This is a genomic window from Halopseudomonas maritima (genome assembly GCF_021545785.1).
GTDB classification, from domain to species: Bacteria; Pseudomonadota; Gammaproteobacteria; order Pseudomonadales; family Pseudomonadaceae; genus Halopseudomonas; species Halopseudomonas maritima.
On record NZ_CP079801.1, the window covers coordinates 1,260,637 to 1,375,979 of the forward strand.

At 62.6% G+C, this 115,343-nt stretch carries 92 protein-coding genes, 2 other RNA genes and 2 riboswitches (2 of these 96 only partly in view); of the genes, 42 read left to right on the forward strand and 52 right to left on the reverse strand.

Features of this window, described 5'->3' with window-relative positions; translation table 11 throughout:
* The 9 genes from gcvP to HV822_RS05825 form a co-directional block, all read right to left on the reverse strand.
* Positions 1–2,053 carry the 5' portion of an aminomethyl-transferring glycine dehydrogenase gene (gcvP, locus tag HV822_RS05785; RefSeq protein WP_238872801.1) on the reverse strand. The gene continues 833 nt to the left of window position 1, outside the view, so only the first 2,053 of its 2,886 coding nucleotides appear in the window; it begins with the start codon at positions 2,051–2,053; its stop codon lies off the left edge, out of view.
* A gap of 80 nt (positions 2,054–2,133) precedes the next feature.
* A complete protein-coding gene (gene gcvH / locus HV822_RS05790) occupies positions 2,134–2,514 on the reverse strand; it encodes a glycine cleavage system protein GcvH (protein WP_238872802.1) in 381 nt (126 codons plus the stop codon).
* Between the two features lie 29 nt (positions 2,515–2,543).
* Positions 2,544–3,629 carry a glycine cleavage system aminomethyltransferase GcvT gene (gene gcvT / locus HV822_RS05795; RefSeq protein WP_238872803.1) on the reverse strand — a complete coding sequence of 362 codons (1,086 nt, stop codon included), beginning with the start codon at positions 3,627–3,629 and terminating at the stop codon, positions 2,544–2,546.
* A gap of 74 nt (positions 3,630–3,703) precedes the next feature.
* On the reverse strand, positions 3,704–5,335 hold the full coding sequence (locus HV822_RS05800; RefSeq protein ID WP_396265146.1) for an ABC transporter permease: 1,632 nt from the start codon (positions 5,333–5,335) through the stop codon (positions 3,704–3,706).
* Positions 5,336–5,438: 103 nt separating this feature from the next.
* The gene (locus tag HV822_RS05805) at positions 5,439–6,440 is read right to left on the reverse strand and encodes an extracellular solute-binding protein (RefSeq protein ID WP_238872805.1); all 1,002 of its coding nucleotides are present in this window, start codon (positions 6,438–6,440) and stop codon (positions 5,439–5,441) included.
* 98 nt (positions 6,441–6,538) lie between these two features.
* Entirely contained in the window at positions 6,539–7,768 is a 1,230-nt protein-coding gene (locus HV822_RS05810; protein WP_238872806.1) for an FAD-dependent monooxygenase, read from the reverse strand.
* A gap of 3 nt (positions 7,769–7,771) precedes the next feature.
* Positions 7,772–8,968: a 2-octaprenyl-6-methoxyphenyl hydroxylase gene (gene ubiH / locus HV822_RS05815; RefSeq protein ID WP_238872807.1), complete on the reverse strand. Its 1,197-nt coding sequence runs from the start codon at positions 8,966–8,968 to the stop codon at positions 7,772–7,774.
* Positions 8,965–10,305, reverse strand: a complete 1,341-nt coding sequence (pepP, locus tag HV822_RS05820; RefSeq protein WP_238872808.1) for a Xaa-Pro aminopeptidase — start codon at positions 10,303–10,305, stop codon at positions 8,965–8,967. Before pepP ends, ubiH begins: the two co-directional genes overlap by 4 nt.
* A gap of 11 nt (positions 10,306–10,316) precedes the next feature.
* On the reverse strand, positions 10,317–10,889 hold the full coding sequence (locus HV822_RS05825; protein ID WP_238872809.1) for a UPF0149 family protein: 573 nt from the start codon (positions 10,887–10,889) through the stop codon (positions 10,317–10,319).
* Between the two features lie 247 nt (positions 10,890–11,136).
* On the opposite strand from HV822_RS05825, the gene HV822_RS05830 reads away from it, so the two are divergent.
* The 4 genes from HV822_RS05830 (at position 11,137) to HV822_RS05845 (ending at position 12,494) form a co-directional block, all read left to right on the forward strand.
* Complete coding sequence (locus HV822_RS05830; RefSeq protein WP_238873550.1) at positions 11,137–11,346, forward strand: TIGR02449 family protein; 210 nt, start codon at positions 11,137–11,139, stop codon at positions 11,344–11,346.
* Complete coding sequence (locus HV822_RS05835; protein ID WP_238872810.1) at positions 11,343–11,645, forward strand: cell division protein ZapA; 303 nt, start codon at positions 11,343–11,345, stop codon at positions 11,643–11,645. The genes HV822_RS05830 and HV822_RS05835 overlap by 4 nt, the downstream gene beginning before the upstream one ends.
* Positions 11,646–11,712: 67 nt before the next feature.
* A non-coding RNA gene (gene ssrS, locus HV822_RS05840) (6S RNA) lies at positions 11,713–11,890 on the forward strand.
* A gap of 7 nt (positions 11,891–11,897) precedes the next feature.
* Complete coding sequence (locus tag HV822_RS05845; RefSeq protein ID WP_238872811.1) at positions 11,898–12,494, forward strand: 5-formyltetrahydrofolate cyclo-ligase; 597 nt, start codon at positions 11,898–11,900, stop codon at positions 12,492–12,494.
* Between the two features lie 20 nt (positions 12,495–12,514).
* On the opposite strand, the gene HV822_RS18155 is transcribed toward HV822_RS05845, so the two are convergent.
* Positions 12,515–12,640, reverse strand: coding sequence for a hypothetical protein (locus tag HV822_RS18155; protein ID WP_275419411.1), 126 nt, complete (start codon positions 12,638–12,640; stop codon positions 12,515–12,517).
* 138 nt (positions 12,641–12,778) lie between these two features.
* Here HV822_RS18155 and HV822_RS05850 point away from each other — a divergent pair, with 138 nt between their 5' ends.
* Both HV822_RS05850 and HV822_RS05855 read left to right on the forward strand, forming a co-directional pair.
* Positions 12,779–13,234 (forward strand): EVE domain-containing protein, encoded by a 456-nt coding sequence (locus tag HV822_RS05850; RefSeq protein ID WP_238872812.1) that lies wholly within the window; start codon positions 12,779–12,781, stop codon positions 13,232–13,234.
* 182 nt (positions 13,235–13,416) lie between these two features.
* Positions 13,417–15,279, forward strand: coding sequence for a diguanylate cyclase (locus HV822_RS05855; RefSeq protein ID WP_238872813.1), 1,863 nt, complete (start codon positions 13,417–13,419; stop codon positions 15,277–15,279).
* On the opposite strand, the gene ilvA is transcribed toward HV822_RS05855, so the two are convergent.
* Positions 15,267–16,781 carry a threonine ammonia-lyase, biosynthetic gene (ilvA, locus tag HV822_RS05860; RefSeq protein ID WP_238872814.1) on the reverse strand — a complete coding sequence of 505 codons (1,515 nt, stop codon included), beginning with the start codon at positions 16,779–16,781 and terminating at the stop codon, positions 15,267–15,269. The two genes, HV822_RS05855 and ilvA, sit on opposite strands and share 13 nt — an antisense overlap.
* Positions 16,782–16,909: 128 nt before the next feature.
* Here ilvA and rpiA point away from each other — a divergent pair, with 128 nt between their 5' ends.
* Positions 16,910–17,584 carry a ribose-5-phosphate isomerase RpiA gene (rpiA, locus tag HV822_RS05865; protein WP_238872815.1) on the forward strand — a complete coding sequence of 225 codons (675 nt, stop codon included), beginning with the start codon at positions 16,910–16,912 and terminating at the stop codon, positions 17,582–17,584.
* A 19-nt stretch (positions 17,585–17,603) separates the two neighbouring features.
* On the opposite strand, the gene HV822_RS05870 is transcribed toward rpiA, so the two are convergent.
* Genes HV822_RS05870 through HV822_RS05880 form a run of 3 tightly spaced genes read right to left on the reverse strand, consistent with a single transcriptional unit; the run spans position 17,604 to position 20,646 of the window.
* The gene (locus HV822_RS05870; protein WP_238872816.1) at positions 17,604–18,497 is read right to left on the reverse strand and encodes an SdiA-regulated domain-containing protein; all 894 of its coding nucleotides are present in this window, start codon (positions 18,495–18,497) and stop codon (positions 17,604–17,606) included.
* Between the two features lie 52 nt (positions 18,498–18,549).
* Positions 18,550–19,218 carry a fumarylacetoacetate hydrolase family protein gene (locus HV822_RS05875; RefSeq protein ID WP_238872817.1) on the reverse strand — a complete coding sequence of 223 codons (669 nt, stop codon included), beginning with the start codon at positions 19,216–19,218 and terminating at the stop codon, positions 18,550–18,552.
* 36 nt (positions 19,219–19,254) lie between these two features.
* Positions 19,255–20,646 (reverse strand): FAD-binding oxidoreductase, encoded by a 1,392-nt coding sequence (locus HV822_RS05880; RefSeq protein WP_238872818.1) that lies wholly within the window; start codon positions 20,644–20,646, stop codon positions 19,255–19,257.
* Between the two features lie 176 nt (positions 20,647–20,822).
* On the opposite strand from HV822_RS05880, the gene serA reads away from it, so the two are divergent.
* Positions 20,823–22,052: a phosphoglycerate dehydrogenase gene (gene serA / locus HV822_RS05885; RefSeq protein WP_238872819.1), complete on the forward strand. Its 1,230-nt coding sequence runs from the start codon at positions 20,823–20,825 to the stop codon at positions 22,050–22,052.
* A 113-nt stretch (positions 22,053–22,165) separates the two neighbouring features.
* On the opposite strand, the gene HV822_RS05890 is transcribed toward serA, so the two are convergent.
* Positions 22,166–22,645, reverse strand: coding sequence for a DUF523 domain-containing protein (locus HV822_RS05890; protein ID WP_238872820.1), 480 nt, complete (start codon positions 22,643–22,645; stop codon positions 22,166–22,168).
* 31 nt (positions 22,646–22,676) lie between these two features.
* Positions 22,677–23,312, reverse strand: coding sequence for a 2OG-Fe(II) oxygenase (locus HV822_RS05895; RefSeq protein ID WP_238872821.1), 636 nt, complete (start codon positions 23,310–23,312; stop codon positions 22,677–22,679).
* 187 nt (positions 23,313–23,499) lie between these two features.
* Here HV822_RS05895 and HV822_RS05900 point away from each other — a divergent pair, with 187 nt between their 5' ends.
* Positions 23,500–24,246: a DUF2059 domain-containing protein gene (locus tag HV822_RS05900; protein ID WP_238872822.1), complete on the forward strand. Its 747-nt coding sequence runs from the start codon at positions 23,500–23,502 to the stop codon at positions 24,244–24,246.
* Between the two features lie 93 nt (positions 24,247–24,339).
* On the opposite strand, the gene HV822_RS05905 is transcribed toward HV822_RS05900, so the two are convergent.
* The gene (locus HV822_RS05905) at positions 24,340–25,314 is read right to left on the reverse strand and encodes a helix-turn-helix transcriptional regulator (RefSeq protein ID WP_238872823.1); all 975 of its coding nucleotides are present in this window, start codon (positions 25,312–25,314) and stop codon (positions 24,340–24,342) included.
* Between the two features lie 126 nt (positions 25,315–25,440).
* Here HV822_RS05905 and HV822_RS05910 point away from each other — a divergent pair, with 126 nt between their 5' ends.
* The 3 genes from HV822_RS05910 to fes are packed head-to-tail and all read left to right on the forward strand — an operon-like array spanning position 25,441 to position 29,061.
* Entirely contained in the window at positions 25,441–25,995 is a 555-nt protein-coding gene (locus HV822_RS05910; RefSeq protein WP_238872824.1) for a TonB-dependent receptor plug domain-containing protein, read from the forward strand.
* Positions 25,877–27,442: a TonB-dependent receptor domain-containing protein gene (locus HV822_RS05915; RefSeq protein ID WP_238872825.1), complete on the forward strand. Its 1,566-nt coding sequence runs from the start codon at positions 25,877–25,879 to the stop codon at positions 27,440–27,442. The genes HV822_RS05910 and HV822_RS05915 overlap by 119 nt, the downstream gene beginning before the upstream one ends.
* On the forward strand, positions 27,442–29,061 hold the full coding sequence (gene fes, locus HV822_RS05920; protein WP_238872826.1) for an enterochelin esterase: 1,620 nt from the start codon (positions 27,442–27,444) through the stop codon (positions 29,059–29,061). The genes HV822_RS05915 and fes overlap by 1 nt, the downstream gene beginning before the upstream one ends.
* Here fes and HV822_RS05925 read toward each other — a convergent pair.
* Positions 28,944–29,921 (reverse strand): alpha/beta hydrolase, encoded by a 978-nt coding sequence (locus HV822_RS05925; protein ID WP_238872827.1) that lies wholly within the window; start codon positions 29,919–29,921, stop codon positions 28,944–28,946. The genes fes and HV822_RS05925 overlap by 118 nt on opposite strands.
* A gap of 176 nt (positions 29,922–30,097) precedes the next feature.
* Here HV822_RS05925 and HV822_RS05930 point away from each other — a divergent pair, with 176 nt between their 5' ends.
* The 3 genes from HV822_RS05930 to HV822_RS05940 all read left to right on the forward strand — a co-directional run bounded on the left by HV822_RS05930 (position 30,098) and on the right by HV822_RS05940 (position 33,776).
* The gene (locus HV822_RS05930; protein ID WP_238872828.1) at positions 30,098–32,275 is read left to right on the forward strand and encodes a malate synthase G; all 2,178 of its coding nucleotides are present in this window, start codon (positions 30,098–30,100) and stop codon (positions 32,273–32,275) included.
* A 491-nt stretch (positions 32,276–32,766) separates the two neighbouring features.
* Positions 32,767–33,120, forward strand: a transfer-messenger RNA (tmRNA) gene (gene ssrA / locus HV822_RS05935).
* Between the two features lie 329 nt (positions 33,121–33,449).
* On the forward strand, positions 33,450–33,776 hold the full coding sequence (locus HV822_RS05940; protein ID WP_238873551.1) for an HNH endonuclease signature motif containing protein: 327 nt from the start codon (positions 33,450–33,452) through the stop codon (positions 33,774–33,776).
* On the opposite strand, the gene HV822_RS05945 is transcribed toward HV822_RS05940, so the two are convergent.
* Positions 33,739–34,173 carry a tyrosine-type recombinase/integrase gene (locus HV822_RS05945; RefSeq protein ID WP_396265148.1) on the reverse strand — a complete coding sequence of 145 codons (435 nt, stop codon included), beginning with the start codon at positions 34,171–34,173 and terminating at the stop codon, positions 33,739–33,741. The two genes, HV822_RS05940 and HV822_RS05945, sit on opposite strands and share 38 nt — an antisense overlap.
* A gap of 86 nt (positions 34,174–34,259) precedes the next feature.
* On the opposite strand from HV822_RS05945, the gene HV822_RS05950 reads away from it, so the two are divergent.
* Positions 34,260–35,347 (forward strand): IS3 family transposase gene (locus tag HV822_RS05950; protein WP_238872829.1). Its coding sequence is split into 2 segments (ribosomal slippage): positions 34,260–34,512 and positions 34,512–35,347, totalling 1,089 coding nucleotides; the frame shifts between segments, so codons are not numbered across the junction.
* On the opposite strand, the gene HV822_RS05955 is transcribed toward HV822_RS05950, so the two are convergent.
* Positions 35,281–36,960: an isovaleryl-CoA dehydrogenase gene (locus HV822_RS05955; protein WP_238872830.1), complete on the reverse strand. Its 1,680-nt coding sequence runs from the start codon at positions 36,958–36,960 to the stop codon at positions 35,281–35,283. The two genes, HV822_RS05950 and HV822_RS05955, sit on opposite strands and share 67 nt — an antisense overlap.
* Before the next feature lie 444 nt (positions 36,961–37,404).
* Here HV822_RS05955 and HV822_RS05960 point away from each other — a divergent pair, with 444 nt between their 5' ends.
* On the forward strand, positions 37,405–37,893 hold the full coding sequence (locus tag HV822_RS05960) for a PaaX family transcriptional regulator C-terminal domain-containing protein (protein ID WP_238872831.1): 489 nt from the start codon (positions 37,405–37,407) through the stop codon (positions 37,891–37,893).
* A gap of 9 nt (positions 37,894–37,902) precedes the next feature.
* Here HV822_RS05960 and HV822_RS05965 read toward each other — a convergent pair whose 3' ends face one another.
* Positions 37,903–38,463 carry a TetR/AcrR family transcriptional regulator gene (locus HV822_RS05965; RefSeq protein WP_238872832.1) on the reverse strand — a complete coding sequence of 187 codons (561 nt, stop codon included), beginning with the start codon at positions 38,461–38,463 and terminating at the stop codon, positions 37,903–37,905.
* A gap of 166 nt (positions 38,464–38,629) precedes the next feature.
* On the opposite strand from HV822_RS05965, the gene HV822_RS05970 reads away from it, so the two are divergent.
* The 7 genes from HV822_RS05970 to HV822_RS06000 are packed head-to-tail and all read left to right on the forward strand — an operon-like array spanning position 38,630 to position 45,608.
* The gene (locus HV822_RS05970; RefSeq protein ID WP_238872833.1) at positions 38,630–39,427 is read left to right on the forward strand and encodes a crotonase/enoyl-CoA hydratase family protein; all 798 of its coding nucleotides are present in this window, start codon (positions 38,630–38,632) and stop codon (positions 39,425–39,427) included.
* Positions 39,428–39,457: 30 nt separating this feature from the next.
* Positions 39,458–41,230 (forward strand): acyl-CoA dehydrogenase family protein, encoded by a 1,773-nt coding sequence (locus tag HV822_RS05975; protein WP_238872834.1) that lies wholly within the window; start codon positions 39,458–39,460, stop codon positions 41,228–41,230.
* 10 nt (positions 41,231–41,240) lie between these two features.
* Positions 41,241–42,911: an AMP-binding protein gene (locus tag HV822_RS05980; RefSeq protein WP_238872835.1), complete on the forward strand. Its 1,671-nt coding sequence runs from the start codon at positions 41,241–41,243 to the stop codon at positions 42,909–42,911.
* Positions 42,908–43,822 carry an alpha/beta hydrolase family protein gene (locus HV822_RS05985; protein ID WP_238872836.1) on the forward strand — a complete coding sequence of 305 codons (915 nt, stop codon included), beginning with the start codon at positions 42,908–42,910 and terminating at the stop codon, positions 43,820–43,822. The genes HV822_RS05980 and HV822_RS05985 overlap by 4 nt, the downstream gene beginning before the upstream one ends.
* Before the next feature lie 38 nt (positions 43,823–43,860).
* On the forward strand, positions 43,861–44,562 hold the full coding sequence (locus HV822_RS05990) for a nitroreductase family protein (protein ID WP_238873553.1): 702 nt from the start codon (positions 43,861–43,863) through the stop codon (positions 44,560–44,562).
* A 10-nt stretch (positions 44,563–44,572) separates the two neighbouring features.
* Positions 44,573–45,013, forward strand: coding sequence for a hypothetical protein (locus tag HV822_RS05995; RefSeq protein ID WP_238872837.1), 441 nt, complete (start codon positions 44,573–44,575; stop codon positions 45,011–45,013).
* A 16-nt stretch (positions 45,014–45,029) separates the two neighbouring features.
* Entirely contained in the window at positions 45,030–45,608 is a 579-nt protein-coding gene (locus HV822_RS06000) for a TetR/AcrR family transcriptional regulator (RefSeq protein WP_238872838.1), read from the forward strand.
* A 12-nt stretch (positions 45,609–45,620) separates the two neighbouring features.
* On the opposite strand, the gene HV822_RS06005 is transcribed toward HV822_RS06000, so the two are convergent.
* The 4 genes from HV822_RS06005 to HV822_RS06020 all read right to left on the reverse strand — a co-directional run bounded on the left by HV822_RS06005 (position 45,621) and on the right by HV822_RS06020 (position 49,570).
* On the reverse strand, positions 45,621–46,175 hold the full coding sequence (locus HV822_RS06005; protein WP_238872839.1) for an SDR family oxidoreductase: 555 nt from the start codon (positions 46,173–46,175) through the stop codon (positions 45,621–45,623).
* A gap of 208 nt (positions 46,176–46,383) precedes the next feature.
* Positions 46,384–47,442 (reverse strand): MBL fold metallo-hydrolase, encoded by a 1,059-nt coding sequence (locus HV822_RS06010; RefSeq protein WP_238872840.1) that lies wholly within the window; start codon positions 47,440–47,442, stop codon positions 46,384–46,386.
* 108 nt (positions 47,443–47,550) lie between these two features.
* Positions 47,551–48,423 carry a phytanoyl-CoA dioxygenase family protein gene (locus tag HV822_RS06015; RefSeq protein ID WP_238872841.1) on the reverse strand — a complete coding sequence of 291 codons (873 nt, stop codon included), beginning with the start codon at positions 48,421–48,423 and terminating at the stop codon, positions 47,551–47,553.
* A gap of 91 nt (positions 48,424–48,514) precedes the next feature.
* Positions 48,515–49,570 carry a helix-turn-helix domain-containing protein gene (locus HV822_RS06020; RefSeq protein ID WP_238872842.1) on the reverse strand — a complete coding sequence of 352 codons (1,056 nt, stop codon included), beginning with the start codon at positions 49,568–49,570 and terminating at the stop codon, positions 48,515–48,517.
* Between the two features lie 288 nt (positions 49,571–49,858).
* On the opposite strand from HV822_RS06020, the gene HV822_RS06025 reads away from it, so the two are divergent.
* From HV822_RS06025 to arsJ, 5 genes are read left to right on the forward strand one after another with little or no spacing between them, the layout of a single operon-like run.
* Positions 49,859–50,230: a metalloregulator ArsR/SmtB family transcription factor gene (locus HV822_RS06025; RefSeq protein ID WP_238872843.1), complete on the forward strand. Its 372-nt coding sequence runs from the start codon at positions 49,859–49,861 to the stop codon at positions 50,228–50,230.
* Between the two features lie 21 nt (positions 50,231–50,251).
* Entirely contained in the window at positions 50,252–50,968 is a 717-nt protein-coding gene (arsH, locus tag HV822_RS06030; protein ID WP_238872844.1) for an arsenical resistance protein ArsH, read from the forward strand.
* Between the two features lie 9 nt (positions 50,969–50,977).
* Positions 50,978–52,000: an ACR3 family arsenite efflux transporter gene (arsB, locus tag HV822_RS06035; protein ID WP_238872845.1), complete on the forward strand. Its 1,023-nt coding sequence runs from the start codon at positions 50,978–50,980 to the stop codon at positions 51,998–52,000.
* A gap of 24 nt (positions 52,001–52,024) precedes the next feature.
* A complete protein-coding gene (locus HV822_RS06040; RefSeq protein ID WP_238872846.1) occupies positions 52,025–53,029 on the forward strand; it encodes an ArsJ-associated glyceraldehyde-3-phosphate dehydrogenase in 1,005 nt (334 codons plus the stop codon).
* Positions 53,030–53,041: 12 nt separating this feature from the next.
* Positions 53,042–54,259 (forward strand): organoarsenical effux MFS transporter ArsJ, encoded by a 1,218-nt coding sequence (gene arsJ / locus HV822_RS06045; protein ID WP_238872847.1) that lies wholly within the window; start codon positions 53,042–53,044, stop codon positions 54,257–54,259.
* Between the two features lie 96 nt (positions 54,260–54,355).
* Here the strand turns inward: arsJ and HV822_RS06050 are convergent, their stop codons facing one another.
* The 6 genes from HV822_RS06050 to HV822_RS06075 form a co-directional block, all read right to left on the reverse strand.
* On the reverse strand, positions 54,356–54,973 hold the full coding sequence (locus HV822_RS06050; protein WP_275419413.1) for a trimeric intracellular cation channel family protein: 618 nt from the start codon (positions 54,971–54,973) through the stop codon (positions 54,356–54,358).
* A gap of 22 nt (positions 54,974–54,995) precedes the next feature.
* A riboswitch (glycine riboswitch) is annotated at positions 54,996–55,093 on the reverse strand.
* A riboswitch (glycine riboswitch) is annotated at positions 55,094–55,179 on the reverse strand.
* A 134-nt stretch (positions 55,180–55,313) separates the two neighbouring features.
* A complete protein-coding gene (locus HV822_RS06055) occupies positions 55,314–57,410 on the reverse strand; it encodes an HlyD family efflux transporter periplasmic adaptor subunit (protein WP_238872848.1) in 2,097 nt (698 codons plus the stop codon).
* Positions 57,407–58,747, reverse strand: coding sequence for an efflux RND transporter periplasmic adaptor subunit (locus HV822_RS06060; RefSeq protein WP_238872849.1), 1,341 nt, complete (start codon positions 58,745–58,747; stop codon positions 57,407–57,409). Before HV822_RS06060 ends, HV822_RS06055 begins: the two co-directional genes overlap by 4 nt.
* Positions 58,740–59,510: an efflux RND transporter periplasmic adaptor subunit gene (locus tag HV822_RS06065; protein ID WP_238872850.1), complete on the reverse strand. Its 771-nt coding sequence runs from the start codon at positions 59,508–59,510 to the stop codon at positions 58,740–58,742. Before HV822_RS06065 ends, HV822_RS06060 begins: the two co-directional genes overlap by 8 nt.
* On the reverse strand, positions 59,491–61,041 hold the full coding sequence (locus HV822_RS06070; RefSeq protein WP_238872851.1) for a TolC family protein: 1,551 nt from the start codon (positions 61,039–61,041) through the stop codon (positions 59,491–59,493). Before HV822_RS06070 ends, HV822_RS06065 begins: the two co-directional genes overlap by 20 nt.
* A gap of 33 nt (positions 61,042–61,074) precedes the next feature.
* The gene (locus tag HV822_RS06075; RefSeq protein WP_238872852.1) at positions 61,075–78,702 is read right to left on the reverse strand and encodes a VCBS domain-containing protein; all 17,628 of its coding nucleotides are present in this window, start codon (positions 78,700–78,702) and stop codon (positions 61,075–61,077) included.
* A 407-nt stretch (positions 78,703–79,109) separates the two neighbouring features.
* On the opposite strand from HV822_RS06075, the gene HV822_RS06080 reads away from it, so the two are divergent.
* A complete protein-coding gene (locus tag HV822_RS06080) occupies positions 79,110–79,316 on the forward strand; it encodes a hypothetical protein (protein ID WP_238872853.1) in 207 nt (68 codons plus the stop codon).
* A 25-nt stretch (positions 79,317–79,341) separates the two neighbouring features.
* The gene (locus HV822_RS06085) at positions 79,342–80,181 is read left to right on the forward strand and encodes a DUF1214 domain-containing protein (RefSeq protein WP_238872854.1); all 840 of its coding nucleotides are present in this window, start codon (positions 79,342–79,344) and stop codon (positions 80,179–80,181) included.
* Between the two features lie 134 nt (positions 80,182–80,315).
* Here the strand turns inward: HV822_RS06085 and HV822_RS06090 are convergent, their stop codons facing one another.
* The 9 genes from HV822_RS06090 to HV822_RS06130 are packed head-to-tail and all read right to left on the reverse strand — an operon-like array spanning position 80,316 to position 88,456.
* On the reverse strand, positions 80,316–81,002 hold the full coding sequence (locus tag HV822_RS06090) for a GntR family transcriptional regulator (protein ID WP_238872855.1): 687 nt from the start codon (positions 81,000–81,002) through the stop codon (positions 80,316–80,318).
* A 6-nt stretch (positions 81,003–81,008) separates the two neighbouring features.
* Positions 81,009–81,401, reverse strand: a complete 393-nt coding sequence (gene hpxZ, locus HV822_RS06095; protein WP_238872856.1) for an oxalurate catabolism protein HpxZ — start codon at positions 81,399–81,401, stop codon at positions 81,009–81,011.
* Complete coding sequence (locus tag HV822_RS06100; RefSeq protein ID WP_238872857.1) at positions 81,394–82,068, reverse strand: cysteine hydrolase family protein; 675 nt, start codon at positions 82,066–82,068, stop codon at positions 81,394–81,396. The genes hpxZ and HV822_RS06100 overlap by 8 nt, the downstream gene beginning before the upstream one ends.
* Entirely contained in the window at positions 82,065–83,606 is a 1,542-nt protein-coding gene (locus HV822_RS06105; RefSeq protein ID WP_238872858.1) for an ABC transporter ATP-binding protein, read from the reverse strand. The genes HV822_RS06100 and HV822_RS06105 overlap by 4 nt, the downstream gene beginning before the upstream one ends.
* 2 nt (positions 83,607–83,608) lie before the next feature.
* Complete coding sequence (biuH, locus tag HV822_RS06110) at positions 83,609–84,298, reverse strand: biuret amidohydrolase (RefSeq protein ID WP_238872859.1); 690 nt, start codon at positions 84,296–84,298, stop codon at positions 83,609–83,611.
* Between the two features lie 3 nt (positions 84,299–84,301).
* Positions 84,302–85,309: a formamidase gene (locus tag HV822_RS06115; protein WP_238872860.1), complete on the reverse strand. Its 1,008-nt coding sequence runs from the start codon at positions 85,307–85,309 to the stop codon at positions 84,302–84,304.
* 9 nt (positions 85,310–85,318) lie between these two features.
* Positions 85,319–86,239: an ABC transporter permease gene (locus HV822_RS06120; protein WP_238872861.1), complete on the reverse strand. Its 921-nt coding sequence runs from the start codon at positions 86,237–86,239 to the stop codon at positions 85,319–85,321.
* On the reverse strand, positions 86,232–87,338 hold the full coding sequence (locus tag HV822_RS06125) for an ABC transporter permease (protein ID WP_238872862.1): 1,107 nt from the start codon (positions 87,336–87,338) through the stop codon (positions 86,232–86,234). Before HV822_RS06125 ends, HV822_RS06120 begins: the two co-directional genes overlap by 8 nt.
* An 8-nt stretch (positions 87,339–87,346) precedes the next feature.
* Positions 87,347–88,456: a BMP family ABC transporter substrate-binding protein gene (locus HV822_RS06130; RefSeq protein ID WP_238872863.1), complete on the reverse strand. Its 1,110-nt coding sequence runs from the start codon at positions 88,454–88,456 to the stop codon at positions 87,347–87,349.
* A 773-nt stretch (positions 88,457–89,229) separates the two neighbouring features.
* Here HV822_RS06130 and HV822_RS06135 point away from each other — a divergent pair.
* The 10 genes from HV822_RS06135 to HV822_RS06180 all read left to right on the forward strand — a co-directional run bounded on the left by HV822_RS06135 (position 89,230) and on the right by HV822_RS06180 (position 99,044).
* The gene (locus HV822_RS06135) at positions 89,230–89,718 is read left to right on the forward strand and encodes a DUF3015 domain-containing protein (protein WP_238872864.1); all 489 of its coding nucleotides are present in this window, start codon (positions 89,230–89,232) and stop codon (positions 89,716–89,718) included.
* Positions 89,719–89,790: 72 nt separating this feature from the next.
* On the forward strand, positions 89,791–91,650 hold the full coding sequence (locus HV822_RS06140) for an Lnb N-terminal periplasmic domain-containing protein (protein WP_238872865.1): 1,860 nt from the start codon (positions 89,791–89,793) through the stop codon (positions 91,648–91,650).
* A 306-nt stretch (positions 91,651–91,956) separates the two neighbouring features.
* A complete protein-coding gene (locus HV822_RS06145; RefSeq protein ID WP_238872866.1) occupies positions 91,957–92,493 on the forward strand; it encodes an iron transporter in 537 nt (178 codons plus the stop codon).
* Positions 92,490–92,840: a cupredoxin domain-containing protein gene (locus tag HV822_RS06150; protein WP_396265068.1), complete on the forward strand. Its 351-nt coding sequence runs from the start codon at positions 92,490–92,492 to the stop codon at positions 92,838–92,840. The genes HV822_RS06145 and HV822_RS06150 overlap by 4 nt, the downstream gene beginning before the upstream one ends.
* Before the next feature lies 1 nt (position 92,841).
* Positions 92,842–93,672 carry an FTR1 family protein gene (locus tag HV822_RS06155; RefSeq protein WP_238872867.1) on the forward strand — a complete coding sequence of 277 codons (831 nt, stop codon included), beginning with the start codon at positions 92,842–92,844 and terminating at the stop codon, positions 93,670–93,672.
* On the forward strand, positions 93,669–95,036 hold the full coding sequence (locus HV822_RS06160) for a 4Fe-4S binding protein (protein ID WP_238872868.1): 1,368 nt from the start codon (positions 93,669–93,671) through the stop codon (positions 95,034–95,036). The genes HV822_RS06155 and HV822_RS06160 overlap by 4 nt, the downstream gene beginning before the upstream one ends.
* Before the next feature lie 158 nt (positions 95,037–95,194).
* Positions 95,195–96,202 carry an ABC transporter substrate-binding protein gene (locus HV822_RS06165; RefSeq protein WP_238872869.1) on the forward strand — a complete coding sequence of 336 codons (1,008 nt, stop codon included), beginning with the start codon at positions 95,195–95,197 and terminating at the stop codon, positions 96,200–96,202.
* Complete coding sequence (locus tag HV822_RS06170) at positions 96,203–97,009, forward strand: ABC transporter permease (RefSeq protein WP_238872870.1); 807 nt, start codon at positions 96,203–96,205, stop codon at positions 97,007–97,009.
* Positions 97,006–97,800 (forward strand): ABC transporter ATP-binding protein, encoded by a 795-nt coding sequence (locus HV822_RS06175; RefSeq protein WP_238872871.1) that lies wholly within the window; start codon positions 97,006–97,008, stop codon positions 97,798–97,800. Before HV822_RS06170 ends, HV822_RS06175 begins: the two co-directional genes overlap by 4 nt.
* Entirely contained in the window at positions 97,797–99,044 is a 1,248-nt protein-coding gene (locus HV822_RS06180; RefSeq protein ID WP_238872872.1) for an NnrS family protein, read from the forward strand. The genes HV822_RS06175 and HV822_RS06180 overlap by 4 nt, the downstream gene beginning before the upstream one ends.
* 122 nt (positions 99,045–99,166) lie before the next feature.
* On the opposite strand, the gene HV822_RS06185 is transcribed toward HV822_RS06180, so the two are convergent.
* The 7 genes from HV822_RS06185 to HV822_RS06210 form a co-directional block, all read right to left on the reverse strand.
* Positions 99,167–99,931, reverse strand: coding sequence for a Crp/Fnr family transcriptional regulator (locus tag HV822_RS06185; protein ID WP_238872873.1), 765 nt, complete (start codon positions 99,929–99,931; stop codon positions 99,167–99,169).
* A 150-nt stretch (positions 99,932–100,081) separates the two neighbouring features.
* Positions 100,082–101,560 carry a surface lipoprotein assembly modifier gene (locus HV822_RS06190; RefSeq protein WP_238872874.1) on the reverse strand — a complete coding sequence of 493 codons (1,479 nt, stop codon included), beginning with the start codon at positions 101,558–101,560 and terminating at the stop codon, positions 100,082–100,084.
* Between the two features lie 152 nt (positions 101,561–101,712).
* Complete coding sequence (locus HV822_RS06195) at positions 101,713–102,663, reverse strand: Slam-dependent surface lipoprotein (protein WP_238872875.1); 951 nt, start codon at positions 102,661–102,663, stop codon at positions 101,713–101,715.
* A 62-nt stretch (positions 102,664–102,725) separates the two neighbouring features.
* On the reverse strand, positions 102,726–105,803 hold the full coding sequence (locus tag HV822_RS06200; protein WP_238872876.1) for a TonB-dependent receptor domain-containing protein: 3,078 nt from the start codon (positions 105,801–105,803) through the stop codon (positions 102,726–102,728).
* A gap of 150 nt (positions 105,804–105,953) precedes the next feature.
* Entirely contained in the window at positions 105,954–106,673 is a 720-nt protein-coding gene (locus HV822_RS06205; RefSeq protein WP_238872877.1) for an anaerobic ribonucleoside-triphosphate reductase activating protein, read from the reverse strand.
* Positions 106,674–106,721: 48 nt separating this feature from the next.
* Positions 106,722–106,871, reverse strand: a complete 150-nt coding sequence (gene nrdD / locus HV822_RS18160) for an anaerobic ribonucleoside-triphosphate reductase (RefSeq protein ID WP_096005536.1) — start codon at positions 106,869–106,871, stop codon at positions 106,722–106,724.
* Positions 106,872–106,903: 32 nt separating this feature from the next.
* The gene (locus tag HV822_RS06210; RefSeq protein WP_275419414.1) at positions 106,904–108,928 is read right to left on the reverse strand and encodes a ribonucleoside triphosphate reductase; all 2,025 of its coding nucleotides are present in this window, start codon (positions 108,926–108,928) and stop codon (positions 106,904–106,906) included.
* Positions 108,929–109,208: 280 nt separating this feature from the next.
* Between HV822_RS06210 and HV822_RS06215 the strand changes: the two genes are divergently transcribed.
* Positions 109,209–110,216, forward strand: a complete 1,008-nt coding sequence (locus HV822_RS06215) for a pyridoxamine 5'-phosphate oxidase family protein (RefSeq protein WP_238872878.1) — start codon at positions 109,209–109,211, stop codon at positions 110,214–110,216.
* 367 nt (positions 110,217–110,583) lie between these two features.
* On the opposite strand, the gene moaA is transcribed toward HV822_RS06215, so the two are convergent.
* The 5 genes in view from moaA to narH are tightly spaced (at most 47 nt apart) and all read right to left on the reverse strand, a layout consistent with a single transcriptional unit that may run on beyond the window.
* Positions 110,584–111,573, reverse strand: a complete 990-nt coding sequence (moaA, locus tag HV822_RS06220) for a GTP 3',8-cyclase MoaA (protein ID WP_238872879.1) — start codon at positions 111,571–111,573, stop codon at positions 110,584–110,586.
* A gap of 26 nt (positions 111,574–111,599) precedes the next feature.
* Complete coding sequence (locus HV822_RS06225; protein ID WP_238872880.1) at positions 111,600–112,553, reverse strand: peptidylprolyl isomerase; 954 nt, start codon at positions 112,551–112,553, stop codon at positions 111,600–111,602.
* A gap of 47 nt (positions 112,554–112,600) precedes the next feature.
* Entirely contained in the window at positions 112,601–113,296 is a 696-nt protein-coding gene (narI, locus tag HV822_RS06230) for a respiratory nitrate reductase subunit gamma (RefSeq protein WP_238872881.1), read from the reverse strand.
* Complete coding sequence (gene narJ / locus HV822_RS06235) at positions 113,289–114,044, reverse strand: nitrate reductase molybdenum cofactor assembly chaperone (RefSeq protein WP_238872882.1); 756 nt, start codon at positions 114,042–114,044, stop codon at positions 113,289–113,291. Before narJ ends, narI begins: the two co-directional genes overlap by 8 nt.
* A gap of 2 nt (positions 114,045–114,046) precedes the next feature.
* Positions 114,047–115,343, reverse strand: the 3' portion of a protein-coding gene (gene narH, locus HV822_RS06240; protein ID WP_238872883.1) for a nitrate reductase subunit beta. The gene runs 242 nt beyond the window's last position; 1,297 of the gene's 1,539 nt are visible here — the last part of the coding sequence; the start codon falls outside the window, past its right edge; the stop codon is at positions 114,047–114,049.

The following is a 115,343-nucleotide window of genomic DNA, read 5'->3' on the forward strand; positions in this document are numbered from 1 at the left end:
TGGCACCGTCCATGTACACCTGACCACCGTGCTGGTGGATGATCTCGCAGATCTCGCGGATACCTTCCTCGTAGACACCGTGGGTCGACGGGTAGGTAATCATCAGGCAGGACAGGTTGTCGGCGTTGTCGGTCGCCTTCTGGCGCAGGTCCGCCACATCCACGTTGCCCTGGTCGTCGCAGTTGACCAGCACCACGCGCATGCTCGCCATCATCGCCGAGGCCGGGTTGGTGCCGTGCGCCGAGGTGGGGATCAGGCAGACGTTGCGGTGCGCCTCGTCGTTGCTTTCGTGGAACTTGCGGATCGCCAGCAGGCCGGCGTACTCACCCTGCGCGCCGGAGTTGGGCTGCATGCAGATGGCATCGAAGCCGGTGATGGTGCGCAACATGGCTTCCAGCTCGTCGATCATCTGCTTGTAGCCCTCGGCCTGCGCCAGCGGCGCAAAGGGATGCAGCTGACCAAACTCCGGCCAGGTGATCGGGATCATCTCGGTGGTCGCGTTCAGCTTCATGGTGCAGGAGCCGAGCGGGATCATCGCATGGTTCAGCGCCAGATCCTTGTTCTCCAGCGACTTGATGTAGCGCAGCATCTCGGTTTCCGAGTGGTAGCTGTTGAACACCGGGTGGGTCAGAAACGCGGAGGTACGACGCAGCGCTGCCGGAATCCCCATCTCGGTAGCGCTGACCTTGGCGTCCAGCGCGGCAACATCCTGACCGTGCGCGGCCCCGGCAAAGGCCGCCAGCAGCTGGTCGATGGTGGCGCGGGTGGTGGTTTCATCCAGGCTGACACCCAGATGATCGGCATCGATCACCCGCAGGTTGATGCGCGCGGCGCGGGCACGCTCAAGAATCTCGCGGGCCTTGCCCGGCACCTTCAGGGTCAAGGTATCGAAGAAGGTCGCGTTGCGACGCTCGATACCCTGCGCGCTCAGGCCTTCAGCCAGAATCGCGGTCAAACGCTGGACGCGCTCGGCGATCTGCTTGAGGCCCTGCGGGCCGTGGTAAACGGCGTAGAAGCTGGCGATGTTGGCCAGCAGCACCTGCGCGGTACAGATGTTGGAGTTGGCCTTCTCGCGGCGAATGTGCTGCTCACGGGTCTGCAGCGCCATACGCAGGGCACGGTTGCCGCGGGTATCAACCGACACACCGATGATGCGGCCCGGCATCGCGCGCTTGTAGGCATCACGGGTAGCGAAGAAAGCAGCGTGCGGTCCGCCGTAGCCCATCGGCACACCAAAACGCTGCGCCGAACCAAAGACCACATCCGCGCCCAGCTCGCCCGGCGGCGTCAGCAGGGTCAGGCCGAGTAGATCAGCGCCGACACAGGCCAGACCTTTCTGCGCCTGAACCTGCTCGATCAGCGGTTTGATGTCGCGGATTTCACCCCAGGTGGTCGGGTATTGGAACAGCGCGCCAAAGACCTCGTACTCGCCCAGCTTGCTGACGTCATCGACCACCACGTCAAAGCCAAAGGCCTCGGCGCGGGTCAGCACCACGGAGATGGTCTGCGGATGGCAGTCCTGATCAACGAAGAACAGGTTGCTCTTGCTCTTGGCAACCCGCTTGGCCAGCGCCATGGCTTCGGCAGCGGCGGTGGCTTCGTCCAGCAGCGAGGCGCTGGCCAGTTCCATGCCGGTCAGGTCGATGGTCAGTTGCTGGAAGTTCAGCAGCGACTCCAGACGGCCCTGGGCAATCTCTGGCTGGTACGGGGTGTAGGCGGTGTACCAGCCCGGATTCTCCAGCACGTTGCGCAGGATCACGGTGGGCGTCAGGGTGCCGTGATAGCCCATGCCGATGCAGGAGGTGAAGATCTGGTTGCGGCTGGCAACCTGCTTCAGGTAGTCCAGCACCTCGGCCTCGCTGCGCGGGCCGTCCAGCGGCAGCAGGTCATCGCGCAGAATGCTTTGCGGCACGGTCTGTGCGACCAGCGCTTCCAGCGTGTCGGCGCCCAGGGTCGACAGCATGGCTTGCTGTTCGATGGCGTCCGGGCCGATGTGACGGCGAATGAAGGCGTCGGTCTGTTCCAGCTCGACGAGGCTCGGGGTGTGGCTCATGGGGTGTACCTGTGCAAAGTGTGAAAGCAAAAAGCCCCGACGCGAATCAGGGCTTCAGCACAACAACCAGCGAATAGCGATCAGATGGAGGCGCCGTAGGCAGCCGCGTCCATCAGCTTATCCAGCTCACTGGCATCGCTCGGCTTGATCTTGAAGAACCAGGCATCGCCGTAGGGTGCGCTGTTGACCAGCTCAGGGGAGTCGGCCAGCGCGTCGTTGACGGCGACCACTTCACCGCTGATCGGCGCGTAGATGTCGGAAGCGGCCTTGACCGACTCGACCACCGCGCACTCTTCACCGGCGGCGACTTCACGGCCGACTTCGGGGCACTCGACGAAAACCACGTCACCCAGCAGGTCCTGCGCGTGATCGGTGATACCAACAGTCACGGTGCCATCGGCTTCCAGACGGGTCCACTCATGGCTGGCGGCATAACGCAGTTCGGCGGGAATGTTGCTCATGGAAATATCCTCAGGAGTTGAATCAATGCTTATTCGATGACCGACTGGCCGTTACGTACGAAGCTGGGCTTGACCACCCGCACGTCCAGCCGTTTGCCGCGAATCTCGACCTGAGCGCTGCTACCGGTCGCACGCGGCACGCGGGCCAGCGCGATGGAATAACCCAGCGTCGGGGAAAAGGTACCGCTGGTGATCTCGCCTTCGCCGACGCCGTCGACGATGACCTTCTGGTGGCCACGCAGCACAGCGCGCTCTTCCAGTACCAGGCCCACCAGCTTGGGCTGATCGCCGGCAGCTTTCTGGGCTTCCAGCGCCTGACGACCAATAAAGTCGCGCTCGGCCGGTTCCCAGGCGATGGTCCAGGCCATGTTGGCCGCCAGCGGGGAAATGCTTTCGTCCATGTCGGAGCCGTACAGATTCATGCCGGCCTCCAGACGCAGGGTGTCACGCGCACCCAGACCGCAGGGCTTGCAGCCCGCGCCGACTAGCGCCTGCCAGAAATCGGCGGATTGCTCAGCCGGCAGCATGATCTCCAGACCGTCTTCACCGGTGTAACCGGTACGACCGATAAACCAGTCACCCGACGGCAAGCCCTGGAAGGGCTTGAGATCGCTGATCAGTGCAGCGCGGTCGTCGCGGACCACCGACTTGACCAGCTCCAGCGCCTGCGGGCCCTGCACGGCGATCATCGCCAGCTCACTGCGCTCGGTCAGGGTGACGGCATAGGCGTCGGCCTGCTGGTTCATCCAGGCCAGGTCTTTCTCGCGGGTCGCGGCGTTGACCACCACGCGGTAACCATCAGCGGCCAGGTAAACGATCAGGTCATCAATAACGCCACCCTGCTCGTTCAGCATGCCGCTGTAAAGTGCCTTGCCCGGTGTCTTCAGACGGGCCACATCGTTAGCCAGCAGGTGCTGCAGGTAGGCTTGCGCCTCGCTGCCGGTCACATCGACTACCGTCATGTGGGAGACATCGAACATGCCGACCGCGCGGCGTACCTGGTGGTGCTCTTCGAGCTGAGAGCCGTAATTGATGGGCATCTCCCAGCCGCCAAAATCAACCATCTTGGCACCGGCAGCAAGGTGCTGATCGTACAAAGGGGTCCGCAGGGCCATCGCGCCATCCTTCGGTTCAGGGGTTGCAAAGGGCGAATTGTAGCCGTAAACCCGGCCGCTGTGCAGCCCGCCGATCAGTGCGCCCGACTACCACCGGTCGAGTGCGCGGACCGGCGAATCAGTACAATGACCGGCAACAGCCCGGTAGCCACCAGGGTAATGGCCGGCAGCGCCGCTCTAGACCAGTTACCCTCAGCGGTCAGGCTGTGGATACGCACCGCCAGGGTATCCCAGCCAAAGGGGCGCATCAGCAAGGTCGCGGGCATTTCCTTGAGCACGTCGACAAACACCAGCAGCCCGGCGCTCAGCAGCCCCGGCATCAACAGGGGCAAATAGACACGCCAAAACACGCTGGCACCGGAATGCCCGAGACTGTGCGCGGCCTCAGGCAAGGCCGGACGAATACGTGCCAGCGCCGTATCAATCGGGCCACTGGCCACAGCCATAAAGCGAATCAGGTAGGCCAGCAGCAGGGCAAACAGGCTGCCCAACAGCAAGGGCGCGGGCGATTCTACTCCCAGCCAGCGTTGCAGCGGCACCACCAGCTGGTTATCCGCCACGCTGAACGCAAACATGATACCCACCGCCAGCACCGAGCCGGGCAGTGCGTAGCCGAGGTTGGCCAGCGCCACCGCCGAGCGCACCCGGCGAATCGGCTGCAATCGACGCGCCAGCACCAGCAGCAGCGCTACCACTACCGTGGTGACGGCGGCGATGATACCCAGGGTCAGGGTATTACGAATCAGCGACCAATAGCGCTCATCAAAATCGTTGCTGCCGCTGCTGAACAGCCAGTAAAACAACTGAATCAGCGGAATGACAAAGGCCAGCGACAGTACCAGCAGGCAGTAGCCGGTAGCCAGCCAGCCACGTACGCCGCGCAGCTGGAACAGTGCGCTCTGGCGTGGTTTGTCACTGCCGGGAAAGCGCTTGCTGCCTTGGGCGCGGCGCTCGGCATACAGTGCCAGCAGCACAAACAGCAGCAACAGGCTGGCCAGCTGGGTGGCGGTCTGCAGGCTGTAGAAGCCGTACCAGGTCTTGTAGATGGCCGTGGTAAAGGTGTCGTAATTGAACACCGACACCGCGCCAAAGTCGGCCAGGGTTTCCATCACTGCCAGCGCCGCGCCGGCGCCAATCGCCGGTCGCGCCATCGGCAATGCCACCCGCCAGAACGCCTGCCAGGGGCTGTGCCCGAGAATCCGCGCAGCTTCCATCAAACCGCGCCCCTGCGCCAAAAAGGCGCCGCGGGCGAGCATGTACACATAGGGGTAGAACACCAGCACCAGTACAAAGATCACGCCACCGGTGGAGCGAATGGAGGCCATGCGAAAGTCGCTGCCGAGCCAACCGCGCAACGTGGTTTGCAACGGCCCGGCAAAGTCCATGATGCCGATCATGACAAAGGCCAGCACATAGGCCGGCACCGCGAAGGGCAGCATCAGCGCCCAATCCAGCCAACGTCGCCCGGGAAAGCTGCACAGACTGGTGAGCCAGGCCAGGCTTACACCCAACAGCACCACGCCGCTGACAACGCCCAGTACCAGTACCAGCGTGTTGCCCAGCAGGCGCGTCATCTGGGTTTGCAGCAGATGATTCCAGATGGTGCTGTCCAGCGTGTTCCAACTCAGCGCCAATACCAGCAGCGGCAACAGCACCAGCACGGCGCCTGCGTAGGCGACAGCGCGCCACTGGGGCTTGGCAACAATGGACGGAAGCGGCACTCAGACTCCTGTGAGCAAAAGCAGTGAGGCAAAAACAGCAACGCCCGGCGAGGCCGGGCGTGCAGTATATCGGCAAAACGGCAGTGAATCAGTGCCAGCCGACGCGATCCATCAGCATGATGGCTTCTGCCTGACGGCGACCAGCCACTTCGACATTGACGTCGTCACGCTTGAAATCACCCCAGGCGGCCACTTCTTCAGAGGGAGCAACCGACTCGTTAGCCGGGAATTCCTGATTGACGTCGGCGAACACACGCTGTGCTTCTTCGGTGGTCAGCCACTCCAGGAAGGCAACGGCCTCCTCCGCGTGCTTGGCGTGTGCAGTTACGCCGGCACCTGAGATATTTACGTGCACACCACGGTCTTCCTGGTTCGGCCAGAACAGCTTGACCGGGAAGGACGGGTCAGCCTTTTCCAGGCGGCCGAAATAGTAGCTGTTGACGATCCCGACGTCGCACTGACCGGCCGCGATGGCGTTGAGCAGCGCGGTGTCATCACCAAAGGCCGGCGTGGCGAGGTTGTTGACCCAGCCCTGCAGCACGTCGGTAGTACGCTCAACCCCAATGCTTTCCATCATGGTCGCGGTCAGCGACTGGTTGTAGACCTTCTTGGCGGTGCGCAGGCACAGGCGGCCAGCCCAGGCTTCATCAGCCAGCGCCTCATAGGTGCTCAGCTCGGCCGGATCAACGCGCTCGGTGGAGTAGGCAACGGTGCGCGCGCGCAGCGACAGGCCAGTCCAGAAGCCGCCAGCGGAGCGATACTTGGCAGGAATATTGGCGCTGATGGTCTCGGAGTCGACGGAGCGCAAAACGCCCTGCTCCTCGGCCTGCCACAGGTTGCCAGCGTCAACGGTGATCAGCAGGTCGGCCGGGGTGTTGGCGTCCTCTGCTTTCAGGCGTGCCAGCAGCGGCGCCTCGCTGTCGGTGATGTATTTGAAGGTGGTACCGGTTTTCTCGGTATAGAGATCGAATACCGGCTTGATCAGGTGGTCCTGACGGGCCGAGTAAACAACCAGTTCTCCGGCCTGGGCGACGCCACCCAGAGTGCTGACGGCCAACCCGAGGGCGGCGAGCTTGCGAATCACAGACATGAAAGGTCGCTCCGTTGCGTGTGGACAGCAGATGATAATAATTACTGTTTCAACTAGCAATGCATTCAGCTGACGCATTGCGTGGCTGAATGTTGCTGTCAGCAGCGTGCCAGGCTTGGCAGCTCGCCATCCAGCCCCATCGCCTGGCGCATGACCCGCGCCTTGAGCAGCGGCGCACGGTCAAACAGCTGCATGCCAGCATTGCGCAGCCAGCGCAGCGCCAGTGCATCGGCGTGAAACAGCCGCTCAAACCCCTCCATCGCCGCCATTACCGCCAGGTTGTTGCCCATGCGCGCTCGCTCATAACGCTCCAACACCGCCAGCTCGGCGATATTTTCGCCACGCTCGCGGGCGGCCAGCAGCACATCAGCCAGTTGGGCAGCGTCGAGAAAGCCGAGGTTCACCCCCTGCCCCGCCAGCGGGTGGATACTGTGGGCAGCGTCACCCAGCAACGCCAGCCCCGGCATGACGTAGCGTTTGGCATGGCGTTGGCGCAGCGGAATGCAGACCCGCGGATCAGCGGCTTGCACCGGCCCCAGACGACCTTCCAGCGCCTCGGTCAGCGCCAGACAAAAGGCCTGCTCGTCCAACGCCATAACCCGCTCGGCAGCATCCGGCAGCAGCGACCAGACTATCGAGCAGAAGTGCCGTCCGTCACGCGGCGGCAGCGGCAGATAGGCCAGTGGCCCACTCGGCAGAAAGCGCTGCCAGGCGGTGTCCTGATGCGGCTGAGCCAGTTCGACCGTGGTCACCACTGCGTGATGCAGATAGTCCCACTCGCGCATGGCAAAACCGGCCAGCTCACGCAGCTGCGAGCGCGCGCCATCAGCACCCAGCATCAGCGGCGCACGCAACTGACGACCATCATCCAGGTTAAGCCGCCAGCCCTCGTCTTCGCGCACCAGCCCTTGCACCCGGCTGTCGCCCAGCAAGGTCACATCGGTGTCCTGCAAGCGAGCCAGCAGTGCGTTCTGCACCTGCCAGTTCTCAACGATATGCCCCAGCCGCAGCTCGCTAAGCGATTCGGCAGCAAAGCGCACTTCACCGGTGCCCTCAGCATCCCAGACACACATGTGCCGGTAGGCGCAAAGGCGCTCGGCGGGAATCCGCTGCCAGGCGTCCACGGCGCGCAGGATCTGCTCGGACGCCGCACTCAGCGCACTAACGCGCGGATCGTAGCCCGAGGCGCTTTGCGGTTCAGGCAGCGTCACCAGCGGCTGGGCGTCCAGCAGCGCCAGGCGCAACCCCTTGTTAGCCAGCGCACAGGCCAACGCCGAGCCGACCATACCGGCGCCAACGACGATGAGGTCAAATTGTCCGCTTTGCATGCCCTACCCCTTGAGTCCCATTGCCTGCCGGGCGAAGACCGACTTCAGCGGTGCGACGATATCCATCCCCAGCAGCCCGAGGTTACGCCCCGCTGCCAGCACCGGCTTGCGGTTACTGAACAGACGCGTCAGCCCGTCACTGAAGGCGATGGTCTGCTGCTGGTCCTGGCGCTGGCGCTGCAGGTAGCCGTTGAGCAGCCCCAACTCACCCGGTGACTGACCAGGCGCGGCGCCAGACAGGGTAGCGGCCAGCGCCATCACATCCCGCAGACTGAGGTTGAAGCCCTGGCCGGCAATCGGATGCAGGCTGTGCGCCGCGTTACCCAGCACCACCAGCCCGGCGCGCACCTGCTCTTCGGCCTCGATCAGACTGAGCGGATAGCTGTGACGCGCACCGACGCGCTTGAGCGCGCCCATGCGAAAACCGAAGGCCTCTTGCAGCGCGTGCAAAAAAGCCCCATCAGACAGTGCCATCACCTCGCCAGCTTGCGCCTCGGGCCGGGTCCAGACCAGCGCACTGCGCGCAGCGGACATTGGCAGCAGCGCCAGCGGACCGCTCTCGGTGAAGCGCTCATAGGCAACGCCCGCATGCCCCTGACTGCTGGTGATATTGGCGATAATCGCGGTCTGCCCGTAAGGGCGAACCTGACGGTGAATGCCTAGCTGCTCCAGCAGCCCCGAGCGGCCGCCATCAGCCACTACCAACAGATCGCTCGCCTGCTCATGCAACTGCCCGTCCTGCTCCACCTGCAGCAACCAGCCAGTACGCGCAGGCTCGGCGCGCACGACCCGTGCTGGCGCCTGCCACTGGACGAAGCGCTCATCCAGCGCGCCAAGCAACACCCGACCCAAACGCGCATTTTCCACAACATAACCGAGTGCCGGCACACGCTCTTTCTCCGCGTGCAGACGGGTTATGCCGGGATGGCCGCGATCGGACACATGAATCTGCCGGATGGGCTCCGGCGCGGCCTCGGCCATGACACGTGGCCACACGCCAAGCTGCTCAAATAGCAGTCGACTGCCGTGGGACAGCGCCGTGGAGCGCGCATCAAAACTCGGCTGCAGCTCGCCACTGACCGGCGGCTGCGCCTCAATCAGCTCAATACGCCAACCGTGCCGTGCCGCCAGCGGCTGCAGGGCCAGCGCCAGGCTGGCGCCGACCATGCCACCGCCGACAATGCTGATGCGGCGGCTCACGCAGGCTCAGCCTCGGGCTGGCGCGCGGCGGCCATCAGCGCCTCGATCTCGTCCGGGTCCTTGGGCACCTTGGCGGTCAGCACCTCATAACCGGTCCTGGTTACCACCACATCGTCTTCGATCCGCACACCGATACCGCGCCACTTGCGCGGCACACTGTCGTCATCCGGCGAGATGTAAATGCCCGGCTCCACGGTCATCACCATGCCCGGTTCCAGCTGACGCCAGACGCCGCCGACGCGGTACTCACCGACGTCGTGTACATCCATGCCCAGCCAGTGGCCAAGGCGGTGCATGTAAAAGCGGCGATACGCCTCGCCGGCGATCAGCTCGTCAACCTCGCCCTGCAACAGACCCAGCTCCACCAGCCCGGCAGTAATAGCGCGCACGCTGGCGTCGTGCGATTCATTCCAGCTGCGCCCGGGGCCGATCACCGCCATGGCCGCCTCTTGCGCGGCCAGCACGATGTCGTAAATGGCGCGCTGCTCGGGGCTGAAGGTGCCGTTGGCCGGGAAGGTACGGGTAATGTCGCTGGCGTAGCAGTCCAGCTCGCAACCGGCATCAATCAGCACCAGGTCGCCATCGCGCACCTGCGCGCTGTTCTCGGTGTAATGCAGGATGCAGGCATTCTTGCCGGCGGCAACAATGGACGAATACGCCGGCGAGCGGCTGCCGTGGTGCATGAAGCAATGCTGCAGCTCGGCCTCCAGTTGGTACTCGTAGCAACCGGGGCGACAGAACTGCATGGCCCGCACATGAGCCTGGGCGGAAATATCGGCCGCCGCCTGCATGACCTTCTGCTCGCCGGCGCTCTTGTACAAGCGCATGTCGTGCAGCAGGTGATCCAGCGCAACAAACTCCTTGGGCGGCTGCGCGCCCAAGCGCGCCTTGCTACGAATCAGATTGATCCAGTTGGTCAGCCGGCGATCAAATTCGGCGTTGGCCCCCATGGCGTAGTAGACACGCTCGCGGCCCTCGATCAGCCCGGGCAGAATGTCGTCGATATCACTGATGGGAAAGGCGTCGTTGGCGCCATATTCGACAACCGCGCCTTCTTGCCCTGCACGATAGCCATCCCACAGCTCGCGCTCCTTGTCCTTCTCGCGGCAGAACAACACGTACTCGCCATGCTCGCGACCGGGAACCAACACCGCTACCGCCTCGGGCTCGGGGAAGCCGGTGAGATACTGAAAGTCGCTATCCTGGCGGTAGTTGTGCTCGACATCGCGGTTACGGATAAACACCTGGGCCGCCGGCAGTACGGCAATGCTGTTGGCTTCCATCTGGCTCATCAGCGCCTTGCGGCGCCGGGCATATTCCTGCTTGCTGATTCGCATCTTCACCTCAATCAATGCAGTGCGGCGGGCGGGGCGTCCTGTTGCTTATCATTGCTCTGACATTCGCTGAATACCATCAGCGTGGCCATGCGCACGTACTCCATGACCTCCATGAAATCGACTTCGTTGGCCTCGGAGTCATCCAGGTCAGATTGCACCTGCGCGATGGCAGCGAAATCACGCAGCACGCCGTCGGCCTCCTCGCTCAACTCGGCGCTGCGCTCAACCAGACCAAAGCCTGCCAGAAAGCCATCACACCATTGCCCCAAGGCGGCGGTGCGCAGATCAATACCGGCATCATCGTCGGGCAGCAGCAAGGTCAAACTGAAGCCGCTGCCAGCCAGCTCGGCGAGGCTGGCGTCATAGAGCTGGATCAGCGCCACCTTGCCGGCCTCGGAGAGAGCGCCGCGGCCGTCCAGCAGCTCCTGGGCGACATTCAGCCAGGTGGTGTGATCCAGCCGCGAACCGGCGCTCAGGCGGCCGACCAGATGGCCGTGCAGTTCAGGTGGACGACCCACCGCAGCCAGATCGCTGCAGATCTGCGCGTAACGGTCATAATCAAATACAGCGTGCGTCAAAGCCATGCGGTGCTCCCACAGAAAAACAGACGCTGCCGATCGGCGCGGATACAGGTATGCTGTCGCCGGCACCGCGTTGCAGCGGGTGAACCCAATGGGGCTATTGTGCCTGTGCGCAGCGGATGAAATCTACCGCCCGGGCCGCTGATGCAGCGCCGGCCAGCCGTCCCAAGCAGCCTCCGGCTGCGGGTTTGACCACCCTGCAGGGCGCCTCTATAGTGGCTCAACCCCCCGGGAAGACAGAATGGCGGCAATGGACGATTTGGATATCCAGGCACTGACTCAGCGTATCAGCCAGTTGATTGATCTGTGCGACCAGCTGAAACTGCAGAATCAGCACCTGCAAGCGCAGGAGCGCCTGTGGCGCGATGAGCGCGTGCAGTTAATTGAAAAGAACGATTTGGCCCGCCAGAAGGTCGAAGCCATGATTCTGCGACTCAAATCCCTGGAGCACGACTCATGAGCCAACCCCTGACCGTCACCCTGCACATCCTCGACAAGGAGTATCGCGTCAGCTGCCCGCCGGAAGAGCGCTCCAACCTGGAGCAGGCAGCACGCCATCTGGACACCACCATGCGCGACATCCGCAACAGCGGCAAGGTGGTCGGTGTCGAGCGTATTGCGGTCATGGCTGCCCTCAACATCACCCACGACATGCTCACCGGCAGCCACCAGCAAACAGCCGACCTGAGCGCCCAGCAAGCGCAGATCAGCGAACTGGTCAAACGCTTGGACCAGGCCCTGGAAGGTCATCAGGACTGACAACCCCTGGCGCCAGTCAGCGGCAGACAGTCATCGAAGTCGGCGACAAACTTCTGTATAGTGGTGTTCATCCCTGGGGTGTTGGCCAGCCGGTGATGTCCCTGAGCCGATACTCCTGTACCAGGGGAACACGCGCGGTGCCAGTGTGCATGTCCGCATGACGGAAAGCCTGAGGTATCGCCGTATTCTCCGCCTTGAACTTTCGGGTTCAAGGGCTAACCCGGCAGCGGCACTCTGGGGACTCCTTTCAGCATGAACCCGCCTGTTTCACGCTCCCAACTACGACGCCAACTGCGCCAACGGCGCCGAGCGCTTAGCCCTGCCCAGCAACACGCCGCCGCGCGCAGCTTGCAGCGGGTAATGGCGCAGGATCTGCGCTTTCTTCGCGCCCGACATATCGCCTTTTATCTGGCCAACGACGGAGAAATAGACCCGGCTCCCCTGATGCGTCACGCCCAACGGCTGGGCAAACACTGCTACCTGCCGGTCTTGAGCCGCTGGCCCCGCACAGCCATGCGCTTCCAGCGCCTGGTCAAAGGCCAGCGCTGGCAGCGAAATCGTTTTGGCATACGCGAGCCTCAGACGCAGCGCGGCCTGCAGGTCAAAGCCTGGCGCCTTGATCTGGTGCTGTTACCGCTAGTGGGGTTTGATGCAGCCGGCAACCGCCTGGGCATGGGCGGCGGCTTTTATGATCGCGCGTTCGCCTGGCGGCGCTGGCGCACTGCAACACGCAGGCCGGCCCTGCTGGGGCTGGCCCACCGCTGTCAGCAGGTAGATCACCTGCAGGGCGCGAGCTGGGATATCCTGCTCAACGCGGTAGTGACTGACCGCGCGCCGGGCAAACACTGATCCATGGCGCATTCCCTAGGTCAGGGCGCGCGCTGTAGCTCCGCTTCGGCACTACGATCAAGATAACTCTGGGTATAGCCCGTGGTCACCACCCCCAAACCGAATACGATGACCAAAACCCACAACAAATCTGGTTTGCGTCGCACGCGTTGCCTCCTGACAAATACGGCAATCTAATAATATGAATATGCGTGATGCAGCGCCCCAATTCGACTCACCGTCGCTGCACACAAAACCGCTTCCTACACCCTTGTCACACAACTGTCAACAAAAAGGAGGCCTGCATGGCCTTTTGGCTGCTAAAGTCCGAGCCGGACACCTTCTCCATCGACGACCTGCGACATCAGCAAGAGTCCCCCTGGGACGGCGTGCGCAATTACCAGGCACGCAACTTCATGCAGACAATGCAGCCCGGCGACACCTTCCTGTTCTATCACTCCAGCTGCCAACCTCCAGGGCTAGCCGGGATTGGCCGCATTACGCGTGCCCCGTACCCAGATCAGACGGCCCTGAACCCTGAAAGCCCCTACCACGACCCGCGCTGCCATGCCGAACGCTTGCCCTGGGTCGCAGTGGACGTCGCCTTCGTCGAAAAGTTCCCACGCCTGCTCAGTCTGGCTGACTTGCGTAACCTGGCCGGCCTGGAAGGGCTGGCGCTGCTGCAGCGCGGGAGCCGCCTGTCAGTTATGCCGGTAACGCCGGATCAATGGCATATCCTGCTGGCCGCCGCGCGCACCTAGCCACTGGTCTGAGTGAAAGCACTGTGCTATCACTAAGCCAACAAAGCTGGGTAACATACACAGAGTCATCACAGGGGTTAGCGGCACTGCAGGCGAAGCAATCAACGGCGACCGGGCAGGCTGCCACCTCGATTTCGCGCCAGAACAGCAACAACCTGGCCTCCGTCGTTTAGAGACTTGCCATGCCAGCACCCGCCATGCCCGCGCCAATCACACAGTTCCCACGGCTGATTTTTGCGCTGTTTTGTGTCATGGCGTTCGCTCTTTACCTGCTTTGGCAGGCACTGCTGGATGCCGAGCAGGAGCAAGCGCGCGCGCGCCTGCAGCTGGAAGCCGACGCCCTAGCCCACCAAATTCAAACCCGCTTCGAGCAGCAGGCCGCCACCCTGCTGCGCCTGGCCGAACGCTGGCCACAGCACCGCGACAATCGTGATTTGTGGCGCGAAAACGCCAACCAGCTACTGCGTGACTATCAGAATTTCCAGGCCATCGAGTGGCTGGACGCCAGTTTTCGCATGCGCTGGATCGAACCACTGAACGGCAACGAGGCAGCAATCGGCCTTATCTACCCGAGAACCCACCCCAACTACCCGCTACTCACGGCGGCCCGTGACACCAGCCAACCTCGACTAAGCAACTCGTTCGAACTGGTTCAGGGAGGACTGGGCCTGGCCTACTACATACCGCTGCACCGCATCAGCGGCGACCTGCGTCGCTTCGATGGCTTTCTACTCGGCATCTTCCGCGTCGAAGTGCTGATCAACGACCTGCTCAGCGAACTGCAGGCCACCGACCGCAGCCTGCACCTGGAGGAGCAGGGCGTGACGCTGTTCGCCTCCGAAAGCGATTACCAGGCCGCACCCTGGAGTGTTAGCAGCCCGGTCACCCTGGCAGGCAACAGTAACTTTGTGCTGGTCATGCACCCCACCCATCAATTACTCGTCAGCACCACCACCCATTTGCCGCTGATGGTAGTCATCTCCGGCACCCTGGCGGCGGCGCTGTTGTGCATTTCGCTGTTGCTTACCATGCGCGGAGCGCAGCGCAGCCAGCAACTGGCGCTTAGCAATCATCAACTCCACGCCGAAATAAAGCGCCGCCAGGACACCGAGGAAAACCTGAAGCACAATCAGGCTCGCCTGAAGTTGGTCCATGACATGACCGATCACAGTCACGACGCGCTGTTCATCATTGGTCTGGACCCGCTGGAAGTTGTCTACCTGAATCGTACCTGCTGGCAAAGCCTGGGCTACAGCGAGATTGAGCTGCGCGAAATACTGCGCATTGCGCCGGACGACGTTATGCCCGGAGCCGTCAAGTGGCTGACCGAGTTGCGCGACATGATCCACAGCCAGGGCAACGCGATTTTCCAAAAACGTATCGTTCGCCGTGACGGCAGGAGCTTTCCGCTGGAGGTCAGCGTTCGCCACCTGCGACGTATCGGTCGCGACTACCTGATTTGCGTCGGACGCGACAACAGCGAGCAGCTGCAACTGGCGGCCCGCCTGCAGCAACTATCACATCAAGACGGATTGACCGGGCTGTTCAATCGTCGCTACTTCGACAAGACACTGGTCAGCGAGTGGCGACGCCTGCGCCGCGAGCAAACGCCGCTCGGCTTGCTGATGCTGGATGTCGACCACTTCAAGCGTTTCAATGACGAGCTGGGCCACCAGGCGGGTGATGAGGCGCTGCAGCAGGTTGCCACTGCGCTGAACAGCTGCCTGATGCGCGAGGGGGACTGCGTCTGCCGCTACGGCGGCGAGGAGTTTGCGGCCATCTTGCCCGGCGCCGGCCCGCAGCAGTGCATGCAGGTGGCCGAACGGATTCACGACGCCATTGCCACGCTCGGTATTCGTCACCCCAACACTACGGTTGCCGGAGGCGTGCTCACCATCAGTGTCGGCGCCGCCAGTTTGCTGCCGCAACCCGAGTGGAGCCCACATGACCTGGTACGCCAGGCCGATACCGCCCTTTACCGGGCCAAGGCCGCCGGGCGGAACCGCTCGCAACTGGCAGTGAGCACCGCCGATCAGCCTAAATAGAGCTTGTACGCCGGATTGTCGGTTTCGTCCCAATATTGGTAGCCAATACCGTCCAACGCCGCCGGAATCAGATGTCGCTCGCCCTCGGGTACTTGTAGGCCGGCGACCACACGGCCGTAGGCAGCGCCGTGGTTGCGGTAGTGGAACATCGAGATATTCCAGCGCCCGCCCAGCTTGTTGAGGAAGTTGAACAGCGCGCCCGGACGCTCCGGAAACTCAAAGCGAAACACCTGCTCGTCGGTCACGTATTCAGCATGGCCGCCAACCATGTGGCGAATATGCAGTTTGGCCAGCTCGTTATCGGTCAGGTCCAGCACCGGGAAGCCGTCGGCTGACAGCTGCTCGACCAGCTTGTCGCGCGGATCCAGCTCGGGGTGCGTCTGTACACCCACGAAGATGTGCGCCTCGCTGCCGGTGTGGTAGCGGTAGTTGAACTCGGTAATCGCACGCTTGCCGATCGCCTCGCAAAACTGTTTGAAGCTGCCCGGCTTCTCGGGAATGGTCACCGCCAGCAGTGCTTCACGCCGCTCACCAATCTCGGCGCGTTCGGCCACGTGACGCAAACGATCAAAGTTGATGTTGGCGCCAGAATCGATGGCCACCAGTACCTGACCGCTGCACCCTTCGCGCTCGACATACTTCTTGATCCCGGCAACGCCCAGGCAGCCTGCCGGCTCGCAAATCGAGCGGGTATCGTCGTAGATATCCTTGATCGCCGCGCACATCTCGTCGGTGGTGACAGTGATGACCTCATCAACATACTGACGACATACCTCAAAGGTATGCTCACCAATCTGCGCTACCGCCACGCCATCGGCAAACAGCCCGACCTGCCCAAGCACGACCCGCTCATCAGCAGCCAGCGCGGCATGCAGACAGGCCGAATCTTGTGGCTCGACACCGATCACCTTGATATCCGGGCGCAGGTATTTAACGTACGCGGCGATGCCAGCGACCAGGCCGCCACCGCCGACCGGGACGAAAATCGCATTCAGCGGCCCCTGCACCTGACGCAAAATTTCCATTGCCACGGTGCCCTGACCGGCAATGGTGTCGGGGTCATCGTAAGGGTGAATGTAGACGTAGCCCTTTTCCTTCACCAGTTTCTGCGAATAGGCCAGCGCCTCGTCGAAGGCATCGCCGTGCAGCACCACCTTGCCGCCACGGGCACGCACCGCCTTGACCTTGATCTCGGGCGTGGTGCGCGGCATCACGATGGTCGCCTTCACACCCATGTGCCGTGCGGCGTAGGCCAGGCCCTGGGCATGGTTACCCGCCGAAGCAGCCACCACGCCGCAGGCGCGCTGCTCGTCGGTTAGCTGCGCCAGCTTGTTGTAGGCGCCACGAATCTTGAAGGAGAACACCGGCTGCAGGTCTTCGCGCTTGAGCAGCACCGTGTTGTCCAGACGTTCGGAGAGAAAGGGCGCCGGATGGACCGGCGTTTCCACCGCCACATCGTAGACAGGTGAGCAGAGAATCTTTTTAACGTAGGTTTCCAGCATGGAGGCAGTCGGCTAGCAGAGGGACGGGAAAGCGGCCAGTCTAGCGAATCAAGGCCGGCCCGACTACACGCCGGTCCCGCCAAGCCCGTATAATCGCGTTTTTTGCCCGCCCGTGACGAGGAGCCGAGATGACCCAGGACGAACTGAAACAGGCGGTAGGACAGGCCGCCGTGGAGCGCCTGCTGCCGCATCTGGATGAAAACAGCATTGTCGGCGTTGGCACCGGCTCTACCGCCAACTGCTTTATCGACGCGCTAGCCAAACACAAGCTGGCCTTCGACGGCGCCGTCGCCAGCTCGGAAGCCACCGCCGAGCGCCTAAAAAGCCACGGCATTACCGTCTACGACCTGAACGGCGTGCCGCAGCTGGACTTTTATGTCGATGGCGCGGATGAAAGCAACGAGAACCTAGAACTGATCAAGGGTGGTGGCGCGGCGCTGACGCGCGAGAAAATCGTTGCGGCCGTTGCCAAAACATTCATCTGCATCGCCGATGAAAGCAAGCTGGTGCCGGTGCTCGGCAACTTCCCGCTGCCGGTTGAGGTCATACCGATGGCGCGCAGCCACGTGGCCCGCGAGATCGTCAAACTCGGCGGGGACCCGGTCTACCGCGAAGGCTGCGTGACCGACAACGGCAACGTCATCCTCGACGTTTACAACATGTCGATTGTTAACCCCAAACAGCTGGAAGCCGACCTCAACGCCATTGTCGGTGTGGTCTGCAACGGCCTGTTCGCGGCTCGCCCGGCAGATGTACTGCTGCTTGGCACCCCCCAGGGCGTACGCACTATCGAGCGCAGCTGAGACGCGAGGCCTTGCTCACCTAATCCCCCGGCACAAAGCGATAGAACAGATTAGGCTCGCTGACCAGATACAACCGCCGCTGCTCATCCATCGCCAACCCTTCGGCCTGTGGCACCGTGTGCTCCAGGCCGTGCATGCCGCGCCATAACCCCAGCAGGCTGCGCGGATGGCTGTCTTCGTCATACTCGACCAGCATGTTTGATTCGTCGCTGAGCAGCAACAGATGCCCGGTGTCATCGTGCAGGCTCAGGGAGGACAGGTCGCGCATGAACAGCCAGGGTGAGTCCGGGGACTTCAGCTCCTCGATACGAATGGCGATCGGCGCGCCAGGCGGCGCGCCGATAAAGCCACTGACCGCCATCACACGCAAGGGGTCTCGCTCCTTGACCACCAGCAAGCGCTGCTGTCGCTGATCCCAGGACAACCCCTCAAACCCCTTGTTGCCATTGAGGTCCAGCCCTATGGTCAGACTGGGCGCGCCGGTAACGTCCAGCTCTGTGACGTCATCGGCTACCTCGACCTCGATCAGCCGCTGGGTGCGTTCCTCAGCGATCACAAAGCGGTTACCTGCCACATAGGTCAGACCTTCCATGTCGTGCACACCGTTGATGCGCACCTTGCGCAGCAGTTGGCCTTCAACCGACAGCTCCACCAGCAACGGCTCGCCGTTTAGCACCGCAAACAGCGTGCCGGTCTGCGGATTGAAGGTCAGGGCCGACACATCATCGTCCAGCCCCTTAATGGGCAGTCCCTGGATGTCGACCCGGTAGCGGTCCAGTGCCAGCGAGTCGGGGTGCGCTGGCGCCTGCTGCATCCGCCAGTTGTGCCACCAGAGCGCGTCCAGATGCAGGTAATGGATCACGGCTCCGCCCAGCACCAGCAGCATTACCAGGGCAATCAGCAACTTTTTCATCGGCGCTCCAGACGTTGATAGCCCAACTGGGACCAGCGCCAGCGCCGCAGGTTCACCCAGCGATACGCGTCTCGACCTGCAACCGGCCCGGGATCGCCAGACTCAGCACATCTCCCGGGTTGAGCACACCCACACCGGCAGGTGTGCCGGTAATCACCACGTCGCCCGGCAACAGGGTGAACTGGGTCGCGATATGCCGCAGCAGCGCGATAATCGGGGTAATCATCTCCCCTGCCGTGCCGTATTGGCGACGCTCACCGTTGATGTCCAGTTGCAACGCCAGGGTATGCAGATCACCTGTCTCGGCTTTGGGTACAAAAGGCGACAGCGGGCAGGCGCCGTCGAAGCACTTGGCGCGCTCCCACGGGTGGCTCTTGCTCTTCAACTGATCCTGCAATTCACGCAGGGTCAGGTCGAGCGCCAGACCAACGCCAATGATCGCCGCCTCTGCTTCCTGGTCGCTGACCAGACCACTCAGCGGTGCACCGACCAGCAACGCAATCTCGGTCTCGTAATGCACCGGACCGCGGCCCTGGACCAGCTCAATCGGCGGCGTCATCGGAACGACCGAGGTGGCCGGCTTGATAAACAACAGCGGTTCGGTTGGCACCGGATTGTTCAGCTCTCGGGCATGCTCGGCGTAGTTGCGCCCGACACACACCACCTTACCCATCGGCAGATCAATCACACTGCCATCCACATACTGATGCTGGTAGCTCATATACCCTGCTCTCGCTTTTGCCTTTGCTTGCCGCTGTCAGTTGAATATCTTGCCGGGGTTCATGATGCCGTTGGGGTCAAACACCGCCTTGATCGACTTCATCACCGCGATTTCTGCCGGGCTGCGGCTGTAGGTCAGATAGTCGCGCTTGGTCATGCCCACACCGTGCTCGGCAGAGATTGAGCCGTTGTACTTCTCGACAATCTCGAACACCCATTTGTTGACCGTTGCACACTTGGCGAAGAACTCGTCCTTGGACAGGTTCTCGGGCTTCAGGATGTTCAGGTGCAGGTTGCCGTCGCCGATGTGACCGAACCAGACGATCTCGAAGTCCGGGTAGTGCTCACCAACGATGGTATCGATGTCGTGCAGGAAGGCTGGCACCTTACCGACCGTCACCGAGATGTCGTTCTTATAAGGCGTCCAGTGGGAGATGGTCTCGGAGATAAACTCGCGTAGCTTCCACAGGTTTTCCAACTGCTGCTGGCTCTGGCTCATCACGCCATCGAGCACCCAGCCCTGCTCCACGCAATGTTCGAAGGTGGCCAGCGCATCGTTGGCAACCTCTTCGCTGACCGCTTCAAACTCAAGCAACGCGTAGAAGGGGCAGTCGGTTTCGAACGGCGCAGGCACATCACCACGCCCCATGATCTTGGCCATCGCCTTGTCGGAGAAAAACTCGAAAGCTGTCAGGTCGAGCTTGCCCTGAAAGGCGTGCAGTACCGGCATGATGGAGTCGAAGTCCGGCGTCCCCAGCACCATCGCCGTCAGATTTTTCGGCGCGCGCTCAAGGCGCATGGTCGCCTCAACCACAAAGCCCAGGGTACCTTCGGCGCCAATAAACAGCTGGCGCAGATCGTAGCCGGTAGCGTTCTTGATCAGGTCACGGTTCAGCTCCAGCAGCTCGCCAGTGCCGGTAACCACCTTCAGGCCGGCGACCCAGTTGCGGGTCATGCCGTAGCGAATCACCTTGATACCGCCGGCATTGGTGCCGATATTGCCGCCAATCTGGCTGGAACCGGCAGAGGCGAAGTCCACCGGATAGTACAAACCCTTTTCTTCGGCAAACTGCTGCAGCTGCGCAGTAACAACACCAGGCTGACACACCACGGTGCGATCAAAGGCGTTGAACTCGCCAATCTGGTTCATGTAATCAAAAGACACCACGATCTCGCCATTGGCCGCTACCGCCGCCGCAGACAGGCCGGTACGACCACCGGAGGGCACCAGCGCCAGTTTCTGTTCATTGGCAAAGCGCACCAGCGCCTGCACCTGCTCAACCGTCTTGGGAAATACGATGGCCAGCGGCGCCGGCGCAAAGTGCTTGGTCCAGTCCTTGCCCCAGTTGTCGAGGGACTCGGCATCAACGCGGACCTTGTCCGCATCCACCAGGGTCTTGAGGGTTTCAATCACAGCATCAGGGGTCATGGTGCGCTCTCAAAGGGAATTAATGCAGTACCTGAAGACTTTTCATGCGTCTGCGGGCATCAAAAAAGGCAGATTATGCTAGCATACGCGACTTCCGAAACAGGCCCCTTCTGTCATCCGCAGCCAAAGTGGCCTGCCTCGGACTTTCCGATATCAGCACCCGGGTAACTCACACCATGGCCAACACCTCGCTGGACAAAAGCAAGATCAAGTTCCTGCTGCTCGAGGGCGTACACCAGACCGCCGTCGACACACTGAAGGCAGCCGGTTACACCAATATCGAGTACCACACCGGCTCGCTGCCTGAAGAGCAGCTGAAGGAATCCATTGCCGACGCCCATTTCGTCGGCATTCGCTCGCGCACCCAACTGACCGAAGAGGTCTTTGCGCAGGCGCACAAACTGGTCGCGGTAGGCTGCTTCTGTATCGGCACCAACCAGGTCGACCTGGACGCGGCCATGCGTCGTGGCGTAGCCGTATTCAACGCCCCTTACTCCAACACCCGCTCGGTTGCCGAGCTGGTGCTGGCCGAGGCGATTCTGCTGCTGCGCGGTATTCCGGAAAAGAACGCGGCCTGTCACGAAGGTGGCTGGAGCAAGAGCGCAACCGGCTCCTATGAAATCCGCGGCAAGAAGCTCGGCATTATCGGCTACGGCTCGATCGGCACGCAGCTGTCCGTGCTGGCTGAAGGCCTGGGCATGCAGGTGCTGTTCTACGATGTGGTCACCAAGCTGCCGCTGGGTAACGCCACTCAGGTAGGCTCGCTGGCGGAACTGCTGGCCGAAGCCGATATCGTCACCCTGCACGTGCCGGAAACCGCCGCCACCAAGTGGATGATCGGTGAGAAGGAAATCCGCACCATGAAGCAGGGCGGCATCCTGATCAACGCCGCCCGCGGCACCGTGGTCGACATCGACGCACTGGCCTCTGCATTGGGCGACAAGCACCTGAGCGGTGCGGCAATCGACGTATTCCCGGTTGAGCCGCGTGCCAACGGCGAAGAGTTCGTCAGCCCGCTGCGCGAGTTCCAGAACTGCATCCTGACCCCGCACATCGGCGGCTCAACCATGGAAGCACAGGCCAACATCGGTCTGGAAGTCGCCGAGAAGCTGGTACGTTACAGCGACAACGGCACCTCCATCACCTCGGTCAACTTCCCGGAAGTGGCGCTGCCGTCGCACCCGGGCAAGCACCGCCTGCTGCACATCCACGAGAACGTGCCGGGCGTCATGAGCGAGATCAACCAGGTGTTCGCTGCCAACGGCATCAACATCTGCGGTCAGTTCCTGCAGACCAACGAGAAAGTCGGCTACGTCGTCATCGACGTCGACGCCGAATACTCAGACCTGGCTCTGGAGAAAATCCAGCAGGTCAAAGGCACCATCCGCGTTCGCGTGCTGTTCTAAGCAGCCAGCTGTAACGCAAAAAGGGGCACAACCTTGGTTGTGCCCCTTTTTTATGCCTGCGCCTTAACTCGACCAGTTAGCAGAGCAAACATGCAAGCCATCACGCTAGCTGTTTAGTCACCCAGCAACGCACGCAACTCGCCCACCTGCTCTTCATTAAATACCCGCACCCCCGCCTGCCGAAGAGCCGCTGCGGTCACCCCCTCCCCGCTTACCCGCACCCCAGAAAAGCTGCCGTCGTAGTTTTCGACATTGCCGCAGGACGGACTACGCGCCTTGAGCAGCGCAAAACGGATACGGTATCTACGTACCAGAGCCAGCGCCTGTTCAGCACCACGGACAAAGGCGGTGGTGACATCCTCGCCTCGGTCGGTAACCACAACCCGCTCACCGGCTAGCACCAACGCACCCTGCCCGCCCGGAATTTCCGCGGGCGGGCGCGGTGTCGGCAGGCCACCGGCAACTTCCGGACAGACCACCACCAGCCGGCCCTGGGACTGCCAGTCCAGCAGCAGCTGCGTGGGGTCAAACCCGCCGCCGTCGTAGCGAACGCGCTGCCCCAGAAGGCAGGCACTGATCAGCAGTTTTTCCACGCGCTCTCCAATGGTGGCTACGCGCCGAGATTCAGCGCAGCACCGGATTGATCGGTCGGCGACGGAACCAGCCCGTCAGGCTGGCGCGCTCAAAGCGCGAGGCCAACACCTCATGCTCTACATCAGCACTGGTAAATACGACCACCGTGCCGGCACGCGGCGCGACATGGTGCTCGCCCTCGGGCAAGTAGAGGCGTAGCTCGCCGCCATCACCCGGCTGCCATGACTGATTCAGGTAGGTTACCACCGACAGGGTGCGCAGAGGGTTGTCCTGAAAACGGTCAAGGTGACGCTGATAGCCGGCCCCTGGAGGGTAGAGCGCGTAATGGGTCTCAAAGGTATCGAGCCCCATAAACAGATTGCGATTGAGGGTCTCTCGCAGCCCGTCCATCACCGCCAGATAGGTGCGCCCGGCGGCGGTTGGAGGGCAGTCATCCAGCCAGCGCGTGTAGTCGCCACGGATGCCGGGGATCACCAATTGACCGTCTCCCCGGCCAATGGCCGCGGGGGTTAGATCGTCGCGCTGCCACAGGGCACGACAATCGCGCTCCAAAGCCAGCGCCAGGGGCTCAGGCAGCAGTTGCTCCTGCACCGACCAGCCGCGCTCGGCCAGCTCATCAGCCATGCGCACAAAGCGGCTGGCAGGCACCAAAGGGAACTCGGGCATAGTGACACTACTCAAAGGGGAGGACGCCGGCTCGTCGCTGAGGCGCAGGGCTGCTACACGCTACCCGGATAGACAATCGAGGGCGTGACAAGCGACGAAGCGAGCCCGCATTGTTATGCCAATGCACGCCCCAGGCAAGACATTTAACCGGGCAGTGCCACAACCACGCTTTTTTGCAGAGAACACCATGACCCGCATTTTGCCGCGCGCCCTCTGGGGCGCACTTTTTGTCAGCCTGCTTGGCCTCGGCATGAGCGCCCAGGCCGACACCCTTCAGCTATACCGCGCCTCCGGCATGGAGACCCATCAACAACACTTCCAGCAGGCGCTGGAGAAAGCCCGTAGCCGTTATGCGGCTCAATTGCCTGCGGCCGTCGCCGACAATCTGGTGCGCAAGAGTAACGAACGCTTCGACGCTGACCGCATGCACGCCCGCGCCCTGGCCAGCCTGGCGGTCAACCTGTCCGACGACCAACTGCTCGACGCCCAGCAGTTCTACCGCAGCGAGCTGGGCGAAGCCGTCGTCGCGGCCGAAACCCGTGCGACCTCGCCTGCGGAGGTAAGCCGCATGCAAAACGGCCTGCCACCACTGACTATCAGCGCCGAGCGGGAAGCCAACTTGAAACGTCTAGGCCAGCAGTTGCCGGCGCTGGATATGGGTGAAGAGGTCTCGCTGGCCTTCGCCAGCCTGGCAACGCAAAGCGCCAACGACATGCTTGGCGGCCTACTGACCATTCCGGACGGTCTGGCCAACCAGCGCCGCAGCAGCATACGGGCGCAGATGGAACCCAATCTGCCGCAGACCCTGGCCTATGTTTATCGCGACCTGACCGATGCGCAGCTCAACGCCTACGCCGACTGGAGCGAGAGTGACAGCGGCAGCGCGTTCTTCCGCGCCAGCAGCGCGGCTGCCCGCGACGCGCTGAACCCCTGAAGCAACGTAGGGGCTGTTAACGTTTCGCTCACGCTCCTGCCGCAGACCATTTTTCGGCCAGGTAACGCGGAGGGAGCAAAACGGCAACAGCCCCTAACGCCCCACCGATGAAGGCGTTACCCCGAACAGCCGCTTGAACGCGGTCGCAAAACTGGCCGCGCTGCCGTAGCCGGCCAGTTCGGCCGCCATCATCACCGACGCGCCGTCCTCCAGAGCCATGCGCGCCTGCACCAGCTTGCGCTCACGCAGGTAGGCAAACACCGTGGTACCCCAGACCTGACGAAAATGCCGCTGCAGATCAACCGAGTTGGTCGCCATTTGCCGTGCGATGTCATCCAGCCCCACCCCGTCGGCGGCGCCGCTATCAAGAAAATCCTTGGCCTGCAGCATGCGCTGATGCACCCGCACCGAGGTGCCAACGCAAGCCCTTGGCGGCGAAAATAGCTGGATAATCTCGGCCGCCAGTTGCACCGCCACCTGCTCACGCTGCAGGGCGGCGACCAACGGGTCCACGCCCTGCAGATCAAACAGCCGGCGCAATGCTGTCTGCGCAGCGACCGAGGGCAGCCAGCGCAGTTCACTGAGATGGGCAGCGGAAAACCGCTGCATAGCATCCCAGCATTCGCTGCCCTGCTGCGCCATCCGCTCCAACCAGGACGCCGGCAGCGTCAGCACGCACTTTATTTCTCGGCGCCCAGCTTGCCAGCGACGGCGGAATTGATCGCTGCGCGCCAGGGAGATCAGCACACCGGCGCGTTCCTGACCTGCGGCAGCCAGATGAAATGCCTTGCCACCATAGGACAGCTCGGTCGCCCCGGACAGCACCATGGTGAGTTTCAGTCCGGGCGTCAGCAGGTTCTCACTGACACCATCGATCAGGTCCTCAACATCCGCCAAGTGCAGCAACAGACCTCCACACAGCTCGTGGGTTTCCATACGTCCACGCAGCACCGGCAAGCCCGGCGAAAAAGCCTGCACAAAGCGCGGCGCGGTGCCCAGCCCGGTATCGCGCCGCATCATGTGATCACAGGTAATCAGCGGCCCCGGCGCAGCCAAAGTCGACACCATCGCGCCCCCTCCCAGGTCCAATAAACTTGCTGGCGGCAAGATTTTCCTTGCTTTCGCGAAACACCGAAATGTAGTTGAGAATTATTATCATGCACCGCCAACCAATGAATATCAAAGGGATCTGCCATGCATGACCTCAACGCCCTCCGCCGCAGCCACCTGGCCTGCGCCATCGCCATCGCCACTTTCTGCAGTGCCACACAGGCCGCTGACAGCAGCGAGTCGATAACCCTGGATACCATGGTGATCACCGCTGCAGCCACCGAGCAGAGCCTGCGCGATGCGCCGGCCAGCATCACCGTGCTGACTGAAGAGGACATCAAGCGCACCCCGGTAACGGATCTGGCCGACCTGCTTGGCCGGGTGGCAGGCGTTACCCTGCAGCGCTCCGGCAACACCGTGCCGGGCGTGCAGATACGCGGCTTCGACCAGGCCTACACGCTGATCCTGATCGACGGTCGCCGGGTCAACTCCACCTCGGCTTCCTTCCGCGGCAACGACTACGACACCGGCTGGGTGCCGGTCGACATGATCGAGCGGATTAGAAGTAGTGCGCGGGCCAATGTCATCGCTGTACGGCTCCGACGCCATTGGCGGCGTAGTCAACATCATCACCAAAAAGGCCACCGACAGCTGGCACGGCAGCCTGTCTACCACCTACATCGCGCAACAGCAGGATGACGCGGGCGACACAAGCAAGTACGCCGCCTCGCTCAGCGGTCCGCTATCCGAGCAACTGCTGGTCAAGCTGTATGGCGCTGCCGATCGCCGCACCGCCGACGCCGAGGACATCAACAACTCGGGCCGCGCCGGCACGCCTTATCGCAAGAACACCTCGGCCAACGGTGAACTGACCTGGCTCATCAACGACGATCACGACCTAAACCTGAACCTGGACGCCTCCCGCCGTAACCACGATGACTTTGTGCTGCGCCGCGACGCCGCCTCCCTGACCCATCGCGGTTACTACAGCTTCGGTGACAGCCAGGTCAGCCTGCAGTTTGACGAGACCCGCAATCTGGACGGCACGATTGGCGGCCAGAACAACCCCAACAAGGCCAACAAGGCCAACACCTGGACCGCCCAGGGCCGTATCAACCTGCCGATTGGCGACAGCCGCCTGAGCCTGGGCGGAGAGTGGAAACAGGAAGAGCTGGAAGACGCCGCCAACCTCAGCGGCGCCCCCGGCAGCGCCACCTATGGCCAGGACCCGACCACCGAAGTGCAAACCCAGGCCGCCTTTGTCGAATACGAAGTGCCGATCTTCGACAACCTCAGCTTGACTCTGGGCAATCGCTTCGATAATCACGAGAACTTCGGCGGCCACAACAGCCCGCGCGCCTACCTGGTTTGGCACAGCACCGATCACCTGAGTTTCAAGGGCGGCTGGGCCAAGGCCTTCCGCGCACCGACCCTGTTACAGAACTCCGATAACTGGGGCTCGGCCTCCTGCGGCAGCGCAACGGTTGGATGCTACATTGTCGGCAGCACCGAGTTGGAGCCGGAAGTCAGCACCAGTCGCGAACTGGCCATGCTGCTCAGCTACGACAGCTGGGACGCCAGCCTGACCGTCTTTCGCAATGACCTGAAGGACATGATCGACATCGACAGCCGCACCCGCGACCCGGTGGTGGCGCCGACCTACCCGAACTTTGTTGGCTTTCTACCCGACGGCCGTCCGATCTTTGCCTACCAGAACATCGACAAGGTACGCACCCAGGGCGTCGAGGCCAGCCTGAACATGCAACTTGGCAGCAACCTGAGGGCACAGTTCAACTACAGCTACCTGGACGCAGAGAATCTGAGCGCCGGCGCCCCGCACGACCTGAGCCACAAGCCGGAACACAGCGCCAACGCAGCGCTGGACTGGAACGCCACCGAGCACCTGGCACTGAACGTCAGCGCGCGGTATACCGGCACCCAGTACACCAGCGTCAGCACCCGCGGCAACACCGTCAAAGAGGCCTATACCATATACGACATGGGCGGGCACTACCGGGTTGGCGAGAGCCTGACCTTGGGCGCCGGCGTGCTCAACCTGTTCGACAAGCAGATCGAAAACGAGCACTGGGGCGACTTTAATGAAGATCGCCGTCAGGTTTACGCATCCGTCGAGTACCAGTTCTGATGCTGCGTATATGGACAGGACCCTGCGCAGCGCTCGCCCTGCTAGGCGCCCCCTCGCTGCTGGCGGCCGACCGGCCGCTGCAGTTGATGCTGCCGCCCGGCGCCACCGTCAGTACACCGCTGGCGGTGGCGCCGCAGCAGATCCGGGTGCTGGAGCTGGACAGCCAGGGCGAGCAGGTCAGCATCAGTCTGTTTGACGGCGACCACCTGCTGCGACAACTGACGTTGCCCGAAAACAACCGGCTGGCCCTGCGCGGCCAACCTGGGCAGCCCCTGCAGCTGCGTGCTCGCAGCGAAGCACCCGCGCAACTGAATCTGAAGATAGGCGCCGCCCTGCCCTCGCCATCGCCCGCCCAACCCGCTGCCGAACAGCCCGCCAGCCCACGCCTGCGCGCCCTGCAGACAGCCCTGGAGAGCGGCGACACGGATGCGTTGAACACCTTCTGGCAGCACATGACAGCGCACGGCGGACCGCTGGTCGAGCCCATGGCCGATGGCCGCCAACGGGTGACGTTTGTGGTCCGTAGCCCGGCCGCTGCCGGCGAGGTGCGGCTGTTTTGGCCGGCGCCCGGCATCAACAGCCGCCAGTTGGCCCTGTTGCCGGGCAGCGACCTGCGCTATTTGAGCATCGAAGTGCCGGCCGGCACCCGCGCCTCCTACCGACTGGCCAGCGGCCTGCCGCCAATGAATGACCAGCCCCGCGCCGTGCTGCGTCAGGTGCTGCAGGACCTGGCAGCTGCCGACCCGCTCAACCCTGCACGCTGGCAGCCAGACCCAGCGGCCCCCGCGCAGTCCGTACTTAGCCTGCCGGGCGCTCGCCCCTACGATTGGCACCAACCACGCAGCGATGTGCCCAAGGGCACAGTCCAACGCTTGCGTTATCACAGCAAACGGCTTGGCAATCAACGCCAACTGACCCTGTATACCCCCGCTGGCAAGCAGCACGACGCGCTGCCGCTGCTGACCCTGTTTGACGAGCAGGCCTACACCTTGGAGGTGCCAACACCGACGCTGCTCGACAACCTGATCGCAGCGGGGCGCATTCCGCCCATGGCGGCGGTATTGGTGGGCAACCCGGACCGCGCCAGTCGCGCCACAGAGCTGCCCGGCAACCCGGACTTTGCCGATTTTCTGGCCATGGAGCTGCTGCCTTGGCTGCAGACCCGGCTGCCGATCAGTTGCGCCGCCGAGGACCGTATTCTGGCCGGTTCGAGCTTCGGCGGGCTGGCCGCCGCCTATGTCGCCATGCGGCATCCTCAGCGTTTCGGCAAGGTGCTCAGCCAATCCGGCAGTTTTTGGTGGAGCCCCGAAGGTGAACCGCCGCAATGGCTGGTCCGCCAGTACGCCGAGCACCAACGCCTGCCACTGCGCTTTTATCTGGATGCCGGCCTGCTGGAAGAGCCCGGTGCCGAAGGCATTCTCGGCAGCACCCGCGCGCTATATGAAGTGCTGCAGGGCAAGGGCTACCCGGTGGACTATCAGGAATTTGCTGGCGGTCACGACTACCTGCTGTGGCGCGACACCTTGGTTGACGGGCTGACCGCGCTGACCAGCGACAGCCGCGGCGCCAGCCAGTCGAGATACTGCTGCCGCAGGCTCTCGTGCTCATTGGCCAGGTGATGACGCGCGGTGGGCAGGAAGAACGTATCCAGGCCGGCGAACTTGCTTTCCAGCACTTGAATGTTGTGCTGCCAGTCCACGGTGCCGTCTTCCTGCCCCTGAATGATCAACGGCTGATGCTCCACCGCCGCCGCCGACTCGATACGCGGAATCCAGCGCTCCAGCGCCTGCACCCAAGCCACCGGCAGCACCTGTGGCTGCAGCGGATCACGCGAACGGATGAACTCGAGAAAGGCCTCGTCGGTCGAGTTGTCAGTAAAGCGTCGCCCCAGCTGCTGCACAAACCCACCGAGCAGCCTCAAGCCCATTTGCGAGAACAACCACTGGCGAGGACGCACCAGCGGCGCCATCAGCACCGTGCGCCCCAGCTGCGCGGGCAGCTCGCCATGCAGCAGGCGGTCGATCAAAATCGCGCCACCGGTGCTCTGCCCCAGCATGTGCCAGGGCGCCGGCAGTTGCCAGAGCAAGGCCTGCTCCAGCACACCGTCGAGCACTTTTTGATAACGCAGAAAGCAGTCGATACTGGCGCGCGCGCCACTGGACAGGCCGTGCCCCGGCAGGTCAAACGCCAGTACCGCGTAGTGTTGCTCCAGCGCCCACTGAATCAGGTGCCGATACAGCCCCATATGGTCATAATAGCCGTGCAGGATCAGCAGGGTGCCGCGCGCGACCGGCGGCTTCCATATCTGCGTGGCGACACTGAAACCGTCCACCTCGATGCGCCCCAGGTGCTGGGCCGCGCGGTCATGGAAGTCAATGCCGTAATAGCCGGCGTAGCGGCGCGCGGCATCATCGGCAGCACGGCCGGGCTCAAGCGGCGGCAGGGAGTCGGCAAGGGAGGAAAAAAAAGCCTGATCCATCGAGTGTCTCGTCTGGTGGTATGACCCGCGAGTCACTCCCTGATCTGCGGAGGCCCCGGCACAATTGCGCCCGTCGGGCATGCTTTGCAACAGATCATCGTGTAACATACCGCGTCTCCAATTTCCACGTCCTGATGCGCGTAGCGCGCAGGTTGTCAGCACAGTGAGGGTGTAACATGACAGATCGCGTCCAAGTTGGCAGTTTGCAAGTAGCCAAAGTTCTCCACGACTTCATTAACCAGCGTGCCATCCCCGGCACCGGTGTTGACGCCGCTGCCTTCTGGGCCGGTGTAGAAGCCCTGATCAAGGACCTGGCTCCCAAGAACAAGGCACTGCTGGCCAAGCGCGACGACTTTCAGGCGCAAATTGATGCCTGGCACCAGGCCCGTGCCGGTCAGGCGCACAACGCCGCCGAGTACAAAGCCTTCCTGCAGGAAATCGGCTACCTGCTGCCCGAGCCGGCCGACTTCCAGGCCACTACCCAGAACGTTGACGAAGAAATCGCCACCATGGCCGGCCCGCAGCTGGTTGTGCCGGTCATGAACGCCCGTTTTGCCCTGAACGCCGCCAACGCCCGCTGGGGTTCACTGTACGACGCACTGTACGGTACCGACGCCATCTCCGAAGAAAACGGCGCCACCAAAGGCCCGGGTTACAACGAAATCCGTGGCAACAAGGTTATCGCCTTCGCCCGCGCCTTCCTTGATGAGGCAGCACCGCTGGCCAATGGTTCCCACGTTGACTCCACCAGCTACACCGTCAAGGACGGCCAGCTGAGCGTTAGCCTGAAAGACGGCAGCACCACCGGCCTGAAAGACGCCGCCCAGTTTATCGCCTTCCAGGGCGACGCTGCGGCGCCGACTGCCGTCCTGCTCAAGCACAACGGCCTGCACTTCGAAATCCAGATCGATGCGACCAGCAACGTCGGCCAGACCGACGCTGCCGGCGTCAAAGACGTGCTGATGGAATCTGCGCTGACCACCATCATGGACTGCGAAGACTCCGTCGCCGCCGTTGATGCCGACGACAAGACCGTTGTCTACAGCAACTGGCTGGGCCTGATGAAAGGTGACCTGGCCGAGTCCGTCAACAAGGGCGGCAGCACCTTCACCCGCACCATGAACCCGGACCGCGAATACACCAAGGCCGACGGCACCACCCTGACCCTGCACGGTCGCTCCCTGCTGTTCGTTCGCAACGTCGGCCACCTGATGACCAACGACGCGATCCTGGACCAGGACGGCAACGAAGTGCCGGAAGGCATCATGGACGCAGCGGTCACCAGCCTGATCGCCATGCACAACCTGAACGGCAACACCAGCCGCAAGAACACCCGCACCGGTTCGGTCTACATCGTTAAGCCGAAGATGCACGGTCCGGAAGAGGTGGCGTTCACCACCGAGCTGTTCGGCCGCGTTGAAGACATGCTGGGCCTGCCGCGCAACACCCTGAAAGTCGGCATCATGGACGAAGAGCGTCGCACCACCGTCAACCTGAAAGCCTGCATCAAGGCCGCCAGCGAGCGCGTTGTGTTCATCAACACCGGCTTCCTCGACCGCACCGGTGACGAGATCCACACTTCCATGGAAGCCGGCGCGTTCATCCGCAAGGGCGAAATCAAGGGCGCAGTCTGGATCGGTGCCTACGAGAACAACAACGTCGACATCGGTCTGGCCACCGGCCTGAAAGGTCGTGCGCAAATCGGTAAAGGCATGTGGGCCATGCCCGACCTGATGGCTGCCATGCTGGAGCAGAAGATCGGTCACCCGATGGCCGGCGCCAACACCGCCTGGGTTCCGTCCCCGACCGCCGCTACCCTGCATGCCCTGCACTACCACAAGGTGAACGTCGCCGAGCGCCAGGAAGAGCTGGCCAAGCGCACTCCGGCCTCCGTTGACGACATTCTGACCATTCCGCTGGCGCCGAACACCAACTGGTCCGCCGAGGAAATCCAGCAGGAACTGGACAACAACGCCCAGGGCATCCTCGGCTACGTTGTACGCTGGATCGATCAGGGCGTCGGCTGCTCCAAGGTACCGGACATCAACGACGTGGGCCTGATGGAAGACCGCGCAACCCTGCGTATCTCCAGCCAGCACATCGCCAACTGGCTGCGCCACGGCATCTGCACCGAAGAGCAGGTCATGGAAACCATGAAGCGCATGGCTGCAGTGGTTGACCGTCAGAACGAAAGCGACCCGGCCTACAAGCCGATGGCGCCGAACTTTGACGACAGCGTTGCCTTCCAGGCCGCCGTTGAACTGTGCGTTGAAGGCACCAAGCAGCCGAACGGCTACACCGAGCCGGTCCTGCACCGCCGTCGCCGTGAGTTCAAGGCCAAGTTCGGCCTGTAAGACTCTCAGCAGTAAAAGGTGCTTCACGAAAGTCCGGGGAAACCCGGACTTTTCGTTATCAGCGTCAGGTGAGTCGCTGACATCGCTATCAGGATGGTTGTGCGGGCAACCGCAGCACCCGAAAACACCACCTCATATCAGGTCATACCGACTGGCTGCCGCCCCGGCAGGACTTCAGCGCTCTTGATCTGCCCGCTTTTGAAGACCGTGTCTGCGTCTCACTGACACCGGACCAGATCCGGCAACCTGCAGCGTCTGCACTATTCCCCCCTGGCGCCCGCGCGGGCCTGTGCGCACCAAACCGCTTGCAGGCGTCAGCCCAAGAGCAAACGATCAAGCGAACAGCTTATTGCAACACCGACTACGTCTTCCTGAAGGTCAAAGCCGCCTACCCCGAGCATGCGCGATAAACCTCTTCTGCCGCCCTCCACCCTGTTCTGCAAGGAACCTTTCGCGTACAATCCCGTCTCAGTAACAGACCAGCAAGATTTGGGGCCGATTTGGATTCGACGACGGTTACAAAACTTGAGGGGCATGCCGAGTTGGTAGCAGATCTCGTAAATTCGCTGCTGCATACTTATAGTTGCCAACGACGACAACTACGCACTAGCCGCTTAAGCCGGCTAGCGGTCACCAGGGGATGCCTGTAAACCCGAAGTTGACCGACAGATAGAACAGGATCGCCGCCAAGTTTGCTGTAGACGTAACGGCTAAAACTTATACAGCTCGCTCCAAGCACCCTGCCACTCGGGCGGCGCGGAGTTAACTAAGTAGAGATGGCTAAGCATGTAGAACCGATAGCGGAGGACTGGCGGACGGGGGTTCAAATCCCCCCGGCTCCACCAAATTAGCAAGACCTAAAGCCCTGATAATCCTAGTGATTTTCGGGGCTTTTTACTTTCTGGCGTAGGGCAGTGCCCCAAAAGTGTCACACTTGAGCGCTCTAGCAATTGACCGAGCCCTCGCAAGGGTTTATGTTTTTGTTGCTGCACCTCCTTGCAGGGCAGTTCCTGACCAGCCACCACAGCGTGCTGTCGCCGTAACTCGTGGTCGATCCGCAGCCGGTATCCCTTATTCATCAAAGGAAACCGTCATGCGCAATCCCAAACTCAATAAACTACGAGAGTCAGCATTCAAACAACAACGTGGACGTTGCTGCTATTGCGGCTTCCTGATGTGGCAGGGCTCCGTAGAGACTTTCGCAAAAGATCACCAAATCTCCCTGGCACAAGCCCAGCACTTCCAATGCACAGCAGAACACCTCCAGGCTCGGCGTGACGGAGGGAAGGACACACGCAGCAACATCGCAGCCGCATGCAAGCGATGCAACCAACTCAGGCACCAACGCAAAAAGGCCCCCTCGCCAGATGCTTATCAGCAACTGGTGCAAAAGCGGCTTAGGAAAGGCAAGTGGAATACGCTGCCACTAGGGGCCAAACTAGACCGTCAAAAGCCACACACCCTCAAGATTGAGGGGGAACAAGCGACGGGCCGTGCGTGACAGCATGGCGCAAATGGTCAGGAGCAAGATGGGCATAGCGCATGGTCATAGCCAAGCTGGAGTGCCCTAGAATCCTCTGTAGCGTAAGGATGTTGCCGCCCTTTTGGATGAAGTGGCTAGCGAAGGTATGCCGCAGAGCATGACTTGCCTGTCCTTTGGGTAGCTCAATGCCAGAGCGATCCAACGCACGCCGAAACGAGGTAATCGCCCCAGTGAACTGGCCGTGAAGTTTCCAGTGTTTTTGGATGAAAGCTTCCAGCTCTGCAGAAATTGGGACCGTACGCACCTTGCTGGACTTGGTCTGACTATAAGGGACCGAACCATTCTTCAAGCGTGCCGGTGTCAGGCCTTCCGCCTCAGACCAGCGGGCACCAGTAGCAAGGCAAAGCAGGACGATGGGTTCAACGGGCGGGGGTAATCCCCCCTGAAATCAGTACTCGTCAGAAGTAGAATTTTCTCCTACTCGGATCAAGGAAATTTTGCGTGAAGACATCGCGTTTTTCGGACAGCCAGATCATCGCTATCCTCAAGCTGGCCGAAGCCGGCAGCCCAGTCCCTGAGCTTTGCCGCGAGCATGGCATCAGTTCGGCAACCTTCTACGAGTGGCGCGCCAAGTTCGGCGGCATGGACGCTTCATTGATGGCCCGGCTGCGCGAACTGGAGGATGAGAACCGTCGCCTTAAGAAGATGTACGCCGAAGAGCGCCTGAAGGCTGAGATCATCCAGGAAGCGATGGCAAAAAAGTGGTGAAGCCATCTCGGCGGCGAGAGATGGCTCAGCGTGCAGTTCGCTCTGGTCGAGCTAGCATCAAGCTGGCATGCCAGGTCTTCAGGGTTAGCGTCACCTGCTATCGCTACCAGCCACGGTTGTCCTCGGAAAATGCCGAGATCGCCGACCACCTGATCCGGCTTACGCACAACCAGCGCAACTGGGGTTTCGGCCTGTGCTTCCTGTATTTGCGCAACGTGAAAGGCCACCGCTGGAATCACAAGCGGGTGTACCGGATTTATCGCGAGCTGGAGCTGAACCTGCGAATCAAGCCGCGCAAACGCATCGTGCGTGAGAAGCCCGAGCCCCTAGCTGTGCCGGAGGCGATCAATCACTGTTGGTCGATGGACTTCATGCATGACCAACTGGCAGACGGTCGTAGCTTTCGCCTGTTTAACCTGATCGACGACTTCAACCGCGAAGCCCTGGCCATGGATATAGACCTATCACTGCCGGCAGAGCGGGTGGTACGTGCGCTGGATCAGGTGATCGAATGGCGTGGCAAACCCCGGTCGATTCGCAGTGACAACGGCCCGGAATACATCAGCAGCAAGCTTGTGCTGTGGGCAGAGAAGCATGGCATCCGCCTAGAACATATCCAGCCCGGCAATCCCCAGCAGAATGCCTACGTCGAACGCTATAACCGCACGGTACGTTATGACTGGCTGGGGCATTACCTGTTCGAGTCCATCGCTGAGGTGCAAGAACACGCCACACGATGGATCTGGACATACAATCATGAACGACCAAATATGGCCCTGGGAGGCATCACCCCCAAACAGAAGTTGGCCCTCGCGGCCTGACCTCTACTTCTGGTGAGTACTAAAAATGGGGGGATTACCCCCCGCTCCTCACCCATACGGGCACGGCAGAAGGTGTGGGCGATCTCACGCGGCGCGGCCTTGAACAGCAGCGCGGCCTGCAGCGCTATAGCCGTACGCTCGACGACCAGACGCGAACGTGCTTCCAGATTTTCCTGATTTTCGAAGGCGCGCATCAGCCAGGCGAGCTGACGGTCGTAATCGTTGTTCAATCCTTCGGCGGCCTGCAACTCAAGGAATAGCGCATCACGTACCTCTGGCTCACGGCGCAGCGCACGCAGCACATCAAGACACTGTACGTTGCCACTGCCTTCCCAGATGGAGTTCAGCGGAGCCTGACGATACAGCCGCGGCAGGATGTTCTCCTCCACATAACCGATACCACCCAGACATTCCTGCGCCTCGTTGATGACTGCCGGGCCTCGTTTGCAGATGTAGTACTTGGCGATGGCAGTGGTGATACGCGCCAGCGCGGCTTCATGCTCGTCTCGTGGCGCGGCATCCACGGCGGCGGCAACGCGCATGGACAGCGCCAGCGCGGCTTCGCTTTCCAGCGCAAGATCGGCCAGCACATTGCGCATCAGCGGCTGATCGATCAGCACACGACCAAAGGCAGAACGCTGACGGGTGTGGTTCAGCGCCTGAACTAGTGCCTGACGCATCAGCGAAGCGGTACCAACGATGCAGTCCAGGCGAGTCAGCGCCACCATGTCCAGAATGGTCGCGACGCCACGCCCATCTTGGCCGACCAGATAGCCCAGAGCGCCATTGAATTCGACTTCGGACGACGCATTGCTGCGATCACCCAGCTTGTCTTTGAGGCGCTGAATGCGCACTGCGTTCACCGAGCCGTCCGGCAGCACGCGCGGTACCAAGAAGCAGCCAACGCCCTGCCCGGTTTGCGCCAGCACCAGGTGCGCATCACACATCGGTGCGGAGAAGAAGAACTTGTGGCCGACCAGGCGATAGCTGCCGTCGTCCTGCAGCGTCGCCTGGGTGGTATTGGCGCGAACATCAGAGCCGCCCTGCTTTTCGGTCATGCCCATACCGATGGTGCAGGCACGCTTTTGATCCGCTGGCAGGGTGCGCTCGTCGTAGTCCGCCGCGAGCAGCCACGGGACCCACTCCTTGGCAATCTCGGGCGAATGCTGCAACGCCGGGACCACCGCGTAGGTCATGGTAATCGGGCAGCAGGTGCCAGCATCGGCCTGGCTGTGCAGATAGAGCAGACCCGCGCGGACAACGTGCGCACCAACCTTGCCCTGATTGTTCCAGGAGAAGGAGTGAACCTGGTTCTGCATCGCGCTGCGCATCAAGGTGTGATACGCCGGATGGAAGTCGACCTCGTCGATGCGCCGACCGTAGCGATCGAAGGCACGCAGTTCTGGCGTGTGACGGATGGCCAGATCGCCCTGCTCCATCAGCGTGTGACCAGTCAGCTCGCCGTAGCGCTGCAACCTATCAGCGCCCCACTCACCGCCGTTCTGGGCAATGGCCTGCTGCAGCAGATAGTCACTGGTCCACAGGTTGTAGGGAGGCATGTACTCCGGTTGGTTTTGCACTTCGTGGGTCTTAAACTGCGCGTCGACTGCCATTTTGTTTTTCCTCCGTTGTCGATTGAAGGAAAATTACACTTGGCAAATCATTTGAGTCGATCTGTGTAATATTAATTTTCGTATCCCTATGCTCCCTTGCATGCAGAGGAACGCGCTTGCTGAACCTGAAGAACGATTCGTCACCACTCACGCCCAGACAGTTGGTCATGCGGCTGCTGTCGACTGCCGTCGACAACGAGCTGGACGTGGCCGGTGCCATTCGTGCCGGAGCGCTGTTCGACATATCAGCCAACAACACGCGGGTTGCGTTGGCGCGCCTGCAAGCAAACGGGTTGATTGAAACCACTGCCAGAGGCGCTTACACCCTGGGTCAAGCTGGATTGGCTTTGGACAGAAGCGTATCAGCATGGCGTGACGCCGAAGACTACCTGCGCGACTGGGATGGCAGTTGGGTAGCCGTCTTGACCGGCAACCTGGGGACACGTGATCGCAAAGCGCTACGCGCTACGCGCTCGCGAGCGTGCCTTTGCACTGCTCGGGTTACGGGAACTGGAGCCCGGCTTATGGGTTCGCCCTGACAACCTCGCTGGCGGCGTCGAACGCACGCGTGAGCGATTGCAAGACCTTGGCCTGGAGCCCAGCGCCGCTGTCATGCGCATTACTGATCTGGATAACAAGCGCGAGCACATCGCCAGAAACCTGTGGCAAGACGAGGCACTGGAGGTGGAATATGAGCGCCTGCGACAGCAACTGCAGGAATCCATGGCAAGGCTGCCAACACTGGAAACAAACGAGGCGGCGCGCGAAAGCTACTTACTGGGTGACAGCGCAATAAAACGTCTGGTGTTCGACCTCTTGCTGCCTGAGCCACTGGTAGATACCGCTTGCCGTCGGCGTTTCAGGGAAGCCATGCTGTCCTATCAGCGGGCGGGGCAGCGGGCCTGGCAACCGATCCTCAGCCCCTTAGCTTGAAGCGATCGATCAACCGCGCAGCTGGGTCAGTGCCCGCTCCGTTACACCATCGATGTAACTGGCGTCGCCGTATATCCGTGCCATGAGAATGGCGCCTTCATAGTCAGCGACCAGCTGGCGCCCGACCTTGGCTGCATCGGTGTCAGGCAGCTGTTCACTGAAGATACGAGCCAGCGCCGCAGCCCACTCGTCCATGAACGCCCTGATCGGCTCCATCAATTCGCTGCGCGCGTAGGTGGCGTCCACCGCAACAACGCCCATCAGACAGCCAATGGTGTTGTCGCGAAACAGCTTTTGCGCTTTAGATCCCATCCGCTGCAGGCGCTCAGCGGGCGCCATGCTCTCGTCGTCGGCTATCGCAAACAGGATTTCGCGCATGCGTTCGTGCGTCCAACTCAGGACGTCGCGCAACAACGCTTCCTTGTTCGGGTAGTGGTGATAGAACGAGGCCTTGGTCAGGCCGCAGGCGGCTGACAACGAATCCATCGTTGCACCGTTGTAACCGAGGCGACGAAAGGTGTCGGCACAGCGGTTCAGCAGCTCATCGCGGGAAATCTTCAAAGGGCGCACGGTAGCAAACCTGATCAGTATTGAGGGCGCTTATCTTACGCCATAGCCCATGAATACTCAATTTGACAGTTACCAAACGTTCGTTTAATTTTATTTTCGAACATTTGGTAAGTAACCAAGCCAAAGCTCACCTGCAATACCCACACCCTATTTCAGGAGCATATTCATGAGTGAAGCAAACAGTGGTGCCGGCCGCGTAACCCGCGAGCTGCGTGACAACCTTTTCCTGATCGGCTTGGACCGTGCGGGCAAGCGCAATGCGTTCGACAGCGCCATGCTCACCGACCTCGCGCTGGCCATGGGCGAGTACGAGCGTGAAGACGAAGCCCGTTGCGCCGTTGTCTTTGCCCACGGCGACCATTTCACCGCCGGTCTGGACCTGATGGAGCTGGCACCGAAACTGGCTTCCGGCGGTTTCAAATACCCGGATGAGGGCATCGACCCCTGGGGCGTCTCCAAGCCGCGCCGCACCAAGCCGGTCGTCATCGCTGTACAGGGCACCTGCTGGACCGCCGGTATCGAGCTGATCCTCAACTCCGACATCGCCATCGCTGCCAGCAACACCACCTTCGCCCACAAGGAAGTCCTGCGCGGTATTCCGCCGTCCGGTGGCTCCACCGTGCGTTTCACTGAGACTGCCGGTTGGGCCGACGCCATGCGCTACATGCTGACCGGCGACGACTTTGACGCCAGCGAAGCCCTGCGCATGCGCCTGATCAACCAGATCGTCGAGCCCGGTGAAGAACTGGCCTGCGCCATCAGCTATGCCCAGCGCATCGCTAAAGCCGCGCCGCTGGCGATCAAGGCCACCCTGCAGTCCGGCTTCGACTCCCGCGATCAGGGCCACGACGCTGCTCTGTCCAAGCTGAACGAGCTGCTGTTCTCGCTGATGAAGAGTGAAGACGTGCGCGAAGGCGTGATGTCGATGATGCAAAAACGCGAGCCGGTCTTCAAAGGCCGTTAATCCCCCACCGCAATCGGACAGAGGCAAGCAATGCTAGAGTACCGCGCACCACTGGAGGAGTTTGAATTCCTCTCCCATCAGGTTCTTCGTCTGAACGAGCGCCTGCCTCTGCTCCCTGAGCACAATCACCTCGACGCTGATTTGCTCAAGGCCACGCTGGAGGCCGGCAGCGCGCTGCTAGGCAGCCAATTGCTGCCCTTGAATGCCAGCGGCGACGCCAGCGGCTGCTCTCTGGCTGACGGCAGCGTTTCCACGCCAGCCGGCTTCCCGGCTGCCTACGCCCAATTTCAGGAGAACGGCTGGCCCGCGCTGACCGTTCCCCTCGCCTGGGGTGGGCAGGGCTTTCCCGCCACCACCGGCGTTTTCTTCGACGAAATGCTCGCCTCCACCAACGTCGCCTTCAGCATCTTTGCCAAGGTGCGCGAAGGCGTTTTGCGCTGCGTGCAGCGCTTTGGTGATGAGCGGGTTCGGGAGTTGTTCGGTGCCAAGCTCGCCAGTGGCGAATGGCTCGGCACCATGTGTCTAACCGAGCCCCAGGCCGGCAGTGACCTCGGTTTGATCCGCACCACTGCGCGGGTCGATGCCGATGGCAACTATCGCCTGAGCGGCACCAAGATCTTCATTTCCAACGGTGATCACGACCTGACCAGCAATATCGTCCATCTGGTTCTGGCGCGCACCGAAGGCGCTCCGGCCGGCACCGGCGGGCTGAGCCTGTTTGCCGTGACCAAGTATCGGCTGGAAGACCAGCAGCGCAACGGCGTCAGCGTGATCGGCCTGGAGCACAAACACGGCATCCGCGCCAACGCCACCTGCAGTCTGGCCTTCGAAGATTCGCTGGCCTACCCGGTTGGTGAAACCAACCGCGGCCTGGCCTGCATGTTCTTGCTGATGAACAGCGCGCGCCTGGCGGTTGGCGTACAAACTGTGGGGCTGGCCGAGACGGCGTACCAGAACGCCCTGCGCTACGCCAACGAGCGTCATCAGGGCCGAGCGCTGAACGGCGCGACCCATCCGACGCTGCCAGCTGACCCGCTGACCAGTCACATTGGTGTGCGTTCAACCCTGATCGAACACCGCCTGTTTATCGAACCGGCGCGCCTGCTGTGTGCCTGGGTCGGTTTGTTGATGGACGAGTCCGCATGCCATCCGGATGAAGACCAGCGCAAGCACGCCGCGCAACTGGTCGAGCTGATGACGCCGATCATCAAGGGCTATCTGTCGAACCATTCCGGCAAGGTGATCAGCTCTGCCATGCAGCTGTTCGGTGGCCATGGCTACATCGTCGAAACCGGTATGGAACAACTGGTGCGCGACCACGCCATCTGCCCGATTTACGAAGGCACCAATCACATTCAGTCCCTCGACCTCCTGGCCCGCAAGGTGCTCGCCGATCAGGGCCGCCGTCTGAAATCGCTGGCCCGCGAAATGCTCGGCCTAGCGGCTCGACTCAAGCGCGATGAAACCCTCGCCCCGCTGGCGGGCAGCCTGCAGCGCTGGGTGAGCGAGCTGGAGCCGCTGATGCTGCATCTGGCGGTCGAAACCGTCTTCAACCGCGATGTGGTGGGTCGCGCCTCGCCCGATTACATGGAGCTGATCGGCACCATGGTGTTCGGCCACCTCTGGACCTGGATGGCCGAAGCGGCTCAGACCAGCGACCCCGACAGCGCCCACACCCGCAACAAGGTCGCCATGGCCGAGCTGTACATCAGTCGTGCCAACGAAGACATCCCCACCCTGATCAAGCGACTGATGCGCGAACCCCGCGAGCTCGATCGCCTTGGCCGGATCACCCTAACCTGAGCACCCCATCATGCCGCACGCCAATAATAAGAAGTCACGGCTGGAACTGGTCGTCAGCCATCACACCCTGCCCGATCTGGGCACCCAACGCATTGATGAACTGCTGCGCCGCAGCGCTGAGCGTCACCCGGACAGCACCGCGCTGTCCGCGTTGGGCCGGGACATCAGCTACCAGCAACTGTGGGAGCTGAGCGGCGCGGTGCAAAGCTGGTTGCTGCAACAGAAATTGCCAGCGGGCGCGCGCATTGCCGTCGCGTTGCCGAACATGCTGGCGCACCCGATTGCCTGCCTGGGCATCATCCGCGCCGGTTTCACGGCGGTCTGCGTCAACCCGCTGTACAGCGCTGAAGAGCTGGAACACAGCTTTCGCGACAGCGATGTGCAGGCGGTATTTCTGTTCGAGCCGATGTGTGAATCGGTTGCCGCCGCCATGCAACAGGCTGGCGTGAAGCGTGCCATTCGTGTCAGCCCCGGCGATCAGTTGGGCTGGAAGCGGCCGCTGGTCAACTGGGTCGCCCGCAAACGCATGGGTTACAAGAGTGTGGCTATTCAGGGGGGCGTCAGCTGGCAGCAGGTGATCCGCACGCGCCCGGGCCCGACGCCTGCCATCAGCCAGGACGCCGAGCACCCCGCGGTGATGATCTACAGCGGCGGCACCACCGGCCAGCCCAAAGGCGTGCCGATCAGCCACAAGGCGATGATCTACAACGTAGCCCAACAGATGGACGCCCTGCGCGGGCATCTGGCCGACGTGAAAGACGGCGATTACGTCCTGCTGCTGGCCGTGCCGCTGTATCACATTCTTGGCCTCGGTAACCTGCTGTTCACCCTCGCCCGCGGCGGCAAGGCCGTGCTGGTGATGAACCCGCGTGACAGCAAGGCGTTCGTGCGCGAGTGGTCACGCCATGCCATCAGCAGCTTTCCTGCGGTCAACACGCTGTTCAACGGGCTGCTGGAAACCAGCGGATTCGAGACCCTGGACTTCAGCCATCTGCGCCTGTGCATCGGCGCAGGCATGCCGGTCAGCGCCGGGACGGCGACGCGCTGGTTGCAGACCACAGGCTGCCACATCACCGAAGCCTACGGCATGACCGAGACCGGCCTGATCAGTTGCAACCCTCCGGGCGCATCGCGCGCCGGCTCGGTCGGCAAGCCGGTCAGCGGCATCGAGATTTCGCTGCGCGATGACAACGACAAGCCTGTCAGCATCGGCGAGGGCGAGATCTGCGTGCGCAGCGAGGCAATCATGGGCGGCTACTGGCAGCGGCCCGACGAGAACGCGGTTGCCTTCACCGCCGACGGCTACTTCCGCACGGGCGACATTGGCTCTTTCGACTGCGACGGCTACCTGAGCCTGGTCGACCGCAAGAAAGAAATGATCATCAGCGCCGGCTTCAAGGTCTTCCCCTCCGAAGTCGAGCGCGTCATCAACGCACACCCCGGCGTACTCGAGTCCGCCGTGGTCGCCGCACCCGATCCACGCTCCGGCGAGGTGCCGGTTGCCTACGTCGTGCGCCGCCAACCGGCGCTCGAAGCGCCCCATCTGCTAGAGCACTGCGCCAAACATCTAGCCAACTACAAGCGCCCGCGCCGGATAATCTTTCGCGACGAGCTCCCCAAGAGCAACGTCGGCAAGATCCTGCGCAAGGTACTTGCCAACGAACAGGAAAAACGGGAATGACCCACCTGCAGCAACTTGCCGACGCAGCCAGCGCCACCGCTTTTACTCTGGAGGCGCGTGACGGTTTTCAGCTGGCCGCTTGCTATTACCCGACCCACACCGCGCTGCAGGGCAACATCCTGCTGGCCGGTGCCACCGGGGTACAGCAAAAGCTGTATCGGCGGTTTGCCGGGTTTGCCAATGAACACGGCTTCAATGTCCTGACGCTGGACTACCGCGGCATTGGCGGCTCACGCCCGAAAAGCCTGAAAGGCTTTGAGGCTAACTATCTGGACTGGGCACGGCTCGACCTGAGCGCAGCGGTAGACCTGCTGGCCGACAGCGGCGCGCCGCCGTACTGGGTCGGACACTCCTACGGAGGACAGGCGCTGGGCCTGATCGACAATCACGACCGTATTGATGCGGCGTATTGCTTCGGCACCGGTGCTGGCTGGGCGGGCTGGATGCCGCCGCTGGAAGCGATAAAAGTGCGCCTGATGTGGAATGTGATCCTGCCGCTGATCGTCGCCCGCAAAGGCTACATGGCCTGGAGTCTGCTGGGCATGGGCGACGACCTGCCGCTGGGCATCTACCAGGACTGGAAACGCTGGTGCGCCAACCCGCACTACTTCTTTGATGACCCGGCCATGAGCGAGATGCACGACATCTACGCCCGGGTACAAACACCGAGCCTGTTTGCCAACGCGGTGGACGATGCCTGGGCTCCGCCCAAATCCCGCGATGCTTTCGTCCCCTTCTATCGCAACGCTAACGTCGCAACGCTGGATCTAACTCCGAGCCGCAGCAGCATCGGCCATATGGGGTATTTTCTCGCCAATGCCGAGGTGATGTGGGCAGACTGCCTGACCTGGCTGCAGACACAGGCGCAAGCCCGCCCAGCAAACCATCAAATAGCAGAGAGCGCATCGTGAACGACCCCGTAACCACCACCAGACCCGCCGGCGGCGCCATGCTGCCGGAAACCTTGCATGCGCTCATCTCCAGCCGCCGGGCGGTGCGCCGTTTCACCCCCGAGCCGGTGCCGGATGACGTCATTCGCCACTGCCTGGAGCTGGCGACGCTGGCACCCAGCTCCTGCAACCTGCAACCCTGGAGCTTTCAAGTGATCCGCTCACCGGAGCTGCTGCAAAAACTGCATCCGGTATGTCTGGGGCAAAGTGCTGCCCGAGCACCACTGATCATCGCCGTGCTCGCGCGGCCGGATACGTGGAAGGCGTCCTGCGCGCAGATCATTTCTGACTGGCCAGAACCTCAGGTTCCCACCGCCATCAAACGTTTCTACAGTGGCCCCGCCCCCTTTCAATACAACCAGGGCCGCTTTGGCTGGCGCAGCCTCTACAAGGTGCCGATGCTGGCATTGATGGGCCTGCGCAAAGCGGTCATGCGCAGTCCGAGTACGCCTGGCGAGATGCGCATCTGGGCGGTCAAATCCACCGCGCTGGCAGCGCAAAATCTGATGCTCGCCTTCCAAAGCCACGGCTACGCCACCTGCCCGATGGAAGGCTTCGACGAGCGCCGTCTGCGCCGAACCCTGACTCTGCCCAAAGCAGCCATCCCGATCATGCTGCTGGCCGTAGGCAAACCAGGGGAGCGCGCCGTCTACAACCCGCGGCTGCGCTTCCCGCTGGAGCAACTCACCCAATGGCTATAAGGAAAATAAAATGACATCGCCACTGATCCTCAAGCTGCACCTGTTTGCCGTCGCCTTCTGGTGGGGCGTCGTCGCGGTCGAGTTCCTGCTGGAACAAAGCCGCGCGACCAGCCGCCAGCAGGGCTTTGCCGTCGCCCGCCTGCACCGCCAGATTGATCTGTGCTTTGAAATGCCCGCCTTCATGACCGTGCTGGTCACCGGGCTGCTGCTGTTCCAGAGCTCGCAATTCCATGGCCTCTACGCCATCAAGGTGGTGGCCGGTCTGCTAGCGATTGGCGGCAACATGCTGTGCCTGATTCCGGTGCTACGCAGGCAAACCCTCGCCAGCGCTGACAACCTGGGCGGTGTCATCCAGCAGTCAGTCGCGATCGACAAAATTTCCCTGGCGGCCATCCCCGCCGGGCTGGTTGCGCTGATCTGCGGCATCATTCTGATGAGTCAGCGCGTCTGAATGGCGAGTTCGCTTGATGCGCTCTGCTCATGAAACCAGAACACGCCTGATCAACGAGGCGACCGTATTGTTCCGCGAACGCGGATACAGTGCGGTAGGCCTTGGTGAGCTGCTTGAGCGCAGCAAGGTGTCAAAAGGCAGCTTCTACTTTCATTTTGAGAGCAAGGCGGAACTGGCCAGCAGCTGCATCGCTCACTACACAGGCAGCACCAGAGACGCCCTTCGTAAACAGCTGCAAAGGTCAAAAACATGTACCGTCCACGGTCTCCAGCGCTGGATCCATGCCTGCTGTAGCGAGATGGCCGCCAATGGCTGGATAAGAGGGTGCCTGATTTCAGCCTTCAGTCACGAAGGCTCTGCCCTACCCTCGGGTCTTCAGCAACAGATGGTCGACGCACTGGACTGCTGGCATGCACTGGTCGCTGAGCAAATCGTCTCTTCATCCAATACCGGCACCAGTCTGGCTTCAACTCAATCGACGCTATTCTGGCTGGGTTGGCAAGGTGCCGTTCAGCAGGCCAAGCTGAGGCGCAGCGCGATCCCTATTCTTTGTTTTTGCGAAGCGGTGCCCGCCCTGCTGCCCACCAGCGCCTGACAGCCTGTCGCCCTACCAGCGCTCCTGCCAGGGCCGCAGCACCACTTCAAATGCCCAGGTGGAACGATGCTGCCGATGCAGCTGCAGATACACCTCCGCTATGTGCTCGGGGTAAGCCATGTTGTCTTCTTCGGCAGCGGCACCGCTCCAGTGCGCACGCGAACCGTCATCACGTTGCAGCGCCACCGCGGCATCGATGGGGACATGGGCCACATGGATACCCTGCGGCATCAGTTCCCGCGCCATACTCTGTGCAAAGCCCGACTTGGCGTGACACGCCATCGCGAAGGCAGCACTATTCGGGTAGCCCTTTAGCGCCGCACTGGCATTGGTAATGATCAGAGTACCTCGGTGCCCATTGGGTGGCAGCGGCCTTTCCAGTAGGCACCGCGCCGTTTGCTGTGCGACCAGAAACGCGCTCATGGCAGACCGTTCAAGCGTCGCTGCGACATGCACCGGCTCTGCCTCGATCAACGGCTTGCGAAAGATTTCCATGGTTCGGCCGTCGATGTTGTGAACAACCAGTTCGGGAATACCAAAACTGCGCTCCACCTCGGCAAACAGCATATCCACCTCACCAGCGTTACTGGCATCGCAAGCCAGACACGTGACACCGAGTTCATGAACAGATCAAGTATCCCGCCGGCCCCGTCCCGGGGTTGCGCCAAGCATCACCCTCCGCAGCTGAACCTGGCTGCTCTACCATCCCATCGATTTACGCTTGGCTTGGCGCTCTGCCGTTCATCATTCGACCCTGAGGCTAAGTAGTCTGGCCTCACCCGCAGGCCCGCTCCTGCCTTTCGGTAGCGCAGTACCACTCCACCCCGGCATGATCGACCACCCGTTCGGCGTGGCCCATGGCGATCAGACAGTTGAGGTTGGCGCGGCTTTCGCCGGTGGCGAGGGACAGGACGATGCCGTCACCCATGCCGATGTCACGACCAAACAGGCATTTGAAGATATCGACGCTGCGGCGGGATTCGCGCAGTTCGTCCTGCAGTTTGACCAGCAGCTGTTGCTGCGAGCCAACCAGGTCGTCGATGCGCGCGTGCAGGCCAAGAAAGCACTCATTGTGAGAGGGCAGCACCAGGGCTTCGCTGCTGACTTTGTCGCGGATATGCAGCATGGACGTCAGCCAGTCGCCGAGCGGGTTGCTCTCCGGATCGCGGGGCGGGACTGAGACATTCGAGGAAATCAGCGGCAGCACCTGATCGCCGGAGATGAACAGCTGCCGCTCGGCGCAGTACAGGCAAGCATGTTCGGCGGTGTGTCCTTGGCCGACAATTACTTCCCAGTCGTCGTCGCCGATACGCAGCACGTCACCATCGCACATGCGGCGGAATTGCTCCGGCAAAGGATAGATCATGCTGGAGATGCCACCGTAGTTGGTGCGGAAGCTGCTGAGTGCTGACTCGTTCCAGCCGGCGCGGCGATAGAACTCGACCTCGGAGTCAGGGGCGCTGGTGCCTTGCCGACGTGCAGCCTGAGCGGCGTGATATTCGATCTGCGGCATCCACAGCTCACAGTCAAAGCGCGCTGCGAGCCAACCGGCCAAGCCAACATGATCAGCATGCCGGTGGGTACAGATGATCCGGGTGATCGGCAAGCCACCGAGCGCATCGGCAAACAACTGCTCCCACGCCCCCACCGCCTGTTCGGTCCACACACCGGTGTCGACCACCGCCCAACCGCGCCCTTCGCGCAACGCCCACAGGTTGACGTGGTCCAGCTTGAACGGCAGCGGCATGCGAAGCCACAGCACACCCGGCTGCAGCTCTACCGCAGCCCCCTGAGCCGGTTTCTGTACCGGATAAATCAACCCTTGTGTCGCCATCGGTTTCAGTACGTCTCTGTCATCTGTCGATAGTCAGGCCGAAGGCCGTCGCTGAATGCGACGACTGGATCTCGACCGCGCGTCGGCAGGCTGCTGCCACCCTGCCGTTCATTGATTCTCTGTTTTCCCCTCCAGCAGCCGACGCGGGTGCATGCCGTTGACCATGCCCATGAACGGGGGATGGATGGAGTAGCCCAACATCCGTTGCATGTGGGCGCTGCACTCGCGAGCCCGCTCCAGTGGCACGGACAGGCTGAAGTTTTCTTGCTGACGCGCCCACGGTTCACAGTACTGAGCCGTTACCGCGAGGCGCGACGCGGCACTGTTATTGGCGCCGCCGCCGTGCCACAGGGTGCCAAGGAACAGCACCATTGAACCTTTAGGCATGATCGCCGGAATGGCTCGTTTGCAGTCTTCAGCGTCCGGCTCGTGCTTGCCCCAGGTATGGCTGCCCGGGATGACCACGGTGGCGCCGTTGTCGGCGGTAAAGTCGTCCAGCGCAATCACCGTTGCAGCGCCATAGGGCGGGCGTGGACGCGGCACCGGATAGAAGCCGTCGTCATGGTGCAGGGGTTGAGCCAACTCGCCCGGCAGGATGTTGATGACCTGCAACTGTGAGAGCAGGTAGTTGGGCGCCAGCACCCGATCCAATAACCCCAGCACCAGCGGATGTTCGACCAGAGGGTTGCAAGCCAGCGTCTTGGAGATCACCGCATACAGACGCTGGGTGAGCGTGCCCTCAAACCCATTGCGGCCGCAGTGTTCAGGCAGCAGCGTGAGCAGCTCTTCGCGAATGGTGTCGATCTGCTCTTCTGGCACGATACGCTCCAGAATCACATAACCGTCGCGCTGTAGCGCCGCAGACAGGCGGTCCAACTCGGCCGGATCAACGCCAGTCTGTGAACCCGCATTGGACGGAAAAGCCTTGGCGAAGCCGCTTTTCAGGTACTCACTATCGCCGGACAACACGCGCTGTTCCATGCCTACCACCTTTTTGTCGTTGTTTGCCAAAACTATCCCCCAGAACCCGGCAGGTTCCTATGACAGCTTGGCTCAGCAGGGGTGACAGAGGTTAAGACTGGCGCTGCAAACGTTCGCGTCGGTACTCACCGGGCGGCACACCGGTCCACTGTTTGAAGGCACGCTGAAACGCGCTGGGCTCGGAATAACCCATATGCTCGGCGATCAAGGCGATGCTCTGCGTGCCTTGCGACAGCAGCGCGCAGGCCAGGTCGCGGCGCAGCTCTTCACGAATCCGGTGGTAGCTCGTATCGAGTAGTGCCAGGCGCCGCACCAGCGTCTGGCGGGCCATGCCGAGCTGACGCGCCGCCTGCTGCTCGGACAGGCTGGCAAACGGGCGCGCCGCCGAAAGCAGGCCCCGCACCTGCGACTCCAGATCTACCGCCTGGCCCGGCGACACCAGCCTCAGCGGCATGTAACGGGCCAGCCGCGCGGCCTCATGCGGGGCGCGCAAAGGCGCACGCTGCAACTCGCTTTCGGCCAATTCCAGATAGGCATGCGGCCCAAACTCGGCCTGCCTGCCGAACAGAAAGCGCGCCTGCTTGGAGAACTCCGCCAGCGACTCGGGCAGCACAACCCGCTGCACCGGCAAGGTCTCTTTAACCAGCCAACTGCCTACGTGCCACAGGCTCAGCAGCATGAAATGCGGGTACAAGGCAGACTGCACCTGCTCCGCCCGCGCCGGCAACAAGCGCAGGCGAATCAGCTTGTCATGCTTTTCAACCTGCCAGGGCGGCGCTTCGTTATACAGCGCATAAAAACGCGCCGCCTCGGCAAACACCGCCTCCAGCGTTGGCAGATAAACCAGCAGACGCAGCAATTGGGCGAAGGTCCCCAAGGGCACCGGTTTGGCAAAACAGCCGCGCATTTCATCACCCGACTGGGCAATCACCAGCCGGGTCAGAGTGAGGTAGTCACGCGGGACCAGACGCGAATGACCGCTGAGCGCGGCCTCAGACAGATCACAGCGTTCGAGGATGGGTAACAACGTGGCACGATCCAGCCCCGCCCCTGCCAGCATCTCTCGGGCAAAGCGGGCTGGGATGGTCTGGCGTACGTGCCAGCCTTCCGGCTGGCGGCGCTCGTCAGAATTCGGCGTAGCTGTCAAAACACCCCTCCGCAAACTCGCGACTAATGCAGAGCCCAGTGCCCAGCGATTAGAAAACACGCGGTGAGCCTCATAATAGAGGCCATTGCCGTAGAATGCGTGCCACGATAAAGCGGAGAAATACCGCAACACATACAGCGAACAATCTCACCCAGGGTTTTGGCAACACAGCCTACCCGCCACCGCGACCAACTCGCATGCGCGTATTGACCTGTTGCGCTGGCGACCCATAGAATCACATACGCTTATCCATATATTCAGATAACCGCACACTACCTAGAGTGTCCCATGCTGGAACCCCTCACCCCACCCACCGTCTTCAAGTGCCTGTCCGATGAGACCCGCGCACGCCTGATGCTGCTGATTGCCGCCGAGGGTGAGCTGTGCGTTTGCGAGCTCACGGCGGCGCTGGAGCTGAGTCAGCCGAAGATTTCCCGCCACCTGGCGCAGCTGCGCACCTGCGGGTTGCTGGCCGACCGGCGGCAAGGGCAGTGGGTTTACTACCGCTTGCACCCCAACCTGCCGGACTGGGTCGTTCAGGTGCTGGATACCACCTTGGCAAGCAATCGCCACTGGCTCAGCGCGGATAGCCAGCGGCTAAAGCAGATGGGCGACCGCCCTGAGCGCGATGCCCTCTGCTGCCCTCCTTCAACCTCTTGACGCATCTGAATCGGAGTCTTCATGTCTCACCCTGACCTGCCCAACCTGGCGATCGACCTGGCCCCCAGCCCGGATCAGCAGCGTCTGCAGAGCCCGCTGCGCGCTAGCCACCCGCCGCGCATCCTGCTGCTGCACGGCTCGGCCCGCGAGCGCTCCTACAGCCGTCTACTGGTGGAAGAGGCGGCCCGGCTGCTAACCCACTTTGGCGCCGAGACACGCATCTTTGACCCAAGCGGCCTGCCGCTACCTGACGATGCGCCGGACAGCCACCCCAAGGTGGTTGAGCTGCGCGAGTTGATGCAGTGGTCCGAGGGGCAGGTGTGGTGCTCACCCGAGCGTCACGGGGCGATGACGGCGGTGTTCAAGGCGCAGATCGACTGGGTGCCGCTGAGCATCGGCGCGGTGCGTCCAACCCAGGGCAAGACGCTGGCAGTCATGCAGGTCTGCGGCGGCTCGCAGTCATTTAACGTGGTCAACCAGCTGCGCGCGCTGGGCCGCTGGATGCGCATGTTCACCATCCCTAACCAGTCGTCGGTACCCAAGGCGTTTCTGGAGTTTGACGAAGCCGGGCGCATGCGCCCCTCCCCCTTCTACGACCGGGTGGTGGACGTCATGGAAGAACTGGTGAAATTCACCCTGCTGCTGCGCGAGCACAGCGACTACCTGGTAGACCGCTATTCAGAGCGGCGCGAGTCGGCCGAGCAGCTGTCGGCACGCGTCAATCAGCAGAACATCTAAGGAGCCCACATGGGACTGTTCGAACGCTGGCTGAGCCTCTGGGTGGCACTGGCTATTGCCGCCGGCGTGGCGCTGGGCTCGCTGTTTCCAGCGTTGTTTGTCGGTGTGGCGGCACTGGAGTTTGCCCACGTGAACCTGCTGGTGGCGGTGCTGATCTGGGTGATGATCTACCCGATGATGGTGCAGATCGACTTTGCCGCCGTGCGCGATGTTGGCAAGCGTCCGCGCGGCCTGGTGCTGACCCTGACGGTCAACTGGCTGATAAAACCCTTCACCATGGCCTTGCTCGGCTGGTTGTTCTTCCGTGTGCTGTTTGCCGACTGGGTGGACCCGCAAAGCGCAGGCGAGTACATCGCCGGCATGATCCTGCTGGGTGTGGCGCCCTGCACTGCCATGGTGTTTGTCTGGAGTCAGCTGACCCGTGGCGACCCCAACTACACGCTGGTGCAGGTGTCTGTGAACGATGTGATCATGGTGTTTGCCTTTGCGCCACTGGTCAGCCTGCTGCTGGGCGTCAGCGATATTCAGGTGCCCTGGGCTACCCTGCTGCTCTCGGTGCTGCTCTACGTGGTGCTGCCGCTGGCAGCTGGTATCGCTACCCGTCGCCTGCTGCAACGCCGCGCGCCGGGCCAGCTGGAACATCTGCTGCAGCGCCTCAAGCCCTGGTCGATACTGGGGCTGCTGGGCACCGTGACGCTGCTGTTCGGCCTGCAGGCCGATACCCTGCTGAGCCAGCCGCTGACCATCGTGCTGATTGCCATCCCGCTGCTGGTGCAGACCTACGGCATCTTTGCACTCAGCTACCTGGCTGCCTGGAAGCTGCGTCTGCCGTATCCGATTGCGGCGCCGGCATGCATGATCGGCACCTCCAATTTCTTTGAGCTGGCGGTCGCTGTCGCCATCTCGCTGTTCGGGCTGCACTCCGGTGCCGCCCTGGCCACCGTGGTCGGCGTGCTGGTGGAAGTACCGGTCATGCTGTCACTGGTGGCTTTTGCCAACCGCACCCGTCACTGGTTCCCAAGCACAGAGTGACCTCACACAAGGCAGGAGTCCGCTATGAGCATCAAGGTAGGTATCAACGGTTTTGGTCGCATTGGTCGCCTCGCGCTGCGCGCAGCCTGGGACTGGCCGGAGCTGGAATTTGTTCGCATCAATGACCCGGCAGGCGACGCGGCGACCCACGCCCACCTGCTCAACTTTGATTCGGTACACGGCCGCTGGCAGCACGAGGCCGCCAGCAACGCCGATCAGCTGCTGATCGACGGCAAGGCGATCACGGTTACGGCCAATCGCGCACTGGCCGATACCGACTGGAGCGACTGCGATCTGGTCATCGAAGCCAGCGGCAAGATGAAAACCCTGGCCAGCCTGCAGCCGTATCTGGATCAGGGCGTCAAACGCGTGGTGGCCAGCGCACCGATCAAGGAGCCGGGCGCACTGAATGTGGTTATGGGCGTCAACCAGGATCGCTTTGACCCGCAGCAGCACCGCATCGTTACCGCCGCCTCCTGCACCACCAACTGCCTGGCGCCAGTGGTCAAGGTGATTCAGGAGGCACTGGGCATTCGCCACGGCTCCATCACCACCATCCACGACCTGACCAACACCCAGAGTATCCTCGACCAGCCGCACAAGGACCTGCGCCGTGCCCGCGCCAGCGGCATGAGCCTTATCCCCACCACCACCGGCTCGGCCACCGCGATTGCCGAGATCTTCCCCGAGCTGCGCGGTCGCCTGAACGGCCACGCGGTGCGGGTGCCGCTGGCCAATGCCTCATTGACCGACTGCGTCTTTGAAGTGGAACGGCCTACCAGCGTGGACGAGGTCAACGCGCTGCTCAAGCAGGCGGCTGACGGCCCGCTGCGCGGCATTCTCGGCTATGAGGAACGTCCGCTGGTGTCCATCGATTACCGCACCGACCCGCGCTCCTCGATCATTGACGCGCTGTCGACCATGGTGATCAACCAGACCCAGGTCAAGCTCTACGCCTGGTACGACAACGAATGGGGTTACGCCAACCGCGCCGTAGAGTTGGCGCGACTGGTCGGCCAACACGCCTGAGGAACTGGTGAGATGCGCACCCTGTCCAGCCTGCCCGCTGCCGTGCGCCAGTATCTGGTGGTCACTGCCAACTACTGGGCCTTTACCCTAACCGACGGCGCGCTGCGCATGCTGGTGGTGCTGCATTTTCACAGCCTGGGCTACGCGCCGCTGGAGATTGCTGCGCTCTTTCTGTTCTACGAAATCTTTGGCGTGGTTACCAACCTGATCGGCGGCTGGCTGGGCGCACGCATCGGCCTTAACCGCACCATGAATCTGGGCCTGGCCTTGCAGGTGGTGGCGCTGCTGATGCTGACGCTGCCGGCCAGCGCCCTCAGCGTACCCTGGGTGATGGCGGCGCAAGCCCTATCCGGCATCGCCAAAGACCTCAACAAGATGAGCGCCAAGAGCGCTATCAAGCTGCTGGTCCCTGATCAGCAGCAAGGCACGCTGTACAAGTGGGTGGCCATTCTCACCGGCTCCAAAAATGCCTTAAAGGGCGTGGGCTTCTTTCTGGGTGGTGCGCTGCTGGTGCTGCTCGGCTTTGCCGGCGCGGTACTGGCGATGGCGATTGCGCTGGCGGCGGTGTGGCTGATCAGCCTGAAGCTGCTAAAGCAGGACCTGGGGCGGGCCAGCGCTAAGCCCAAGTTCCGTGACCTGTTATCCAAAAGCCGCGCCATCAACCTGCTCTCGGCCGCGCGCCTGTTCCTGTTTGGCGCGCGTGATGTGTGGTTTGTGATTGCCCTGCCGGTGTACCTGAGCAGCGCGCTGGGCTGGGACTTCTGGCTGGTCGGCGGCTTTATGGCCAGCTGGGTGATCGGCTACGGGCTGGTGCAGTCGATAGCGCCACGGCTGACCGGCCGGCAGCAGGTGCCGGGTGGGCGCAGCGCTGCCGGTTGGGCGTTGCTGCTGGCCCTGCTGCCCGCTGCCATTGCCCTGGGCATGCAGCTCGCGCCGCAGAGCGCCAGCGCGGTGCTGATTGGCGGCCTGCTGCTGTTTGGTGTGGTGTTCGCCATCAACTCGTCGCTGCACAGCTACCTGATCGTCAGCTACGCCAAGGGCGACGGCGTGTCGCTGGATGTCGGCTTCTACTATATGTCCAACGCCATGGGGCGGCTGATTGGCACCCTGCTGTCGGGCTGGGTCTACCAGCAGTACGGACTGGCCGCCTGCCTGTGGACCTCCAGCGCCTTTGTACTGCTGGCCGGGTTGATTTCACTTGGCTTGCCGGCGCAGCGCAAGGCGCAGTAGATACAGCGCATCGAGAAACACCGGTAAAAAGCTGCCGGGGCCAGCAGCACATTGGCGGTCATGTTCAAGGCGGCGTAGTGGGGATGCCGTTTACCTTTAGTCCCAGCGCGCTTTGGAGTAGCGAAAAACCGGCAACGACAGCCGCCAACGAATAGCCGACATGCGCAGCAAAAGGCCAACGCTGAAGGCGGCGAGTAGCGTGACGTTCTCGTTGGTGCCCTGACTGAGCAGGGCCAGATAAAGAAGCGCCACCACCAAAGACACGCTGGCATAGAGTTCGTGGCGCAACACCTGTGGCGTGCGGTTACACAGAACATCCCTGATGATGCCACCGAAAATACCCGTGGTGATGCCGGCCATCACCACCACGACCGTGTCGTAGCCGAGCTGCAGCGCAACGTTGCAGCCAATCACCGTAAAGGCAACCAGACCAATCGCATCCAGCACCAGAAACAGCTGATGCAAGTGCCGCATAAAGCGGGCCAGCGCAATGGTGATCAAACCGCTGGAGATGGTCATGTAGATGTACAGCGGGTGCTGGGTCCAGGTGACGGGGAAGTTACCCAGCAAGATGTCGCGAACCGTGCCGCCGCCCAACGCCGTGAAAAAGGCGATAACGGCCACACCAAATACATCCATGTTTCTTCGCCCGGCGGCGAGGGCGCCCGACATGGCTTCGCCGGTAATGGCAATCAGATAGATAAAGGTCAGCACACAGGACTCCCCGGTTTCTGTGGCCTCTCCCCCTGTCCCTGATACCTGAGAGTTTACAGAGCATGCTCTGCTTGCCCCTTCGGTGGACTGCCTCGGCAGTCGCTCTCCAGTCGGCGTAATATGATGACCGCAGTACCTGAGCCTGAGCGTTTATGGGAGTTTGCGCCTTCGGCGGGGCTGATTGCCCTCTCTCCTGCGGGGCGGCAGAGTTTAGAGAGGCGACAGGCGGTTGTCCAGCTGAACGGGGCGATTGCTGACGTGACAATGACCTAGCCAGGCGCGGCGCCGGTCGGCGCTGAAAAGCAGATGCTCACGCGAGCAAATGCGTGGCGCTATGCCTCTAGAACCCGCTCTCACGCAGAAATACCGCGGCAACATGGGTAAAGGCTTCACCCAGCAGGCTGCGCCGACTGCCTTCTATCTGTACGTCACCGAGGCTCTCTTGCCCGGTGGCGGGCGGCGCATCCAGCTGGATCAGCACATGAAACAGCGAGCGGCTGGGCGCCAGCTCACCGCTGCCTTCAGTAGTAGTCAAGGGTCCGCCAAAGCGCGCAGCCAGCATCGGATGTGCCAGCTGGGCTGCACGGGTGCTGCCGATCGCCAGCACCTTGCCGGTCACCGGGCTTGGCTGCCCGCGACTGTAGAAGCGCACTGGCGCGCCGGGCTGCAGGCGATGTACCTCATCCTGCTCGACATAGGCGTCCACCTGCCAGCTGGACGGGTCGATCAGCACACCCAGCGGCTCGCGACTACCTACCCACTGGCCGCTGTGCCAGTCCGGGTTGATATCCTGCCACTGGCCGGCAAAGGGTGCGGTCAACGACAGTCGGGCCACCTCTGAACGGGCGGCCAGAACCTGTTCCTGTTCCACCTGCAGGCGTTGCTGGGTCACCGCCTGCTGCGCCAGCCCGGATGGGTCGGCCAGCAGCCCACTGAGGCGCGCCTGATAGCTGCGGATACTGGCCTCATTGCTGCGCACGCGCGCGATGATGTCCGGCTCATCCAGCATGACCAACGTAGCACCTGCGCTCACCGCACCGGCCGGCTGAATCTCGCGCAGTACCGCAGGATAGGGGCTGAACACCCGCAGCTGGCGTTCGGCACGGGCTACCCCGTCGCCGTGCACCTGGGTATGCCAGGGCAGCGCCAGCAGCAGTAGTAGCAGCCCAACACCACCCGCGATCATTGCTCTGTGTTTACCCGGCACCTGACTACGCGCTCCCCACCAATGTTTTAGCTCACGCCAAACCGGCATGAGGATGAACCAGGCAATCTCCACCGCGAACAGAAAGATGCCCAACGCCTTGAAGAACAGCAGATAAACCGCAATCGCAATGCCGATAAACAGCAGCAACCGATACAGCCAGGTGGCGAAGGCAAAGGCAATCAGCAAACGCCGCTGCCGCAGGGTAAAGGTTTCCGGCCAGTCTTCCGGCAGCCCAAGCAAAGTGCGACGCAGAAAGGTGCGGGCCTGCGCTGAGGAGCGCTCATGCAGATTAGGGAAGTCCAACAGGTCAGACAGGATGAAGTAACCGTCAAAGCGCATAAAGGGGCTGGCGTTGAGTGCCAACGACAACACCCAGCTGGTGGTAGCCAGATACAGCAGCGCACTGCGCAGGGTGCCCGGCTCACAAAGCGCCCACCCCAGGGTGGCCAGGCCTGCCAGTGCCAGCTCCGTCGTAATACCCGCGCTGGCGATGGCCAGACGCTGACGGGCGCTGCGCAGCTTCCAGCTCTCACCGGTGTCGGTATAGAGCATCGGCCAAAGCACCACAAAGGCCACCCCCATATGCGCCACCCGCAGCCCCAGCCGGGTGGCCACCAAGGCATGCCCCATCTCGTGCAGCGTCTTCGCCGCAATCAACGCCAAGGCGAAGCTGACCAGCCCGGAGGCGCTGAAGGCGTCGACCACCGCGTGGGTAAAGGTGTCCCATTGCTGCAGTACCAGCCCGATGCCCAGTAGGCTCAGCGCCACCACCAACCAGCCGACCAGCGGCTGAAACAGCCAGTCCAGGCGCCCGGCCAGCGCCTGCAGCCAACGCTGCGGCCGCACCAGTGGCACGCGAAAAAACAGGTAATGGTGTAGCCACCAGCGCCAGGTCAGCCACTGGTTACCACTGCTGCGCTGCTGCATGCGGTTAACCGCAGCGCTGTCAGGCCGCACCAGCTGGTGCTGTTCCAGGAATTGGCGCAGCCCCAGCACTTGCGCCGGATCGGGCCGTAGCGCCGTCTGCTCGCTGACCTGTTCACAGATTTGCCGCGGGGTCTGCTCCCAACGCAGCAAACACTCAAACTCCAGCCAGCCGATGCGGTAGAAGCGGTTGACCACGGTGTCTTGAATCACCCAACTGGGCTCACCGTCACTGCCGGGCGCCGCTTCACTCAAGCGCAGATCGTTGCGCAGCGGCGGTGTCGGCAGATCAGCCGGGTCCATCACCAGCCGGTCCAGGCGCGTACTGCCGCCAACGGCCGCCGCAGCAGGTAGTAGCCCAGCAGCACCCGCTTGCCGTACAGCTTGGCGGTGCCGTGCAGGCCGAGTCTGGCCAGCGCCGGATCACCCTCGATACTGGCCAGCAGCCGATAGGAACTCACCCCTTCGTCACTGGGATGCGCCTGATAGCTGGTCTCCAGCACGCTCCCATGCAGCGGTTGCAGCGGATAGGCGGTAAGAAACAGCGTCACCTCGGCGCCCGGATCAAGCGCAATCGCATCAGCCACGGCCAGTTGGATTCGCATGGCCGGTTGCGCCGGATCGGCCACCAGCAAAATACGCTCACCAGTCGTCACCGGCTTGCCCAGCCAGTCATTCGGATCGCTGTAGACGGCAATGCCGGCCTTGGGTGCGTGTACCTGAGTGCGTGCCAGCTGGGCCTGAACCGCCGCCAGCTCGGCGCGGCTTTGCTGGGCGCGGCCACTGAGCAGCGTCAGCTCGCTCTTGCTTTGCGGGTTATCAAAGGCGCGCTGGCTGGCGGCCAGCAGCTCGGCATCGGCCACGGCAACGCCTTTGCTGAGCACCTCGGCACGACTACGCAGGGTGGTTTCATCCAGCGTGAACAGCAACGCGCCCTGCTCTACCGGCTGATTGGGTCGTACCTGCATCTGGCGGATCACGCCGTCGATCGGCGAGCTGATGATCTGCGCCTGCGTGGAGACAATTTCCGCCGGCGCCAACACCGTCTGACGCACCGGAATCAGCAGCACCAGCAACACCACAACCAGCCCCACCAGCGCCTTGCGTCTGCCCCGCTGCCAGCCGCCACGCCGACGCTGCCCGGTAAGCGACTGCCAGCAATAGCCCCAGGTTTTCCAGAGCCCGGTCAGTACGTCGGTCAGTGACGCGGCGGGCGGAGCATCCAGCAGAAACAGCAGCAGGCCCAGCCGCTGACCATCCCGACCGACCAGTGGCACACACCAGACCCCGGCCGGCCACCATTCGGCCCAGCCGTCGCTGATGTCGGCCGGTGGCGTCACGTCGCTACGCGCCAGCCACTGCGGCTCGTTGCCGTCCAGTTGCTGCTGCAGCCAGCGCGCCGCGCGCTTGAGCCACACCAGATAAGGTGAATCTTCAGCCGGTTTAGCCAGACCGGAGACACACAGCAACTCCGGCTGCTCGCCCTGGCAGGCAAGCACCAGGGCCTGGTGATACTGCAACAGACCATAGGCATCATTGGCCATGCTGAAGGCCAGGGCATTGAGGCTGTCGGCGGCCAGCGCCCGGTCACGCAGGGCATGTACGCGCAGCAACAGCTGCGGGCTGGGCAAGCGCTCAGTCATGCAGGTCGGGGAAGGTGGCGATACCACTCATGCCAGCGATCAACTCCGGATGCTCGGCGTCCAGTTGCGCCTCCAGCTCAACCGTCTGGGCAACGGCGTCGACCCGCGAGTTGATGGCGCTGATGTGGCCAGCGTAGCGCTTGCCGGTTTCCAGAATCTGCACCTCCAGCGGCATGTCGGCACTCAAGCGAGTGACCAGGCGCGAGGGTACGTTCAGGCGCACTTTCAGCGGCCCGTCACTGACCAGGTCAAACAGGGGCGTGCCGGCGCTGACGGTCTCAAAGGGTTTGACGTGCACCTTGGCTACGCGACCGGCAAAGGGCGCCTTGACGGTGCAGTAACTGCGCTGGGCACTGGCCAGCGCACGCGAGGCGTCAGCCTTCTGCACCTCGGTTTCGGCGATGGCAACTTCCAGGTCGCCCACCGCATCGAGTTTGCGCAGATTGCGCTTGGCTTCCAGGCTCTGACGGGTCATCGCCAACTCGGCATTGGCCACCCGCGCACGCGCCTCGGCCTCGGTGCAATTGAGTTGTACCAGCGTGGCATCCGCCTCAACACGCTGCCCCAGCGAGGCTTGCAGCTCTCGCAGGGTACCGGTCATCTGGCTGGACAGGGTGGTTTCCAGTTTTGCGGTCAACAGCACACGGATAGCTGCGGGGTCATTCAACAACAGAGCGTCGTCGACTTGCTGGGCCAGCAGTGGCAGAGATGCCAGCAACAGGGCAACACCGACAACAACACGCTCAGGGCTGCGCAGTGGCATTCACCTCTCCTTGTTCGAGCACCCGGGTGGACGCCAGCAGACCGGTGCGCTGCTGAGTGGTAAGCGTGCGTTCAATCTCGCTGGCGAGGGTTTTTATATCATGCTGCTCGATCTCTTCGGGCAGCACATCCAGACCAATCGAGTTGTACAAACGCCCCCAGGCAGCCTGCGCCCGCGAATAGGCTGCTTCGCGCTGGTAGCGCGACAGCAGGTAGCGACCCTCGGCACGGATCACCTCCAGCTCTGAACCCAGCGAACTGCTGCTGGCCGCCTGCGCATAACCCAGCAACTCACTGTCCACCCGCAGGCTTTCATCGGCAAAGCCCATGTCCTGCCGGGCCAGTTCGTAGCGCAGCGCACCCACTCGCACCTGGGTCAGGATGGCCATAGACAGGGCGACACGGCGCAGATCATCGGCAGCAGCCTGGGATTCGGCAGCGCTATCGAGCGCGGGCAGCTGCAGCAACTGCAGCAGGTTGATCGACACATCCACACCGGTGCTGTTCCAGTGGTTGTTATACAAATAATTGTTGGTGTCGTAGCTGTAGCCGGCGCTGAAGGTCACGTTGGGCCAGAGTTTGGTCTTGGCAATGTCGAGGTCGGTGAGATTAACCCGCTTGCGGTACCACTCCTCCATGATCTCCGGGCGATTTTCCAGTGACAGAATTTCCAGCTGGTTTATCTCCACGTCGATGACCGGCAGCTCTGGCTCGCTGCCGTCATCGGCCAGCACCAGTTGCGATCCGGGCGGCAGCGACATCAGCGCCTTTAGCTCGGCCTGGGCAAACTCCAGATCCTGACGGCGCGAGGTCAGCAGAGACATGGAATCAAGCAACGCACGCTGGTACGCGAGGATGTCCTGGCGCGGCAGCAGGCCTTGGGTTTCGGCCTGGCGCGCCGAGTCCAGCGCGCTGCGGGTGCGCTGCAGCAGCCGGTCGACTTCCGGCAACAGGCGCTGGGCACCCAGCGCGCGCCAATAGGCATTACGCACATCCTGTAGCACGTTCTGCGCGACCCGGCGGCGGCGCTCCTCTGCCATGATGATTTGGTCTGCCTTTTGCTGACTGCGGTAGTAGGCCACCCCAAAATCCAGCACGCTCCAGCTCAGATTGAGCCCGGCCAGATCACGGTAGCGCTCCTGCGAGGTAGAGGCGCGCAAACTTTCCTGGCCATCTTCGATACCCACCGAGGTGCCGCCGGAGTCATTGCTGCGCCCCTCGTAACCGGCCGAGGCCACCAGGCGCGGCAGCATTTCGTGGCTCGACACGTCCAGCAGGTCAGAGGCCAGGGCGCTCTCCATCAGCTTGAGGCGGTAATCGAGGTTGTATTTCAGCGCCCGCGCGGCCGCTTCATAAAAGGTGATAGGGGCGGCAACCGGGTCCTGCTGGTCGTACATCAATTGGTAGTCGGCCAGGATGCGGTCGCGCGCCTCCTGATCGCTGTAGGGTTGCGGTTCAATAGTGTTGCAGGCACTGAGCAGGATGGCCGAGGTTATCGCGAGGCCGAGAGTCTTAAGCTGTTGTGCTGGCATGATCTGTCCTTGTGCATGAAAGTATCCCATTGCTCAACCACCCGACTGTGACGTGGGCGGCGAGGAATGTAAACGCTGTGCAGCGGCCAGCATCTGCGCGCGGAAGCTGCTGGCGGTGCGAATAGGTTCGTCGGTGTCGGGCTGCAGGCTGGCCAGCGGCTCGCGATTGTCGCTGTAAAGCCCCGGATCATCGAGCAGGCCGTCAGCGCTCAGGCTGATACGACCCTGGCGGCCAAATAGCCAGGCAATGTCTAGCTCACGGTCAAGCTGGCTGTCGCGCACCGCCTGGTGCACAAACTGCCCCTGGATTTCACCCAGGCCTGCACCGATCGACGCACTCTGGTTAAAGCCCTGCATACCCAGTCGCTGATCGCCACCGGGCACCCGACCGAAGGTCAGCCGGTCCAGCTGGTTGTTGCGCTCCAGCACCGGTGAGATGAAGACCGCAGGATCGACGCCAAGCGGCACATCAACGCTGCCGGACGGATCGTCGCCGTCATCCTGGTGCGGGCCCGGCGGCTCAACATAAGGCGCGGAGATATCCAGGGTTATGACCAGCTCGGCCTGGTCTGTACCACCGGCCAGATCACCGGTGGTGTAAGTGAACACATCATTCAGCAGCGGACCTTGCCCGGCCGTTTGCAGCACCTCGGGGTTGCTCATGTCGATGCTGTAGGTGTAGCTGCCATCGGCATTGATCACCAGCGTGCCATAACGCCCGTACAGCGGCTGGCCGACCACACCACTGGCGCCGCTACCGCTTTCCTCGCCAGCGCGCACACCCACAACCTGCAGGCTGTCGCCGTCATCCACATCGCTGTCGTTGTCCAGCACGTTGCCGCTGGACTGCGGCGCGGCATCCTGGTCGGTGGCACTGTTGCTGTCGTTCTGCGCGACCGGGTTGTCGTTACTGCCCTGAATCAGAATATTAAGCGTGGCCGATGAGCTCAGCCCCGCGGCGTCACGCAGGCTGTAGTCAAAGCTTTCACGCAGGGTCTGACCAGCGTTGCGCAGCGCATTCACCTGCGGGTCGTCGTTGTTCAACAGGTACTGGTAGCTGCCATCGGCGTTCAGGGTCAGGGTGCCGTAGCGCCCCTGCAGGGTCTGCCCGGGCAGCCCGTTCTGGCCCTGCTGATTGCTGAACCCGGTAACGCTCAGCACCTCGCCGTTAGCGGCGCTGTCGACGTCCAGATCGTTGTCCAGCACGTTGCCTGTCGGGTCCACCCCGGCGCTGGCGTTGGCCGTGCCGCCGGCTTCCACGGCGGTGGCGCTGTCATCCACAGCCACGGGGGCGTCATTGCGACCGTCGATGGTGATGTTGATCTGCGCCTGGTCGGTCGCGCCCCAGATGTCAGCCAGCGTATAGGTAAAGCTGTCCACCAGCGTCTGGCCGGTCTGGCGCAGCGCCTGCACCTCGGCCATCTCGTTGTCCAGACGATAGCGCGTACTGCCGTCGGCATTGATGGTCAGCCAACCGTACTGGCCGCGCAGCTCGCTACCCAGCGTGCCGGCCGTGCCGCTGCCCACTTCCGTGCCGGCGCGGATCGCCGTCACCGTCAGCGCGTCGCCCTCCAGATCGCGGTCATTGGCCAGCACGTTGCCGGCCGGATCAAACCCGGCCTGTGCGTTGCCGCTGCCGCCGGCCTCGACCGCCGTGGCGCTGTCGTCTGCCCCCTGAGGCGCATCATTGCGCCCGCGGATGACGATGCTTAGCTGCGCCTGGTCGTTCAGGCCGGCCAAGTCACTGGCCGCGTAGGTGAACTGGTCCAGCAGCACCTCGGCGGGCCCCAGATTGATGACCGCCGTGTCGTTCACATCCAGGGTGTACTGATAGCTGCCATCGGCGTTAAGCACCAGAGTGCCGTGGGCGCCGGTCAGCGTGATGCTGCCAGCACTCAGCCCCTGCAGGGCGCCACCGGCCGCTTCGTTGCCGGTGCGGGCGGCGCTGACACTGAGGCTATCGCCAGCATCCACATCGCTGTCGTTGCCGAGGACATTGCCAGCCGGGTTGATTGCGTTGCCATTGCCGTTATCCGGCGTGGAGTAGGCCAGGTTGTTGGCCGCCACCGGCGCGTCGTTGGCGCCACGAATGGTGATGTTGAGCGTCGCGGTGTCCTGCAGCCCTGCAAGGTCGCTGACCGTATAGGTAAAGGCCTCGCTGAGGGTGTCGGTGCTGCTGCGCAGGGCCTGCACCGCCGCCATGTCGTTGTCCAGCCGGTAGCTGGTGGTGCCGTCAGCGTTGATGGTCAGCCAACCGTAAAGCCCGCGTAACTCGGCGCCCAGGACACCTGCACTGCCGCTGCTGCCCTCACTGCCGGTCCGAATGCCGATGACACTGAGCAGCTCACCGCCATCCACGTCGCTGTCGTTATCCAGCACGTTGCCCTGCGGGTTGATGCCGGCCGCGCCGTTGTTGACGCCACCGGCCTCGAGCGCAATACCCGCGTCATCACTGGCAACCGGGGTGTCGTTAGCCCCGGTAAGGGTGATGGTCAGGGTCGCGCTGTCACTCAGGCCTGCCGCATCAACCACCTGATAGGTGAAGAAGTCAGTCAGCGTGTCTCCGGACAGTCGCAGCGCCTGCACGGCCGCATTGTCATTGTCGATAACATAGCGGTATGTGCCGTCGGCATTCAGCGTCAGGCTGCCGTACTGGCCGCTCAGCGCGCTGCCCAACGCGCCGCTGATGCCCGTGCTGGCCTCGGCACCGGTGCGAATGGCTGATACGGTCTTGCTTTCGCCATTGGCACTGCTGTCCACGTCAGTGTCGTTGCTCAGCACATTGCCGCTGGCATTGCTACCCGGCGTGCCGTTGGCGATGCCGCCGGCCTCACTGGCGGTAGCGCCATCATCCACAGCGACCGGCGCGTCGTTACTGCCTGTGATGGTGATCGTCAGGGTCGCGCGGTCGGTCAGCCCAGCGGCATCTGCCACCTCATAGCTGAAGGACTCGCTCAGGGTTTGACCAGGGGTACGCAGAGCCTGCACCAGCGGGTTGCTGTCATCGACCACATAGGTATAGGTGCCATCGGCGTTCAGTGTCAGGCTGCCATACTGTCCTGCCAGCGCAGAGCCAACGCTGCCGGCAACGCCGCTGCCCGCCTCGTTGCCGGTACGCACAGACAGCACGCTGGCCGTTTCGCCGTTGCCGTCAATGTCGCTGTCATTGGCCAACACGTTGCCCGTCGCGTCCGCGCCAGCGCTGCCATTGGCGGTGCCCCCCGCCTCCTGCGCCGTGGCACTGTCATCGCTGGCCACCGGAGCGTCACTGGCGCCAGCAATGGTGATGGTCAGGGTCGCGCTGTCAGTCAGCCCGGCCGCGTCGGTCACGCTGTAGCTGAAGCTGTCGCTCAGGGTGTCGCCCGACAGACGCAGGGCTTGCACATCGGGGTTGTCGTTGTCGACAACGTAGGTATAAGAACCATCGGCGTTCAACGTCAGACTGCCGTAGGTGCCGATCAGCGCGCTGCCGACCGTACCGCTGGTGCCGCTGCCAGCTTCATTGCCGGTGCGAATGCTCGAGACCCTTTGCGTCTCGCCGTTGGCGCTGCTGTCCACGTCAGTGTCGTTGCCCAGCACGTTACCTGTGGCGTTGCTGCCGGCTGTGCCGTTGGCGGTGCCGCCCGCCTCCACGGCGGTGGCGGTGTCATCCACCGCGACCGGCGCGTCGTTGGCGCCATCGAGGGTGATGGTCAGCTGCGCGCTGTCGGTCGCGCCCCAGACATCGGCCAGGGTGTAGGTAAAGTCATCGGTCAGGGTCTGACCGCTCTGGCGCAGCGCCTGGACCTCAGCCATGTCATTGTCGATGCGATAAACGTAGCTGCCGTCGGCATTCAGCGTCAGCCAGCCATATTGGCCGCGCAGCGCGCTGCCCAGAGCGCCGGCGGCGCCGCTGGCCGCCTCACTGCCGCTGCGTACCTCGGTGACCGCAAGCGGGTTGCTGTCTTCGTCGGTGTCGTTATCCAGCACGTTACCACTGGCATTGCTGCCGCTGTCGGCGTTGGCTACGCCGCCAGCTTCCACGGCGCTGGCGCTGTCATCGCTGCCGACCGGGGCGTCGTTGCGGCCACGGATGATGATGGTCAGCTGGGCTTCATCGCGGAGCCCGTCAAGGTCGCTGGCAGCGTAGGTGAACTGGTCTTGCAGCAGGTCCAGCGCGCCCAGGTCGATCACCTCGGGGTTGGCTGTATCCAGGGTGTAGCTGTAGCTGCCGTCAGCATTGATCAGCAGCTCGCCATACTGCCCGGTCAGCGTCAGGCTACCGCCACTGAGGGCAATCAGGGCGCCGCCAGCGGCTTCGTTGCCGGTGCGGCCAGCGCTGATGCTGAGGCTGTCGCCGGCGTCCACGTCGCTGTCGTTGGTCAGCAGGTTGCCGCTCGGGTTGACTGCATTGCCGCTGCCGTTGTCGGCGACGGCATAGCCCAGGTTGTTGTTGGCCACCGGTGCGTCATTGGCGCCTTCGATGGTGACGGTCAGGGTGGCGCTGTCGCTCAGGCCTGCGGCATCCGTCACGCCGTAGGTGAAGCTGTCGCTCAGGGTATCGCCAGACAGGCGCAGGGCCTGTACTGCTGCATTGTCATTATCGATGACATAGGTGTAGGAGCCATCGGCATTCAGCGTCAGACTGCCGTATTGCCCCACCAGCACGCTGCCGACCGCGCCCGAAGTGCCGCTGTCGCCCTCACTGCCGGTACGGATGGTGGTGACGGTGTGGCTCTCACCGTTGGCGCTGCTGTCCACGTCGGTGTCATTGGCCAGCACGTTACCCGTGGCGTTGCTGCCGGCGGTACCGTTGGCGCTACCACCGGCCTCCACGGCGATGGCGCTGTCATCCACAGCAACCGGGGCGTCGTTGGCGCCATCGATGGTGATGGTCAGGGTCGCCAGATCGCTGGCGCCGCTGGCATCACGCAACTGATAGGTAAAGCTTTCGCTCAGGCTCTGGCCGCTCTGACGCAGCGCCTGCACGGCCGCATTGTCATTGTCGATCACATAGCTGTATGTGCCGTCCGCATTCAGCGTCAGACTGCCGTACTGACCCACCAGTACCCCGCCGACCACCCCGGCGCTACCGGTGCCGGACTCGCTGCCCGTGCGCACGGCAGAGACGGTCTTGCTCTCCCCATTGGCACTGCTGTCTACATCCGTGTCATTGCTCAGGACATTGCCGCTGGCATTGCTGCCTGCCTGGCCGTTCGCCGTACCGCCCGCCTCGACAGCGGTGGCGCTGTCATCCACCGCTACCGGCGCGTCATTGGCGCCGCGCACCCTAATGGTCAGTGTGGCGCGATCACTCAGACCGGCCTCGTCGCTGACTTCGTAACTGAAGGACTCACTCAGGGTCTGGCCGCTGGTCCGCAGGGCCTGTACTGCGGCGTTGCTGTTGTCCACCTCATAGCTGTAGGAGCCATCGGCATTCAGCGTCAGACTGCCGTATTGCCCCACCAGGACACTGCCCAACATGCCCGTGCTGCCGGTTTCGCTCTCTGCGCCGGTGCGTACCGAGGTGACGCTGCGGCTCTCGCCGTTGGCGCTGCTGTCCACATCGCTGTCGTTGCTCAGCACGTTGCCGGTGGCGTTGCTGCCGGCGGTGCCGTTGGCAATGCCACCCGCTTCAACGGCGGTGGCGCTGTCGTCCGCAGCAAGCGGGGCGTCGTTGGCACCCTCAATAGTGATGCGCAGCATCGCGCTGTCCTGACCACCCCAAATATCGGCCAAGGTATAGGTAAAGTCGTCGGTCAGGGTCTGGCCGCTCTGGCGCAAGGCCTGCACCTCGGCCATGGCGTTATCAACCCGGTAGCTGTAGCTGCCATCGCTGTTCAGCGTGAGCCAGCCATACTGGCCACGCAGTTCGCTGCCGAGCGTGCCAGCGGTAGTGCCATTGCCGATGGCGCTGACGCTCAGGACGTCACCATCCAGATCGCTGTCGTTCAGCAGCACGTTGCCAGTGGGGTCCACCCCGGCGGTGGCGTTGGCCACGCCGCCAGCTTCAACCGCGATGGCGGTGTCGTCGACGGCCTGCGGGGCGTCATTGCGGCCACGGATCACGATGGTCAGTTGCGCCTGATCGCTCAGCCCCTCGGCGTCACTGGCCCGATAGGTAAAACGATCCTGCAGCAGTTGGCCCGGATTGAGGCCAATGACGGCGGCATCGCTGGTATTCAGGGTGTAGCTGTAACTGCCGTCAGCGTTAATCACCAGCTCGCCATGCTCGCCGGTCAGAGTGATGCTGCCAGCGGTCAGGTCAGTGAGAACGCCGCCAGCGGCTTCGGCGCCGGTGCGGGCGCCAGACACACTGAGACTGTCACCGGCGTCCACGTCGCGGTCATTGGTCAGCAGGTTGCCGGTCGGGTTGACGGCGTTGCCGCTGCCATCATCTGCGGCGGCATAACCGAAGTTATTGCTGGCCACCGGCGCATCATTGGCGCCGGTGAGGGTGACGGTCAGGGTCGCGCTGTCAGTCAGCCCGGCCGCATCCACCACCTCGTACGTAAAGGACTCACTCAGGGTGTCGCCGGACAACCGCAGAGCCTGCACGGCGGCATTGTCATTGTCGATGACATAGGTATAAGTACCGTCGGCGTTCAGCGTCAGGCTGCCGTAGGTGCCGATCAGCGCATTGCCGACAGTTCCGGCCGTGCCGGTTCCGGCTTCGTTGCCGGTGCGCACCGCGCTGACGCTCCGGGTTTCGCCGTAGCTGTCTACATCGGTGTCGTTGGTGAGCACGTTGCCGGTAGCATCACTGCCCAGCGTGCCATTGGCGGTGCCGCCGGCCTCAACGGCGGTAGCCGTATCATCCACGGCCACCGGTGCGTCGTTGGCGCCCGCAATGGTAATGGTCAGCGTCGCCAGGTCGCTCAGACCGGCCGCATCGCTTAGCTGGTAGGTGAAGGACTCACTGAGGGTATCGCCAGCCTGGCGCAGCGCCTGTACAGCCGCGTTGCTGTTGTCGATGACGTAGGTGTAGGAGCCATCGGCGTTGAGGGTCAGACTGCCGTAAGTGCCGATCAGCGCCGTGCCAACCGAGCCAGCGCTACCGCTGGCATTCTCAGCACCAGTGCGGATGGCCGACACCGTCTTGCTCTCAGCGTTGGCGTCACTGTCAACGTCGCTGTCATTGGCCAGTACGTTGCCGCTCGCGTTGCTGCCGGGCGTGCCGTTGGTGGTGCCGCCGGCCTCGACCGCCGTGGCGCTGTCGTCGGCGGCTACGGGGGCGTCATTCGCGCCCTCAATGGTGATGGTGAGCGTGGCGCTGTCGGTCAGACCGGCCGCGTCCTCCAGTTCATACGTGAAGGTTTCGCTCAGGGTCTGCCCGCTCTCGCGCAGCGCCTGCACGTTCGGGTTGCTGTTGTCGATGACGTAGGTATAAGAGCCATCGGCGTTCAGGGTCAGGCTGCCGTACTGCCCAACCAGCACACTGCCGACCGTACCCTCGGTGCCGCTTTCGCTTTCTGCACCCGTGCGCACGGTCGACACCCTCTGGGTCTCGCCGTTGGCAACGCTGTCCACATCGGTATCGTTGGTGAGCACATTGCCGGTGGCGCTACTGCCCGCTGAGCCGTTGGCGACGCCGCCGGCCTCGACTGCCGTGGCGCTGTCGTCAGCGGCGACTGGGGCGTCGTTGCGCCCATCGATGGTCACGTCCAGTTGCGCGGTATCGGTGGCGCCCCAGATATCGGCCACGGTGTAGGTAAAGCTCTCGCTCAGGGTTTGTCCGCTTTCACGCAGCGCCTGAACCAGCGAGTTGTCATTATCAAGCTCATAGACCCAGCGCCCGTTCTCCTGCAGCGTCAGGCTGCCGTAGAGCCCAGCCAACGCGGTACCCGGGGTGCCGCTGGTGCCGGCTTGGCCCTCGGCGCCAGTGCGCACAGCAACCACCCGCAGCGCATCGCCCTCCGGGTCTCGGTCGTTGGTCAGCACGTTGCCTTGCGGGTCCAGCCCGCTGTCGCCATTGGCCACGCCGCCAGCCTCGACGGCCGTGGCACTGTTGTCAGTAGCGATAGGGCTATCGTTGCGCCCGCGAATGATGATGCTCAGTTGCGCCTCGTCGCTCAGCCCGCCGCGGTCGGTGGCAGCGTAGGTGAACTGGTCCTGCAGCACGTCGCGCGGCCCGAGCGCGCGCACCACCGGATTGTCGTTGTCGAGAATGTACTGATAGCTGCCGTCAGAGCCGATGACCAACTGACCGTACTCGCCGGTCAGCAGCGTGCCGTTGGTGCCGTCGGTGCCGGCATTGACACTCTCCAGCGCGCCGCCCGTCGCCTCGCCACCGACGCGCACGCCGGTCACGGTCAGGCTGTCGCCGTCATCGATATCGCTGTCGTTGCCCAGCACCCGGCCCACTGGGTTGGCGCCGGTGCCTTCGCCGTTATCGGCAACCGCGCGGTTGGCGTCATCCACCGCCTTGGGGGCGTCCCAGGCGCCCTGCACGCTCAACGTCAGCTGCGCAACATCGGTGCGGCCCTGCAGGTCGCGAACCTGATAGCTGAACACCTCCTGCAGCGGCGTATCACCCGGCTTCAGCGCTTGCACCACCGGGTTGTCGTTATCGAGTTGATAGCTGTAGCTGCCGTCGGCGCCCACCGTTAGGGTGCCGTACAGACCGGCCAGCGTCAGCCCGCTGCCCACCGCAGTGAAGTTACCACCGGCGCCTTCGCTACCCAGACGCAGGCCATTGAGGGTCAGGTTGTCGTTGGCATCAACATCGTTGTCGTTGGCCAGCAGGTTGCCAGTTGGATTACTACCAGCGGTGGCGTTGTCTAGGCCGCCAGCTTCAACGACTGTGTCGCGGTCATCGACGGCCACCGGCGCATCATTGGCGCCCACCAGGGTAATCGTCAGCTGCGCGGCACTGGTGGCGCCGGCCAGGTCATGAATGTTGTAGCTGAACACCTCGGTCAGACTGTCGGCATTGGTGCGCAGGGCCTGCACGGCAGCGTTGTCGTTGTCGACCACATAGCGGTAGGTGCCATCGGCGTTCACGGTAAGGGTGCCGTAGCGGCCCGCCAGCGTGCCGCCGGCCGTGGCGCTGCGGTTGCCCTGCGCGAACTGGCTGACGCTGAGGCTTTCACCGTAGCCGTCCACATCGACATCGTTGGCCAGCAGGTTGCCAGTGGGGTTGGTACCGGGCGAGCCGTTGTCCACACCACCGGCTTCAACGGCCACCGCACGATCATTCTGCGCCACCGGCGCGTCATTGCGGCCCTGGACAACAATGTTGATGGAGGCACGATCCTCGCTGCCGTCGGCATCCACCAGGGTGTAGCTGAAGCGTTCGCCCAGGGTGTCGGTACTGCTGCGCAGTGCCTGCACCTCAGCCATGCTGTTGTCCAAGCGATAGCTGTAGCTGCCATCGGCATTCAGGGTGAGCCAGCCGTAGGTGCCGCGCAGTTCAGTGCCAAGCGTTCCGTCGCTACCGGTCTCGTCTTCACCACCGGTACGCACCGAAGACACCGCGCGCGTCTCGCCGTAATCATAGGCATCACCAGGTACTTCACCGCCGTCAACGTCGCTGTCGTTGCTCAGCACGTTACCGCTGGGGTTGATACCGGGCTGGGCGTTGGCGTTACCGCCCGCCTCTACCGCTATCAGGGTGTCGTCGCTGGCCACCGGCGCGTCGTTCTGCCCGCGGATGACCACGATAATCTCAGCGCTGTCACTGCTGCCGCTAGCGTCGCTGATCTGATAGGTGAAGCGTTCGAACAGGCGATCGCTTTGACCACGCAGTGCCTGCACCTCGGCGTTGTCATTGTCCACCGCATAGCTGAAGGTACCGTCGGCGTTCAGTGTCAGGTTGCCGTAGCGACCGGCCAGCGCGCTGCCCACCACACCCACGGTCCCGCTGCTGGTGCTGATGCCGGTTACCGTCAGGGGTTCGCCATCGGGGTCGGTGGTGCGATTGAGGACAGTGCCGCTCGGGTCCAGGCCGGGCGAGGTGTTGTCTACGCCGCCGGCCTCGGTGGCCAGCACGGCGACTACCCCGGCTGAGGGCACGTCGTTGGCGCCACGGACCGTCACCACCAGTTGCGCCAGGTCGGTCAGTCCGGCGCTGTCGGTGATCTGATAGGTAAAGGTGTCGCTGAGGGTCTCACCTACGCCCAGCGCCACTACGTCTGGATGTTCACTGTCTACGTCGTAGTAGTAAGCGCCGTCGGCGCCAATGCGCAGGCTGCCGTACTGGCCTGCTATCAGTGTGCCGGTCAGGGCGTCGGTACCGCCGGCAACCGCCACCAGCAAGCTGTTGTCGAGGCTGACATCCGCTTCACTGGCGTTGACGATGCCGGTCAGTGTGAGCCGGGAGTTGGGCTGGTCACTGCGGTCCACATCCTGATCGATGCCGTTGCCGCCCGGGTCGCCGCTGGCACCTGGCCGGCTCGGCAGGGTGATCACATTGCCGCTCGGGTTACTTTCCTCGCCGCCGCCACTGCCGGTGGCCTGGGCGGTGGCCACATCATCACTGGCCAGCGGGTTGTCGTTGCTGCCCTGAATCTCGATACGCAGGGTGGCCAGATCGTTCAGGCCACCGGCGTCGGTCAGTTGATAGCTGAAGGTCTCGGTCAGGGTGTCGCCGGCAATCAGCCGTTCCACCGCCGGGTTGCTGTTGTCGATGACGTAGCGATAGCTGCCGTCGGCGCCGATGGTCAGGGTGCCGTAGCTGCCGGCGATCACGGTGCCGTTGGTGCTGTCGGTACCGTCAGCAACCGTGGTCAGCGCGCCAGGCACCAGTTCGCCCTGGGGACGAATGCCGGTCACCTGACGGGTTTCGCCATTGGCGCTGCTGTCCACGTCGGTGTCGTTGTCCAGCACATTGCCGGTCGCGTCACTGCCGCCGCTGCCATTGGCCAGGCCGCCGGCTTCTACCGCCACGGCCTGGTCGTTCTCACCGACGGGCGTATCGTTGGCACCGCGCAGCGTCACGCTGAGCACAGCGCTGGAGGTGGCGCCTTCCAGGTCAGCCATCTCGTAGCTGAAGGATTCACTTAGCGACTGACTGGCCAGCAGCGCCTGCACCACCGGGTCGTCGTTGCGCACCAGGTACTGGTAGTTGCCCTGACTGTCGACCACCAGGTCGCCGTATTGACCGGCCAGGGTCACGCTGCCCTCGGTGGGCACCAGCACCGTGTTACCGCCGGCGCCGACCGAGTTGAGGTGCAGCTGATCGTCGTTGGTAGCGATGTCGACGTCGGTGTCGTTGCTCAGCAGGTTGCCGCGCGGATTGACGCCGTCGATGCCGTTGCGCGTGCCGCCGGCCTCCACCGCCTCGGCGCTGTCGTTGTTGGCGAGGGGCGCGTCGTTGACCGCCGCAAGCAGGATTTGCAGACTGTCCTGATCCTTCAGCGCGTCGTCACTGCGCTCGCTGGGAATGCCGTCGCCATCGGCATCTCCGGTACGGCCTTGATCGGAGGTTACCACCGTCAGGGTGTCGCTGCCGTTGTAGTTAAGGTTGCCCTGGTAGCGCAGCGCGGCCAGCGCACTGTTGAGGCTGTCCAGCGTGCCGTTCATCATCAGCACGGCGGTGTCGCTGCCGGTCACCTGCACCACGCCACTAAGGGGCGCATCAGGGTCGATGCTCAGGGTACCGTGCAACACACTCAGCGTGACCTGCAGAACGCCAGAACCAACATCCACGTCGCTGATCGACAGCGCCTCGAGCGCCAGGGGCACATCTTCCAGGCCATTCTGGGTGCCCGGCAGGTTGTTGACCGGGGCATCGTTCTGCTGCACGTAGCCCGCGTTTGCACTGGCCGTGCTGCCTTCACCCAGGGTCACCTGAATCTGGCCCAGCGCGCCACCGTCGGTGTCGATACGCACGCGCAGATCGCCCAGCGGCTGCGGATAACTGATGGTCCCGGCGGGGGTGTCCAGGCGATAGATGCCGGCCGGCAAAATGCCGAACTGGTAGCGGCCATTGGCGTCGGTGGCGGTGCTGAAGGTCAGGTTGTCGTCGCTGGTATCCAGCTTGCCGTCCAGACCGGCCCAGGTCAGGGTGACGGTTTGTCCGGCCAGACCCTGGCCATCCGGGGTGGTGCTACTGTCGGCTGAATAGGTGTCGTCCCACAGGGTGCCATTGATAATGCCGAGCCCTGCACCCTCGCGCAGCACGTAGGTATTGGCCCCCTCGCCGCTGCCGGTGCGCTCACCGTCGACTGCGCCGTCAGCGCCAACGGTCGAGCCGGCAAAGTCGCTAAAGCTCTCGGGCAGGCTGCTCCAGGTGAGGGTGGCGTCGGTGCTGGCAACCGCATCCTGGTTGGGCAATTCCACCTGATAGAGGATGGTAACGCTGGTGCCGGGGTCCAGCTGGGCAAACACGACGTTAAGTGCGCCCCCGGTGCTGACCACCATACCGGGCGGCAGCGCATCGGCGCTGTAGCTGACGCCGTCTATCTCGACACTCAGCAGTTGATAGCTGCTGGCGGTGGGCAGGCTGTCGCTGAGGTTGACCTCATAGGCCCGCGAGCCGCCGTTCTGGCTGAAGCTCAGCGACACCGTGGCAGCACCACTGGTACCGGCGGGGTTGGCGTCAAAATCGATGATCTGCTTGGTCAGCCCGTCAAAGGAGGGCTCGACCAGGGTTTCGCTCACGCTCTTTTCGCCCGACAGGGCGTTGCTGCCCGAGCGATCAACGGCGGCGGCGATCAAGGCGGTGCCAGCGACGTTGGCGGCGCTGTTCTGCACCTGCACGTTGAACTCGATGGTCACACCTTCGTAGTCGCTGTCACTGTCGCTGTTGACCAGCGTGCCCAGGTTGAAGTTGATCACCGTGCGACCACTGCCATCAGTGCTGACACTGATACGCTCGCCGTTGAGCACGCCGCCCGGTGCGTTGCCAGAGAGGTCGCTGGGAATCGGCTGGGCCTCGTCACTGCCTTCATTACCGACCACATTCAGCACACCGGCGGTGATCAGGTCGGTCACATCGGTGCTGATGCCGTTGTCAGAAATGAAGACTACCCGCGCGGTGCCGTCATTCAGAAAACCCAACCCCTGGTCCAGGGTAATCTGCAGGTTGTAGTCACTGGTGCTGCCCTCGGCCAGCAGGCCGGACACGCGATAGCGGATGATCTCACCCACGGTGACCGTTTCGTTGTCAGCGTTCGAGGGGCTGGCCGCCGGTGTATCTTCAAGTCCGCCGACGCGGGAGATCTGCACCGCTTGCAGCACCGGCACCGAGATGGTGGAGCTGCTGCGATAATCGTTCAGCACACCGCTGCCCAGGTTGCCATCCGCGCCGGTGCGCTCGCCGTCGCTGCTGGCAGCGTTACCGGCGTCATCCAGGCTGCTCCACTGCACCGTGGCGATGTTGTCGAAGCGCGCCAGACTGGCGGCACTGTCGTTTACCGTGCCACTGACGCGGATTTCGATACTGCCGCCATTGCTGATATCGATGTTGGCGCCAGCCACGCTGCGCAGCTGGTTGCCGACCAGCTCAAAGTCGGCACCGCCGTTGTTGGTGGCACGCTGATAACTGATCGACTCCAGCACCAGACCACTGAGCTGGGTTGGCAAGCTGTCGAGAAAAGTGATGTCAAAGGCGTCAAAGTTGCTGTTGCCGCCGCTGTTGCGCAGGGTAATGATGTACTCGACGCTGTCCCCCTGGTCCACGCCACGGGTGTTGCTATAGAACGTTTGCTGCACGACCTCCAGGGTCGGCTCGCGCAAGGTGATGGTCGGTTTGCCGCCACTCAGCCCAACGCTGCGCTCCAGCGCCTGGGCGCTGTTGGGCGTATCGCCGTCCGGGTCCTGGTAACGCAGCTGGGCGCTGTTTTGCAGCAACTGGTTAGCCTGGTTGGCAATCACGTTGCTGGCAATCAGCTGCACGCGGATAACAAAGGCGTTATTGGCGGCATCGTTGTCGCTGTTAACGCTGGCCGCACTGAAGCTGAAGCGCGCATCCACGCCGTCATCACCCAGGGTGCCGCCGCTGCCGGTCAGGCTGCCGACCGTCACCACCCCGCCAAAATCCGCGCCCAGCGCACCGCTGCCGGCGCTGGTGGTGATCAGCTGGTAACCCTGACCACCATTAAAATCGGTATTCAAGCGCATGCCCGCCGGGATCAGATCATCCACCACCAGGCTGCTGGTGGTGCCCTCGGGCAGGGTCACGACAATGTCGTACAGCATGCTTTCGCCAATCACCAGATTGCTGCCGGTGGTGTGCGCGGCGCTGGAGTCGCTGTCGTCCAGGCTACCATCGGCAAAGAACTGGCTGATCTGCGGTGCAGCCACCTGCTGCTCGGCGCTGTCCTGCAGGTCTGCGCCGGTAAAGTCCTGGCCCCCCTCGGCACTGGCATAATTGGTTAGCGCGGCGCTGCTCTGCAGACTGGCGCTGGCGGCGATGTCGCTGGCCACCTCGGCGTCGTAGGTAATGATCACCAGATTCGCGCCGCTGGCGTCATTGGCACTGCCCTCGCGCCCACCCAATAGCGAGGCTGCAAAGTTGGCATCCAGGAAGGTGATCTGGTTACCGTCAATCTGGTAATCCTGTCCGGCTACCAGCGTGCTGCCATCACCGCGCGTAACCTGCAGGTTGGCCGCCCCGAGGCTGCCACCAACAAAGTTCAGGCCGGCCGGCAGCGTGACCGTGGTCACCACATCAAAGGCGCCGCCGCCGCCCAGGTTCTCGATGGCTGTGGCCATGCGCAGCAGGTCGCCGGCATCCACGCCGCTGAGGTCGCCGTCGACCGCGGCGGGGTCGGTAATACTGCCAGTGAAGGGCACACCACCTGTGCCCGGCGCATTCCAGCTGCCAGCGCCACCGGTGATGGTACCGCTACTGCTGCTCACCACCCCGTGGTAAATGTTCAGTAGGGGTTCGGCGACCGAGGAAATAATTGAGGTGTCGGCCGAGGAGAACAGCGTCTTGCCATCCAGGGTGGTCACCTGGCTGGACTGGGCCAGCACATCGAAGGAGCGGTTATCGGCAAAGGGCTGATCACCTACCGTGAGGGTAAATTCCAACTCGATACGGCTGCCGTCTACGCCGGCATTCACGTAGCTGCCCAGGTCAAAAACGATGGCGTTACCCGCCACAGTGGTCACCGACAGCACCGCGCCCGGGTTGCTGTTGCCGTCACCAAACTGCCACTGGCCATTGCCTTCGCCCTGGCTCCAACTGATGCCGGAAATGTCGAACAGCGGCAGAGGCAGGTAGGCGGTCAGGCTAAAATTCTCGTAGTCGCCGCTCAGCAGGTCATAGCCCAACCGAAAGGTCACCTCGTCCCCAGGGCTTAGCTCGGCGTTGGCCGGTGCCGCTCCGCCATTGACCTCAATCAGATCGATGCTGACGTTACCGGTCGGGATACTGCTGCTGGTGCTGGAGCTGTCACTCTCGTCATAGCCGGTCAGGTTCAACCGGTCCTGCAGCAAGGTAGCAGTCACCGTGGCGCTGTTGCCGAAGCTGTCGCCCTCATTGATCTCGCCATGGGGGGTGCCGGCGGGCGGCGTATAGCTCTGGCCGACCTGCGCCAGATAACTGATCACCGCGGTGGTGGCACCCTCGCGCTGGTCATCAAAGGCAAGGTCGCCGTTCAGCCAGCTGATTGCAGCATACGCGTTGGAAATGGACTGCCCGATGTCAAACACCATGCTGGTGCTGCCATCACTGTTGACCACGCTGCTGTAGACCAACTCCACGGTTTCGGTCACGCCGCCACGGGTAAAGCTCAGGGTCGGCGTGCCGACCAGTGTCTGGCCATCACTCATCTGGTCGCTGACGGTAAACTCGCCCGCCGCAAAAAAAGTGCGGCCAAAGGCGAAATAGTCAGAGATGGCCAGGTCCAGGCTGTAGTTCAGGGTATCGCCCGGCGTCAGGCCGGCCGAACCGATGTCGGTGTACAGGCTGACGTTCTTGTTCAAGGTGATGGACTTGGCCACAAAGCTGGTTTCCAGCCCCGTGCCACTGAAATCGATTTGTGTCTGGCCTTGTTCCTGATCGAGGTCGCGCGGGTCCACCGGCACCCAGTGGCCGCTGCCGCTCGGAGCACCGAGGGTGATGGTGACATCATCGCCGGTCTGGGCGTTGATCACCGGTTGCCCGGCCGCGTCGGTCTCCGGTACGTAAAAGTCCACCCGGGTATCGACCGTGCCGCTCAAGCTGGCATAGGCCACCGTAAATTCGCGGATGAACAGGCTGTCGCTGGCAATGGCGTCGGCAATGGCAGTCGGGGCGGTCAGCACAGTGCCATCGGTCAGCGTGATCGACGTCAACTCGCCGCCGGCACCAGGGACAATAGCCGTTACCTGGATGCTGTCGGGCAGCGGCTGGGTGATAGTGACATCGGTCAGCGTCTGTCCGGGCGCAGGGTGGGTGGTGATGGTCAGGCTGCGGCCGTAGTTGGGGCCGCTGGCGGTCTCCCCTTCCGGTGCGCTGATGGTCTGCTCGAAGGTAATGACCGTCGGCAGCACCACAAAAGACTGGGTAGCAGCTTCCAGCAGGCTGGGGTCCAGGGTCGGGTTGTTCAGCGAATCATTGCCGTATTGAAAGCCGGCCCGGGCCTGAATCACCAGCTCAGGCGAGCTATTTGAGAAACTGGTATCGGCCAGGTCACTGAGCGTGGCCGTCACCTCAATGGCTATCAGCGGCTGGCCGGCGCCGATACTGGCGAAGGGCACCTCGAGCACCACCAGTTGATCACCAGCCTGCAAGCCGAAGTCGACCGCGTTGAGCACCAGCGGCTCGCCGTTGCTGTCCAGCGCCAGCGGATGGGTTGCCAGCCCGTCGGCGTCAAAGGTCACGCTGTGGCTGACCAACGTCTGCCCCAGGTAGTTGGCCGAGACAAAGCTGACACCGTCGTCGCCATCCTTACCCGTTACCGGCAAGAACAGGTCAACAAAGGGCGCATAACCCTCCTGGCTGGCCGGGTTGCTGACGTTAACAGTAAAGCTGAACTGATCTCCCAGCAGCACGTTGGCGCCGCTGCTATCAAGCGAGCTGGTCGGCTCGGCATCGGCTAGCAGGCCTTCGTAGCCAGCCAGTGCCAGCGCGTCGAGTGCCGATGGCTGGTCGATATCGCCGGCCCGGGTTTCCAGCTCCCAGTCGCCACCGGCGGCGAGCGCGCCGGTATCATCATCCGAGGCGGCCACGTCGGCCCCCGTCCAGTGCGCCAGCTCCGCCACCAGGGTGCGGCCGCTGTCGCTGGCACCAATGCGGCAGCCGTACAGCAAAATGTCTGCCTGCTCGCTCAACTGGCCAGCCCAACTGCTGAGGGTATCGGCAAAGTCCGCAATATTGGCGCTGCTCAGGGTGGTACTGCCGAGGGTGAATTGCCCGGCGCTGCCGTGCGAGAGAATCTGGATGGAGTCTACATCCTGCAGTTGCTGCAGCATGTCGGTAATCTGCGAAATGCCGTCCTGATCAGCATTGACGATCAGCGCCTGTACACCGCTGGGTAATTGTGCGGTGAGCTGCTCGTAATCCTCTACGCGGCTGTCGATCACCAGCAGGTGGCGGGGTGTACTTCCAGTGGCCGGCGCCGCGATAGCTTCGGGCTGAATCTGGCCATGATCCTCGGGCTGATCGGCGTTTTGCTGCTGCGCGGCACCGTCGTCAAACTGATCTGCCGCCGCCACCGCCGCGCCGTCAAACAGAATGCGCTGTTCCAGCGCCAGCGCCTGGCTTTGCGGTTTAAGGGCTTTGAACGCGCTGTGAGGTGGCTTTGACATTAGACACACATCCTTGGTGATGGCCTGACCGCGGCAGCACACGGCCCTTCATATAGCAGCGACGCCAACAGCGCCGCGATGAGAACGCACATAAGTCTTTTTTATAGACCAGCCAATGGAGGGCGTAAAGGAACCAAAGCCCAAGATAGAGCTGTTTTTTGACTATCGCAGGTCTCCGGCCAAAACCAAGTGACGTAGCGGCCGCCGCATGCAAACGCGGGGGTCGCACCCACCCGCGCGCCGAGCGAGATAATCGGCGCCAGGTCACAGTTCTGAGCTACGCCAACACCGGATACAGCTAAAGAGAGTCTCGACCCAGCAGGAACCAAGGCCTGCATCTACGGTGATACGGGTCAGCGTTGTATGGCTGTCATTCATTTCAGACTTCAGACAATGGACCTGCCGATATGAACCCAAGACACCTTCTGATAGCCGCGCCAATGGCGCTGGCAATTGCCACTCAGGCAAGCGCAGATATTGCCCCTGGCTTTGACGTCACCACGCCCGCAGATTTCGGCGTGTCGGACTACGTCTACAAAATTTCGGAAAGCGACTTCAACTTCAAGCGCAGCCTGGCCAAGGCTGCCGGTCAACCAGTGGGCCTACCAGAGTGACCTGAGTCGGGTTGAGACCCAACAGGTGACTCGCGAGAACCAGGACGGTATTTACGCCAGCGCTGTAGTAGACATCAGCCAGGGAGCAACCTTCAGTATTCCTGCAGGCGATCACTACCAGATCATTCAGGTCATCGACATGCAGAACTACGTTGCCGGCGTGGTCTACGCTGGCGACTCGCTTACTATCACACCGGACGATGTGACTTACGGCGACCATGTCTACCTGAACATGCGCGTGCCCATTCTCAGCGACGAAAAAGGTGGGCTGCAGGAAACACTGCGACCGCAGAAGCTGGCCACCATCCAGGCCAACTCAGCCAAACCTTATGAAAGCCCAGACCTGGTACTGGACCTGAAAAAAACCGAGGAAATCCGCGCAGCCTTGATTGAGGACGTCAAGCAGGGCGCTCTGCCCCATACCCGCAGCGTGAACGGCACGCCCTACTCTTCTCGTCCGCAGGATCACCTGTATGGCACCGCCTACGGCTGGGGCGGCCTTGGTTTGCCCAACGCCGCCTACTGGCCGTTTCAGAACAACACGAAAGTTGTCGACGGCAAGATTCAACCCTCCAGCGCCACCTTTACACCACCGGAGATTCAAGAGGAGCGCGGCGGCTTCTGGTCGGTCACCATCTATAACGAGGTGGGCTGGTTTGCCAAAGATGTGTCAGCCATATCCAACACCCAGGCGGTCGCCAACGCGGATGGGACCTACACCATCCACTTCAACTCCCCCGGCGCACAGAACAACCTGGATACGTCTACACCCTTTACCGCGCTTTTCCGCTTCTACTTGCCGGACGCCAAGGAGTCTGCGGTGCAATACATCAATGAGCATGGCAAGGAGCTGGTGATCCAGTGAGTTCGCCCGTCGCCTAGCTTTTATAAAAGGGCGCCACCATACGGCGGCGCCCGCTGCCCGGATCACAGCTCAGCTATCTTGAAGCGGAAACGACCGTGTCAAGGCTGCTGAGCTTATCCTTGGACTCGTCGCGATCAGCCGGCGCGAAAACTGCGCCGCGCGGTGTCGAGCATCGACAGGCTGATCCTGTGCACCGACTGACGGCTTTGTTCGATGTGCGCACAGAGCAACTGCTGGGCCGCATCGCGCTGGCGCTCGAGCAGCGCCTGCAGAATCAGCGCGTGCTCTTCGTAGGTCTTTTCGATGCGCTGGGCCTGATAGAAATCCAGACGACGCACGATACGGATGCGCTCGCATACTTCCTGATGCATGCGCGCAGCCTCGCCGTTACCAGCCAGACGTACCAGCTCGCAATGAAAGACTTCGTCCAGCTCGGCCATCACTTGCATGCCGTCCAGGCGCTCGTCAGCCGGCACCAGCCAGGTGGCGCACAGCGACTGCAGCCGGTCATGGATATCGGCGGCAGCGCAAAGCCGGTCCAGCGCCGCGCACTCCAGCGTGATGCGCACCTCGTACAGCTCGTCGATGCGTTCAAAGTCCAGCGGCTTGACCGACCAGCCGCGGCGCAGCCCCACCTCCAGGTAGCCTTCGCGCTCAAGGCGATAGAGGGCATCGCGCACCGGCGTGCGCGAGACCTGATAGCGCTCGGCTATCTGGTTCTCGCTGAAGCGATCGTGGGGCAACAGAACAAAGTCAAAGATGTCCTGCTTGACCCGTTGGTAAACCTGATCGGCCAGCGAAGCTGCCTGCAATTGCGCCATGTACGCCTATTCCTGAAGAGAAGACAGGTCGATACTGACATGCGCCGCAACCACCTGCCAACGCCCGCCAATCCGCGCCCAGGTTTGCATCTGGCGGCCAACGCGCGCAGTTTCGCCGTCGCGGAACTGGGTACTGACAGTGGCATAGTCCTCACCAAAGGTGCTGACAACGGTGTTGTAGAGTTCACGACCGGGGCCAACCGGCACGCAGACCCGGCGGTACTCGGCAATCGCCTTGGCGCCGTACAGGTTCTCGGCCACGCCATAGCGCACGGTTTGCTCGCTGTTCCAGAAATAGTGATCCAGCGTGTCCATCTCGTTGGCCAGCAGGGCGCGCTCGTAATCGACAAAGGCCTCGGTGACCTCTTTGACGACCGCCGGCAGGTTGATGTCAGTCATTACTCACTCCAAGGCTTGCCTGCAGCTGCTGCAGATGGGCAACGCGGCCGACGATCCCGCCCTGGGCGGCAATCATTGCCAGCGTTGCCTGTTTGAATTCAGGAAAATAGCTTTCAGTGGCCTCATCGATCAGCAGGCAGCGGTAGCCGCGATCATTGGCCTCGCGCATGCTGGTCTGCACACAGACTTCGGTGGTCACACCGGCAAAGATCAGGCTGTCGATGCCCTGCTGTTGCAGGCGCTCGTGCAGGCCGGTGGCGTAGAACATGCCCTTGCCCGGTTTGTCGATCACCCATTCATCCGCCAGCGGCACAACGGCTTCAAGGATCTGGTTGCCGGGCTCGCCGCGCACCAGAATCCGCCCCATCGGGCCGACATCACCAATCTGCATGCCCGGCGGCCCACCCGCGCGCTTGGCCAGCGGGCAGTCGGACAAGTCCGGCAGGTGCGACTCCCGGGTGTGAATCACCAGTAGCCCAGCCTGCCGCGTCAGTGCCAGCAGCTGCTGAACCGCCGGAATGATGGCAGCCAACGGGGTGACATCGTTACCCAGCGCCGCACCAAAGCCGCCGGGCTCGATAAAGTCGCGCTGCATGTCGATAACCACCAGCGCGGTGCGCTCAGGGTCAAAGGCAAAGGTGTCGGGTAGCGCTGTTACCTCGATCATCCTGCCACCTGCTGAGCGGCCTGCTCGGTACCGGCCATATAGCGGCCGAGCACCTGACGCTCGGCCTCGGCTGGCACGGTCTGGTGATTGATCTCGCCATCGTGGATCACCAGAATCCGGTCCGACAGCTCCAGCAGCTCATCCAGATCTTCACTCAGCAGCAGCACCGCCGCGCCGCGGTTGCGCGCCTCCAGCAGGCGCCGATGGATCAGCTCGACCGAGGCAAAATCCAGCCCGAATACCGGGTTGGAGACAATCAGTACCGCCACATCTTCAGTCAGCTCGCGCGCCAAAACGGCGCGCTGCACATTGCCACCGGACAGGGTGCCGATCGGCCGATCCGGGTCGTTGGGGCGGACCTGAAAGCGGCTGATTAGCTCACGGGCACGCTCGCGGATCGCGCGGCGGTTGATCAACCAACCACTGCGACATAGCGGGGCGTGGTCGTAATCACGCAGGGCCAGATTCTCTGCCACGCTCATGCCGGCGATGCAGGCGTTGCGTAGCGGCTCTTCCGGCAGGCTGTAGACCTTTTCCCGTTGCATTTCCACGCGGCTGGCACCGTAGGGTCGGCCATTCACGCGTACCTCGCCCGAGCTGGCGGGGCGTTGCCCAAGCAGCGCCTCGGTCAGCTCGCGTTGGCCGTTGCCGGAAATGCCGGCAATACCGACGATCTCGCCCGGCAACACCGACAGCGACACCCCGCGCACCGCCAGCGTGCCACGGTCATTGGCCACCTTCAGCTGGCTGACCTGCAGCCCCGGCGTACGCTCATCTTCACGAATCACGCGCTCCAGCGCTGTGTTTTGCTCGCGGCTTTCACCCATCATCCAGGCCGACAGCTCGGCCTCATCGGTCTCGGCCACCGCTTTGCTGCCAACCAGCTCGCCGCGCCGCAGCACGGTCACATCGTCGGCAAAACGCATCACCTCGCCAAACTTGTGGGTGATCATCAGTACCGACAGCTCTCCGTCGTGGGCCAGTTGCTGCATCAGACCCAGCACTTCCTCGGCCTCCTGTGGCGTCAGCACCGAGGTGGGCTCATCCAGAATGATGAAACGTCGATCCAGATACAGCTGCTTGAGAATTTCCAGTTTTTGCTTTTCGCCGGCCGCCAGCGAGCTGACCGCGCGCTCGATATCCAGCTTGAACGGCATGCGCGCCATAAAGGCCGCCAGCGCTGCGCGCTCCTGCTCCCAGTCAATAGCCCAGGGCAACTCGCCACGCGAGAGCACCAGGTTTTCTGCCACGCTCAGGCCCGGCGCCACCGTAAAGTGCTGATAGACCATGCCGATGCCCAGCGCGTGGGAGTCCCGTGGTGAGGCGATGTTTCGCTCCTTGCCGCCCACCAGCACACTGCCCTCATCCAGCGGGCCGTAGCCGACGATGCCCTTGACCAGCGTGCTCTTGCCGGCACCGTTCTCGCCCAGCAGCGCATGCACGGTGCCCGCGCGTACCCGCATGGAGACATTGCCCAGGGCGCGAAAGCTGCCGAACACCTTGCCGGCGCCAATGGTTTCCAGACTCAGCGCACGCATGTTCAGCTCCGCTTGAGGCAGTCGAGCAGCATGGCCGAATCGCCAATGGCGCCGAACACCCCGCCCTGCATCTTGACCATGCTCAGGGCTGCCAGGTGGTTGGCGTGGTCAGTGGCGCCGCAGCAGTCTTCCAGCAGGATGCACTCAAAGCCGCGGTCATTCGCTTCACGCATGGTGGTGTGCACGCAGACGTCGGTGGTGATACCCGTGAGAATGATGTTCTCGATGCCGCGGGTGCGCAGAATCAGTTCAAGGTCCGTGGCGCAGAACGAGCCCTTGCCCGGCTTGTCGATGATGATTTCGCCGTCGATCGGCGCCAGCTCGGGGATGATTTCCCAGCCCGGCTCACCGCGCACCAGAATGCGCCCGCAGGGGCCGGTATCGCCGATACCCGCGCCAATGCGCTGGGAGCGCCAGCGTTTGTTGGCGGGCAGGTCCGACAGGTCCGGGCGATGTCCTTCTCGGGTGTGAATGATGCAAAAGCCCTGCTCGCGCAGCACCTCCAGCACTCGGCTGATCGGCTCGATCGGTGCGCGAGTCAGCGACAGGTCATACCCCATCGAGTCGACATAACCGCCCTTGCCGCAGAAGTCGGTCTGCATGTCGATCACGATCAGCGCGGTGTTCTCCGGCGTCAGCTTGCCGTTGTAGGGCCAGGGATAGGGAGCAGACTGCAGATAACGTTCGCTCATGGCTCAGTTCTCCTCAGCCGGTTGATAGGTACGCTCGGGCGTGTCAAAGCCGCAGGAGGTGCCATCGGTATGCACCACCTCGTCTTCCCACGGCAGCCGGTATTTGCCGGCGACCAGATCGTGCATGTAGCTGTAGGGCGCATCCTGCGCGCCGCCCTTGACGGTCGTGTAGCCGCGGTGGCCGAACTGATAGATATTGTTTTCCACGCCCCAGTGAATACGCGCCTCGCGTACCAGATCAGGCCGCATCTCGCAGCTGACAATCTCGTCAGCGCGACCGCCGCCCACGGCCATTGGCGTGCCGTCAAAGTCGACAAACATCGCCTCGCCCATGGAGTCGAAGGTGCCGTCCGAGCCGCACATGCAGACGCTGGCGGTCTGCATCAGGTTGCAGAAGCTGTTGGCCTGGTTGGTGACTTGCCAGGAGTGGCGAATCGGCGCGGTGTAACCGGCGGTGCGAATCATGATCTCCGCACCCTTGTAGGCGCACTCGCGGGCCATCTCGGGGAACATGCCATCGTGGCAGATAATCAGCGCCAGCTTGCTGCCCTTGGGCCCGTCACAAACCGGAATACCCAGGTTGCCCGGGTCCCACGGCTCGACCGGGACCCACGGATGCAGCTTGCGGTAGTACAGCTGAATCTCGCCCTGATCGTTGACAATGATGCCGCTGTTGTAGGGGTTGCCGTTGGGGTTGGCTTCCATGATCGAGAAGCAGCCCCAGATCGCGTTATCGACGCAGGCCTGACGCAGCGCGGCTACTTCCGGCCCGTCGAGAGTGCACATGATGTCGTCGGAGGTATCCATCGACAGCCCGTGCAGCGAATACTCCGGAAACACAATCAGATCCATGCCGGCGACGCTGCGACGCGCCTTGCCGACCATCGCGACCACCTTTTGAGTCTGCTCCCACAGCTCTGCGCGGGTATGCGGATCAGGCAACGCCAGTTGCGCGAGACCGATGACAACGCCGTTCGGCGACTTGTTGAGACCACCCAGACCACTGGACATGGTTAGCTCCTATCGAGTCAGACTGAGTTCGCCCGGGGCGCCACTCAGGGTTTGATTGGGACGGCAGGTGATGAACATCACTGCCAGCGTGAGTGCGTAAGGGGCTGCAGCAAACAGGTAGTAGCCGGCGCTGATGCCAACCGACTGCAACGCCGGGCCAATGGCGCCAGCCGCGCCAAACAGCAAGGCAGCCCACAGGCACCGCAGCGGTTGCCAGCGCGCAAAGATCACCAGCGCCACGGCCATGATCCCCTGCCCGCTCGACAGCCCTTCGTTCCAGCTGCCGGGGTAATACAGCGACAGATAGGCGCCGCCGATGCCGGCCAGAAAGCCACCGGCGGCGGTCGCAGCAATGCGTACCAGCACCGGGCGATAACCCAGCGCGCGGGCCGACTCGGCGTGGTCACCTACCAGCCGCAGCATCAGCCCCCAGCGGGTGCTGCGCAGGCCCCAGTGCAACGCAAAGGCCAGCGCCACGCCGATAAAGAACAGCACGTTGATGCTGAGCGCCGAGCGCACGCGCTCGTCATCGCTCCAGCCGCCCAGGCCGATGGCCACCAATGACGGCGCCTGCGGCTGGATAAAGTTTTTGCCGAGGAAGAACGCCAGGCCGGTGCCCAGCACCATCAGCGCGATCCCCACCGCGATATCGTTGACCCGCGGCAGAGAACAGATCGCGCCATGCAACAGCCCGAGCAGCAAACCGGTGCCGCCGGCGGCCAGCACACCGGTCCAGGCCGAACCGCTAAGGTAGGCCACGGCATAACCGGCCATCGCGCCACTGACCAGAATGCCTTCCAGACCCAGGTTGATGCGCCCACTCTTTTCCGTCAGACACTCACCGAGGCTGACAAAGATGAAAGGTGTGCCGACCCGAATGGCCCCGGCCAGCAGCGCCAGAAAGAAAGTCGCCAGATCAAGATCAGCCATGCTGCAACGCCCCCTGCGTCTGTAGTGCACGTTCGTTCAGACGCAGCCGCCAGGCGACGATGCGCGGGCTCAAGGCTTCCCAGGCCAGCAGGCTGGTGAACAGAATCCCCTCCAGGATCAGCGTGGTGGCGTTCGGCAGGCCGAGTCGGCGCTGCAGTAGACTGCCACTGGCCTCGATGCCGCCAAGCAGGATGGCGCAGACAATAATTGCCAGCGGATTCTGCCGCGCCGCAAAGGCCACCAGAATGCCGCTGGCGCCATAGCCGGCGATAATCGCCGCGTTGGCACTGCCCTGCACCGCCGCCACCTCAAACATGCCGGCAAGGCCAGCACAGGCACCGCCCAGCACACAGGTCAGAATCACCAGCCGATCAACCGGCAGGCCGATCATCCGCGCGGTGCGCACGTTGCCGCCCACCACCTGCAAGGAAAAGCCGGTCACGCTGTTACGCACCAGCACCTGCGCCAGGATGCAGGCGATAACGCCGACCACCAGCCCCCAGTGAACCTGAAAGGCATCGCTGATCGGGCCGATCATCACGCTGTCATCCAGCGCAATGGTTGACGGTTTATTGAGGCTGGCGGGATCGCGCAGCGGGCCTTCGACCAGCTGGTTGAAGATGGCGATGGCCACGTAGGACAGCAGCAAGCTGCCGATGGTCTCGTTCAGCCCGCGCTTCTGACGCATCCAGCCATTGAGGCCAATCCAGAAGCCGCCCACCACCATGGCCGACAGCGCCATGCACAGCAGCAGAACTGACACCGGCATGGCTGGCAACCAGAGCGGCGTTACCGCTGCTGCCAGCCCGCCCAGCACCAGCGCACCCTCGCCGCCAATGATAATCAGCCCGGCACGGGCCGGCAGCGCGACGCACAGCGCCGTGAGCATCAGCGGCGCAGCGCGTTGCAGGGTGTTTTCCCAAGCAAAGGCCGAGCCGAATGCGCCCTGTACGACCAACTGACAGGCCTGCCAGGCAGGTTTGCCCTGCAGCAGCAGAAACAGCATGAACAGCACGAAGGTGGTCAACGCAGCGAGCAGCGTAGGCAGACCGGGGAGCAATAGCGCCCCGGCCCGATAGAGGTTGGTACGCGAATTCATCAGTTGCCTCAGATCTGCCCGCGCACGCCTTCAACCAGGTAGTCCATGCTTTCCAGCACGACATCGGTTTGCCCCAGCGCAGTGCCAGCAGCAATCACCTCATTGCCCTGATTGTCCTTCAGCGGGCCCGCGAAGATAGAGAACCCACCGGCCAGCATCTCGGCCTTGATGGCGTCAGCGCGGGCCTTGGCTTCAGCGCTGACCAGCGGCCCGTAGGGCGAGGTCTTGACGAAGCCTTCCTTCAAGCCGCCACGCAGGAAGTTGATCATCGGCTGACCCGCCTGAGAGGCCGCCACGTGGGCACGGTACGGGGTTTCCCAGTTCCACTCGGCACCGGTCAGGTAGCCCTTGGGCGCCAGCGCCGACTGATCAGCGTGATAACCGCAGGTCATGGCGCCACGCTTCTCGGCCGTCTCAACGATGACCTTGGGGCCATCCACGTGGCAGGTCAGTACGTCACAGCTTTGGTCGATCAGGCTGTTGGCGGCTTCGGCTTCCTTGATCGGCAATGACCAGTCGCCGGTGAAGATCACGGTGGTGGTGATGTCCGGGTCCACCGAGCGCGCGCCCAGAGTAAAGGCGTTGATGTTGCGCAGTACCTGCGGCACCGGCTTGGCGGCAATAAAGCCCAGCTTCTTGGTCTGGCTGGCGAAACCCGCGACTACGCCGTTGAGGTACTGGCCCTCGTCGATGTAACCGAAGAAGCTGCCGGCGTTGGTCGGATGCACGCCCTCGGTCCACAGCCCGCCGCAGTGGGCGAAGTGCACATCCGGGAAGCGTTCGGCCATCTTGATGACGTGCGGATCGAAGTAGCCAAAGGAGGTCGGGAAGATCAGCGTCGCGCCGTCCTGACGGATCATCGCTTCCATCGACTTCTGCACCGCTACCGTCTCGGGTACGTTTTCTTCTTCAACCACCACCACGTTCGGCAGCGTCTTGATGATCGCCGCGGCCTCGGCATGCGCCTGGTTGTAGCCAAAGTCGTCACGGGCGCCAACATAAATGAAGCCCACCACCAACGGGCGATCAGCAGCGCGCGCCAGACTGAACGGCATGGCGGCGGTGGCGCCAATCAGGCCCACCAGCTTGAGAAGGGTACGACGGTCAATGCTCGACATGGATAGCTCCTTGATAAAGATGACGCTGCCAATCCACTGCGCACCGACACCTGAGCGCCTGCGCACATTTGAATACCAGCTTGTATACCAATGTGCACACCACCAAGCATTGATCGTGCCACCGCTCTAAAACCGAGTTTTGCGCCCTGCAGAGCAGTGACCAGACAGTTTCTGCCCGGCCCTGGTGCGAGCGAGCGGCGAGCGCACCAAATACTCGCAATTAGCCGTCGAGCTGAAAGCCGAGCCTGGCGCAGCCACCGGGGCAGCCCAGCACGACTCAGCCTGGGTTAAATATCTAAACAGCTGTTGCTCACCTTGCCTCCAAACCAAGATCCAACCGAATGCGGCGCAACCAGCAACCAACGCCCCGCGTCTGTGGCATGCCACCATCGTATTCATCACGGCGCACACGCAGACGGACAACGAGCGAATAGCGCTGGAATACAGCGGATCTCGCCTTCTTAGACGTCGACCCGCAGGACCGGGAGCAGAATCCGACATAAGCATTTGTTTTATAAGGATAATATTAGACGGGAACTCTACTGCGGCTTTCGCTGTTAAAGAGCCGCGCAAATATCACCCAAGTGTTGATTAGAACTCAGTAGCCAGCCAGGCACTGGCTTGCGCCTCTACTCACCATCTAGGCGCTAGCACCAGGGCGCATTTCAGCCAACCAGTCGACATCCAATAACCGCGATGCGGTCATGCAATTGCAATAAAGGCAATGAACCGATAGATTCCAGATTCCCCCCATAAAAAACGGAAATCCCATCATGAAACGGATCCTGATTGGTACTGTCCTCGCTGCTGCCTCCATGAATGTCTTCGCTGTTGCACCGGGCGGCCCCGGTTGCGGTTGGGGCAACATGCTGTTTGAAGGTCAGAGCGGCCTGCCCTCACACCTGGTCGCCTCCATCACCAACGGCACCTCCGGTAACGCCACCTTCGGTATGACCTCCGGCACCAACGGCTGTGACACCAGCGGTCGTCTGGCCTACAACGGCAAGCCCATGCTGGTACTGAACAGCATCATGAGCGAACTGTCTGAGGACGTTGCCCGCGGTGAAGGCGAAGCCCTGACCACCTACGCCGTCGTACTGGGTATCAACGTTGAAGACCGTGACCACTTTGCTGCGGTTACCCACGCGCACTTCAGCGAGATCTTCCCGAGTGCCGACGTGACTGCCGAGCAGGTTCACGCCACTACCCTGAGCCTGATGAGCAAGGACCCGATCCTGGCCAAGTACGCAGAACAGGCGTAATCAGTCACGGCTGATCCCGGAGCCGGCACTTGCCGGCTCTGTTTTTCCCTCCCTCTGCTGCTATCCCCTCCCATGCTCAAACGCCTGATTCCCCTGCTGCTCGGCAGCATCAGCCTTGGTGTGCATGCTGCACCCACGGTGACCGACAGTCAGCTGCAGGCCCTGGCGACAGAGCGCCACTGGCTGAACCTTGGGCACTACCAGCCCGGCCGTTTCAGCGGATGGCGCAGCTATGTAGATGACAACAGTTTCTTTCTGGCTGCCGATGGCGCCAGCAACCCGGCAAGCGAGCTGCAGGCCACGCTGCAGGCGCTGTATGCGCCGGTGGGCGATGACCCCAACCAGCACGCCCAGTGCCGTTACCCGTCGCGCACCCGCTGGTTGAGCGAGCAGTTGCAGCTCAGCGGCCTGCCGACACCCGAGTGCAGCGAGTACCGCGAGTGGTATGAGGACATCAACCCACACGCGACCGTGCTGGTGTTTCCGGATGCCTACCTGAACAGCCCCTCCTCGATGTTCGGCCATACCCTGCTACGCATCGACTCGCCCGATACCCAGGCCAGCGGCACCAGCCTGCTGACCTACGCCCTCAACTTTGGCGCCATGGTCGAGAGCATGGACAACAGCATGCTGTACGCCTGGAAAGGGCTGGCCGGCGGCTACCCGGGTCAATTTTCGCTGCTGCCCTACCGTGACAAGATCGGCGAGTACAGCCGCCTGGAAAACCGCGACCTGTGGGAGTACCAGCTGGACCTCAGCCCGGAAGAAACCGCGCGCATGGTCGAGCATGTCTGGGAGCTGCGTCAGGTTATCTTTGACTACTTCTTCTTCGACGAGAACTGCTCCTACCGTCTGCTGGAGCTGCTCGAAGTGGCCCGCCCCGGCCTGCGTCTGACCGAGCAGTTTCCGCTGACCGCAATCCCTGCCGACACCGTGCGCGCCGTGCGCGAGGCAGGCATGATCAGCGATGTGCATTACCGTCCCTCGCGTGAGCGTGAGCTGCTGGCCCGCGCCGCGCCTCTGGACGCCGATGAACTGCGCTGGGTTCACCAGCTGGCAGACGACGACGGCGTGTTGCAGAGCAGCGCGTATCAGGCGTTGCCCGCGCCCCGGCGCGCGCTGATTCAGGAAGCCGCCTACCGCCTGGTGCGCTACGAAGCCGCCGGCCAGCAACGCGACAGCGCCAACGCTGCACGCAGCTATCAGTTGCTCCAGGCAATCAACCGCAATCCGCCGCCGGCGCTGCAGATTGAAACACCGACCTATCCCGAGCTTGGCCACGAGTCGCGTACCTGGCAGCTGGCTGCCGGCAGCCGCGAAGACCGTGCCTTTGCCGAATACGGCCTGCGCATGGCCTACCACGACCTGGCCGACAACCTGGCCGGCTTTCCGCTGGGGGCGCAGATTGAGCTGGGTGACATCAAGCTGCGCCAGTACGAAGGCAATCACTGGCAACTGGAAGAGTTCGGGCTGGTCAACATTCGCTCGCTGACACCACGCAGCGCTCTGCTCAAACCCTGGTCATGGCAGGTTGAAGCAGGCTGGGAGCGGGTGGCCGGGGAAGACGGCCAGCGTCGTCTGGTGCCGCACCTCAACGGCGGCGGCGGCTTTGCCTGGCAGCCGTGGGATGACGTGCTGGGCTACAGCATGGCGACGCTGCGACTGGAGCACCACCGCGACTTCGATGCGCCCTTGAGTGCCGCGGCCGGCTTTAACGCAGGATTGCTCTGGCGTAACCCGCTGGGCAACCTGCTGCTGGAAGGCCGCGGCGATTACTTCGACAACGGCGAGGTACGCCGCAGTCTGCAGCTGGCTCAGCAGTGGGAGCTGGGCCGCGATCTCGGACTGCGCCTGCAGGCCTCCCGCGAGTTCAGTCAGTTCAGCGCACCGCAGACCGAGTTCGCCCTGCAACTGCGCTGGTACTACTACTGACCAGCGGGGCAGCGCAGCCCCGCTGTTTCAGGCTTTGGCCTTGGCTACCGCCAGGTAGCTGACCAACCGGCTGACCATCGCCTGCCCTGCCCCTGCAGTCTGCGTTGCGGGGCACCGATGCTCATCTGCCACGGCGGCCGCCTTTCCCTTAACCACGCAAAGATCATGGCCAATAGGCCGAGGCCACTCGCTGACCCAAGTCAAATATGCGATGGCCATTTTGCTCCACAATTGACGCGAATCATTTTCATTTCCGGTCTCAGCGCTAGACTGACCGGCATTCTTTCTGTCGCCATGGAGCCCTGTATGCAACCGTTCAAATTGCTTCCACTCTGCTTGCTCACCTGCGCCAGCGCCCTGCAGGCCGGCGAGTATCCGATCGGCGTGCCGCAGCATTGCGCAGGCATGGAAGTGGGCGCGGTATACCTGCAACCGATTGAAATGGAACCCGCCGGCATGATGCGGCCGGCAGCTGAATCCGACGTGCACCTGGAAGCTGATATCAGCGCCCTGGAAGACAACCGCAACGGCTTTCAGGAAGGCAGCTTTGTGCCCTACCTGCGTATTGCCTACCGCCTGCAGCGCGACGGCAGCGAACAGCTGATCAGCGGCGACCTCCATGCCATGGTTGCCAGCGATGGCCCGCATTATGGCGACAACGTCAAGCTCGATGGTCCTGGTCGCTATCAGGTGTCCTTTATCGTGGCGCCACCGGGCAGCGGCCATGATCACAGCTTTGGCCGCCACACCGATCGGGAAACCGGGGTGGCCCCCTGGTTCGAACCTTGCGAGCTGAGCTACAGCTTTGTCTACGCCGGCACCGGCAAGAAGGGCGGCTATTGAACCTGGCCGGCGCCCTGCCGTTGTCGGCTGCGTTAGCTGCGTTGCTGCTGTCACTCTTCGCCAACGCCGCGCAGGCCGGAGGGCTGCCCACGGTTGAGCTGGAAATCCGCGACGGCGCCTTTGACCCGGCGATCATCCAGGTAACCGCAGGACAGCGGTTCAAGATCAACCTGCACAATCGAGGCAACGGCCCGGTGGAGTTTGAAAGCCTGCCCTTGCGGGTAGAGAAGGTGCTGGGGCCGGGCGTGAGCTCGTTCGTGGTCATCCACCCGCTACGCCCCGGCCGGTACAGCTTCTTTGACGAGTTTCATTTGGCTATGCCCGAAGGGGTGATAGAAGTACGCTGATATGGCACAGGCACTGTTGATCGTATGGCGCGAAAGCGTGGAGGCCCTGCTGGTCATCGGGCTACTGTATGCGTGGCTGCAACGCTTGCCCGTACGCCACCGGCCCCAGGGTGAGCGGGCTCTTTGGCTAGGTGCGCTGGCGGGTGCCGGGCTGGCGCTGCTGCTGGCAAGCCTGATGTTGCTGGCTGGCAACTGGCTAAGCGGCCCGGCTGGCGAGTGGTTTCAAGTGGCCATGGCCGCACTGGCCAGCGCACTGGTGCTGCAAATGGTGATCTGGATGGCTGGCAACAACGCCACGCCACAACGTCGCAGCGCGCCCAGTCATCCGGCGGCAGTAGCTCTATTGGCGGGTTTGGCGGTTGCCCGCGAGGGCAGTGAAATTGCCCTGTTTCTCTATGGCGCTGCGGCCAGCAGTGGCAGTACAGGCCTACTCACCGGCGCGCTGACCGGCCTGCTGTGTGGCGTACTCAGCTTTGTCATACTGCAACGCGGCAGTCGCCTGCTGAACTGGCGGCGCTTTTTCCAGCTCAGCACCCTGTTGCTGACGTTGCTTGGTGGGGCGATGCTGATGAGTGCCGTCGACCGTGCCAGCACCCTGCTGATGGGGCTGGAGTTGCCCGCTGCTGCCTATGACTGGTTGGGCAATGCGATGTGGGACAGCAGCGCCCTGCTGGACGACAGCACTCGCGCCGGTGCGTTGTTTGCCAGCCTGACCGGCTACCGTGCCCACCCCGCTCTGCCCGGCCTGTTACTGCTGACAAGCTACTGGCTGCTGGCCTGGTGGGGCTGTCATGCACGGCGTGTGCGCTATGCCGGCCAGCTCTCGGTATGAGTAGCGCATCAACCGGTCGTCTGGCAGCGGTTGGCCATTGGTTGCGCCGCCATGCCCGACTGATCCGCCACCTGCAATGGCTGGTGGTGATGGTGTACGCAGCCCTGCTGGTGGTGCCGGTACTGTTGCCGCTGCCCGACAACCAGGCGCACATGCTGGACAACCTGACCCTACTGGCGCAGTTCGTATTTTGGGGTATCTGGTGGCCCTTCGTGCTGCTGTCCATCCTGCTGTTTGGCCGCCTCTGGTGCGGCCTGCTGTGTCCGGAAGGCTCACTTAGCGAGTGGGCCAGTCACTACGGGCGCGGCAAGGGCGTGCCACGCTGGATGCGCTGGGGCGGCTGGCCAACAGTAGGGTTTCTGCTGACCACCCTGTACGGCCAGTTGATCAGTGTCTACGACTACGCCCAGGCTGCGTTGCTGATTTTGGGCGGCTCCACCTTGGCCGCGATGCTGGTTGGTGTGCTGTACAGCCGAGGCAAACGAATCTGGTGTCGTCACCTATGCCCGGTCAGCGGCGTCTTTGCGCTGCTGGCCAAGCTGGCGCCCATGCACTACGCAGTGAATGAAGCCCGCTGGCAGGCCAATTCGCCGCCCCACCTGCCCACACCCAACTGCGCTCCGCTGATCGATATCCGGCGCATGCGCAGCGCCTCGGCGTGTCACGCCTGCGGACGCTGCAGCGGGCAGCGCGATGCGGTCCAGCTGATCGCCCGCTCGGGCAACAGCGAGATCATCCAACTGGGCGCAGACGGCAGCCATCGCTGGGATGTTCGCCTGCTGCTGTACGGCGTAATCGGCCTGGCGTTGGGCGCCTTCCAATGGACCCTTAGCCCCTGGTTTATCCTGCTTAAACAGCGGCTGGCAGAGTGGCTGGTCAATCACGACATCTTCTGGCCTCTGCGCGCTGACGCCCCCTGGTGGCTGCTAACACACTACCCCGAGGTCAACGATGCCTTCAGCTGGCTCGACGGCTTTAGCATCTGCGTGTATCTGGGCGCCACGGCGCTGCTGCTGGGAGGGCTATTGCAGGGCCTGCTGTCTGGCGCGGCTCGACTGGCCGGCGGCGGTCGCCCGCTGGCGGAGCAACTGGCCCTGTGCCTGATTCCGGTTGGCGCAGCCGGCCTGTTTCTCGGGCTGTCCGCCACCACGGTCAAACTGTTGCGCTACGAGGGCCTGGTGCTGGCCTGGGTGCCCAACGCACGGGCGGCCCTGCTGCTAAGCGCGCTGTGCTGGAGTCTGTGGCTTGGCTGGCGAGTCTGCCAACGCCTGCCAGCCGTGCGCCGCACGGCACCACTACTGGCCCTGCTAACCGGCAACAGCGCTCTGGCCTTTCTCTGGTACCTGCAATTCTGGGTCTGGTAAACACATCCGATACTGATGACGCCCATGACGGGTTAGAACATAGCCAGGTTTGCTGACGAAGCGCTGAAAAAACACTGATTTATTGACAATTATCATTCGCATCACAGCAAACCATCACTATGCTGTAGCCCTGATCGATTGACTGCGCTGGAGGGTGCATGCCTCGTTTTCTAACTTCTGTGCTGCTGGCACTACTGTTGTGCGGCAAGACCGCCCTGAGCCAGGCCGAGCCCCAGATGCAACGTCTGGTATTCGCCGGGCCGCCGGCGTCAGTGTCCTATCCGCTGATTGAGATGCTCGACAGCGGCGCCCTCGACGGGCTGGCGCAGACAGTGGAGTTTGTCCAGTGGACCAACCCGGACCAGTTGCGCGCGCTGGTGCTGCAGGACGAGGTGGATTTTGTCGCCGTGCCCACCAACGTCGCCGCCAACCTGCACAACCGGGGCATCCCACTGCAATTGATGAACGTCTCGACCTGGGGTGCATTGTGGATGGTGTCCCGCGAGCCGGGCCGTACCCGGCTGGCAGATTTCAAGGGCGAGGAAATTGCCATTCCTTTCCGCGCCGACATGCCGGATATCGTGTTTGGCCTGCTGGCCGAGAAAGAAGGCTTGGCGCCCAACCGGGATTTCCAGCTGCGCTACACCAGCACCCCGCTGGACGCCGTAGCCCTGCTGCTGACCCGGCGTATTGATCATGCCCTGCTGGCCGACCCGGCCGTAGCCTTGGTGCTGCGCAAGAGCGGGTCCTTTCCGGTATCGGTGGTCGCGCCCGAGCTGCACCGCAGTGTCAACCTGCAGGCGCTGTGGGGCGAGCTGATGGACGCCGAACCGCGTATTCCGCAAGCCGGTATCGCCGTACTGGGCGCCAGCCGCGACAACCCCGCGCTGGTGCAACAGGTAGAGCGGGCCTATCGCGCCGCCGCCGAGCGCTGCTACCAGCAGCCGCAGTTGTGTGGCGAGCGGGTGGCCAAGCGCATCACACTGCTCAGCCCCGAGGCAGTCGCCGATGCCTTGGCTGTACAACCACGTCACTACGCGACCGCCCAGGCCGCCCGGCCTGAGCTGGAGGCCTTCTTCCAGCTGTTGCTGGAACGCCAGAGCGCCTCGGTAGGTGGTCAGTTGCCGACAGACGATTTTTACGGCGGACCAGCGGCAGTGCAATAAATGAAAGGCCCCTGGTATCGCGTGCAGTCCGCTCTGGCTGCCACCCTCGGCTACCTTTGGAGCGGCTGGGGTGCCATTGCCAGTCTGCTATTGTTCTGTGCCCTGTGGGAATGGGGCGCACAGGTCAACGGACCGCTGGTGCTACCCGGCCCCCAGGCCACTCTGGCGCAGCTCTGGCACATGCTGGACAGCGGCCAGGCACAACCACAGCTGGTCATCTCAACCCGTCGCACCCTGCAAGGGCTTGGCGCATCACTGCTGATCGGCAGTGCCCTGGGGCTGCTGGCCGGTCGCTCACTGACTGCGGCCATGCTGTCTCGCCCACTGATTACCCTGCTGCTGGGCATGCCGCCCATCGCCTGGCTGGTGTTGGCCATGCTGTGGTTCGGCATGGGCGACACGACCCCGGTGTTCACTGTATTCATCGCCTGCTTTCCGATTGTCTTTGCCGGCGCCATGCAGGGCGCACGCACGCTAGACAACCAGCTACGTCGGGTGGCCCAAGCCTACCACCTGCCTTGGCGCATGCAGTTGACTGACCTGTACCTGCCGCATGTGATGTCATACCTGATCCCTGCCTGGATCACCGCGCTCGGCACCTCCTGGAAAGTGGTAGTGATGGCCGAGCTGCTGAGCACCACCGACGGCGTGGGCGCGGCGCTTGCGGTATCACGCAGTCAGCTCGACACCGCCAGCTCCCTGGCCTGGGTGGTCGCTGTACTGGTACTGCTGCTGGCAGCCGAGTATCTATTGCTGGAACCGCTCAAGCGACGGGTTGAACGCTGGCGTCTGGAGACCGAACAATGAACGCACTGCACGTTCGCCATCTACATCACAGCTTTGGCTTGCAGGAAGTCCTGCACGATGTCGGCTTTGACCTGTTTGCTGGCCAGAGTCTGGCTCTGGTCGGCCCTTCCGGCTGTGGCAAAAGCACCCTGTTGCAGGCCGTAGCCGGTCTGCTGGAGCCCAGCCGCGTAATCATGCAAAACGACTTTCGCGGTCTCGGTTACATGTTCCAGCAGCCCAACCTGATGCCCTGGCTGACCGCCCGCGACAACCTCGCGCTGGGACTCAAGGCGCTCGGCGTACCCAAGGTCGCGCGCCATCGGCAGGCCGACAGCCTGGGCCAGCGCCTGGGCCTGGGCCTGGACGACCTGGACAAGTACCCGCACCAGCTGTCCGGCGGTATGCAAAGTCGCATATCCCTGGGCCGCGCGTTGGCGGTATCACCCGACCTGCTGCTGCTCGACGAACCCTTTTCCGCGTTGGACGTTGGCCTCAAGCTGGAGCTCTACGCACTGCTGCGCGAGCAGATTGCCCAACGCGGCTGCGCGGTTCTGTTGATTACCCACGACCTGATGGAGGCGGTGCGGCTGGCCGACCGTATTCTGCTGATGGCCCCAGAGCCCGGCCGCGTGGTGCGCGAGTTTGAACTGTCCCTGCCGCAGGCAGAGCGTAGCGAAGCCTGGATTCACCGCAACACCGGTGAGTTGATGGAAAACACCTCAGTGCGTATTGCCTTTGGCCTGCAGGCCGGCACCCTGACGATCGCCGAAAGCCACGCTCATGGCGCAACCCACACGGGGTGTAAGGTATGAGCTGGCAGGCCCGCCTGGACGCAATACTGCAGTGCGGCTACCGTCCATTTTTTCTGCTCAGCGCCACCAGCGCCACCGCCCTGATGCTGTTCTGGCTGACCTTGCTGAACGGCTGGATCACTTGGCAGCCGCCGGGCGGCATGGTGCTCTGGCACGTGCATGAGCTGCTGTTTGGATTCGCCGGCGCCGCCGTTGCCGGCTTTTTGTTGACCGCTGTGCCGGAATTTACCGCAACCGCCAACCTGTCCCGCGCCGTGTTGCTGCGGCTGGCACTGCTCTGGTTGCTGGCCCGCCTGCTGTACCTGCTCAGCCCCCTCTGGCCCGCCAGTTTCGGCTTGCTGCCGGTAGCCTTGGCCAACCTGCTGTTCTGGCTACTGCTGCTCTGGCACCTGTTTCCCCGACTCTGGCAGCACGCCGGACGTATGCACCTGAGCTTCGCCTGGGTAGTGGCCGGTCTCGCCCTGCTGCAGCTGGCTTGCCTGCTGGCCAGCAGCCTGGGGGGTGACCCGATGGCCTGGTTGCGCGCCGCCAGTGGCGTGCTAATGATGCTGATTGTCATCGCCACCCGGCGCATCTCGGTCAACCTGGTCAATGGGCTGATCGAGGAAGGCCGCCCCGGGGGGCCTGCGCCCATCAACAGCTACCTGCCACGCCCGCCGCGCAGCTATCTGGCGCTGTTCTGCATAGGCCTGTGCAGCGCCGTCGAGCTGTTGCTGGGCCACCATCCCATCACCGGCTGGACGGCTCTGGCCGCCGCCGCCGCCATGCTCAATGTACTCAATGACTGGCACATCGGCCGCGCACTATTCACCCGCTGGGCGCTGTTGCTATATGCCGGCTACTGGTTGATCGCCCTGGGCTATGCAGCCATGGGGGCCAGTTGGCTGGGCGCTCCGCTTGCGGCCTCCGCCGGCCGACACCTGCTGACCAGCGGCGCCGCGGCCCTGAGCATCCTCGCGGTGATGGCCGTGGTGGGGAGAATTCATGCAGGGCTTTGGCTGGACCGCCGGCCCTGGCTGCCGTTATGCGCCCTGGGTCTGGTCACGGCCGCCCTGCTGCGCGCCATGGCCGGTTTACCCGGAATGCCAGTGAGCGGCTTGTTCAGTGCCGCGGGGCTTGTCTGGGCTGGCTGTTTTGCGGTGTATCTGTTCGCCGCCCGCAGTGGTCTGCTCGCCCCGCGCGCCGACGGCAAGAGCGGCTGTGCAGCTCCGCTGGAGCATGAGGCGCGCGAGGGTGGATGTTAACAATTCCACCTGCTCACTGGCATTCAGGCTGGGCCGCACAGCGCGCCTTGCATCTGCATGCTGGGGCACGCGCAGAAGGCGTGTGGAATTGATCAGTGTTTCCTCCAGTTTGTCTGCCTGACCTACTTACCCAGGCTCTGACGCCCATAGTTGCAACAGTCAAACAAACTGCTGCCCAGGCTGTCCGCCGCCGCAGCGCACTCCAGCGGCGCGGCTGGCGGCAGACCCACCGCGGCGCACAAACCGTCGATATCCAGCAACACCACCTCGGTGTTACGCCCACCAACAAAGCCCGCACGACGAAATACGCCCATCTGGCGGGAGAAGGTTTCCGGGGTAATGTTCAGCTGACGCGCCAGCACGCTGTGGCTGGCCGGTAAGGTGAGCCAGGCACTACGCTGCTGGGCGTAGAGATCCATCAAATAGGCCACCAGGCGCTGGGCGGCATTACCGATGGTCAAGAGGTCCAGACGATTGATCGACTGCACAATACGCACCGCCATCCCTTCCAGCATGGCCTGACTGAAGTCCGACGACTCCCGACACAGGGTCAGCAACCGCGAGCGGGTCAGACGGAAAACACTTGCCTCGCTGACAGCGCGCGCCGACAGCGGGTAGCGGCAAGGGTCGACAAACATCACTGTCTCAGCCAGCAGGTCGCCGGCTTCCATATTGCGGAATACCTTGGCCTCTCCGGTGTAACTGGGGCGGTACAGCACTACCGAGCCGCTTTGCACCAGGAAGAAGCTCTCGGCGCGGTCGCCCATATGAAACAGATGCTGCCCGTTACTCAGACGCAACCGAGACGCCCCCTCCGCCAGCGCCTCAATGCTCGCGCGCGGCACCCTGGCAAACAACGGTGTATGAACCAGCAACTGTGCCGGCATGGGTGATCTCATGATGCCCCCCCTTGGCAGCAGCCGCCCACCACCCGGACACAACTGCCACCTTTTTACGCCAAAAGATGAGAATGATTATCAAACACTGATACTACTCCAATTTCACCCGATGTGAAGTTGACATTTGTCATCCGCCAGTCAAAAGCTGCGCCGCAGCATCAGGCTGACCTCGGTCTGGTGGTAACCAAACGCCCATTCCAGATTGCTGCGATTGATACTGTGACGCAGCCGCAGCTCCGGGACCATGCCGGCCAGCTGCCAGCCGCGGGCACCGGCGCTGAGAATGTAGACCTGCTGGCGATCCCGGCGGCGCTCACCAAGAAAGAAGTCATAGGCCTCGTTACGGCTCTGTCGGTAAATACCCAGCGCATTGACAAACAGCCCCGCGCTACCGGCAAACCCCTTGTAGACACCTGCGCGCAGCGCCCAGTCCTGGCTGCTGGCCTGGTCTGAGGGGTAGCGCTTGCGCGTCAGGTTCAGCCCGCCATACACGCTGCTGGTGCTGCCCGGCGAGAAGGATGCAAACAGCCCCCACTGAAACTGCTCATAATCGGCGCCCAGCAACTGCCCCCGGCTGCTGTAGTCATAACGCTTGGCATCCAGGCTGGTGCCCAGTTGCCAACGCCGGCCCAGGCTGTGGCGCCACTCGACCTGCAGCCCGTGTGCCAGGTACTCACTGGCACGGTTGCGATAGGAGTGCTCTAGGTAGGGCGTCAGGGTCAGGCTGTTGCTCGCATCCAGGTACTGATAACCCGCCTGCAGGATGCCCAGGTTGGTACTGTAATCCTGCAGACTGACGCTGGTATTCGGGTTGGTCTGAGGGTAGTAATTGCCATAGCTGAGCGGGCGCAGTTGCAGGTTGTGGTTGCCGCTCAGGTTGAAGCGCCGCTGCAACGCCAACTCGTAGTTCATCATCTGCGAGCTGATGGGCTCAGGCATGCGGCGCTCAAACAGGCAGATACCGGCAAAGGCGCCGAGGCAACGATGGTAGCCGTTGGCCTGGTTGATGTTGTCGTTATAGCCCCAGCCCAGGGCCGCGCTGCCATGCCAGCCAGTGCGCAGATCAATGGCCTGCTGGTATTGCTGCACCAGCAACGCGGCCTGCGGCGGCAGACCGGCGGCCAGCGCCCGGTCAAACCCGGCCAGAGCGCGCTGCTCTTGATAATCCTCAAACCAGAGGCGGGCCAGTTCCAACAGAATCCGCGCATCCTGCGGCTCCAGCACACTGGCCTGCTCCATGCGCTGCAGCGCCCGCGGATAATCGCCTTGAAAGCGCGCCAGCAGGCTCTCGGCCATGGCCACCAGCGCAGGCCGGTGCCCGGCCAACTGGCGATACCGGGCAATAAAATCCGGCAGCTGGGTCCATTGGCTGGTATTGATGGCCACATAAATGGCCAGCGCCAGCGGCTCCAGCGCGGTAGGCACCTGATAGCGGCGCCCCTCGTACATCAGGGTGCCCGGTAGCGGCGCCAGCGCCTCTTCGGCCTGGGCTTGCTGCTCGATGCTGCGACGCGTCTGATCCTGCAAAAAGCGCGTGTCATCGTCATCGGCCTGTACCGCAGACACGGCAAGACAGGCCAGCAGCATCAGCGCAACGGCGATGAAACGGCAAGACATAGGGTTTCACTCAGAATGACGGCATTTTAGAATGAAGGCCGGCGAACCGGCCTCCACAGGTAGCACTCCCAAGCGATACCGAACGAGAGTCATCCGGCATCGCCCTGTTTGACGCTCTTCACTGGTGGCCGCCAGTGGAGAGTGGTCAAACCTCAGGGAGTGATGGTGCCGCTGCCGTTGTGGCTACCGCCAAAGGCGACGTGGTCAGCAGTACTGGCACCGCCGGTGTAAATACCCGCCAGCTCATGGGCACCGTTGTAAAAGCGGCCTTCGATAGTGTTGGCGCCCGAGGCGTTATCAAAGGTGCCGTTACCGTAGATTTCCGTACCGGCGAAGTTCACTGTCTCCAGGCCACGATCTATCGAACCGGTCAGCGTGTTGGTGCCGGAGCCGTAATTGGCCGTCAGCGTGCCGGTGTACAGTTCATGAGCGGTCGGCAGGTTGGTGCCCTCGCCGGTCTGGCGAATACCCACCACATTGTACTGGGCGCTAACCATATTCGGCGTACTGGCGACCGCATTATCACCCACATACCAGACAGTGCGGTTGGCGCTGCTCATATTCAGGTCAGTACTGTCATCCACCGGGCTGGCCACTGCCGGGGCCCACTCGCCAAAATACACACCGCTGCCCACAGCGAGGGGCACTACCGGGTCAGCCGGCGAGTCGGGGCTGGTGGCCCCTACCTGCCCAATAACCAGCCCGCCAAACTTCGGCGCAAAGAACGGCGGATCAACCTGCCGTACACTGTTAATGGCAATGTTCGCGGTGTCGCTACCGCCACTGACAGAGGCGGTGTCATTCCAGACCTGGGCAATTTTTCGCGAGCCGAACAGCCCCAGATCAGACGGCGTCATAATGGTGCCATCACCGCGCGCACTGATGGCCGCGTTGGCGCCTTTGACCGGCCCACCGGCAATATCGATATAGCCCATTGCACTGCCATTGAGCTTCAGACCGGAGTTGCCGCCACCGAACATGAAGTGGTTAGAGGCGCCCACATCCACCCTTGAGCTATTGGAGGTGCCGCCAGCTGGCGCGGCCACGACTGCGCCGCTCCCAAGCAGCGCCATTACGGTCAATGCCAATGTCGATTTTTTCATTTCCCTATCCTCTTGGTTACGTTTGACAACGACTGGTTTTCTACGAAAAACCAGCAAAAAAGTTAGAAATTCACGCGCAGCCCAGCCGTCAGAGTACGGCCCGGACCCGGCAGCAGGTTCTTGGACATGGGGTCTAGGTAGTACTCATCGGTGACGTTGGTGACGCCAAGGTTCAGGCTCAACTGGCGGTTTACTTCCAAGTTGGCGTACAGGTCGTGCAGCCATACCGAGCGCCACAGGAAGGTATCCAGCCCCCCTCTGAACCAGGCGTCGTGCGCCTGGTAATCATCCGGCCCAGCCTCAGAGGCCAGCAGGTCATCCAAGTCGTCGTTGCTGGCACCGGCGTGGTACACGCTGCGCACCCCCAGTTCCAGGCGATCATTGAACAGGCGGGTACCCAGGCCCAAATCAACCGAGTATTCGGGCTGCAGGCTGTTACCGCTGTAGGTGCCGGGGAAGCCGCCGGTCATACACTCGGGAATCCGGTTATAGAAAGGGTCCATGCCGGAGGCGTAGTCCTTGTCGCACAGCTGCTGCTTCAGGCGGTAGGTTGCCCCCAGGCTGCCGAAGTAGCGGCCACTATCAAACCGCGACTGCAGCTCAATACCACTCGTTTTCTTGCGATCAAACTGGATAACGTCGTACAGGTAGCCGCGATCAATAAAGTCCCTGATCTCGGTGTTGTAGTAACTGAGCCGGGCATCAGCCAGGGCCAGCCCAGGGAAAAACTGCGTCAGATCGTGGCTGTAGCCCACCTCCCAGTTAGTGCTGCGCTCCGGCTTGCTGGCTCCGTTCACGGCCAGATTACCCAGAGTGCCGGCACCGTCCACGATAGCGCTGGAGGTCAACTCCTGAATGCTCGGAAAGCGGGTAGTCTGGGCAAAGCGTAGAAAGGCCGTGCCATAAGGGGTGATTCTGGCGGTGGCGCTTAAAGCCGGGCTGAAGGCATCGCCGGACTGCTCCTCGGGCATTTCCCAGGCCTGGCCCGCATTCAGCGTTTCATAAACAGCCGTGCCGTAGAGATTTATCGGCATAATCAGAGGCACACTGTTTTCTCGTGGGTCACCATTTTGATCCAAGGCGTTATCTACAACCTCGTATAGCTTCGAGGCATCTACCTCACCATTCACGAACGGGTTTTTCGACGAATCAAACTTGCCATCGTCAATAGGAAGAAATGCTGTGTTTTTCCAAAATGCATACCGTCTGCCATTAATCTGAGCAAACGTCAGTTGCCTCCCATTCAAGAACTCTCGTACTGCCTCCGGCCCCTCCGCGATTGCTTGTTGACGGGCCTCATGTTCTTCCGGTGTTAGAAGATCACCCCACTCCAACTCCATGCCTACTTGTCGCCGCTGTGCTTCATAAAACGCCGCCTGCTGGCGCCGGCGCTTGGCCGTACCTGTATCCTTACCGGTGTAGTGCAGATAACGGGTGCCCGCAGTCAACGTCAGCCAGGGCCTTGGCTGCCAGGCGAAGTTGAACATCGCCGAGTACTCCTCGCGCTCGCCAGAACGCGGGCCCAGCAAATCGGTGGCGGCATTGAGTTGAGAGCCGTCCGGCGTCAGTCCGTTGGTGGTAGTCAGGCTTTGCTGTACGCGATCATCCAGCTTTTCCTTTTGGTAGCTACCGCCAAAGGTCAGTTGCAGGGTGTCGGTGAGCTGCATCTGGTTGCTCAGATCAAGCCCGGTACGATCATGGCTGGTCCATTGCCGGCCGTTGGAGTAGATGGTGCCATCGTGCTCCGGTGGCGGAGTCCCTGGCGGGAGATAACCCATCTCAGTGAGTATGCTCCACATCTTAAGCTGTTGCTGGGTGGCCTGATCCACGTCAACGGCGTAAGGAGAAGCGCCGGTTTGATAGCGCGTACCTTCCAGCTCTGTGCGCCACAGACTGGCCTCCAGATTCAGCCAGTCCGAGTTGACCGGCTTGATGTCATAGCTCAATTTGTAGTTGTCGAGCCGCTGTTCCGAGCGTGGTGTTTCATATACCAAGCGGTCATCTGACCTGTCACGATCAGGGTTGGTTCTGTCAGCCGCCTCCAGATAGCCCCAGGCCAGCACTGACGCTCCCGGCGTTGTTTCACCAAACAGCATATCCGTGCGCATAAACTGCAGGCCCAAGCGCTGCTCATGGGGCAAGTACCAGTTGTTCTTGAACAAGGTCGTGTCGGTTTCGCTGGCGGTGTTGAACACCTCGCTGCCGGCGGCGTAGAGCTTGGTCAGGTTGGGGATGTAGCGGTCGGTACTGGTGTCGTCCCACACATCGTGGCCGGCGTAGCGGTCGGCACCCTGTTTCCCGGCGTAGTAGTTGCCGGTGGTACGCTCGCTGCGTGACAGCAGAATATCGACAAACTCATGGCGACCGGCGATGGCCACCATCTGGCCGTGGTCATCCAGATTGAATAGCTCGCCATCACCCCTGCTGCGCGCCTGTGGCAGCGGCACGTGAACCGTCAGGCCATCACCTGCCACGGTTGCACCAGGCACGTTGCGCCAATCCTGCCCATACATGGAGCTCGCATCAAACCGGGGCTTGCTGGTATTACCCGAGCCACGCAGGTTGGCTTCGATACCCCAGCTATCCCCATCGGGAATAATGTCACCCGGCTCGATGGTGCGAATATTCACCGCACCGCCCACGCCACTGCGGATACCTCGGCTGAGTGACGGGCCTTTCTCTACCTCGATACTGCGAAACAGCGCGGGATCAACATAGTTGCGATTGCCCGCACCAAACATATGCAGCCAGACATTCGTAGATTGCTCAGTACCGTCGATGGTCAGCGGTACCCGCCCTTCGCCGCTGATACCGCGGATGTTCGGGGTAATGGCCTGACTGCTGCGGGTATCCATGCTGTACACCCCGTTCATGCCCTTGAACACATCGCCGGGGTTGGCGGTCTGGAAGCGCTGGAGCTCCTCGCGGCTCTGATAGACGCTGGTGACGTTCTCGGTGTAGACCTCATCCTGGGCCTGGGCATCGATATCGGTCTTACCCTCGATATGGATAGGCTGCAGTTCGACGACATCTTCTGCGCTGGCCGTGGCGGCGGCCTGGTCCTGCGCTTGGGCGCTGAAGACCCCGAGCACCGATAGCGCAGAGACCACCAGCGCCAGCCTGTTTGGCTTGAAATCCATTGCTTGCTCCCCTTGCTAACCCTTTCCAGTCACCAGGCCCATGCCCGGCGCAACACAAATAGGAATGATTATTATCTGCAAGGAAAAGCGGTCCACTCATGATAATTATCAAGATGTGGGAATTTTTTTGCGGGCGGTGGCCCTACGCGCTCAGGCTTGGCGCAGCTCGAAACGCTCAAACAGCGCGTGCAGCTGCGGCCAGAGGCTGGCAGATTCAGGTGGCGTGATGCTAGGCCCCAGGGAGGGGTCCAGCATCCGCGCGGGGCGGGCCAACTGGACGGCGAAACGACGCACGCCTTGCCCTGCCAGTCGGTGTGCCAGGCGCAGCAGGGCGTCGCAGTCAAACAGCTGCCAGTGCACGGTGGTGCGACACTCATAATCAACGCCGCTGGCGTGCAGCAGTTGCAGGCTCTGCCAATTAGCCTGGCCGCTGCGCGGGGTGCCGGTGATCAGTTCAACCTGCTCTTGCAGCCCCTTGACGTCAAACCCCACCCAGTCACACCAGGGCAGTACCCGCGCCAGCGCCGCGGGCTTGATGCCGGCGCTGTGCAGCGCGACCTTGAAGCCGAGCGCCCGCACCGCTTGCATGGCCTGCGGCAGGCCAGGTTGCAGGGTGGCTTCGCCGCCGCTGAATACCACGGCATCGAGTAGCCCCTGACGCTGCCGCAAAAAACGCAGCACGCTGCTCCATTGATGTGGCGCGTCGCCGCGCGGGGCAATCAGCTCGGGGTTGTGGCAGTAGCGGCATTGCCAGGCACACCCCTGACAAAACAACACGCAGGACAGGTGATCGGGGTAATCCAGGGTGGTCATGGGTTGCAGGCCGCCGATACGCAGGCTGTCAGCGGTCTGGGCAGAACAGGTTTTCATGGGCTTTCCAGTAGCGCAACCGGCCCGCAGGCCGGTTGCGGCGGTGGATCAGCGTGGTTCGCTGAAGTGCTGTCGTTCGCGGTGCTCGGATTGCTTGCCGGGGTTGAATGCCGACACCGGGCGGTGATAACCCATGACGCGGGTCCAGACTTCGCAACGCTGACGTTGCTCGGTGGGCAGAGTGGCGCTTTTACTCATGGTGTTGCTCCTTGCTGTGTATGACTGGTGGTTTATCCGCCGCAGGCGCCGCAACAGGCACTGGCTTGCTGTTTTTGCAGCAACGTCTCGTCGCAACGCGGACAGAATTCGTGCTCGCCGGCCAGGTAGCCATGGACCGGGCAGATCGAGAACGTAGGAGTAACGGTCAGGTACGGCAGGCGGAAGCGCGACAGCGCGGCGCGCACCAGTTGCCGGCAGGCAGCCGCCGATGAAATGCGCTCGCCCATGTACAGGTGCAATACGGTGCCGCCGGTATATTTGCACTGGGCCGCGTCCTGCAACGACAGCGCCTCAAAGGGGTCATCGGTAAAGCCGACCGGCAGTTGCGAGGAGTTGGTGTAATAGGGCGCGTCGGGGCAACCGGCCTGCAGGATACCGGGGTAACGCTTCAGATCTTCCTTGGCAAAGCGGTAGGTTGTGCCTTCTGCCGGAGTGGCCTCCAGGTTGTAGAGATGGCCGCTGCGTTCCTGATATTCGACCAGCCGCGCGCGGACATGGTCCAGCACCTGCAGTGCCAGCGCGGCACCCGCCTCGGTATGCATGCCCTCACGGTCGCCGGTGAAGTTGCGCAACATCTCGTGCAGGCCGTTGACGCCAATGGTCGAGAAGTGGTTGCGCAGGGTGCCAAGGTAACGCTTGGTGTAAGGGTACAGGCCCGCATCCATGTGATGCTGAATCACCTTACGCTTGACCTCCAGGCTCTCAAAGGCCAGCTCCAGCAGTTGGTCCAGGCGCGCCAGCAGCGCCGGCAGGTCACCCGCATGGATGTGGCCCAAGCGCGCGCAGTTTATGGTCACCACCCCCAGCGAGCCGGTCTGCTCGGCCGAGCCGAACAGGCCGTTACCACGCTTGAGCAGCTCGCGCACATCCAGCTGCAGGCGGCAGCACATCGAGCGCACCTGGTTGGGCTGCATGTCGGAATTGAGGAAGTTCTGGAAATACGGCAGCCCGTAACGCGCAGTCATGTCAAACAGGCGTGTGGCGTTGTCGCTGTCCCACGGAAAGTCATGGGTGATGTTGTAGGTCGGAATCGGGAAGGTAAACACCCGGCCGCGCGCATCACCGGCCATCATCACTTCAATGTAGGCGCGGTTGATCAGGTCCATCTCATGCTGCAGATCGCCGTAACTGAAGGGCATTTCCTCACCCCCAATGACCGGCACCTGCTCGCGCAGGTCCTGCGGGCAGACCCAGTCAAAGGTGAGGTTGGTAAAGGGGGTCTGGGTGCCCCAGCGCGATGGCACATTGAGGTTGTAGATGAACTCCTGCAGCAACTGACGCACCTGCTCAAAGGTCAGGCCGTCCTTGCGTACATAGGGCGCCAGATAAGTATCAAAGGAGCTGAACGCCTGCGCGCCTGCCCACTCGTTCTGCAATGTGCCAAGGAAGTTGACCATCTGCCCCAATGCGCTGGACAGGTGTTTTGGCGGGCCGGCTTCGATACGCCCGGCAATGCCGTTAAAGCCTTCATGCAGCAGGGTACGCAGCGACCAGCCAGCACAGTAGCCGGCCAGCATGTCGAGGTCGTGGATATGCAGATCAGCCTCGCGGTGGGCGGCGCCAATTTCCGGACTGTAGACCTCATCCAGCCAGTAGTTGGCGACCACCTTGCCGGATACGTTGAGAATCAACCCGCCGAGGGAGTACCCCTGATTGGCGTTGGCCTGCACACGCCAGTCTTCGCGGCGCAGATATTCGTTCATCGACGCGGCAACATCCACCAGGCTGCGCCGTTCCCGCCGCAGCCGTCCGTGGCGCTCACGATATACGATATAGGCGCGGGCGGTGGGGTAGTAACCGGTCTCCATCAGCACGCGCTCGACGCAGTCCTGAACCTGCTCCACTGTCAGCTCCGGCCCCTCCGGCAGCAGCGGAAGCACCGCGCGGGTCAGGATATGCGCCTGGGCCGCGCCTAGCTCGCCGGTCGCGCTACCGGCGCGCTCGATAGCACTCTCGATTTTGCCTGAATCAAAGGCAACCCGGCTGCCATCGCGCTTGTTCAGCCACCGCGGCCAGCTCTGCGTCTGCATACCCATTTACGCCTCCATGACACACTATGTAGTGGAAAAATCAATAACAAACACAACATGAAGTGCATTCTGCCGACGCAAATGGAGCCAACATCTTGATCGAGATCAATTGATGACCGTTTTTTTGGGGCCGCTTGGCAACCATGCCGATACAGCCCAGAGCGGGTCAGGGCTGAGCCAGACCACCAGAAAAATAAGAATCAATTGCATTAATGCATTGCGCTTTGGATGTCTGGTATCCAAACTGAGACGGTTGTGCCCAGCATTGCACTGCACAGGAGGAGACATGAGCGACGCACCAAGCACACCCGAGCAGGTCCAGGCCATTGTCGGCAAACTGGCTACACCGCGTGACCTGAAGGTGATAGACCATCTGGACAGCCACGCCCAACGCTGGATCGCTGCCTCGCCCCTGCTCTACCTGACGTTGGGCCAGGACGCGGCGATAGCCATCACCCTGGGCGGCGGGCCGCCGGGCTTTGTGCAGGTAGCCGACCAGCAGCACTTATTGCTGCCGTTAACGCTGCTGGATGACAGCGCCGCAGTACGCCCCGGCGCGGCCTTCGGCACGCTGTTTCTGGTCTCGGGCATGAACGAAACCCTGCGCATCAATGGCCAGGTACTGGCCGTCGAAGGCGATCAGGCCCGGCTGCAGGTACACGAGTGTTTCCTGCACTGCGCCAAGGCGCTATTACGCTCGGACTTCTGGCAAGCCGCCGCAGCCGAAGACGCGCCCAGCCAGCCGCAGGACTTTCTCGCCGCCAGCCGCTTTATGGCGCTGGCCACCCTGGCCGCGGACGGCAGCGCCGACCTGAGCCCCAAGGGCGACCCGGCCGGCCGCCTGCTGCAGGCCGGCGACCAGCACGTCTGCTTTGCCGACCGCCCCGGCAACCGCCGCATCGACAGCTTCCGCAATATCGTTTCGCAGCCGCAAGTCGCCCTGCTCGCACTGATTCCCGGCTGCGCGCAGGTGGTGGAAGTCTGCGGCAGCGCTGCGCTGAGCACCAGCGACAGCTTGCGCGCAGACTTCCGGGTGCAAGACGCAACGCCCAAACTGGTTACCCGTGTCAGCGTCGACAGCATCACCCTGCGCCATAGTCCAGCGCTGGAGCAGGCTCGCCTCTGGCCAGCGGCCACGCCACCCGCCGGACTCAACGGCGCCGACATCTTCAAGGCGCATATCCAACTCAACCGCACCCGCGGCGTGGCTGCCAAACTGGCACGCACCGCCATCTCCATTCCGGGCGCGCTGGAGAAGGGGTTGCGCGAGGACTACAAGAAGAATCTGTATTAGGGTCTGTACGAGAAGTCGCCAAGCAAAGGCCAGGCAAGGCACTTTTCGTACAGAGCCCAGGGAAACACCCATAGCAGACACCTCACCGCAGAAGCCCAGCATGTCGCGCCCGCACAGGAGTCGCCCAGCCAGACAGGCCGCTGTGCGCGCATAAAAAAACCGCTCGGCCCATAAGCAGGCCAGAGCGGTAAGTGCCTGAGAGCCAGACCAATGGAGAGAGTGTGAGGAGCTGTCTGGTTCACAGGGCTTGCCTGAAGCGGCATCACGCGGTTTCAGCATGATGCCGATGCTATTGAACCCCCGGACGGGGCACGCTTGCCTTGTCCTAAATCAAAATCCGCGACAGGCAGCGCTTCGCATTGCCCTATCAGCCTCCGGTGGCATTCATAAAACGCAGAACCTGCACGTCGCCCACAGTAAACTCATGCCGTAGCGGCTTGTGCTGCAGCGCCTGATGGATAGCATCGAGCACCGGCTGGTCCGCCAGCGGGTAACGGCGCAGCAAGGCGCGCAGGTCAATCGCATTCTCGTGACCAAGACAGAGCAGCAGGCGCCCTTCGACCGTCACGCGGACGCGATTGCAGGTGGCGCAGAAGTTGTGGCTGTGCGGCGAAATAAAGCCAATGCGGCTGTTCGCATGGCCCTGCACACGCACGTAGCGCGCCGGACCACCGCTGTGCTCTGCGCTGTCGATGAGCACATAGTGTTCGGCGATACGTCGGCGCACCCAGTCGCTGGAGCAGAAGCTCTCGCCCCGTTCGCGCCCTACCTGCCCCAGCGGCATCTCCTCGATAAAGCTGATGTCCAGCCCGCGGCCCAGAGCGAAGTCGACCAGCGCGGGCACCTCGTCGGCGTTGCGCCCGTGCATTACCACCACGTTTAGCTTGAGCCGTTCAAAGCCCGCCTCACGCGCCGCGTCGATACCCTCGAGCACCTGGCTCAAGCGACCGCTGCGGGTAATGGCGGCAAAGCGCTCGGGCTGCAGACTATCGAGGCTGATGTTCAGCCGTTTAACCCCAGCATCGGCAAGTGGCTGCGCCAGTTTGCCGAGCTGCGACCCATTGGTTGTCATCACCAGTTCGCGCAGGCCGGGCAACGCGGCAATGCGCTCGCACAGGCCAACCACGCCGGGCCGCACCAGCGGCTCGCCACCGGTCAGGCGAATCTTGCGCACCCCCTGAGCCACGAAGATCCGCGCAATACGCTCCAGCTCTTCCAGCGTCAGGACCTGCTGGCGAGGCAGAAAGCTCATGTCCTCGGCCATGCAATAGACGCAGCGAAAATCGCAGCGGTCGGTTACTGACAGACGCACGTAGTCAATACTCCGCCCTACGCCGTCTTGCAGCAGACTGTTCATGACCTCTCCTCAGGCGCGTACGCCGGTTACTGCATCAGCGGGCCGTCAGCGCCATCAAGAACAATGCCCTGAATCTGCGCCTCACCCACCAGGTTTTTCAGATACTGCGCCACCGCGACCTGCCAGACACGCTGGTCAAGCTCAGCCTGGATGCCCTTGTGTACGGCTTCAAACGGCAGCAACTGCCCCTCGATACGCTGATCGACAAATACCACGTGAAAGCCATAGCGACTTTCCAGCGGCTGCGCTGCGAGGCCCGGCTGCAGACGAAACAGCTGCCGCTCGAACTCGGGCACGGTTTGCCCCTGACTGATCTGGCCAAGGCTGCCGTTCTGGGCCTTGGAGGGACAATCTGAGCGCCCCATGGCCAACTCGGCAAAGCGTGCCGGATTGTCCTGCAGCTGCGCGATCAGTTGCTCTGCCGCCTCGCGCTGGCGGCTGCGCTCTTGCGCGTCATCCGCCGGACAGCCGAGCAAGATGTGCCGTGCGGCCAGCAGCGGTGCGCTGGCAAATCGCTGCCGGTTATTCTCAAAGTACTGCCGACAGGTGGTCTCATCGGCGCTCGGCATGACAACCTCACGTTCAATCAGCACACGCGTCACGGCCTCTTCTTCGCTTTCTCCTTCCAGCGCCTTGACGTTGATATTCAGGGCATTGGCGCGCTGGCGCAGCAGCTCACGCAGGACCAGTGCCTGACTGGCGAGAAAAACCGCCTCCTGGCGGGTTGAGGCCGGCTGATACTGCAGCTCCCGGGCGATGTCCTCCTGCGCAATGCCGACGCCGTTGACCTTGATACGCGGCCATTCCTGCTCGCTACTGGCAATCAGTTCCGGCGGCGTCTCGACCTCCGCTTCGGCCAGTGCTTCAAGCACCACCGGGTCCGGCACGATTTCCTGCACACCGGGCGCCTGGTTGGGGTTGTCTACCTTGGTGTGGCCACCGCAGCCGCCATCACCATTACCACCACATCCACATCCCATCACACACCTCCTCGGGGCCGGGTGCACAGCACCCGACCCACTGCGGTTTAGCCTTTTTGCCGGACAATCTGATAGCGCCGGCCCAGATACCACACCGGTGCACTGACAAAGTGCACCAGACGGGTAAAGGGAAACAGCACAAACAGGGTCAGACCGAGGAACACATGCAGCTTGTAAACCCAGCCAACCGGCGCGATGCTGGCGGCGGCCAGCTCTGGCTGCAGGGTGACGGTGTACTGAGCCCAGTTGCCCAGCAGGACCATGATCGAGCCATCCATATGCTGGGTAGAAGCAACAATGGTGCCGAGGCCGAGCAGCAGCTGAGCCAGCAGCACGAACAGGATCATGATGTCCGAGGCACTGGAGTTGGCGCGGACACGCGGGTCGGTCAGGCGCCGCTTGATCAGCATCAGCAGTCCGATCAGACAGAGCACGCCAAAGACACCACCGGATACCATCGCCAGCAGCTGCTTGGCCTCGGTGCTGATAACGTGATGGTAGATCGCCGCAGGCGTCAGCAGACCGACAAAGTGTCCGGCCAGTACAAACAGCACGCCAACGTGGAACAGGTTGCTGGCGATGCGCATGTAACGCTGTTCAGCCGGTGTACGGTTGAACAATTGGCTGGAGCCTGCTTTCCAGCTGTACTGGGACAGATCAAAGCGCGCCCAACTGCCGATCAGACAGATCGCCAGGGCGACATAGGGATATACCCCGAACGCAAGAAAGTTGAGATTAGCCATTGTGCACCTCACGGGCCGGCTTGGCGTCCGGCTGTTGCTGGTTGAAGTCGGTCCAGTGCAGCGGCACTGGCACTTCCTCGCGGGGTTTGCCGGGCTGGGTCGTCTGGCTGGGGCAGCGGTCTTGCTGTTCGGCCTGCAGGAAGTCTACGGCCTCCTCCTCCCACACTCGGTCCAGCGCTTCCAGACTGTCGTCGCGTACCTCGCCGGCAACCTGTTCGCGCAACTCGTCGACCGCGGTTGCCGGCTGCTCACCGGCAATCTGCAGCAGCGCACGAAAACAGCCAGCGTAGCGGCTTTCGCGCTCTTCCAGACGGGCCGCCAGCAGGGCCAGCAGGTGCGCCACATCGGCCAGTCCTTCGCGTGCATTCAAGTCATCCAGGCTGGCCAGATACTCCAGATACAGCGGGATGTAGTCCGGCAACTCGCGCACGCCGATGGCAAAACCGGCCGCCTCGTACTGCGCCATCAGGTCAACCATGGCCTGGCCGCGGTCGCGGGATTCACCGTGCACATGCTCAAACAACAGCAGCGACAAGGCACGGCCGCGGTCGAACAGGCCGGTGTAGGCCTCCTGTACATCCATGATGTCGCCACTGACCAGGTGCTCCAGCAGGTCGCGCAGCGCGGCACGCTGCGCAGGGCTGATTTCGCGGGCCCGGTTGATGGCCTCGGTCAACTCCTCACGCCCCTGTTGCAGACGCGCATCCGGATAGTCCATCAGCAAAGAAATCACCTTGAGAATCTGCATGTTCAGTCCTCCCACAGCTGGACGGTTTTCAGCACGTCGCGGCGGTTGGCCTTCTTGGCGCCGAACATGTTGGTGTCCGAGGCGCCACTGCAGCCACTGCCAAAGCTGAAGCCGCACCCCGAGCGCTCGGCGAAGGCATCGCTCATGGCCTCCTCGCGGTGCGCGGTGGGGATCACGTAGCGGTCTTCATAGTTGGCGATCGCCAGGTAGCGATACATGTCTTCCACCTGGGCACGGGACAAGCCAACGCTTTCCAGCACCTTGAGATCCTGCACCCCGTCGAGCTGCTCGGCACGCTTGTAGGCGCGCATTGCCAACAGCCGCTTGAGCGCCAGCTTGACGGGTTTCTCGTCACCGGCAGTGAGCAAGTTGGCAAGGTAGCGCAGCGGGATGCGCAGGCTATCAACGTCAGGCAGCACACCGTCCATGCTGACGCTGCCATTGCTGGCGGCGTTCTGGATCGGCGACAGCGGCGGGACATACCAGACCATCGGCAGGGTGCGGTACTCCGGGTGCAGCGGCAACGCCAGCTGCCAATCCACCGCCAGCTTGTAGACCGGCGACTGCTGCGCCGCCTCAATCACCGACATCGGCACGCCATCGCTCAGCGCCTGGGCAATCACCTCTGGATCATTGGGGTCGAGGAAGATCTCCAGCTGCTTCTGGTACAGATCCTGCTCGCTCGGCGCGCTGGCCACTTCCTGGATACGGTCGGCGTCGTAGAGCAACACGCCCAGATAACGGATACGCCCGACGCAGGTTTCCGAACATACGGTCGGCATGCCGGCCTCGATACGCGGATAGCAGAAGATGCATTTCTCGGATTTGCCGCTCTTCCAGTTGAAGTAGATCTTCTTGTACGGGCAGCCACTGATGCACATACGCCAGCCTCGGCACTTCTCCTGATCGATCAGCACGATGCCGTCCTCTTCGCGCTTGTAGATCGCACCGCTCGGGCAGGAGGCGGCACAGGCCGGGTTGAGGCAGTGCTCACACAGTCTCGGCAAGTACATCATGAAGGTGTTCTCGTACTCACCGTAGATGTCTGCCTGAATCTGGTCGAAGTTCTTGTCCTTGCGCCGCTTGGCAAACTCGGTACCGAGAATCTCCTCCCAGTTGGGGCCCCACTCGATTTTCTCCATGCGCTGCCCTGAGATCACCGACCGCGGGCGTGCCACCGGCTGATGCTCGGAGATGGGCGCGGTGTGCAGGTGCTGGTAGTCGAAATCGAACGGCTCGTAGTAGTCGTCGATGCTCGGCAGCTCAGGGTTGGAAAAGATGTTGGCCAATACGCGAAAC

Bases quoted from the DNA above. Each gene is read 5' to 3' on its own strand.
- gcvH (WP_238872802.1), bottom strand. From the start codon at position 2,514: ATGAGCAACATTCCCGCCGAACTGCGTTATGCCGCCAGCCATGAGTGG.
- gcvT (WP_238872803.1), bottom strand. From the start codon at position 3,629: ATGGCCCTGCGGACCCCTTTGTACGATCAGCACCTTGCTGCCGGTGCC.
- HV822_RS05805 (WP_238872805.1), bottom strand. From the start codon at position 6,440: ATGTCTGTGATTCGCAAGCTCGCCGCCCTCGGGTTGGCCGTCAGCACT.
- HV822_RS05810 (WP_238872806.1), bottom strand. From the start codon at position 7,768: ATGCAAAGCGGACAATTTGACCTCATCGTCGTTGGCGCCGGTATGGTC.
- pepP (WP_238872808.1), bottom strand. From the start codon at position 10,305: ATGCGAATCAGCAAGCAGGAATATGCCCGGCGCCGCAAGGCGCTGATG.
- HV822_RS05825 (WP_238872809.1), bottom strand. From the start codon at position 10,889: ATGGCTTTGACGCACGCTGTATTTGATTATGACCGTTACGCGCAGATC.
- HV822_RS05830 (WP_238873550.1), top strand. From the start codon at position 11,137: ATGGACGATTTGGATATCCAGGCACTGACTCAGCGTATCAGCCAGTTG.
- HV822_RS05835 (WP_238872810.1), top strand. From the start codon at position 11,343: ATGAGCCAACCCCTGACCGTCACCCTGCACATCCTCGACAAGGAGTAT.
- HV822_RS05845 (WP_238872811.1), top strand. From the start codon at position 11,898: ATGAACCCGCCTGTTTCACGCTCCCAACTACGACGCCAACTGCGCCAA.
- HV822_RS05850 (WP_238872812.1), top strand. From the start codon at position 12,779: ATGGCCTTTTGGCTGCTAAAGTCCGAGCCGGACACCTTCTCCATCGAC.
- HV822_RS05855 (WP_238872813.1), top strand. From the start codon at position 13,417: ATGCCAGCACCCGCCATGCCCGCGCCAATCACACAGTTCCCACGGCTG.
- ilvA (WP_238872814.1), bottom strand. From the start codon at position 16,781: ATGCTGGAAACCTACGTTAAAAAGATTCTCTGCTCACCTGTCTACGAT.
- rpiA (WP_238872815.1), top strand. From the start codon at position 16,910: ATGACCCAGGACGAACTGAAACAGGCGGTAGGACAGGCCGCCGTGGAG.
- HV822_RS05870 (WP_238872816.1), bottom strand. From the start codon at position 18,497: ATGAAAAAGTTGCTGATTGCCCTGGTAATGCTGCTGGTGCTGGGCGGA.
- HV822_RS05875 (WP_238872817.1), bottom strand. From the start codon at position 19,218: ATGAGCTACCAGCATCAGTATGTGGATGGCAGTGTGATTGATCTGCCG.
- HV822_RS05880 (WP_238872818.1), bottom strand. From the start codon at position 20,646: ATGACCCCTGATGCTGTGATTGAAACCCTCAAGACCCTGGTGGATGCG.
- serA (WP_238872819.1), top strand. From the start codon at position 20,823: ATGGCCAACACCTCGCTGGACAAAAGCAAGATCAAGTTCCTGCTGCTC.
- HV822_RS05895 (WP_238872821.1), bottom strand. From the start codon at position 23,312: ATGCCCGAGTTCCCTTTGGTGCCTGCCAGCCGCTTTGTGCGCATGGCT.
- HV822_RS05900 (WP_238872822.1), top strand. From the start codon at position 23,500: ATGACCCGCATTTTGCCGCGCGCCCTCTGGGGCGCACTTTTTGTCAGC.
- HV822_RS05905 (WP_238872823.1), bottom strand. From the start codon at position 25,314: ATGGTGTCGACTTTGGCTGCGCCGGGGCCGCTGATTACCTGTGATCAC.
- HV822_RS05910 (WP_238872824.1), top strand. From the start codon at position 25,441: ATGCATGACCTCAACGCCCTCCGCCGCAGCCACCTGGCCTGCGCCATC.
- HV822_RS05915 (WP_238872825.1), top strand. From the start codon at position 25,877: ATGTCATCGCTGTACGGCTCCGACGCCATTGGCGGCGTAGTCAACATC.
- fes (WP_238872826.1), top strand. From the start codon at position 27,442: ATGCTGCGTATATGGACAGGACCCTGCGCAGCGCTCGCCCTGCTAGGC.
- HV822_RS05925 (WP_238872827.1), bottom strand. From the start codon at position 29,921: ATGGATCAGGCTTTTTTTTCCTCCCTTGCCGACTCCCTGCCGCCGCTT.
- HV822_RS05930 (WP_238872828.1), top strand. From the start codon at position 30,098: ATGACAGATCGCGTCCAAGTTGGCAGTTTGCAAGTAGCCAAAGTTCTC.
- HV822_RS05940 (WP_238873551.1), top strand. From the start codon at position 33,450: ATGTGGCAGGGCTCCGTAGAGACTTTCGCAAAAGATCACCAAATCTCC.
- HV822_RS05955 (WP_238872830.1), bottom strand. From the start codon at position 36,960: ATGGCAGTCGACGCGCAGTTTAAGACCCACGAAGTGCAAAACCAACCG.
- HV822_RS05970 (WP_238872833.1), top strand. From the start codon at position 38,630: ATGAGTGAAGCAAACAGTGGTGCCGGCCGCGTAACCCGCGAGCTGCGT.
- HV822_RS05975 (WP_238872834.1), top strand. From the start codon at position 39,458: ATGCTAGAGTACCGCGCACCACTGGAGGAGTTTGAATTCCTCTCCCAT.
- HV822_RS05980 (WP_238872835.1), top strand. From the start codon at position 41,241: ATGCCGCACGCCAATAATAAGAAGTCACGGCTGGAACTGGTCGTCAGC.
- HV822_RS05985 (WP_238872836.1), top strand. From the start codon at position 42,908: ATGACCCACCTGCAGCAACTTGCCGACGCAGCCAGCGCCACCGCTTTT.
- HV822_RS05990 (WP_238873553.1), top strand. From the start codon at position 43,861: ATGCTGCCGGAAACCTTGCATGCGCTCATCTCCAGCCGCCGGGCGGTG.
- HV822_RS05995 (WP_238872837.1), top strand. From the start codon at position 44,573: ATGACATCGCCACTGATCCTCAAGCTGCACCTGTTTGCCGTCGCCTTC.
- HV822_RS06000 (WP_238872838.1), top strand. From the start codon at position 45,030: ATGCGCTCTGCTCATGAAACCAGAACACGCCTGATCAACGAGGCGACC.
- HV822_RS06005 (WP_238872839.1), bottom strand. From the start codon at position 46,175: ATGCTGTTTGCCGAGGTGGAGCGCAGTTTTGGTATTCCCGAACTGGTT.
- HV822_RS06010 (WP_238872840.1), bottom strand. From the start codon at position 47,442: ATGGCGACACAAGGGTTGATTTATCCGGTACAGAAACCGGCTCAGGGG.
- HV822_RS06015 (WP_238872841.1), bottom strand. From the start codon at position 48,423: ATGGAACAGCGCGTGTTGTCCGGCGATAGTGAGTACCTGAAAAGCGGC.
- HV822_RS06025 (WP_238872843.1), top strand. From the start codon at position 49,859: ATGCTGGAACCCCTCACCCCACCCACCGTCTTCAAGTGCCTGTCCGAT.
- arsH (WP_238872844.1), top strand. From the start codon at position 50,252: ATGTCTCACCCTGACCTGCCCAACCTGGCGATCGACCTGGCCCCCAGC.
- arsB (WP_238872845.1), top strand. From the start codon at position 50,978: ATGGGACTGTTCGAACGCTGGCTGAGCCTCTGGGTGGCACTGGCTATT.
- HV822_RS06040 (WP_238872846.1), top strand. From the start codon at position 52,025: ATGAGCATCAAGGTAGGTATCAACGGTTTTGGTCGCATTGGTCGCCTC.
- arsJ (WP_238872847.1), top strand. From the start codon at position 53,042: ATGCGCACCCTGTCCAGCCTGCCCGCTGCCGTGCGCCAGTATCTGGTG.
- HV822_RS06060 (WP_238872849.1), bottom strand. From the start codon at position 58,747: ATGACTGAGCGCTTGCCCAGCCCGCAGCTGTTGCTGCGCGTACATGCC.
- HV822_RS06065 (WP_238872850.1), bottom strand. From the start codon at position 59,510: ATGCCACTGCGCAGCCCTGAGCGTGTTGTTGTCGGTGTTGCCCTGTTG.
- HV822_RS06070 (WP_238872851.1), bottom strand. From the start codon at position 61,041: ATGCCAGCACAACAGCTTAAGACTCTCGGCCTCGCGATAACCTCGGCC.
- HV822_RS06075 (WP_238872852.1), bottom strand. From the start codon at position 78,702: ATGTCAAAGCCACCTCACAGCGCGTTCAAAGCCCTTAAACCGCAAAGC.
- HV822_RS06080 (WP_238872853.1), top strand. From the start codon at position 79,110: ATGAACCCAAGACACCTTCTGATAGCCGCGCCAATGGCGCTGGCAATT.
- HV822_RS06090 (WP_238872855.1), bottom strand. From the start codon at position 81,002: ATGGCGCAATTGCAGGCAGCTTCGCTGGCCGATCAGGTTTACCAACGG.
- hpxZ (WP_238872856.1), bottom strand. From the start codon at position 81,401: ATGACTGACATCAACCTGCCGGCGGTCGTCAAAGAGGTCACCGAGGCC.
- HV822_RS06100 (WP_238872857.1), bottom strand. From the start codon at position 82,068: ATGATCGAGGTAACAGCGCTACCCGACACCTTTGCCTTTGACCCTGAG.
- HV822_RS06105 (WP_238872858.1), bottom strand. From the start codon at position 83,606: ATGCGTGCGCTGAGTCTGGAAACCATTGGCGCCGGCAAGGTGTTCGGC.
- biuH (WP_238872859.1), bottom strand. From the start codon at position 84,298: ATGAGCGAACGTTATCTGCAGTCTGCTCCCTATCCCTGGCCCTACAAC.
- HV822_RS06115 (WP_238872860.1), bottom strand. From the start codon at position 85,309: ATGTCCAGTGGTCTGGGTGGTCTCAACAAGTCGCCGAACGGCGTTGTC.
- HV822_RS06120 (WP_238872861.1), bottom strand. From the start codon at position 86,239: ATGGCTGATCTTGATCTGGCGACTTTCTTTCTGGCGCTGCTGGCCGGG.
- HV822_RS06125 (WP_238872862.1), bottom strand. From the start codon at position 87,338: ATGAATTCGCGTACCAACCTCTATCGGGCCGGGGCGCTATTGCTCCCC.
- HV822_RS06130 (WP_238872863.1), bottom strand. From the start codon at position 88,456: ATGTCGAGCATTGACCGTCGTACCCTTCTCAAGCTGGTGGGCCTGATT.
- HV822_RS06135 (WP_238872864.1), top strand. From the start codon at position 89,230: ATGAAACGGATCCTGATTGGTACTGTCCTCGCTGCTGCCTCCATGAAT.
- HV822_RS06140 (WP_238872865.1), top strand. From the start codon at position 89,791: ATGCTCAAACGCCTGATTCCCCTGCTGCTCGGCAGCATCAGCCTTGGT.
- HV822_RS06145 (WP_238872866.1), top strand. From the start codon at position 91,957: ATGCAACCGTTCAAATTGCTTCCACTCTGCTTGCTCACCTGCGCCAGC.
- HV822_RS06155 (WP_238872867.1), top strand. From the start codon at position 92,842: ATGGCACAGGCACTGTTGATCGTATGGCGCGAAAGCGTGGAGGCCCTG.
- HV822_RS06160 (WP_238872868.1), top strand. From the start codon at position 93,669: ATGAGTAGCGCATCAACCGGTCGTCTGGCAGCGGTTGGCCATTGGTTG.
- HV822_RS06165 (WP_238872869.1), top strand. From the start codon at position 95,195: ATGCCTCGTTTTCTAACTTCTGTGCTGCTGGCACTACTGTTGTGCGGC.
- HV822_RS06170 (WP_238872870.1), top strand. From the start codon at position 96,203: ATGAAAGGCCCCTGGTATCGCGTGCAGTCCGCTCTGGCTGCCACCCTC.
- HV822_RS06175 (WP_238872871.1), top strand. From the start codon at position 97,006: ATGAACGCACTGCACGTTCGCCATCTACATCACAGCTTTGGCTTGCAG.
- HV822_RS06180 (WP_238872872.1), top strand. From the start codon at position 97,797: ATGAGCTGGCAGGCCCGCCTGGACGCAATACTGCAGTGCGGCTACCGT.
- HV822_RS06185 (WP_238872873.1), bottom strand. From the start codon at position 99,931: ATGCCGGCACAGTTGCTGGTTCATACACCGTTGTTTGCCAGGGTGCCG.
- HV822_RS06190 (WP_238872874.1), bottom strand. From the start codon at position 101,560: ATGTCTTGCCGTTTCATCGCCGTTGCGCTGATGCTGCTGGCCTGTCTT.
- HV822_RS06195 (WP_238872875.1), bottom strand. From the start codon at position 102,663: ATGAAAAAATCGACATTGGCATTGACCGTAATGGCGCTGCTTGGGAGC.
- HV822_RS06200 (WP_238872876.1), bottom strand. From the start codon at position 105,803: ATGGATTTCAAGCCAAACAGGCTGGCGCTGGTGGTCTCTGCGCTATCG.
- HV822_RS06205 (WP_238872877.1), bottom strand. From the start codon at position 106,673: ATGAAAACCTGTTCTGCCCAGACCGCTGACAGCCTGCGTATCGGCGGC.
- nrdD (WP_096005536.1), bottom strand. From the start codon at position 106,871: ATGAGTAAAAGCGCCACTCTGCCCACCGAGCAACGTCAGCGTTGCGAA.
- HV822_RS06210 (WP_275419414.1), bottom strand. From the start codon at position 108,928: ATGGGTATGCAGACGCAGAGCTGGCCGCGGTGGCTGAACAAGCGCGAT.
- HV822_RS06215 (WP_238872878.1), top strand. From the start codon at position 109,209: ATGAGCGACGCACCAAGCACACCCGAGCAGGTCCAGGCCATTGTCGGC.
- moaA (WP_238872879.1), bottom strand. From the start codon at position 111,573: ATGAACAGTCTGCTGCAAGACGGCGTAGGGCGGAGTATTGACTACGTG.
- HV822_RS06225 (WP_238872880.1), bottom strand. From the start codon at position 112,553: ATGGGATGTGGATGTGGTGGTAATGGTGATGGCGGCTGCGGTGGCCAC.
- narI (WP_238872881.1), bottom strand. From the start codon at position 113,296: ATGGCTAATCTCAACTTTCTTGCGTTCGGGGTATATCCCTATGTCGCC.
- narJ (WP_238872882.1), bottom strand. From the start codon at position 114,044: ATGCAGATTCTCAAGGTGATTTCTTTGCTGATGGACTATCCGGATGCG.